This is a genomic window from Dactylosporangium sucinum (assembly GCF_014647515.1).
Classification (GTDB): Bacteria; Actinomycetota; Actinomycetes; order Mycobacteriales; family Micromonosporaceae; genus Dactylosporangium; species Dactylosporangium sucinum.
The window spans coordinates 54,808-167,974 of record NZ_BMPI01000005.1; the positions used below are offsets into that span (position 1 = coordinate 54,808).

A 113,167-nucleotide genomic window follows, 5' to 3' on the forward strand; every position below is an offset into this window, starting at 1 on the left:
CGCATGGCGGGCGGCAACGTTCGCGGCGGGTTCATCCACCCGCAGTTCGGGCAGCCCGATCTGTGCGCACTCGGCCTCGCCTAGTAAGCTTGCCCCGCCTGACCCATCCGCCCACCGAGAGGACGACCGCGCCATGACGGCGTTCGCCTACACCCTCATCGTGCTGCTGATCATCACGAGCGTTCTGCTCACCATGCTCGTGCTCCTGCACCGCGGCAAGGGTGGCGGCCTGTCGAGCATGTTCGGCGGCGGCGTCTCGTCGAGTCTCGCCGGCTCCTCGGTCGCAGAGAAGAACCTGGACCGTTACACGATTCTCGTCGGCATCGTCTGGTTCGCGTGCATTGTTGGACTTGGGCTTTGGCTGAAAATTGTCGAGAACGGTGGTGCCTGAGCAGCGCCGACGCTTTACACTCATGCGCGCGGTTCCGTTCCGGAGCCGCGCGCAGGTGTTTTTCGCCCACACTCCTGCACTCCGCACGACGTCGCACCCCCCGACGAACAGGAGCGAGCAGCCGTGGCAGCTGGCAACGCCATCCGCGGAACCCGAGTCGGCTCCGGCCCCATGCGCTGGGCCGAGCGCGGCGAGCAGGCCCCTCGCCGCAGCGTCACCTACTGGTGCGCCAACGGCCACGTGACCGAGCCGGCCTTCGCCGCCGAGATCACGCCCCCCACCACCTGGGACTGCCCGCGCTGCGGCCTCCCGGCGGGGCAGGACGAGCAGGCGCCGCCGGAGCGGCCGCGCGCTGAACCGTACAAGACCCATTTGGCGTACGTGAAGGAGCGGCGCACCGACGCCGACGGCGAGGCCATTCTGCAGGAGGCGCTGGCCCGCCTCCGCCAACGCCGCTCCTGACGCTGTCCCGTGGCGCCGCCGCTGGAGGATGCCGCGGCCGCTCATTGCCCGTTTTGTGTCGTTCGTGGCGACTCTGACGCCGGTGCGCGGCGGGTGCGGTGTCCGTCGGCGTGGATCGCGCGCTGGTGTCCAGGATCAAGGGAAGCATCTGGCTGCGACGGCAACCAGAAGTTTCCCTTGATCATGGGCGCGGTGGGCGCGGTGGGCGCGGTGGGCGCGGTGGGCGCGCTCGGGGCGGTGGGGCGGCGGCGCGGGCCGGGCACTGACCCGTGATCGATGGAGACTTCTGGCTGTCATGGCAGCCAGAACTCGCCATCGATCACGGAAAGCGCGCGCCGGCGGCGGCTAGACCAGGCTGCGGAACCTTGGCGGTAGGTCGTGGGCGGCCGCCGAGTCCAGCAGCCACAGCGTCAGTTCGCGGCCGTGGACGCCCGCGGCCGGGATCTGGCGCGGGCCCGCCTCCGCCAGCGCCAGGCCGACCGCGCGGGCCTTGCCGGTGCCGGAGGCGATCAGCCACACCTCGTCGGCCGTGTTGATGGCCGGGAGGGTCAGCGTGATGCGGACCGGTGGGGGCTTGGGGCTGCCCCGGACCGCCGACACCGGGCGGGTCTCGAACGTCACCGGGTGCTCCGGGAACACCGAGGCCACGTGGCCGTCCTCGCCGACGCCCAGGAGCACCAGGTCGAAGTGCGGGAGCTCGGCGTGGCCGGGGCCGGCGGCGGCGGCCAGCTCGGAGGCGGCGCGGGACGCGGCCGCCTCGGCGTCGTCGCCGTCCGGGCCGTCGGAGGGCGGGAGCGGGTGGACGCGGGCCGGGTCGAGCGGGAGGGCGTCGAGGAAGGCCGCGCGGGCCTGGGTCTCGTTGCGCTCCGGGTCGCCGGCGGGCAGGAAGCGCTCGTCGCCCCACCAGAGGTTGACCCGCGACCAGTCCACCGCGTCGCGGGCCGGGGACTCGCGGACCGCCTCGTAGATCTGGGCGGCGATGCGGCCGCCCGTGAGGACGACCGTGGCCTCGCCGCGCTCGGCCTGGGCGTCGGTCAGCCGCACGATCAGGCGCGCGGCGGCCGCCTCGGCCAGGAGCTTCGGCTCGGTGTGGACGACGACCTTCGACTGGGTCATGAAGACAGCGTCTCCTGCAGGCTCGGTGCGGGTGGGGCGGCCTCCGGGCGCTCGGCAAGCGCCGGGTCCTTCCAGATGTGCACGCGGGGCGCGAGCCGCTCGTCGAGGTGGTGCTTGCCGGTCGCGGCGGCGAGGGCGGCCGCGTAGGGCTGGTCGGGGTCGAGGCGGCGCAGCTCCTCGGCGAGCTCCTCGCCCAGCGGCCGGCGGCTCAGCGGCAGGATGCGGTCGGCCTGGCCGGTGCGCTGGAGCGTGGCGACGCCCGCGTTGAGGTCGCGGACGAGGCGCATGGTGGTGTCGTCCTCCAGCTCGAGCTCGACCGCCTCCATGATCTTGCCGCTGCCCGTCGAGCGGGTCGGGTGCACACCCAGGCGGGCCTCCAGCCAGCCGCCGAGCAGCGGGGCCGTGGGGTCCTTGTCGGGCGCGACGATGTTCACCGCACGGACTCCTACCCGGTTGGCGTCGAACGCGCCGGCCATCAGGGTGCGCCACGGGGTGATCCGGGACCAGGCCAGGTCGGTGTCGCCGGGCACGTAGTCGTCGGCGCGGATCCGCAGGGCCTCGACCGGGTCGTCGGCCTGCGCGCTGTCGGTGATGCGGCGGTCGGCGACGACGCCGAGCGGGTCGTAGGCGATGCGCTCCGGCGGGGTGCACTGCCACCAGGTCACCACCGGCACGTCCGGGGCGAGCAGCGGCATGACGACCGACTCGGCGTGCAGGGCCAGCCGGCCCTGCATGCGCATCACGACGGCCTCGCACGGGCCGAGGCGGCCACCGACGACGATCTCGGCGTCGAGCCGGGAGCGCTGCTGGGTGACGTCGGCCCGCACGATGATGAGCAGCCGGCACGGGTGCTGGGCGGCGGCGATCGTCGCCGCGGCCTCGGCCTCGCGGACCTGGCGCTCGTCGACCACGGCGATCAGCGTGAGCGCGAGCCCGCTGGTCAGCCCGCCGGCGCTGCGCCGCTCGTTGGCCAGCGCCTTGACGACCTCGATACCGGTGGTGTCCCAAAGTCCGATCATGAGTCTCGCAACCCCTCTTATGCCCGGCGCCAGGCGCGGCCCTCGCGGGCCAGCATCTCGTCCGCGGCCCGCGGACCCCACTCGCCCGCCCGATACGGCTCGGGCGTCGAACCCGCCCAGGCCGCCTCCAGCGGGTCGACCACGTTCCAGCTTGCCTCGACCTCGGCCGAGTCCGGGAACAGCGTCTTGTCGCCGACGAGCACGTCGAGGATGAGCCGTTCGTAGGCCTCCGGGCTGGCGTCGGTGAACGCCTCGCCATACTGGAAGTCCATCGCGATGTCGCGGACCTCCATCGTCGTGCCGGGCACCTTGGAGCCGAACTTGAGCATCACGCCCTCGTCGGGCTGGACCCGGATGACCAGCTGGTTGTGGCCGAGCATCTCCACGTCGGCCGGCTGGAACGGCAGGTGCGGCGCCTTCTTGAACGACACGGCGAGCTCGGTGACCCGCCGGGGCAGCCGCTTGCCGGCCCGGATGTAGAAGGGGACGCCGGCCCAGCGCCGGTTCTGGATGCCCAGGCGGACGGCGACGTAGGTCTCGGTCTTCGAGTCCTGCGGGACGTCCTTCTCCTCCAGGTAGCCGGGGACGCGTTCGCCGGCGACCCAGCCGGTGAGGTACTGGCCGCGCACCGTGTGGGTGAAGACGTCCGTCGGCACCGAGATGGCGTTGAGGACCTTCAGCTTCTCGATGCGGATCGCGTTGGCGTCGAACGCGGTGGGCTCCTCCATGGCGACGAGCGCGAGGAGCTGGAGCAGGTGGTTCTGCAGTACGTCGCGAGCCGTGCCCACCGTGTCGTAGAACCCGGCGCGGGTGCCGATGCCGACGTCCTCGGCCATCGTGATCTGCACCGAGTCGACGTAGTTGGAGTTCCAGACCGGCTCGAACAGGTTGTTGGCGAAGCGCAGGGCCAGGATGTTCTGGACCGTCTCCTTGCCGAGATAGTGGTCGATGCGGAACACGTCCTGCGCGGTGAACGCGTCGTCGACCAGGTCGTTAAGCTGGCGGGCCGAGGCCAGGTCGTAGCCGAACGGCTTCTCCACCACCACCCGGCGCCAGCCGCCGGACTTCGCGTTGTCGGACATGCCCGTGCGCTCCAGTTGCTTGAGCACGATCGGGAAGGCCGACGGCGGGATCGAGAGGTAGAACGCGGCGTTGCCGGGGATGCCGGCCTGGTCACGGAGGTCGTCGAGGCTCTGGGCCAGGTGGTCGAAGGCCGTGTCGTCCTCGAACGAGCCCTGGACGAAGTGGATGTTGCCGGCGAGTCGCGACCACACCTCCTCGCGCCAGGTGGTGCGGGCGCCGCCCATCGCCGCCTTGCGGGCGAGCTCCTCGAAGTCGCCGTCGCCCCAGTCGCGGCGGGCGAAGCCCAGCACCGCGAAGCTCGGCGGCAGCAGGCCGCGGTTGGCGAGGTCGTAGACGGCCGGGATGAGCTTCTTACGCGCCAGATCGCCGGTCACGCCGAAGATGACCAGCGCGCACGGCTCGGGAATCCGAGGCAGCCGCCGGTCCTGGGGGTCCCGCAGCGGATTCGTCATCAGTCTCACCCTCCGAGGGTGGCCAGCAGTTGTTCGGCACCGGTTGCCCGGTCGGTCAGATGAAGGCGCAGCACGGGGCGGCCGAGGGCGGCCAGCGCGCGGCGCTCGGCGGCGGCCTGCGCGACCTGGAGCTCGCCGAACGTGTACTCGCGGCCGGGGACCGGCAGGTCGTCGGTCACCGCCCCGGTGAGCTGCAGGAACGAGCCGGCGGCGGGATTCGCGGGTGGCCGCCGCCCCCAGCGGAGGGTCACCACTCGGGGCACGCGGGCGCCGAGGGCCTCGCGGACCCCGGCGGCGGACGCGTCGCCGACCCGGTCGAGGAACGCGCTCACGGCCAGATACCCGCCCGGGCCGATGGCGCGGGCGAACTCGTCGACCGCCCCGACGAGGGTCGTCGCCGAGACGTCGCCGTAGACCTCGACGGCGCCCTCGACGAAGGCGGGCGCCTCGGGCGGCACGCCGGCGTCGAGGAGATCCTGGCGCAGCGGCTCGCCGGCATCCTCGCCGGCGCCGAGGATGCCGGCGGCGACGGCCACCGCGCGCTCCCACACCGCGAACTGGGCGCCGAGCGGTCCGTTGACGGCGAGGTCGGGGGCGATGCCGCCGCCGGGCATCAGGCCCGTGCCGACGGCACCGCCGAGGGTCACGCTGAGCACGTCGGGGCCCTCGTGGCCCCAGGCGGACGGGTTCTCCAGCACGACGGGCACCAGCGCGGTCCGGTCGGCGACCAGGAGCGCGATCCAGTCGGCGAGCCCGTCGAGGCCGGTGCCGTCGGAGGCGAGGGCGAGCTTGTCGCGCCCGGCCCGGGCGCCGGCGGCGATCGCGGCCCCCAGCGCGAGGCCGGGGTCACCGGCGGCCTCGGCGGCCGCGGGCGCGGGCAGGGGCGTCAGCGCGAAGCCCGCGGCCACGTGGGTGACCGGCGGGGGAGCGGCCTGGTCGAGCAGGGCCGCCACGTCGGCGCCGGCCAGGCCGGCGGGGACCAGCGCGTAGGCGGAGAAGGCGGAGTCGGAGGGCTCGGCGAGGAAGAGGTGCGCCCCCGTCTCGGCGGCCAGCGTGGCCGGCGGCGAGCCGGGAGCGGTCACGATGACGAAACGCCGGCCCACGTCGTCGTGACCGGCGTCCTCGAAGGCCTGCTGACAGGCCCGGCGGTAGGCGTCCGAGCCGGAGTCTCCCGAGTGGCCGGCCAGGACGACCACGGTCCGGTGGAGCCGGTCGCCGAGCGTCGCCCGGACCTGATGGGGGTCGGCGGTGTCGAGCACGGTGAGATCGACGCCGAGCGTGCGGGCGATCGCCTCGGCGGCCAGCACCGGCGCGCCCGCGCCGCACAGCACCACGTGGTCGAGGCCGCGCGAGCGCAGGCCGGCCCGCAGCTCGGCGATGCGCGGCAGGAGATCGGGCGGCAGCGCCGGGCCGGACGGCACCGGCGCCGGCGCCGCAAGGGAACGGGCGTCGGTCGAGCCCGGGACGGAGGCGGCGCCGAACACCGTCAGCCCGGCCGCGGCCACCACGTCGTCGAGTAGGTCAGACACCCGTTCCCCTCCGGTTACCAGGTCATTGTCAGCGGTGCAGGATCACTTCGCAGCCGCTTCGAGGGCCGCCCGGACCGTCTCGAGCATTTCGTTGCCGCTGGCCGTGAACTTCTCGACGCCCTCGCGCTCGAGCACGTCCACGACGTCGTCGTAGTCGATGCCGAGGGCCGCGAGCCCGTCCATCACGCGCTGGGCGTCGTCGTAGTTCGCCGTGATGGCGTCCAGGCGCACCTCGCCGTGGTCGGCGAACGCGTGGATGACCGACTCCGGCATCGTGTTGACGGTGCCGGGCGCCACGAGCTCCTCGACGTAGATGACGTCCCGGTACTCCGGGTTCTTCGTCGAGGTCGACGCCCACAGCGGCCGCTGCGGGTTGGCGCCCGCGTCGGCCAGCGCCTGCCACCGCTCGCTGGAGAACAGGTTCTCGTAGAGCTGGTACGCCAGGCGGGCGTTGGCGACCGCGGCCTTGCCCATGAGGGCCTTCGCCTCGTCGGAGCCGAGCTTCTCCAGGCGCTTGTCATACTCGGTGTCGACGCGCGACACGAAGAACGACGCCACCGAGCCCATCTTCGACAGGTCGTGGCCGTTGGCCTTCGCCTGCTCCAGGCCGGCGAAGAAGGCGTTGATGACCGCCTCGTACCGCTCCAGGGAGAAGATCAGCGTGACGTTGACGCTGATGCCCTCGGCGAGGGTGGCCGTGATCGCCGGCAGGCCCTCCTTGGTCGCCGGGATCTTGATGAAGAGGTTCTCGCGGTCGACCAGCCACCACAGTGCCTTCGCCTCGGCGACGGTGCGCTCGGTGTCGTTGGCGAGGGTCGGGTCGACCTCGATGGACACCCGGCCGTCGTGGCCCTTGCTGGCGTCGTAGGCGGGCCGCATGACGTCGCAGGCCCAGCGGACGTCGGCGGTCATGAGCGCGCGGGACGCCTCGTTGACGGCGCACTTGCGCAGGGCGAGGTCCTTGACCGCGTCCGCGTAGTCCTCCGCCTGGGAGAGGGCCTTGGCGAAGATGGTCGGGTTGCTGGTGACGCCCACGACGTGCTGCTCACGGCGCAGCTTGTCGAGGCCGCCGCTGGTCAGTCGCTGGCGGGAGAGGTCGTCGAGCCAGATCGCCACGCCCGCGGCGGCGAGCTCGGCCAGCCGATCGGAAGTCATCGCTGTCTCCTTGAGTGCTAGTTGCCGGTGGTGCTGCCGGTGATCTCGCCGACCTTGGCCAGCGACGCGTGCGCCGCCGCGACCACCCGGTCGACCGTGAACCCGAACTGCTCGAACAGCACCGTGTACGGCGCGGAGGCGCCGTAGTGCTCGATGCTGACCGCCTCGCCGCAGTCGCCCAGCAGGCCCTGCCACGACATCGCGATGCCGGCCTCGACGCTCACGCGCGCCTTCACGCCGGTGGGGATGACCTGCTGGCGATACGCCAGGTCCTGCTCCTGGAACCATTCCTGGCACGGCATCGAGACCACCCGCGTCGGGGTGCCCTCCTGCTCCAGCCGCTTCTGCGCCTCGACGGCGAGCTGCACCTCGGAGCCGGTCGCCACGATGATGACCTGCGGCTGACCGTTGGAGGCGTCCTTCAGCACGTAGCCGCCCTTGGCGACGTTGTCGGCCGGCGCATACTCCGTGCGGTCGAGGACCGGCAGGTTCTGCCGGGTGAGGGCCAGCGCGACCGGCTGGTCGCGGCGCTCCAGCGCGGCCTTCCAGGCCTGGGCGGTCTCGTTGGCGTCGCCCGGGCGGACCACGGCGAGGCCGGGGATCGCGCGCAGCGCCGACAGGTGCTCGATCGGCTGGTGGGTCGGGCCGTCCTCGCCGAGGCCGATCGAGTCGTGCGTCCAGACGTAGATGACGGGCAGCTTCATCAGCGAGGCGAGCCGCACCGCCGGGCGCATGTAGTCGGAGAAGACCAGGAACGTGCCGCCGTAGGGGCGGGTCGGGCCGTGCAGCTTGATGCCGTTGAGGATCGCGCCCATGCCGTGCTCGCGGATGCCGAAGTGCATGGTCCGCCCATACTCGTGGCCGGGGAACGCCTTCGTCGCATACTCCGACGGCACGAACGAGGGCTCGCCCTCCATCGTCGTGTTGTTGCTCTCGGCCAGGTCGGCCGAGCCGCCCCACAGCTCCGGCAGCACCGGCGCGAGCGCGCCCAGGGTGTCGCCGGACGCCTTGCGGGTCGCGACGCCCTTCGCGCTGGGCTCGAACTCGGGCAGCGCCTTCTCCCAGCCGTCGGGCAGCGCGCCGGAGTAGAGCCGGTCGAGCAGCGCCGCGCGCTCGCCGTTGGCCTCGCGCCACTCGGCGAACTGCTTGTCCCACTGGGCGTGGCGGTCGCGGCCGCGCTCGATGACGGAGCGGGCGTGCGCGAGGACCTCGTCGGACACCTCGAACGACAGCGCCGGGTCGAAGCCCAGGATCTGCTTGGTCGCGGCGACCTCGTCGGCGCCGAGCGCCGAGCCGTGGATCTTGCCGGTGTTCTGCTTCTTGGGGGCCGGCCAGCCGATGATCGTGCGCAGCGCGATGAACGACGGGCGGGAGGTCTCCGCCTTGGCCGCGAGGATCGCCCGGTGCAGCGCCTCGACGTCCTCGGCGTAGACGCCGTCGCCGGAGTCGTGGCCCTTGCGCCAGTCGACGACCTGCACGTGGAAGCCATACGCCGCGTAGCGGGCGGCCACGTCCTCGCTCTTGGCGACCTTGGTGTCGTCCTCGATCGAGATCTCGTTGTCGTCGTAGATGACGACCAGGTTGCCGAGCTTCTGGTGGCCGGCGAGCGCGCTCACCTCGTGGCTGATGCCCTCTTCGATGTCGCCGTCGGAGCAGAGCACGAAGACGTGGTGGTCGAAGATGCTCTCGCCGACCGCCGGCTCGGGGTCGAACAGGCCGCGCTCGCGGCGGGCGGCCATCGCCATGCCGACCGCGTTGCCGATGCCCTGGCCGAGCGGGCCGGTGGTGGTCTCGACGCCGGCGGTGTGCCCGTGCTCCGGGTGGCCCGGCGTCAGCGAGCCCCACTGCCGCAGGGAGCGGAGGTCGTCGAGGCTCAGACCGTAGCCCGCGAGGTACAGCTGGATGTACAGCGTCAGGCTGGAGTGCCCGCAGGAGAGCACGAACCGGTCCCGGCCGATCCAGTTGGGGTCGGTCGGGTCGTGCTGCATCACCTTCTGGAACAACAGGTATGCGGCGGGGGCCAGGCTCATCGCGGTGCCCGGGTGGCCGTTGCCGGCCTTCTCGACGGCGTCCATCGCGAGCACCCGGACCGTGTCGACCGCCCGCCGGTCGACGTCGGACCAGGAAAGCTCGGGATCCTTGACCTCTTCAACGCTCACGGCGGTGCTGCTCCTGTCGAAAGGCGAGGTTGCGAATTTCCTCGAAGGGGTTATCAGGTCGACCCTACCCACGATCGGGTGGCGGCACGCGCAGTCGACCATGTTTCGGACATCGGCGACACTGCCTGCGGCAACGGTAGTCGATGGCCACACGGCGCCGGAGTGGCCGGACGGCTCGGAACCGGTCAAACGTCGATCCGTTCTGCTGTGCGCGAAATCCCATCCACGTCGATGCCGGACCGGAACCCCGGGGTCCGCGTCTGGCCTGCGAAGTTGCTGTTCTAGGATGCGAGGGCCTGGCGATCCCGATGATTCGCCCAGGAGACTCCGTGGTCCGACGCCGGAAGGTGGCTATCCAGCGTGACGCAGCTCGTCGACCGTGCATCGGTTCCCCAGAGCGCGTCCGAGGCGGTCCGTCCCACGTCGGCCGGGGCCCTGGCCAGGGCCCAGCAGACGCAGGCGGCCGTCCGGCGCGCGAGTCTCGGCGCGGTCGTCAAGGCCTACATCTCGCTGACCAAGCCGCGCATCATCGAGCTGCTGCTCATCACCACCGTCCCGGCGATGTTCCTGGCCGACCACGGCCTGCCGTCGCTGTGGCTGGTCCTGGTCGTCCTGGTCGGCGGCACCCTCGCGGCCGGCGCGGCCAACGCGCTGAACTGCTACATCGACCGCGACATCGACCAGGTGATGAAGCGCACGTCGCGGCGTCCCCTGGCCACGCACACCGTGTCGCCGCGGGCGGCCCTGGTGTTCGGCCTCACGCTCGCGGTGCTGTCGACCGTGCTCATGGCGGTCTTCACCAACCCGCTCGCCACGCTGCTGACGGTCGGCGCGATCGCCTACTACGACCTCGTCTACACGCTGTGGCTCAAGCGGACCACGCCGGCGAACACGGTGTGGGGCGGGGCCTGCGGCGCGGCGCCCGTGCTCATCGGCTGGGCGGCGGTCACCGGCGGCCTGTCGTGGCAGGCCTGGATGCTGTTCGCGGTCGTGTTCCTCTGGCAGCCGCCGCACTTTTACGCGCTCGCCATCAAGTTCAAGGACGACTACGCCCGGGCCGGCATCCCGATGCTGCCGGTCGTGGCGAGCATGCGCCGCGTGGGCCTGGAGACGGTCGTCTACAGCTGGCTCACCGTGCTCGCCTCGGTCGCGCTGTGGCCGTTCGGGATGACCCCGCTCTACGGTGTCGTGGCCGTCGTCACCGGCGTGCTCCTGCTGGTCGAGGCCCACAAGCTCGACAACCGGGCGCGGCGGGGCGAGCCGCTGAAGCCCATGCGGCTGTTCCACTGGTCCGTCACGTACCTCACGCTGCTGTTCGTGGGCATCGCGGTCGACGCGCTGATCCAGTAAGCCGCGCCGCGAAATGCGGGCCTAAGCGAAACTTAAGCTAGAAACGCCCGAATTTTTTCACACCGACATTCCGGTTGTCGACACGTGACACACATCTCGTTCCTGCCGAAGAATCGCCGCCCTGAATATCCCGATTTGGCGGTACATGAACGGGCGAATCGCGCACGGGCCAGGCTAAACGTGTCAGTAACTCCGATCACAACCTGCCCGCGGTTCACCGACAGGTGGTCTTCCGTCCCTCTAGTGTGGCCCTCATGGCAGATGGTTCCGATACGACGATGACCCTGAACCGCCCGGTGCCGGGCAGCTTGATCTCCGGCATCAAGTCCTTCGCGGAGGACCACGGCGGCGCCAAGGCGGTCATCGAGTACGTCGGCCGGCGCGGTGCCCGCATCGTGCTCGTCGGGGAAGACGGCGTCTGGGGCGACCAGTTCGCCGAGGGAACGGACATCGCACGTTCCGCCTGCGCACAGGCCGGGGTCACGATCGAGAACGCGTGGGAGCGGGAGCTCCTCGAGCAGATGCGGCCGAGCAACGACCTCTGGCGCTCCATGGGGCGGCGAACCCTCTCCCGCTAGGGTGCGTATCCTCGCTCGGTGAGTGCCGATCATTCCCAGTCCTCCGCGACCCGGGCCGCCGCCCGGGTCGCTTTCGTTACCTGCGGGGAACTGCCCGACCTCGACCCCGACGACCAACCCCTGATCCCGGCCCTCGCCGCCCGCGGCGTGACCGCGGAGCCGGTTGCCTGGGACGCCGACGCCGACTGGTCCGCCTACGGACTGGCGGTCGTGCGCAGCACCTGGGACTACGCCAAGCGCCGAGACGAGTTCGTCGCCTGGGCCACCTCCGTCCCGCGGCTGGCCAACCCGGGCGGCGTCATCGCCTGGAACACCGACAAGCGGTACCTCCGCGAGCTCGCCGGCAAGGGCGTGCCGATCGTCCCGACGACGTGGGTGGAGCCCGGCGACGAGTGGCAGCCCGCCGCCGGGGGCGAGATCGTGGTCAAGCCGGCGGTCAGCGCGGGCAGCGTCGACACCGGCCGCTACGACCTGGCGACCCAGGCCGGCCTGGCCGAGGCCCACGTGGCACGGCTCCAGCGGGCCGGCCGGACGGTCATGATTCAGCCCTACCTCGCGGCCGTCGACACCGCGGGGGAGACCGCGCTGCTCTACGTCGACGGGCGGTACAGCCACGCGATCCGCAAGGGCGCCCTGCTCACCGGGCCCGACACGGGCGTCGAGGGGCTGTACGTCGAGGAGGACATCACGCCGCGGACCCCCTCCGCGGACGAGCTGGCCCTCGGCGAGCGGGTCCTCGCGGCGCTCCCGGTGCCGGCGGGCGACCTGCTGTACATCCGGGTGGACCTGCTGCCGGCCGCGGACGGCCCGGTCGTCATCGAGGTCGAGCTGACCGAACCGTCGCTGTTCCTCGGTACCGCCGACGGCGCGCACGACCGCCTGGCCGACGCTATCGTGCGGCGGCTGCCGTGAACATCTTCGAAGCGATCCTCCTCGGCGCCGTCGAGGGCCTGACCGAGTTCCTGCCGATCTCCAGCACGGGCCACCTGACGATCCTGGAGAAGCTGCTCGGGTACTCGATCGACGACCCCGATGTGACCGCGTTCACGGCGATCATCCAGAGCGGCGCCGTGCTCGCCACCACGATCTACCTGCGCCGGGACATCGCCCGGATCGTCCCCGCGTTCTTCCGTGGCCTCTTCGCCAAGCAGCACCGCGACCGCGACTACCGGTTCGGCTGGATGGTCATCATCGGCTCGATCCCGATCGCGGTCATCGGCCTGCTGTTCAAGGACCAGGTCGAGACCACGCTGCGCAGCCTGTGGTTCGTGGGCAGCGCGCTCATCCTCTGGTCCGGCGTGCTGTGGTTCGCCGACCGCGCCGCCACCCAGCAGCGCCACGAGGAGGACGTGACCTGGAAGGACACGCTCATCATCGGTACCGCACAGGCGCTCGCCCTGATCCCCGGCGTGTCCCGGTCGGGCGCCACGATGTCGGCCGGCCTGCTGCGCGACTTCGACCGGGTGACCGTGACCCGGCTGTCCTTCTTCCTGTCCATCCCGGCCCTGCTGGCGGCCACCGTGCTGCAGGTCGCCAGCGAGTACGACAACATCTCGAGCGGGGTCGGCTGGGCCGCGACCATCACCGCGACGATCGTGAGCGGCGTCGTCGGCTACCTCGCCGTCGCCTGGCTGCTGAAGTTCGTCGCGCGGCACAACTACACCATTTTCATCTGGTACCGCGTGATCCTCGGCACCATCGTCCTGCTCCTCGTCGCCACGGGCACCATCGAGGCGACCTGACGCTCAGAACCGCCGGCGCCGTGCCGATGTGCCCGACGTGAGGAGGCGCATCGGCCCGGCCCTGGCGATCGCGGCCGCGGCGCTGGCCGGCGTGACCGGGTGCGGCGCGCTGCCCGGCCTCGGCGGCAACGGCGGCTCGCCGGGCGGCACGTCCAAGGGCGACGGCAAGGTGCTCGACCTGCCGCAGAAGACGGTGTACCTCAAGGGCGACTCCGTACCGACCCCCGGCCTGACCACCGGCCCGCCCGTCCGCGGCCCGATCGCGTCGATCTCCCCGCTCGCCACCGTCTCGCCGGGGCGCGCGACGCCGAGCCCCGGCCCGTCGGAGTGCACGGGCGTGGTCCGCCCCGGCATCGTCAACGGCCTGGACGTCACGCCGGGCACCACGACGGCGACGGTGAGCTGGTGGAACATCGGCGACCCGGCCATCACCGAGTACCAGCTCGCCGCCGTGCCCCAGTTCTTCAACTACGGCCCGCAGCCCGGCTGGACCTGGCAGGCGGTCCCGCCCGGCAAGGGCTGCACCCGCGTCACGGCCACGGTCTCCGGGCTCCAGTCGCAGTCGCCGTACGTGTTCGTCCTGCACGCGCTGCTGACGAAGTACGAGTCGCTGCCCCCGACGGCTCCGGAGGTGGGCCGCAGCGAGGCTGTCATGATGCTCTGATGGCGCTGCCCACGACGGTCGACCAGCCGCTGCTCACCTTCTACGACGACGCCACCGGCGAGCGCACGGAGCTGTCGGCCACGGCCCTCGGCGAGTGGTCCGCCCGCGCCGCCGGCCTGCTGCTGCACGAGTGCGGCGTCGGCGCCGGCTCCCGGGTGGCCAGCCTGCTCCCGCCGCACTGGCTCACCGCCGCCACCCTGCTCGGCGCGTGGGCGCTGGGCGCCGAGGTGTCGTTCCAGCTGTACGCCACGGCCGGCCTCTCGCCCGCGGACCGCTTCGACGCGGTGTTCGTGGAGCAGCGCCGCGTCGGGTCCTGGCTGGAGAACATCCCGGACGCCCCGCACCGGTTCGTGCTGGGCGAGGCCGACGCCTACCGTTCGCTGGAGCCGGCCCTACGCGCCCGCTCGGCCGCGCTGCCGAACCTGGGCCGGGTCCGCCCGACCGACGCCGCGAGCACCGACGGCACCACGTACGGCGAGTGGGGCCGGGTCGCCGAGGGCCTGGCCCAGTCGCTGGACCTGCACCGCGGCGACCGGCTGCTGGTGGACGCGGCCTCGCACGAGCACCCGATGAAGTGGCTGCTGGCCCCGCTGCAGGCCGGCGCCTCGGTCGTCGTCTGCGCCAACCTGGACCGCGCGCGCCTGAACGCCCGCGTGACCGCCGAGCGCGCAACCCGCGTCATCTGACCCGCGCCCCGCCCGCCCGCGCCCCGCCCCGCCCCGCCGCGCCCCGCCCGCCCGTCCGCGCCGCGCCCTCCCCGCGTCGATCTTGCAGTTGTGGTGCCTGACAAACCGGGACATCGTGGGAGTGTCCCGGCACCACAACTGCAAGATCGACGCGGGGGTGGCCGCTGGCGCGGCGGGGGAGGGCGGGCGGGGCGGCGGCGGGCGCGGGCGGCAGCCCGCGGGTTCTTGCCGCGACGGCGATGGCAGCGTCCGTGGGGCCGGTCCTTGATGGACCGGCCCCACGAGCGGTGTCTGGCGGGAGCGACGGTCGCGCCTTGCGCGGACCCGAGCCATCCGCTTCGGTCAGCGGTGGCCGGTGTTCAGCCTGGAGGGCAGGTCGGCCTCGATCCGGGCCGCGGTCGCGACCAGGGGCGGGACCAGCGTGCGGCGGATCGACTCGATGGACGTGCGCGAGGCGGCCGCCGAGATGTTCAGGGCGGCCACCGTGCGGCCCGTGCGGTCGCGGATCGGGGCGGCCACCGAGCGCAGGCCCTCCTCCAGCTCCTGGTCGACGAGGGCCCAGCCCTGGGCGCGGACCCGGTTGATCTCCAGCAGCAGGGCGGCCGGGGTGGGGACCGTGCGGGTGGTCAGGCGGTCGAGGCGGACCTTGGCGAGGTACGCCTCCAGCTCGTCCTCCGGCAGTCCGGCCAGCAGGACGCGGCCCATCGACGTCGCGTAGGCCGGGAAGCGGGTGCCCACGCTGATCATCACGGTCATGATGCGGGAGGTGGGGACGCGGGCGACGTACACGACGTCCTCGCCGTCCAGGACCGACATCGACGACGACTCGTTGACCTCGGCGACGAGGGCCTCCAGGTGGGGCTCGGCCACGGCCGGCAGGGACAGGCCCGACAGGTAGGCGTAGCCGAGCTCGAGCACGCGCGGGGTGAGCGAGAACTGGCGGCCGTCGCTGCGGACGTACCCGAGGTCGGCCAGCGTCAGCAGGAAGCGCCGGGCGGCCGCGCGCGTCACGCCGGTGAGGGCGGCGACCTCGCTCAGGGTCAGCTCCGGGCGATCGGCGTCGAAGCACCGGATCACGGCCAGCCCGCGCTCCAACGACTGCACGAAGTCGGGACCACGAGCCTCCGTCATGCGGGACGCTCCTCCTGCGCCGATAACACCCGGGACGCGACCGCGAACGCCGCGTTTCCGGCCGGCGCGCCAGCGTACACGGTCGTGTGCAGCAGCACCTCGGCGATCTCGTCCGGCGTGACGCCGTTGCGCAGCGCCGCTTCGACGTGCATCTCCAGCTCGTCGGTGCACCGCAGCGCGGTCAGGACGGCGAGCGTGACGCAGCTACGGGTGCGCCGGTCCAGCCCGGGCCGGTCCCAGACCCGGCCCCAGGCCGCCTCCAGGACCCACTCGCGGAACGGCTCGGCGAACGGCTCGGGCGGCCGGTCGGCCCGGTCCGGCCCGAGGACCTCCCGCCGCACCGCCGCGCCGCGGGCCGCCACGTCGCTCATGATGATCCCTTCGAGTACGCCAGGAGGGCCCGGTCGACGAGCAGGCCCGCCGCCGTCAGGTCGCCGGTGCGGCCGCTGCGGGCCAGATTGTCCCGCATCACGTCGGGGTGGACGAGTAGCCGCTCGAACGCGGCGCGCAGCCACGACACCGCGGAGCCGGTCGCCACCAGCAGCTCGCGCATCGGCCGCCACTCGGCGTGCCAGGCGCCCGCCGCCCGCTCGTGCTCGTGGGCCATCGCGGCCAGCAGGTTGGCGACCAGGCCGGGCGCGGAGCCGGCGCAGCCCAGGGCGCAGATCGCGGCGACCGGGTTGCGCTTGTGGGCCATCGCGGAGGAGCCGCCCGGCGACGCGTCGGCCACCTCGTCGACCTCGTTCTGAGCGAGCAGCGTGAGGTCCCGCGCGATCTTCGCGACGGCGCCGGCGGCCGAGCCGAGCGCGCCGGCGAGATCCGCGATCCGGGTCCGCTCGGTGTGCCACGGTACCGCGGGCTCGTTCAGCCCCAGCAGCGTCGCGAGGCTCTCCAGGACGTCGGGGGCGTCCTCCCCGAAGGCGTCGAGCGTGCCGGCCGCGCCGCCGAACTGCACCGCGAGCCGGTCCCGCTGCACCTGCTCCAGCCGGCGCCGGGCGGCGTCGAGCCCGCCGAGCCAGCCGGCCGCCTTGAGCCCGAACGTGGTCGGCAACGCCTGCTGCAGCAGCGTGCGGCCGATCATCGGGGTGTCGCGGTGGTCGCGGGCCAGCCGGGCGGCCTGCTCGGCGCAGGCGGCCAGGTCGGACAGCACGACCCGCACCGCCCGGGACGCGATGAGCATGCCGGCCGTGTCGAGGATGTCCTGGCTGGTGGCGCCCCGGTGCACGGCCGGCGCCGCGTCCGCCGGCACGGCCGCCCGCAGCGCCTCCACGAGCGGCACGACGGGGTTGCCGCTCGCGGCCGCCCGGGCACCGAGCTCGGCGGCGGAGAACCGCTCGGGCCGCGCGGCGGCGCCGATGGCGTCGGCGGCGGCCTGGTCGATCAGCCCGCTGAACGCCTGCACCTGGGCGAGCGCGGCCTCGACCTGGAGCATCGCGTGCAGCCAGGCGTCGTCGGTGACGGCCGCGGCGACCTCCCCGCGGGCCAGGACGCCGTCAAACAAGCTCGAAGAATGCGGTTTCATGCGGACCCTGGAGGTGGATGTCGAACCGGTAGCCGTCGTCGTCCTTGCGGGCCACGAGCGACTCCCGGACTGCTGTGTCGGGGATCGCGGACAGGACCGGATCGGTGGCGTTGCCGGGCTCGTCCGGGAAGTACACCCTGGTGACGACTCTATCGAGCAGCCCCCGCGCGAAGACCGACATCGCGAGATGTGGTGCCTGCGCGCCGATCGGGCCCGGCATGTCGAAGCGGAACGCGTACTCGCCGCCGGCGGTCGTGCGGCAGCGGCCGAAGCCGCCGCTGGCGGCGTCCCAGACCTCCAGGATGCCGTCGGGGACGGGCTCGGACCGGCCGTCGTAGAGGGTGCCGCGCAGCCAGAGCGCCGAGCCGAGCTCCTCGGAGCGTGCCCAGGGCAGCATCACCGCGAAGTACGGCCCGACGGTCTGGCTCGGGGTCGGGTTCACGGTGCCTCCTCGAAGGGGGTCGCCCGCAGGACGATGTCGTAGCGGTACGCCAGCGCCCACTCCGGCTCGGTCGCCTCCAGGTCGAAGGCCGAGATCATCCGGGCCCGGGCGGCCGGGTCGCGGACGGCGTTGAAGATGGGGTCCTGGTCGAACAGCGGGTCGCCCGGGAAGTACATCTGGGTCACGAGTCGCTGGGTGAACGACCTTCCGAACACGGAGAAGTGGATGTGTGCGGGCCGCCAGGCGTTGTCGTGGTTGCGCCACGGGTACGCGCCCGGCTTGATCGTGACGAACCGGTAGCGGCCGTCGGGGTCGGTGAGGAACCGCCCGGCCCCGGAGAAGTTCGGGTCCAGCGGGGCGGGGTGCCGGTCGACGTGGTGCGCGTAGCGCCCGGCGGCGTTGGCCTGCCAGACCTCCACGAGGGTGTGGGGGATCGGCCGGCCGGCGGTGTCGAGCACCCGCCCGTGCACGATGATGCGCTCGCCGAGCGGCTCGCCGGCGTGCTGGCGGGTCAGGTCGTGGTCGAGCGGGCCGATCCGGGACTCGCCGAGGGCCGGGCCGCCCGTGTCGGCCAGGCGCAGGGGAAGGGCCACGAAGGGCCGCTTCGGCGCCCGCAGGACGGTGGACCGGTAGGCCGGCCAGTCGAGGAAACTCGTCATGAATCTTCCCCCAGCAGGGCGCGAAGCTCGGCGAGCTCCACAGTGGACGGCGGCGCGGTGCGGCCGAGGCCGGGGGAGACCGCGAGGTCCCAGCCGGTGGCGGCGCGGGCCTGCTCGACGGTCACGCCCTCGTGCAGGTGGGTCAGCGTCAGCGCGCACGTCCGCGGGTCGGGCGAGAGGATCCCGAGGTCGGTGATGACCAGCACCGGGCCGCGCCCGCGCAGGCCGAGGCGCTCGCGGGAGCCGGGGCCGTCGCCGTGGCCGACCGAGGTGCGGAAGTCGACCCGCGGCACGAACGCCCGGGGGCCGTGCCGGAGCACCACGAAGACCTCGCGGCAGGAGGCGGCGATCTCGGGCGCGCCGCCGGCGCCGGGCAGGCGGACCTTCGGCTCGCGGTACGAGTCGCCGACGACGGTCGTGTTGATGTTCGCGAACTCGTCGATCTGGGCGGCGCCGAGGAAGCCGACGTCGATCCGGCCGGGCTGCAGCCAGTAGTTGAACATCTCCGGCACGCTGACCACGGTGTCGGCCGTCTCGGCCAGCTCGCCGTCGCCGATCGACAGCGGCGGGCGGGTCGGCCGGGCGCCGATCGTGCCCGACTCGTAGACGAGCACCAGGCCGGGGTTGCCGGTGCGGCGGGCCAGGTTGGCCGCGACGCTGGGCAGGCCGATGCCGACGAAGCACGCGGTGTGCCCCTGCAAGGCCCGCGCCGCGGCGACGGTCATCATCTCGTCCGCGGAAAAGCGCCCTCCGCTCGGCTCCGGGCCGGTCATAGCGCGTCCAGCCAGGCGGTGAAGGCGGCGCGGTCGCGGCTGATCGCGTCCCACGCGCGGTAGTGGTCGTTGTCGCGGTCGTAGTACCCCTGGGCGTAGGAAGGACGCGCGCCGCCGGGAACCTCGGCGACCGCGGTCACCACCCAGGACGGCAGCACCACGCCGCCCGGCCGCGGGTCGAGCTCGTCGACGACCTCCTCGACCGTCACCAGGCTGCGTGACGCGGCGAGCACCGCCTCCTTCTGCACCCCGGTGATGCCCCACAGCTGCACGTTGCCACGCCGGTCGGCGCGCTGGGCGTGGACGATCGCGACGTCCGGGTTGAGCGCCGGCACCGCGGTGAGCACCTCGCCGGTGAACGGGCACTCGATCGGCTTGATCGTGTCCGTCTGGGCGGGGAGGTCGGTCCCGCGGTACCCCCGGAGCACCGCGAACGGCAGCCCGGACGCCCCGGCGACGTAGCGGTTGGCCATCCCGGCGTGGCTGTGCTCCTCCAGCTCCAGCGGCCCGGGCCACTGCCGCTCGACGGCGTCGCGGAAGCGGTGCAGCGAGCCGACCCCGGGGTTGCCGCCCCAGGAGAAGATCAGCTTGGTCGCGCAGCCGGCGCCGATGAGCTGGTCGTAGACGATGTCGGGGGTCATCCGCACGAGCGTGAGCCCGCGGCGGCGCTGCCGGATGATCTCGTGCCCGGCGGCGACCGGGATGAGGTGCGTGAACCCCTCCAGGGCGACCGTGTCGCCGTCGTGCACCAGGGCCGCGACGGCCTCGGGCAGCGTCATCAGCTCGGCCAACGCCCAGCCCACCCCCTCCGAAACGTTCACGTGCCGCGAACGATCGGAAGTTCGCATGCCGAACGTTTGTTCTCCAGGCGAAACCCTAGAGACCTTGCGACGGGCCGTCAATGGCTCTACGGTCGGTGCGAGTTGGTGACTGACGAACACAAGTTCGCTATCCGAACACCCCTTGCCGGATGGAGTCCCAGATGCGCCGCCTAGCCGTCACCGCGCTCCTCACCGCAGCCACGCTCGTCGCCGCCACCGCCTGCGGCGGCAACTCCAGCAACACGTCCCCCACCCAGGCCGCCCCCGGCCAGCCCGACAAGGTCGCCGCCGGCGTGATCGCCATCGTCGACGTCGCACCCATCTACCTCGGCAAGCAGAAGGGCTTCTTCAGCTCCCGCAACATCGACCTGAGCCTCGAGACCAGCCAGGGCGGCGCCGCCATCGTGCCCGGCGTCGTCAGCGGCCAGTTCCAGTTCGGCTTCAGCAACATGACGTCGCTGATCCTGGCCAAGTCCCGCGGGCTGCCGATCAAGGTCGTCGCCAACGGCGTCGCCTCCACCGGCAAGGACGGCGCGGACTTCAGCGCCGTGCTGGTGAAGGGCGACAGCCCGATCCAGAGCGCGAAGGACCTGGCCGGCAAGAAGGTCGCGGTCAACACGCTCAAGAACATCGGCGACACCACCGTGCGCGCCTCGGTCCGCAAGGCCGGCGGCGACCCGTCCGGGATCCAGTTCGTCGAGCTGGGCTTCCCCGACCAGCCGGCCGCGCTCGCCGCGGGCCGGGTGGACGCGATCTGGGTCGTGGAGCCGTTCGTGACCGCGGCCAAGGCGCAGGGCGCCCGGGTCGTGGCCTCCAACTACGTCGACGCGGCGGCGGACCTCACCGTGGCGACCTACTTCACCTCGCAGGAGCTCATCGCCAAGAACCCCGACCTGGTCAAGCGGTTCAAGGAGGCGATGGCCGAGTCGCTCGCCTACGCGTCGAGCCACCCCGACGAGGTGCGGCAGATCATCACCACCTACACCCAGATCACCGCGGACGTCACCGCCAAGATCACGCTGCCGGCCTGGCCGGCCGAGGTGAACAAGGCGTCGGTGCAGACCTTGACCGACCTCGCGGTGCAGGACAAGCTGCTGGACAAGGCACCCGCATTGGACGACCTGATCCCGTGAAAGCCTATGGACTGATCGGCGTGGCCGGGTTCGTGGCGCTGCTCGAAGCGGTGCCGCGGCTCGGCCTCGTGCCGGCCGAGTACCTGCCGCCCGCCAGCCGCATCGCCGTCGCGCTCGGCGAGGAGGCCCGCCACGCCGCGTTCTGGCAGGCGCTGCTCGACACCCTGCAGACCTGGTTCGCCGGCCTGGCCATCGCGGCCGTGGCGGGCTTCGTCGCGGGCGTGGTGATCGGCTCGGTGCCGCTCCTGCGCGAGTACACGGCGTCGACCGTCGAGTTCCTCCGCCCGATCCCGTCGGTCGCGCTCATCCCGCTCGCGGTGCTGCTCTACGGCACCGCCCGCACCGCCACCCTGCTGCTCGTCGTCTACGCCTCGTTCTGGCAGATCCTGGTGCAGGTGCTGCACGGCGTGGCCGACGTCGACCCGATCGCCCGGGACACCGCGCGCAGCTTCAAGCTGACCGCCTGGCAGAGGCTGTGGCGGCTGACCTGGCCGACGGCGCTGCCCTACACGATGACCGGGCTGCGGCTGGCCACCGCGGTGGCGCTGATCCTCACGATCACCGGGGAGCTCATCATCGGCACCCCGGGCATCGGCAAGGAGATCGCCGTAGCCCAGTCGAGCGGCGCCGTGGCGGCGATGTACGCGCTGGTGGTCGTCACCGGCGTGCTCGGCGTCCTGGCCAACCTGGTCACCCGGGCCGGCGAGCGGCGCGTCCTGGCCTGGCACCCGGCGCAGCGGGCGGCCTCGGCATGAACGCCAGCATGAGAGCCGTCAAGATCCTGCTGCTCCCGCTGCTGCTCCTGGCCGGCTGGTGGGTCTCCTCGGCCGGCTCCACCGACTTCTACCGCCCGCCGCTGCGGGAGATCCTGGCGGTCTTCCCGGAGACCTGGATCGGCCCGCGGATCGTCGACGACGTGCTGCCCAGCCTGGCCCGGCTGGCCGTCGGCTACCTCGTGGCGCTCGTCGCCGGGGTCGGGCTCGGCGTGGTCATCGGCCAGCACGCCCGCGTGCGGGCCACCGTCGAGCCGGTGCTGGAGTTCGTGCGGGCCATCCCGCCGCCGGTGCTGGTGCCGATTCTCATCCTCGTCGCCGGCATCGGCGACCTGATGAAGGTGCTGGTCATCGTCTCCGGGTGCCTCTGGCCGGTGCTGCTCAACACCGTCGAGGGCGTGCGGGCCGTGGACGGCGTCCTCTCGGACACCTGCCAGACGTACCGGATCCGCGGCTCGCGGCGGCTGACCCACCTGGTGCTGCGCTCCGCCTCGCCGCAGATCGTCACCGGGGCGCGCCAGGCCCTGTCGATCGGCATCATCCTCATGGTCATCAGCGAGATGTTCGCGGCCCAGAGCGGGCTCGGCTTCACCGTCGTGCAGTTCCAGCGCGGCTTCCAGGTCCCGGAGATGTACAGCGGCGTGCTGCTGCTCGGCCTCATCGGCGTCCTGCTGGCCCTGCTGTTCCGGGTGTTCGAGCGGTGGAGCCTGGCGTGGTACCACGGCCAGCGCGCCGCGGAGAGGGAATGGTGATGCTGGAGGTCACCGGCCTGAACAAGGTCTACGAGGGGCACGGGCGGCGGGTCGAGGCGATCGGCGACCTGACGTTCAAGCTCGCCGACGGGGAGTTCGCCTGCCTCGTCGGGCCGTCGGGGTGCGGCAAGACGACCCTCCTGCGCTGCGTCGCCGGGCTGCTCGCGCCGACCGCCGGGGAGGTGCGCGTCGGTGACCGGGTCGTCGACGGGCCGCCGGACGGGCTGGCGGTGGTGTTCCAGGAGTACGGCCGGAGCCTCTTCCCGTGGATGCGCGTCCGCGACAACGTGGCCCTGCCGCTGCGCTCGCCGGACAAGCGCCGGCTGGTGGACGAGGCGCTGGCCGCCGTGGGGCTGGAGGACGCGCACGACGCCTACCCGTGGCAGCTCTCCGGCGGCATGCAGCAGCGGGTGGCCATCGCCCGCGCGATCGCGTTCGAGCCCAGGGTCCTGCTGATGGACGAGCCGTTCGCCGCGGTCGACGCGCAGACCCGCGCCGAGCTGGAGGACCTCATCCGGCAGGTGTGGCAGCGGCTGCGGGTCACGCTGCTGTTCGTCACCCACGACATCGACGAGGCGGTCTACCTCGGCCAGCGCGTCATCGTGCTGTCGAAGTCGCCGACGCACATCATCGACGCGCTCGACGTCGACCTGCCGGCCGAGCGCGACCAGCTCACCACCCGGTCGGCCGCGCGCTTCACCGAGCTGCGCGGCCGGGTCTACGAACAGATCCAGCAAGCGAAGCTAGGCCGTTGATGCGCACCCAGGTCGTGATCATCGGGGCGGGGCCGGCCGGGCTGGTGCTCGGCCACCTCCTGCACCGGGCCGGGATCGAGTGCGTGGTGCTGGAGCGGCACAGCCGGGCCCACGTCGAGCAGCGGATCCGGGCCGGCGTCCTGGAGCACGGCACGGTGGAGCTGCTCACCGACCTCGGCGTGGCCGACCGGCTGCACCGCGAGGGCCTCGTCCACACCGGCGTCGAGCTGCTCTTCGACGGCGTCGCCCACCGCATCCCGTTGCGCGAGCTGACCGGGCGCGCGATCACGGTGTACGGGCAGCACGAGGTGGTCAAGGACCTCATCGCACGGGCCGGGTTCCCGATCCGCTTCGAGCAGGGCGCCCTGCGGCTGCGCTCCGACCGGGCGGTGGAGACGGCCGAGGGCGTGGTCGAGGGCGACTTCGTGGCCGGCTGCGACGGCTTCCACGGCGTGAGCCGGCCGTTCGTGGCGGGGTCGCTGCGGGTGTACGAGCGGGATTACCCCTTCGCCTGGCTCGGTGTGCTGGCCGCGACCCCGCCGAGCGCCGAGGAGCTCATCTACGCGCTCAGCGACGAGGGATTCGCGCTGCACAGCATGCGCTCGCCCACGATCACCCGGCTGTACCTCCAGGTCGCCCCGGACGAGAAGCTGGACGACTGGCCCGACGAGCGGATCTGGGCGGCCCTGCAGCGGCGCCTCGCCCACGACGGGTTCACCCTCACGGAGGGGCCGATCCTGGAGAAGGGCATCACCGCGATGCGCAGCTTCGTGGTCGCCCCGATGCGGCGCGGCCGGCTGTTCCTGGCCGGCGACGCCGCCCACATCGTCCCGCCGACCGGCGCCAAGGGCCTCAACCTGGCCGTCCACGACGTCAAGGTGCTCGCCGACGGGCTGCGCCGCTTCTACGCGGGCGGCGACGAGGCGGGGCTGGACGCCTACAGCGACACCTGCCTGCGCCGGGTCTGGCGGGTGCAGCACTTCTCCTGGTGGATGACCTCGATGCTGCACCTGGCCCCCGACGCCGACCCGTTCACGCGGGAGCTGCAACGCTCCCAGTTGCGCTACGTGGTCGGGTCGGCGGCCGCGGCGACGACACTCGCCGAGAACTACGTGGGCCTTACAGGAAGTCCGTGAACCCCGGGCGGAAGCGGTCGTCCGGCTTGCCGAACGCGGTGAACACCAGCCCGCCCCGCGACTCCACGCCGGGCAGATCGTCGATCATCCGATCATGCTCAACGACACACGACAATGCCTGCGTCAGGTCGGACTCCAGTTGGTGGACCGCCTCCTCGAGGTCCTCCTCCCGCCGTGACCAGTCGATCTCCGCCTCGCGGAGCTGCTGGCCGGCCAGCTTCCCGATCAACTCCGGATCGGTCACCGCAACTTCCAGGCGGCAGTAGATCTGCATGATGAGCGGTTCCGTGTGCCCCATTGCAAAAGGGTGGCACAGCAAAGATCTGCGACCCTAGAACGTGCAGATGAATTTACAGCCTGGCAACGAATTATGGTTCGCGGGTTTTCCTTTTGCGGGTGCCCAGTTGCACACTGCGGGCCTCGACCGAGTGCAGGTCGCCCCGGTGACCGAGCCAATCGGGGCTGTCCGGGTCGAGCAGCCGCTCCCAGGTCCGCCGGTCGGCGTCGGTGAGCAGGTCGGTGTCCCGCAGCCACTCCAGGCGCTTGCCGAGGCTCGCGACGACCCGCTCCCGGTCGGCGGCGGACAGCGGCACCGGGCGCTCCAGCAGGAACGTGCGGGTCGTGACCTCCTCCAGGCCGGCCCGGCGCAGCGCCTCGGGCCAGCCGTACGGCATCGGGACGCTCCCGGGCAGCTCGGCCCGCATCCGGGCGAACCAGCGGTCCTGGGCCGCGTCGAGGCGCACCTCCAGGCCGGGCTCCCCGACGCCGAGGTCCCACGGGAGGTGCCGCGGCCGCAGCCCGCCCTCGGCGATCGCCAGCCGCCCGCCCGGCTTGAGCAGCCCGGCCAGCTTGCCGAGGGTCGCCTGCTGGTCGCCCGCGTGGTGCACGGCCGCCGACGACCACACCAGGTCGGCCGCGGGCAGGTCCAGCTCCTTGTCCAGGTCCACGAGGGCGAACTCGGCGCGCGTGTTCGCGGTCGCGACGACCGTCCGCGCGGCGTCGAGCACCTTCGCGTTGTGGTCGGCGGCGATGACCCGGTCGATGCGGCGGGCCAGCGCGACCGTCATCCCGGCGCCGCCGCAGCCGACGTCGATCGCCACCCGGTCGGTGTCCCGCACCAGCTCGGCGGCGACGGCCGCGTACCACCCGGCCTCGTCGGAGGCGGCCGCCGCCAGTCGCGGCGCGTGCTCGTCCCAGTCCAGCGTGTAGGTCACCGCTCAACGGTAGAGGTGTTGTGCGGGTTTCGTGCACGCCGGCCCTTTTCGCGGCCTTCGTGGGCAGCATCGGGGAGTGCCTTCGACGTTGCCGACGCATCCGCTCGCGGTCCTGCCGCTGAAGCTGTGGCGGCCCCGTGCCGGGTCCAAAGCCGATAGGCCCCGACCGAAATGGGAGAACTGTTCGACGGGGTCGCTCTGGCCACCGGGGCGTGCGCGCCCGACTTCGCCTACGCCCTCGACGGGTTCGGGGTCACCATCCGCAGCCACACGATCCCGGCCATGTTCTGGTGGGGCCTGCCGACCGCGGTCCTCGTCGCCTGGCTGATCCGGCTCGGCGCGCCCGCCGTGGCCGCGCACCTGCCGAGCCGGCTGCGGGAGTTCGGCGTGCTCGGCCGGGTGCGGCACCGGTGGTGGATCACGGCGTCGTCGGCGCTGGCCGGGTTGGCCAGCCACCTGCTGTTCGACCTGGTCACGCATCCGGGGCCGGTCGCCGCGTGGTACCAGATCCGCCGGGCCAGCGACGCGTCGGCGGTCCTGCTGATGCCGCTGCTCCTGTGGTACATCGGGCGCCGCCACCTGCTGCGGAACTGGCACGGGCCGGCGCCGGAGGTGCCCAGGGCGCCGCTCGCGTTCTGGGGCGTGGCGACCGGCGTCACCGCCCTCGGGTTCACGGCGACCTGGCTCCTGGGGTACCACGGCGTCCACGTGCTCGGCGTCCGCCTCATCACGTCGGTGACGGTCGGGTTGCTCTGCGCGGCGGCGGCACTACAGTGGGCGCGTGCTGCTGGAGACCGACCGTCTCGTCCTGCGCCGGTTCCGCCCGGCTGACGCGCCCGCCCTGGCCGCCTACCGGTCCGATCCCGGCGTGGCCCGCTACCAGTCCTGGGACGCGCCGTTCCCGCTGGGCGACGCGATCGCGTTCGTCACCGAGACGGCCCACCTGGATCCCGAGCGGGAGGGCTGGTTCCAGTACGCGGTCGAGGCCAAGGACGGCGGCGCGCTCGTCGGCGACGTCGGGGTGAACCGGGGCGACGGCGGCCGCCAGGCCGAGATCGGGTTCACGCTTGCGCCGGCGTTCCAGGGCCGCGGCTACGCGACCGAGGCCGTCCGCCGGGTGGTGGAGTTCCTGCTGGTCGAGGAGGGCCTGCACCGGGTGCACGCGTCGCTCGACGCGCGCAACGCGCCGTCCGCCCGCCTGCTCGAACGGCTGGGGTTCCGCCGCGAGGGCCTGTGCCTGCAGGCCAGCTGGTGGAAGGGCGAGTGGACCGACGACCTGCGCTACGCCGTGCTGGCGAGCGAGTGGTCGCGGTCCTCGACGGCCTGACCTCTGGTCTGCGGTGTCAGTGCGAGCAGGACGCTGAGCGTCGACGTCCAGACCAGGCAGGCGCCCAGCATGTGCAGGATGACCACGGGCCAGGGGAGTCCCGCGAAGTACTGCACGAAGCCGATCACGCCCTGCAACAGCTCCACGAGCAGCAGCGTGGCCGCGGCCCGGGTGACCCGCAGCGGCGCCCCGAGCGCGCGCAGCCCGAGCCAGCTGGCCACCGTGAGCCCGACGAGCACGAACACGGCGTCGCCGTGCAGCTGCGACATCGCCGCGGGGTCGAACCCGGTGCGGCTCGCCCGCGTGTCCCCGGAGTGCGGCCCGCTCCCGGTGACGATGGTGCCGAGCACGAGCACGGCCGCGCTCACCAGCGTGATGAGCACGCCCCCGGTCCGGATCGCCTTGGGGGCGGTCCAGGCGGGCGGGATCTCCTTGGTGCGGTGCCAGAACACGTAGGCGATCGCGATGAGCACCATGGAGGCGAGGAAGTGGGTCGCCACGATCCACGGGTTGAGCTCCATGTGCACGGTGATGCCGCCGATGACCCCCTGCATGCCGATGCCGAGCAGCACCCAGATCGCCCCGGCGAGGATCCCCGGCACCTGCCTGCGCTGCCGCCAGGCCGCCAGCAGCGCGATCGCCGCGATGAACCCGATGAGGAAGGTCAGCGTCCGGTTCCCGAACTCGATGACCCCGTGGAACCCCATCTCCCTCGTGGTGACGTAGGACTCGTCGGTGCACCGCGGCCAGGTGGGGCAGCCGAGCCCGGACCCGGTCAGCCGGACCAGCCCGCCGGTGACGACGATGCCGATGTTGGCCACCAGGGTGGCGAGGGCGGCCCGCCGCAGCGTGGCCCTGCTGTCGAGGAGCCGGAGCAGGAAGCGAAGCACGGCCCGATACTACGCGAGGCTACATATCACCCCGCTTCCCCCCACGTCACGCCGCCGCCTCACGGCGGTTCCGGGCTGGCTCATGATCGAAGGAGCGTTCTGGTTGGCATGACGGCCGGATCTCTCCATCGATCATGGCGGCCGGGCCGTGCCATGATCGAGGGAAGCCGGTGGGTGCCGCGGCGGTTGCCGACCGGGTGTGACCGGGTTTGGTTAGGGTTACCTTCCGTGCCGTGGATCACCCGGGGGGCGGTTTGCCGGGCCTCGGTGAATTACGTAACGTTGGTGTTGTGAAAAACGCCGAGGCGACGCCGGCTGCGGTTCCGCCGCAGGTCGCTGACGCGTGCCCGCCCGGCGGTGCCTTTGATGTCCGCACCCGGGACCGGGTCACCGAGCTGCTGCTCCAGCAAGGGTCCGCCACCGCCTCCGAGCTGTCGCTCGCCCTCGGGCTGAGCCCCGCGGGCATCCGGCGGCACCTCGACGCCATGCTCGCCGAGGGGCTCGTCGAGAGCCGCGAGCGGCCCGAGCGCGGGCGGCGAGGCCGGGGACGGCCGGCCAGGACGTTCACGCTGACCGCCGCCGCGCGCGAGACGCTGCCGCACACCTACGACGGGCTCGCGGCCGCGGCGCTGCGCTGGATCGCCGAGCACGACGGCCCGGGAGCGGTGTCCGAGTTCGCGGCCGCACAGGTCGCCGGGCTGGAGGAGCGGTGCCGGGCGGCCATGGCCGAGGCGGGCGACGATCCGCTCGCGCGGGCCGAGGCGCTCGCCCAGGCGCTGACCGCGGAGGGCTACGCCGCGGGTGCGACCACGATCGCCACCGGCGGGCAGCTCTGCCAGCACCACTGCCCGGTGGCGCACGTCGCCGCCGAGTTCTCGCAGCTGTGCGAGGCCGAGACGCTGGTGATCTCCCGGCTGGTCGGCACGCACGTCCAGCGGCTCGCGACCATCGCCAACGGCGATGGCGTCTGCACGACCCACATTCCGGCGCCGGTGCTTCCCGGTGCCCGTCCCGATAGGCAAAGGAACGTGAGATGACGACTGCCGATCAGCTTGCCGGCCTCGGCCGGTACGAGTACGGCTGGGCCGACTCCGACACGGCGGGGGCCTCGGCGCGCCGCGGCCTCAACGAGGACGTCGTGCGCGACATCTCCGCCAAGAAGAACGAGCCGCAGTGGATGCTCGACCTGCGCCTCAAGGGCCTGCGGTTGTTCGGGCGCAAGCCGATGCCGGCTTGGGGCGCCGACCTGTCGCACATCGACTTCGACAACATCAAGTACTTCGTCCGCTCGACCGAGAAGCAGGCCGCGAGCTGGGACGACCTGCCGGCGGACATCAGGAACACGTACGACAAGCTGGGCATCCCCGAGGCCGAGAAGCAGCGGCTGATCGCGGGCGTGGCCGCGCAGTACGAGTCCGAGGTGGTCTACCACAAGATCCGCGAGGACCTGGAGGAGCAGGGCGTCGTCTTCCTCGACACCGACACGGCGCTCAAGGAGCACGAGGAGCTCTTCAAGGAGTACTTCGGCACCGTCATCCCGGTCGGGGACAACAAGTTCGCCGCGCTGAACACCTCGGTCTGGTCCGGCGGCAGCTTCATCTACGTGCCGAAGGGCGTCCACGTCGAGATCCCGCTCCAGGCGTATTTCCGGATCAACACCGAGAACATGGGCCAGTTCGAGCGGACCCTGATCATCGTCGACGAGGGTGCGTACGTGCACTACGTCGAGGGCTGCACCGCGCCGATCTACTCGTCGGACTCGCTGCACTCGGCGGTCGTCGAGATCGTGGTGAAGAAGAACGCGCGCTGCCGGTACACGACCATCCAGAACTGGTCGACCAACGTCTACAACCTGGTCACCAAGCGCGCCGTCTGCCACGAGGGCGCGACCATGGAGTGGATCGACGGCAACCTCGGCTCCAAGGTGACGATGAAGTACCCGGCGGTCTTCATGACCGGTGAGCACGCCAAGGGCGAGGTCCTCAGCGTCGCGATGGCCGGCGAGGGCCAGCACCAGGACGCCGGCGCCAAGATGGTCCACGCGGCCCCGCACACGTCGTCGACGATCGTGTCGAAGTCCATCGCGCGCGGTGGCGGCCGCACCTCGTACCGCGGACTCGTCCAGGTGCTCGAGGGCTCCCACCACTCGAAGTCGACGGTCAAGTGCGACGCGCTGCTGGTGGACACCATCTCCCGCTCGGACACGTACCCGTACGTCGACATCCGCGAGGACGACGTGTCGATGGGGCACGAGGCCACCGTCTCGAAGATCAGCGACGACCAGCTGTTCTACCTGATGTCGCGCGGGCTCACCGAGGACGAGGCGATGGCGATGATCGTGCGCGGCTTCATCGAGCCGATCGCCAAGGAACTGCCCATGGAGTATGCGTTGGAGCTCAACCGGCTCATCGAGCTGCAGATGGAGGGCGCTGTCGGATGAGCGCTCCCGCTCTGGTACCCCCGAAGACCCGCGCCCAGCAGGTCCGCTCGTTCGACGTCGCCGACTTCCCGGCGATCACCGGCCGCGAGGAGGAGTGGCGGTTCACCCCGCTCAAGCGCCTCCGCGGTTTGGCGTCCGGCTCCTTCGAGGTCGGCGCCACCGCGCCCAAGGCCGAGGTCGGCGAGCTGCCGGCGGGTGTCACCGTTACCACGGTCGACCGCGGTGACGCGCGCGTCGGCTCGGCGCTGACCCCGTTCGACCGGATCAGCGCCCTCGCCGCCGGCGCGGCCGCCGAGGCGCTCGTCGTCTCGGTCGCGCGCAACGCGGTGCTCGACGCCCCGGCCGTGGTCCGCCTGGCCGGGTCGACCGCCGAGGTCGCGTTCGGGCACACGGTCGTCGAGGTGGGTCAGCTCGCCGAGGCCACGGTCGTGCTGGAGCAGACCGGCATGGTCACCCTGGCCGACAACGTCGAGGTGCTGGTCGCCGACGGCGCGCGGCTCACGTTCGTCACCGTCACCGACTGGGACGGCGACGCCGTGCAGGCGCAGCACGTCCGCTTCCGGCTGGGCCGCGACGCGAAGGTCACGCACGTGCAGGTGACCCTCGGCGGCGACCTCGTCCGGCAGTACACCAGCGTCGAGTACACCGGCCGCGGCGGCGAGATCGACGCGTTCGGCCTCTACTTCGCCGACGCCGGCCAGCACTTCGAGCACCGCCTCCTCGTCGACCACTCGGTGCCCGACTGCCGCAGCTACGTGGGGTACCGCGGGGCGCTGCAGGGCGACGACGCGCACACCGTCTGGGTCGGCGACGTGCTGATCCGGGCCGAGGCGACGGGCACCGACACGTACGAGATCAACCGCAACCTGGTCCTGAGCGACGGGGCGCGCGCCGACTCGGTGCCCAACCTGGAGATCGAGACCGGCGAGGTCGCCGGGGCCGGCCACGCGAGCGCCACCGGCCGCTTCGACGACGAGCAGCTGTTCTACCTGATGTCCCGGGGCATCCCGGACGACGAGGCCCGCAAGCTCGTCGTGCGCGGCTTCTTCCACGAGCTGCTGCACAAGATCCCGGTCGAGGAGCTGCGCGACCGGCTCGGCGCCGCCATCGAGGCGCGGCTGGAGCGGGCCGGCTCATGATCCGCGTGTGTGCGGCCACGGACGTGGCCAAGGGCGAGGCCGTCCAGGTCACCGTGGACGGGACCGAGATCGCGCTCGTCCACGCCGACGACGACAACTTCTACGCCGTCTACGACGAGTGCTCGCACGCCTCGGTCCCGCTGTCGGAGGGCGAGGTCGAGGGCTGCACCCTGGAGTGCTGGCTGCACGGCTCGCGCTTCGACCTGCGCACCGGCGAGCCCACCGGGCTGCCCGCCACCGAGCCGGTCCCGGTCTATCCCGTCGAGGTCCGCGACGGCGACGTCTACATCGACCTGAACCCGAGTAACGGAGTCACCAAGTGAGCGAGCTTTCCATCAGCAACCTGCAGGTCTCGGTCAAGCTGCCCGACGGCGAGCTCAAGCCGATCCTCGCCGGTGTGGATCTGACGGTACGAGCGGGCGAGACCCACGCCATCATGGGTCCCAACGGCTCCGGCAAGTCGACGCTCGCGTACTCGATCGCGGGCCACCCGCGGTACGAGGTCACCGGCGGCACGGTCACCCTCGACGGCCAGGACGTGCTCGCGATGACCGTCGACGAGCGGGCCCGCGCCGGGCTGTTCCTCGCGATGCAGTACCCCGTGGAGGTCCCCGGCGTCTCGGTCGCGAACTTCCTGCGCACCGCCAAGACCGCGATCGACGGCCAGGCGCCGAAGCTGCGCACCTGGGCCACCGAGCTGCGCGGCGCGATGGAGAAGCTGCAGATGGACCCGGCGTTCGCGCAGCGCAACGTCAACGAGGGCTTCTCCGGCGGCGAGAAGAAGCGCCACGAGATCATGCAGCTCGAGCTGCTCAAGCCGAAGATCGCGGTGCTCGACGAGACCGACTCCGGCCTCGACATCGACGCGCTGCGCATCGTCAGCGAGGGCGTCAACCGGGTCCGCTCGTCGGGTGACACCGGGTTGCTGCTCATCACGCACTACACGCGAATCCTTCGGTACATCAAGCCGGACTTCGTCCACGTCTTCGCCGGCGGCCGGATCGTGGAGGAGGGCGGGCCCGAGCTCGCCGAGCGGCTCGAGGACGAGGGCTACCAGCGGTACCTCACCGACGCCGAACCGGCCTCACTCGCGTAAGGGTTTCCATACATGAGCGCACTCGACGTTGAGTCCATCCGCAAGGACTTCCCGATCCTCGACCGGCAGATCAACGGCAACCCGCTGGTCTACCTCGACTCGGGGAACACCTCGCAGAAGCCGCGCCAGGTGATCGACGCGGTGCGTGAGCACTACGAGCAGCACAACGCCAACGTCGCCCGGTCGGTGCACACCCTCGGTACCGAATCGACCGAGGCGTTCGAAGGGGCGCGGGAGAAGATCGCCGGGTTCGTCGGCGCCCCGACGGCCGCCGAGATCGTGTTCACCAAGAACTCGACCGAGGCGATCAACCTGGTCGCGCACGCCTTCAGCGCGGTGTCCGACGACCCCCGCTTCCGGCTCGGCCCGGGCGACGAGATCGTCGTGACCGAGATGGAGCACCACTCGAACATCGTGCCCTGGCAGCTGCTCGCCCAGCGGACCGGCGCGACCCTCAAGTGGTTCGGCATGACCGACGAGGGCCGGCTCGACCTGTCCGGTATCGACGAGGTGATCACGCCGCGGACCAAGCTGGTCGCGTTCGTGCACTACTCGAACATCCTCGGCACGATCAACCCGGTCGACGTGATCGCCGCCCGGGCCCGCGAGGTCGGCGCGCTCGTCCTGGTCGACGGCTCGCAGTCGGTGCCGCACGTCCCGGTCGACGTCTCGGCGCTCGGCGTCGACTTCGTGGCGTTCACCGGCCACAAGATGCTCGGCCCGACCGGCATCGGCGCACTGTGGGGCCGCTTCGAGCTGCTCGACGCGATGCCGCCGTTCCTCGGCGGCGGCTCGATGATCGAGACCGTGTCGATGACCGGCACCACGTTCATGCCCCCGCCGGCCCGCTTCGAGGCCGGCACGCCGCCGATCGCGCAGGCGGTCGGCCTGGGCGCGGCCGTCGACTACCTGTCGGCGGTCGGCATGGACGCCGTCGTCGCGCACGAGAAGGCGATCACCGCCTACGCGCTCGACGCGCTGCAGTCGGTGCCGGACGTGCGCATCATCGGCCCGACGTCCACCGTGGACCGCGGCGCGACGATCTCCTTCACCGTCGAGGGCGTCCACCCGCACGACGTCGGCCAGATCCTCGACGACGAGGGCGTGCAGGTGCGCGTCGGACACCACTGCGCGCGGCCGACCTGCGTGCGCTTCGGCGTGCCGGCGACCACCCGGGCCTCGTTCTACCTCTACACGACGACGGACGAGATCGACGCCCTGGTCCGCGGCGTGGAGCGGGTGCGGAAGGTCTTCGCCTGATGCAACTCGACCAGCTGTACCAGGAGATCATCCTGGACCACTACAAGCGCCCGCACGGCCGGGGGCTGCGCGCGCCCTTCGACGCCGAGGCGCACCACGTCAACCCCACCTGCGGCGACGAGGTCACGCTCCGCGTCACGATCAAGGGCGACGTGGTGGCGGACGTGTCCTACGAGGGCATGGGCTGTTCAATCAGCCAGGCGTCGGCGAGCGTCCTGCACGATCTGCTCACCGGCGCCACGATCGCCGAGACGCTGCGCCGTCACGAGGCCTTCGCCGAGCTGATGGGCGGGCGCGGCACGGTCGAGCCGGACGAGGCCGTGCTGGAGGACGCCGTCGCGTTCGCCGGCGTCGCGAAGTATCCTGCGCGCGTCAAGTGCGCCCTGCTGCCCTGGATGGCGTTCAAGGACGCGCTCAGCCGGGCTTCTGCTGCGGAGTCTACGGAGGAACCATCATGACCGCGGTGCTCGCCGACATCGAAGAGGCGATGAAGGACGTCGTCGACCCGGAGCTCGGGATCAACGTCGTGGACCTGGGCCTCGTCTACGGCATCCACGTCGACGAGGACAACGTGGCCACGCTGGACATGACGCTCACGTCGGCGGCCTGCCCGCTCACGGACGTCATCGAGGACCAGGCCCGCCAGGCCCTGTGCACGGGCCCGGGCGGCGGCCTGGTCTCCGACATCCGCATCAACTGGGTCTGGCTGCCGCCGTGGGGCCCGGACAAGATCACGGACGAGGGCCGCGACCAGCTCCGCGCTCTGGGCTTCAACGTCTGACCCGCTCCGCTCCGTCCGGCCGCGGCGCGCTGTGTGCGCACCGCGGCCGCGCCGCCTCCACCCGCCGCCGCCGCACCTACCGCGCGCCCGCGCCCGCGCGCCCGCGCCGCCCGCGCCGCCCGCGCGCCGGCATCCTGCGTCGATCTTGCAGTTGTGGTGCCTGACAAACCCGGACATTCTGGGAGTTTCGTGGCACCATAACTGCAAGATCGACGCGAGTGGGGTCGGGGCGACGTGCGTGCGACGGCCGTGGCGCACTCTGCGCCTGCCGTCGCGCGCCCTGTGCGCGCCGCGGCCGTCCTTCGTTGACGTTGGTCGATCTACCCTCAGTTTGATCTCGGCGTTGTGGGGGTAGATCGACCAATGTCTGTGCGGTGTGGCCGCGTGGAAGCGGTGTGGCGTCGGGGAGGGCGGGGGTGGCGCCGGTGTGCCGTGGCGGTTCTTTGTTGACGTTGGTCGATCTACCCTCGATTCGATCTCGTGTCGTGAGGGTGGATCGACCAACGTCTGTGTAGTGCGGCCACGGCCTTAAGGGAAGAGCAGCAGCAGCGCCAGCACGGCGATCACCACGGCCGAGGACAGAGCCGTCCACAGGCGGCCCGACGGGCTGGTCAGCAGGCGCCCCAGCAGCGAGCCGCTCCCCGCGATCAGCAACTGCCAGCTCGCCGACGCCGCGAACGCCGCCGTGACCCAGACCGTCTCCGCGCCCGCCGACAGGCCGTCGTCGGCGCGGCGGCCCATCACGAGCGCCCCGAAGTACACGATGGTGGCCGGGTTGAGGAGGGTCAGGCCCAGCAGGGCGAAGTATGCGCCCAGTGGCCGGCTCATCCGGCCTTCCGCAGCCGATCGGGTGGTCGCCGGCTTGCCCCGGGCGCGGAGGGCGTCGGCCGCCGTCTTCGCCGCCAGGGCGAACAGGACGACCGCCGCGACCCAGCGTAGCAGGGTGGCGATCGGCGCGATGACGCCGGCGAGGGCGGCGCCGCCGAGGACGGCGATGACCGCGTACACGCCGTCGGCCGTGGCCACGCCCATCGCGGCGGAGAAGCCGACCTTCCAGGACGTGCGGGCGGCCAGGGCAGCGATCAGGGCGCCGATCGCGCCGACCGGCATGGCGACGCCGTAGCCGGCGAGCAGGCCGGAGAGGACGACCTCTCCGAGGCCGGCGCTCACGAGCGCTGCTTGCGGCTCGCCTCCGTCGGGGCGCAGGGCTGTCGACGCGCGCCTTCCCCCGCAGGGGCTACGACGCGACTACGACACCTGATGCTCGACATGGCGCGAAGTCTGACGACTCATGCGGGTCCGTGGCCAATGGTTTTCAGGGCCTCGCGGACCGACAGCGGGCTCAGCGCCGGGTGGTCGGCGACGAAGGTGCGGACCGCCCCCGGGTCGGTCTTCGCGTGCTCGCGCAGCGCCCAGCCGATCGCCTTGCGGATGAAGAAGTCGGGCTCCGTGGCCCAGGACGCGCAGTAGGCGAAGAGGCGGTCGGTGTCCGTGCGTCGGCCGTACCGGAGCTGATGCAGGATCGCCGTCCGCGCCAGCCACAGCTCGCCGGGCCGGTGCGCCCACTCGTCCATCGTCGGCAGCAGCGCCGGGTGGGCGGTCACCATCGGGCCGACGACGTTGGCGGCCAGGATGTCGACGGTGTCCCACCACGACTTGGTGGTGACGAGCGTGCGGATGGCCGGCAGCGCGGCCGGGGTGAGGACCTTGGCGTAGCGGCGCAGGTAGTCGCAGGCGAAGTACTGGTACTCGCGCTGCGGCAGCGCCCAGCACGCGAGCGCGACCTCGACCAGGTCACGCTCGGTGGGCTTGGCCGCGCCGGCCAGGACCTCGCGGGTCAGCGCGCGGCGGGGTTCGCTGGTGAGGCCGAGGAACTCGAACCGGTCGCGCATGTAGGCCTTCATGGGGCCGGCGCGGTCGGGGTCCGCGCCGGCGGTGAAGACCTCCTGGAGGCGCTCGATCACAGGCTGCTCGCGCTGAACGTGTCGCACTGGCGGGGGTCGCCCGTGTTGAAGCCCTGCAGGAACCACTTCTTGCGCTGCGCCGACGTGCCGTGGGTGAAGGCGTCGGGGTTGACCCGGCCGCCGGACCTCTTCTGGATCGTGTCGTCACCGATCGCCTCCGCGGCCTCGACCGCCTCGGCGACGTCCGACTCGCTGATCGACTTGAACAGCGCGTCGCCCTTCGGGTCCTTGGTCTCGGTGGCGTGGTTGGCCCAGGTGCCGGCGTAGCAGTCGGCCTGCAGCTCCAGCCGCACCGACGCCGATTTGGCGCCCTGCTGCGAGCCCTGCTGGGCCTTCGCGTTGGTGCCGAGCAGGTTCTGGATGTGGTGGCCGTACTCGTGGGCGATCACGTACGGCGCCGCGAACTCGCCCGAGGCGCCGAAGCGGCTGGAGAGCTCGTTGTAGAAGGTCAGGTCGATGTACACCTGGCTGTCCGCCGGGCAGTAGAACGGGCCCACGCCGGAGTCCGCCTGGCCGCAGCCGGTGTTGACGGCGTTGCTGAAGAAGACCGTCTTCGCCGGCTGGTACTGCTTGCCGAACGCCTGCGGGAGCATCTGCTTCCAGTACGCCTGCACCGAGTTGATGTAGAGGACGTTGCGGCAGTCGGCGTTCTTGAAGCGGTCCGGGTTGCTCTTGTCGCACGACTTGCTGATGTTGGTGTTGTCGCCCTTGTCGCTGCCGCCGCCCAGCAGGCCGCTGCCGAAGAGCCCGCCGCCGCCGCAGACGACGATGGCGAGGATGACGATCGTGATGATCAGGCCGCTCTTGCCGCCGCCGATCGGGATCGGGATGCCGCCGAGGCCGCCTCCGCCACCGCCGCCGAAGCCGCCGCCGCCTGAGCCGCGGCGGTCGTCGACCTGGCTGGTGTCGAGATCCGCATCGTCGTTGAACTCCATCGCACACCTCGGGTTGGGGGATCGACCGGCGTCTGCTTGGTGCGGGGGTACCCGATGATCTTGTGACGTAATCGTGTGGCGGTCCTGTGGGGACCGCACGGTAGGATATCCCCGTGATCACGCAGAGGGAGTGACGCTTCGCCCGCGTCCTGTCGAAATCCCTGCTGCCCGAAAGTGAGTCCTTCGGTGATCACGACCACCGGTCTTGAGCTGCGCGCGGGTGCGCGCATCCTGCTCAGCGACATCAACCTGCGCGTGCAGCCCGGCGACCGCATCGGTCTCGTCGGGCGCAACGGCGCCGGCAAGACCACCACCCTCAAGGTGCTCGCCGGCGAGGGCTCCCCGCACGCCGGCCAGGTCGAGCGGCGCGGCCCGGTGGGCTACCTGCCGCAGGACCCGCGCACGGGTGATCTCGAGGTGACCGCCCGTGACCGGGTGCTGTCGGCGCGCGGCCTCGACACGATCTACGCCGAGATGAAGGCCCTGGAGCAGCGCCTCGGCGACGACGAGCGGCTCATCCGCCGCTACGGGCAGCTGGAGGACCAGTTCGCCGGGCTCGGCGGCTACGCGGCCGAGGCCGAGGCCGCCCGCATCTGCGCCAACCTGGGCCTGCCCGACCGGGTGCTGGCCCAGACCCTCGGCACGCTCTCCGGCGGCCAGCGGCGCCGCATCGAGCTGGCCCGCATCCTGTTCCGCGACGCGGCCGCGACCGGCGGCGGGATCCTGCTGCTCGACGAGCCGACCAACCACCTCGACGCGGACTCGATCAGCTGGCTGCGCGGGTTCCTCGCCACGCACAAGGGCGGGTTCATCGTCATCTCGCACGACGTCGACCTGCTCGACGCGATCGTCAACAAGGTGTGGTATCTCGACGCCAACCGCGCCACGATCGACTTCTACAACGTCGGCTGGAAGCTCTACCAGCAGCAGCGCGAGACCGACGAGAAGCGCCGCCGCCGCGAGCGGGCCAACGCCGAGAAGAAGGCCGGCGCCCTGATGGCCCAGGCCGACAAGATGCGGGCCAAGGCGACGAAGACCGTCGCCGCGCAGAACATGGCCCGCCGGGCCGAGCGGATGCTCGGCGGCCTGGAGGAGGTCCGCGTCGCCGACAAGGTCGCCAAGGTGCGGTTCCCCGAGCCGAAGTCCTGCGGCAAGACCCCGCTGACGGCGCGCGGGCTGTCGAAGTCGTACGGGTCGCTCGAGATCTTCATGGACGTGAACGTCGCCGTCGACCGCGGCTCCCGGGTGGCCATCCTGGGCCTCAACGGCGCCGGCAAGACGACCCTGCTGCGGATGCTCGCGGGCGAGCTCGTCCCCGACACCGGCGAGGTCCTTCCCGGGCACGGGTTGCAGCTGGGGTACTACGCGCAGGAGCACGAGCAGCTCGACGTCGACCGCACGATCCTGGAGCTCATGCGCTCGGCGGCGCCGGAGCAGAACGACACCGAGCTGCGGAAGATCCTCGGCGCGTTCCTGTTCACCGGCGACGACGTCGACAAGCCGGCCGGGGTGCTCTCCGGCGGCGAGAAGACGCGGCTCGCCCTGGCGACGCTGGTGTGCTCGGGCGCCAACGTGCTGCTGCTCGACGAGCCGACGAACAACCTCGACCCGGTGTCGAGGGAGCAGGTGCTCGACGCGATCGCGCGGTACCCGGGCGCCATCGTCCTGGTCACCCACGACCCGGGTGCCGTCTCCGCCCTCAAGCCCGACCGGGCGATCCTCCTTCCCGACGGCGTCGAGGACACGTGGAGCGACGACCTGCTGGAGCTCGTGGAGCTCGCCTGATCACCATGGCGTGACCAGCACCGCCTCGATCACGACGGCCAGCACCGCACCCATCGTGACCAGGAGGAGGGGCGTGGGCGGCAGCTCGCCCGCGGGCCGCTCCGGAGCGATCGCGGCCACCGTCAGCCACGGGAAGAACGGCAGCCAGGCGTGCTCCACGCCACCCCGGGCCAGGCCGGCCGCGATCGAGAACACCACCGCGGCCCCGGCGCCGACCAGGAACGGCCACGCCGCCGTGTTGCGGATCTTCCGCGCGCTGGCGGCGATCGCCGGGCCGGTGGCGAGCAGTAGCACGACCACGCTGATCGCGCTCCACCACAGCACCGAGCGGTAGGGCGCCACGCGGCTCGCGTAGTCCGTCTCCGCCGCCACCAGCCCGTCGGCCCAGGCGAAGCCCAGCAGTTGGGCGCCCAGGACCGGGAGGAGGGCGCCCACGCCGCTCATCACGTTGAGGAAGGCGCGGCGGCGGGCGAAGTACACGCAGACGAGCGACAGGCCCAGCCAGGGCGCGGAGTACGAGAACAGGGCGGCCAGGCCGATCAGCAGGCCCGCCAGCAGGGCCCAGCCGCTCGCCGGCCAGCCGCGGACCCGTCGCCGGCTGGCCCGCAGCCCGGCCACGATCGCGGCGGCGCCCAGGACCGCCACGAGGCCGTCCAGGCTGACCGCCACCCAGATGGCGTAGGGGGCCAGGACGAGCACCGGGAGGTACCGCCGGGCCGCCTCCTCGCCGACCGAGTCGCGCACCGCCGACAGCACCAACGGAATCGTCAGTGCCGATACCGCGGTGATCAGGAATCCGAGGACGATGTGGTTGTCGACGCCGATTCGGTCGAGCCCCCACAGAAACAGAACGGGGCCGGGAGGATGACCCCGGGAAGCTACCGAGTGGTACGCCGCGTCACTCGTGAAATGTCTGAGGTATCCGACCGGATCGTCACCCACCTGCCTTACGTCACCCAGATATTCCTCCGGTGACCCGAGAGCTTTCGTAAGGCCCGACCAGCCATCGACAAGCGCCAAACTGATTGCCCAAATCAGGCCGGCGGCGTACCCGAAAAGCTGAATTCCCGGCCAGTCGAGCCGGGCCAGGCGCCCGCGTGACGCGAGCCACAGTGTCCCGGCGGCCACCGCGGGGGCCAGAATGCTGCCTACGCCGATCCTGATCTTGTACCGGCCGAGGAAAGGCGCGCTTGCGGTGCCGAGACGGGCGTCGAGCTGCACCGCGAGCGCGGCCAGCGCGAGTCCGGCGACGGCCAGGACGACCCAACGCAGCGCATCGGTGCGCTCACGGTGCGCAGTCCACGGTCGATCGGTGGGCGGTTCGCTCATCACGGCGCAACACGGTATCGGGTAGGCGACAATGCTCTGCGTGTCGGTTGGCGTCCTGTCGATATCTAGCGCATGATCGTTCGAGGCGGTCTAATAGGTGAGACCGCACCAACCGCTCTGTCTGGGACGTGAGGGATCAGCATGGCAGCCACCGCCACCACCAGCACCGAGAAGGGTCGCCGGATCGTCGGGGCCGAAAGGCAGACGCTGGCGAAGGACCTCGTGAAGCGGTACACCAACGGTGAGAGTATCCGCGCGCTCGCCGCTTCCACCGGTCGTTCCTATGGATTCGTGCACCGGGTGCTGACCGAATCTGGCGTTCAGCTTCGTCAGCGTGGCGGTGCCCGGCGCCGCAAGAAGGCGTGAACGTCTCTCCCTCGTCGGGAGAGGCGCGTTTCGACCTCGACGGGCCGGTCGCGACGGTGACGTTGTGCCGGCCCCAGGTCCTCAACGCGCAGACACCCGCGCTGTGGGCCGACCTGCGGGCGTTCGGCCGGTCGCTGCCGGGTGACGTCCGCGTGGTCATCGTCCGCGGCGAGGGCCGGGCCTTCTCAGCCGGGCTCGACACCTCTGCCGCGACGTCCATGCTGGGCGGGATGGCCACGGCTCCCGACGCCGACGAGCGGATCGCCGCCTTCCAGGAGGCGTTCGGCTGGCTGCGGCAGCGGTCGCTGATCTCCATCGCGGCCGTGCAGGGCCACGCGATCGGCGCCGGGTTCCAGCTCGCGCTCGCCTGCGACTTCCGGGTGTGCGCCGACGACGTGCTGTTCAGCATGGCCGAGATCAAGCTGGGCCTCGTGCCCGATCTGGGCGGAACCAAGCGCTTGCTGGAGCTGGTCGGCTACGCCCGTGCGCTCGAGCTGTGCGTCACCGGGCGCCGCGTGGCCGCTGCCGAGGCGTCCGCGATCGGCCTGGCGAACATCGTGGTGTCTCCCGCGGACCTGTCCACTGCTGCCGCGGATCTTTCTGCAGCGGTGCTGCAGGGAACGCGGGACGCCGTGATCGAGATCAAGGCGCTGCTGGCCCAGGCGGCGGCGCACACGTTCGGGCAGCAGGAGGCCGCTGAGCGGGCCGCCCAACTGCGGCGCATCCGATCGCTGGCGGGCCTGGGGGAGTAGGTCCAAGGGCCTAGTCGTTCCCGGGAAGCTGGGGGCGTCGGCAAAAGTTGTCGTACCTGCCGGGCACACTGCTCGGCAGAGTTCATCTTTTGCCGGGGGTCGTGTGATGTCGTCGCCGATGAGCAGCATGTCGGGGTGGGAGACGCTGCGCTCCCTGCGCAAGGCCGACGAGCTGCGCGGCAAGCGGCTCGGCCGGGAGACCACCCGGCGGATCATGGCGTTCGCCCGGCCCTACCGGCGCGACATCAGCGTCTTCCTGGTCACGGTGGTGCTCGGGGCGGCGATCGGCGTCGCCACGCCCTACTTCGCCGGCGACGTCATCAACCGGATCAACGCCGGCGGGCCGGACGCCGGCGCGGCCGTGGTGCGGGTCGCCCTCGTCATCGCCGGGCTGGCCGTCGCCGACTCGCTGCTGTCGCTGGTCCAGCGGTGGTATTCGGCACGCATCGGCGAGGGCATCATCCTGTCGCTGCGGACCCAGGTGTATGACCACGTGCAGCGCCTGCCGCTGCAGTTCTTCACCCGCACGCAGACCGGCGCGCTGGTCAGCCGCCTCAACAACGACGTGCAGGGCGCCCAGCGGGCGTTCACGTCGACCCTGTCCGGCGTGGTCAGCAACGTCATCCAGCTGGTGCTCACGGCGGCCGTGATGCTCACCCTGTCGTGGCAGGTGACGCTGCTGTCGCTGATCCTGCTGCCGCTGTTCATCCTGCCGGCGCGGCGGGTCGGCAAGCGACTCGCCGCCATCACCCGCGAGGCCTACCAGCTCGACGCGACGATGAACGCGACGATGACCGAGCGGTTCGGCGTGGCGGGCGCGCTGCTGGTCAAGCTGTTCGGCCGGCCCGAGACCGAGGCCGGGCGGTTCGCCGAGCGGGCCGGGCGGGTGCGCGACATCGGCATCCAGACCGCGATGTACAGCCGCGTGTTCTTCGTCAGCATGCTGCTGGTCGCGTCGCTGGCCCAGGCGCTCACCTACGGGCTGGGCGGCTGGTTCGCCGTCCACGGCCAGATCACCGCCGGCACCGTCGTGACGCTGGCGCTGCTGCTCACCCGGCTCTACGGTCCGCTCACCGCGCTGTCCAACGTCCGCGTCGACGTGATGAGCGCGCTGGTGTCGTTCGAGCGGGTCTTCGAGGTTCTCGACCTGACCCCGGCCATCGCCGAGCGCCCCGGCGCCCGCCCGCTGCCGCCCGGCGCGGCCCGCGTCGAGTTCCGCGACGTCCACTTCCGCTACCCGAGCGCGGCCGAGATCTCCCTGGCGTCCCTGGAGGATGTGGCGTCCCTCGACCGCACCGTCACCGACGAGGTCCTGCGCGGCGTCTCGTTCACGGTGGAGCCGGGGCAGATGGTCGCCCTGGTCGGCCCCTCGGGCGCCGGCAAGTCGACGACGGCGATGCTTCTGCCGCGCATCTACGACGTGACCGAGGGCGCGGTCCTGGTCGACGGCGTGGACGTCCGCGACGCGACCCTGCAATCCCTGCGCGACACGATCGGCGTCGTCACCCAGGACTCGCACCTGTTCCACGAGACGATCGCCGAGAACCTGCGCTACGCCAAGCCGGGCGCCACGGACGCCGAGCTGTGGACGGCCCTGCGCCGAGCCCAGGTCGGCGACCTCGTCGAGTCCCTGCCCGACGGCCTCGACACGGTGGTGGGCGAGCGCGGCTACCGCTTCTCGGGCGGCGAGAAGCAACGGATCGCCATCGCCCGCCTCCTGCTGAAGGCGCCCTCCATCGTCATCCTGGACGAGGCCACGGCCCACCTGGACTCCGAGTCGGAGGCGGCCGTCCAACGGGCGCTGGCGGAGGCCCTGGAGGGCCGCACGGCGCTGGTGATCGCCCACCGCCTCTCGACGATCCGCGAGGCCGACCAGATCCTCGTCCTGGAGGCGGGCCGGGTGGTCGAGCACGGCACGCACGAGTCCCTGGTGGCCGCCGACGGCCTGTACTCCGACCTGTACCGCACCCAGTTCGCCGCCTCCCCCCTCCCGTCACCCACGTCCCCCGTCCCGTCACCCACGTCCCCGGTCCCACCCCGCCCGCCGGTCCCGGCCCCCTGACCTTCGCCGCGCCGACCGCCCGGCTTGGGGCGGCGGCCGGCGCCGACTTGGGGCGGTGGGCTACTGGGCCACGCTGGACGACTGGCTTGGGTCGATGGCCGGCGCCGATCTGGGGGCGGTGGCTGGACGGGTTGGTGCCGTGGCCCGCGACGCGTCCCCGGCTGCGCCCGGCCGTCCCCACGTCGGAGCGGAGCGGTGGGGGTCGCCGATCGTACGGTGGCGGAGTCTGCTGGCCCGCTGCCGAGGGCGCTGGTTCGGTTCGCCCGCGTCAGTAGTCCTTCATGATCGCGGACGTTTCTGGTCTGTAAACGACACAGAAGGGTCCGCGATCATGAAGGAGCCGGAGGTGGCGCCCGGTGGGGGCTTTGTCCGCCCGTGCTGAGCCCCCTTTGGCCGAGCCGAGCCGAGCCGAGCCGAGCCGAACGGGCGGGCGTCGTCGAGCGGGGCGTTGGCTGGGGTGTCACGCCAGGATGGGCCAGCGGTGTTGCGGAGTGGTGGCCTGGAGGGCGGGGGTCTGGGGGTAGGAGTCGTTCGGTAGGGAGCGGTGGATCGCCCGCAGCCAGTCGCGGTACGTCGCGTCCGGGGGGAGGGTGTGCAGGGACTCCAGGGCGACGTACGTGAAGGCGCCGTTGGGGCGGTTGTCGAACGTGGCGTCGTAGGAGTACTCCGCGTCCTTGCAGCCGGCCAACAGCAGCGCCTTCGACGTCGGCTTCACCCGCAGCCTCGGGGTCGTCGCCGTCGCCCGGTTCAGGAACAGCGCGGGTGGCAGGAAGCGGGTGCCCGGCGGGAGGGACGACCTCGTCAGGGTGCCCGAGTGGCAGGAGTCCGAGATCAGGACCGTTCGCACGTCGTCGGCGGCCAGGGAGAACAGGGCGTGGAGCTCGTCGTCCAGCAGGGGGCCGTTCGACGCGATGTCGTGCGGGCAGAGGGCCTCGTCGCGGTGGTCGGGCTCGTCGTTGTCGGTGTCGGGGACCCACGTGCCGTGGCCCGAGTAGGTGATGACCACGGCGTCGTTCGGCTTGGCCCTCGTCAGCAGGTCGGCGATGGCCGTGCGGATCGCGGCGCCCGAGGCGGCGCTGTCCAGCAGTTTGCGGACCTCGAAGCCGCGGACGGTGAGCTCGGCGGCCCAGTCCTCGGCGTCGTTGCGGCAGCCGGAGAGGTCGTTCTCCGTGCCCGGATAGTCGTTGATGCCGATGCACAATCCGAGTTTCATGACGTCCCCCGTAGCAGTGGGCGGTGAACCTTCTGTACAGAAGGCGTCACGAATCGCGACGATGGTTGTCAGTCGGTGCCGGGGACATCGGGGACTTTTCGGGCCGTGCGGGGCGGGTGTGGAGCGCCGGGAGGCCGGCGCAGGGGACGGGGTCGATGAGTAGCGCGACCCGCCGCAGGGCGGCCAGCAGGTACTCGTCGGTGAAAGGCATGCCAGCGACTCCGTGCGCGGGGGTGGGCGAGCCCAGACTGGGCCCAACAACCAGAGAGCTCGGAATCCGCTCCTGATACACGCGCGATCACATCGTGCGGATCGCGCCTCCGTCGACCGGGAGCGCGTCGTCGGTGCCGCGGGAGGCTCCGGTGCGGAGGTGGACGCGGTCAGCCGGCCCGGGATCAGTGGCCCGGTCGAAGGCGGCTCAGCCAGGCGCCAACCCGGCCGCGAGGTACCGGCGCCGACCGCCCGTCGTAGGCGAAGCGCGCCTCGCGCCCGGCCAGTTCCTCGCGGGCCAGCTCGGGCAGGTCGGCGCCGTGCGAGCGGGCGAAGTCCCAGCCGTCGCGCAGGGAGCCGTTCGGTGGGCGGCCGGCGGCCCAGGCCGCGAACACGCGCGGCCACGCGGCGCCGTGGGCGGCGGCCAGGAACGGCCACGCGCGGGCCACCTCGCCCGCGCGCTTGCGGCGCAGGGCCGCGGTCGTCGCCAGTACCCCTGCCGAATCGAAGCCGTCGGGGACGTCCTCCCCGGCGACCAGCGCCGCCACCAGCGCCCGCTGCCGGTCGGCCAGGCCGCTCACGCGCCCTCCGCTCTCCGGCCGCAAGAGCTCCACACTGAGCCCATGATGAGCGGCCTCCTCCGCTGCGCTGCGGAACCGCTCATGTGATCGCCGGCCAGCCCGCGGCCGCCGCGATGGCGTCCAGCTCGCGGGTCAGGTCCGCGGCCGGCGGGTAGTCGCCGTCGCGCTCCAGCATCAGGGCCGGCGGCGTCGTGCGCGCGCAGAGCTCCTTGACCAGATCGAGGACGGGCTCGGGGAGCGCGTCGGTGTGTGTGTCGTGGTAGTACCCGTCGTGCTCCACGCCGCCCGCGACGTGCACGTAGGCGATCCGCTCCAGCGGCAGCGCGTCGAGGAGCACCAGCGGGTCCTCGTGGCGGTTGCGGGCGTTGGCGTACACGTTGGCGATGTCGAGGAGCAGGCCGCAGCCGGTGCGGTCGAGGATCTCGGTGAGGAACTCGGCCTCGGTCAGCTCCGCGTCGGGCCAGTCGAACAGGGCGGCGATCGGCTCCAGCGCCAGCGGCACGCCGCCCAGCGCCGACTGCGTGCGGCGGACGTTGGCGACGATCGCGTCGATCGCCTCGTGCGTGCGGGGGACCGGCAGCAGGTGCCCGGCCTCCAGCCCGCCCGCCCGCACGAACGCGATGTGCTCGCTGACCAGCGGGGCGCCGAGCGCGGCCGCGCACCTCGCGAGGTGCGCGGCCCGGGCGTCGTCGACCGGTTCGGCGCCGCCGAGCGAGAGCCTGACCCCGTGCGGTATCACCGTCACGCCCCGCTCGACGAGCGCCTGGAGCCCCTCTGGCAGCAATTTTTCCGGGTGTACCGACTCCGCCACGACTTCGGTGAAGCGGAGCCCGGGCAGGCCGGCCACGTAGCCGGCGATCTCCGGGCGCCAGCCGATCGCGACGCCGTACCGGGGGGTCATCCCCCACAGCCCCCGCCGCCGCCGCAGCCGCCGCCACCGCCGCAGCTGGATCCGCTGCTGCAGCTGCTGCTGCTACCGCTGTCGGATCCGCCGCTGGAGCCGCTGTCGTAGTACCCGCCGCCGGACTGGGCGACGTTGCGCTGCAGCTCGGCCTCCTGCGCGAAGGCCGGGTCGGCCAGCCAGAACGCGCCGACGCCGAAGAGGCCCACGCTGAGCGCGGCGCCCGCCGGGCCGTAGGTCGCCCAGGACGGCGACTGGCCCGGGTGCAGGTGGTGGACCTGGGTGCGCATCCGGCTGAGCAGCCGCTTGCCGGCCGCCGACACCCGGGGCACGCGCAGCAGCAGGAACGCCACGATGACGACCGGGATCATCAGCAGGACGAGGTTGGTGACCGGCTTGTCGTTGGCCATGCCGGAGAAGATCCGGGCGATGCCGAGCGCGACCACCGCGAACACGACCAGCGCGCCGGTGCGGACCTTGTGGCGGGTGTCCTCGGTGAGGATCCAGCCGTCCTGGCCCATCTGCGCCTCGGTGCGGGCCAGGACGTCGTTGACGAGCTTGTCGTTCTGCGCCGCGCGGGCGGTGACCTGCCGGCCGGCGGCCGCGTAGATCGCGTGGTCGAGCTCGGAGGCGCCGGTCGGGGGCAGGTTCAGCTGCTTGAGGTACCCGCGGTTGTCGCTCTCGATCGAGCCGGCAGCGCGCAGCGAGGCGAGGGAGCTGTAGACGGCGAGGCGCCGGTCGCCGTTGAGCAGCGCCGCCTGGGTGGGCGTCAGGTCGCGTGCCTGGCGCAGCGAGGGACCGCCCGTGTAACCGCGCCGCCAGATGAGCACGGCGATGATCGCGAGTGCGGCGAGTCCGAAGTAGAGCCACAGGAACTGGGGGCCGGCGATGCCCCAGGTGTCCCCGGGACCCGCCACGATCGATGTCCTCATGCGCTCAGTGTGGGTGCCGGTGCCAAGTCGGTCATGTCATCGGATGGACACTTGAGGAAAGCTTGCGCTGCGTCACTGCCTGCGCACGGCCGCCTCGACCAGGTTGAGGACCGCCTCCAGGTCCTGCACGGGCCGGCCGGTGGCCAGGTGCAGCACGAGGCCGTCGTAGGCCAGCTCGAGGAACTGGGCGAGGATGCCGATGGGCACGTCTGCCCGCAGTACACCCGCCTCCAACTGCCGCTGGAGACGCTCCCGGGTCGCCGCGGCCACCGCCTCGGACCGGGCCGCCCAGCGCTTGGCGAACTCGGGGTCGGTGCGCAGCCGCCGCGACACCTCCAGCTGGCTGCCGAGCCAGCCGGTGACGTCCGGCTCGGTGCGCGCGAGCAGATCGCGCATCACCTGCACGAGGCCGTGCTGGGCGACGGTCGCTACCATGGTCGCGGCATCGTCCTCGGCGACCGCCAGGAAGAGCGAGTCCTTGTCGCGGAAGTGGTGGAAGATCGCCCCGCGGGACAGGCCGATCTCCTCTTCGAGCCGCCGGACGGTGGCGCCCTCGTAGCCATGGCGGGCGAAACAGGTCCGCGCGCCGGTGAGGATCTCCCTCCGGCGTGCGTCGAGCTGGTCCTGGCTGACCCTGGGCACGTGGTTGATTATGCAAGCCGTACATACGGTTTGGCATCTCGCCGATTTCTTGCGGGGCTTTTGTACTATTTTGTGCACGCCTACGTAAAGATGAGGATCTGTTCGATACCAATCCGGTCACGTAACCTGCCCGCGTGCCCCTGTTGTTGCTCAGCCTGGACGACACCCTGCTGGACAGGGCTGGGGCGTTCCGCGCTTGGGCGGCGGACCTCCTGGGACGCATCGGTGCGCCCGAATATGATCTCGACTGGCTGCTGGACGTCGACGCCGACGGGATGACGTCGGCCTGGGACGTGGCCGAGGCGGTACGCGAGCGGTACGGGTTGCGCATCGCCGCGATCGACCTGGTCGAGGAGCTCCGCGGCGCGATCATCAACCGGGTCCGGTTCGACCCGCTGACCGCGTGCGCGCTGGCCATCGCCGAGGACTCCGGCTGGGTGCCGGTGGTCGTCACCAACGGTGAGACCCGGCAGCAGGAGGAGAAACTGCGCAAGACGGGGCTCGACCGGTACCTCGCCGACTGGGTCATCTCGGAGGAGGCGGGCGTGCGCAAGCCCAACCCGCGCATCTTCGCGATCGCCGCGGAGCGGGCCCGGATGCGGCTCGGCGGGGCGTGGATGATCGGCGACAGCCCCGAGGCCGACATCGGCGGGGCCGCCGGCGCGGGGATCCGCAGCGTGTGGCTGCACCGTGGGCGGCGATGGAGCGAGCGCCGCTACGCGCCGACCCGCACGGCTGAGGGTGTCATCGCGGCGATCGCGCAGGTCATGGCGTCGCGGTAAATCGGTTGTGCATCGGCCTGGGGTCCGTCAGGCTGGTTCTCTGTCTTCGGAGTGAGAGGAGGTTGGTTCGCATGGCTGCCGTCACGGCGCGCTTCCGCATGCCTGCTTCCCTTCTTCTCTCGACTTTGGAGACCTCGCGTTGCGCGACCACACCCGTTCACAGCGCCGTCGCTTCGACGATGACGACGCAACCTTCGTAAAGCGGAACACCCCGCAGTACCTCCCGGCGCCCGACGCCGAGGAGGACACCGGCTGGAGCAGCTGGGACGCGCCGGGCGTCCAGCACGGGCCGGAGCCGATCCCCGACTGGGTGATCACCGAGCTCGCCGCCAGGGACACCGACCTCGGCGTGCTCAAGACCGGCAAGGAAGCCGACGTCCATCTCGTGGAGCGGGCCGTGCCGGATACCGACCGGCGGGTCCTGCTCGCTGCCAAGCGGTACCGTGCGGCCGAGCACCGGCTCTTCCACCGCGACGCCGGCTACCTGGAGGGCCGGCGGGTCCGGGCGTCCCGGGTCAACCGGGCCATGGAGGGGCGCACCTCGTTCGGCCGCGAGATGATCGCCGGCCAGTGGGCCCAGGCCGAGTTCGCCGCCCTGGCCGGGCTCTGGGAGCTGGGCGTCGCCGTGCCGTACCCGGTGCAGCTGCTGGGCACCGAGCTGATGCTGGAGTTCATCGGCGAGCCGGACGGCACCGGCGCGCCGCGGCTCGCCCAGGTCCGGGCCGATCGGGACGCGCTGGAGCACCTGTGGGCGCAGCTCGTTGACGCCCTGCGGGTGCTGGCCCGCTCGGGCCTGGCCCACGGTGACCTGTCGCCGTACAACCTCCTGGTCGACGGCGAGCGGCTGGTCCTCATCGACCTGCCGCAGATCGTCGACGTCGTGATCAACCCGAACGGCCGGGAGTTCCTGGCCCGGGACGTCCGCAACGTGGCGCGCTGGTTCGTGGGCAAGGGCCTGGAGATCGATCCGGACCCGTTGATCGCCGAGCTGGTCCACGACGCGGGCCTGCGAATTCCTTAGGGAATCAGCAGCAGCTTTCCGGTCGACTCGCGACCCTCCAGGGCCGCATATGCGTCGGCCACGGCGTCGAGCGGATAGCGCCCCGTGATGGGGATGTCAAGGACACCGTCGGCGATCCAGCCGAACAGCGTTTCGGAGCGCTCCAGCAATTCGTGCCGGGCCGCGATGAAATGCGCGAGCGTTGGCCGGGTCAGCGAATATGACCCGGCCATCAATCGCAATGGATCGAATGGCGGAACCTTGCCGCTCGACGCCCCGAACAGCACCAGAGAACCGCGCGGGCGCAATGCCGCGAGGCTGGTGTCAAATGTGTCTTTCCCCACACCGTCATAGACGGCGTCGACGCCCCTTCCGTCGGTGAACTCACGCACGGCGTCGAGCGCGTCACCGTACGGCACGGCGGCGACGGCGCCGTTGGCCTCGGCGACGGCCCGCTTCTCCGGCGTCGAGGCGGTCGCGACCACCCGGCCGCCGAGGTGCGTGACCAGCCGGGTCAGCAGCTGGCCCATCCCGCCGGCGGCGGCGTGCACGAGGACGGCGTCTCCCGGCCGTACCGCAAACGAGTCGTGCGTCAGGTAGTGCGCGGTCAGCCCCTGGAGGATCGCCGCGGCCGCCTGCTCGGTGCTGACGCCTTCGGGCACCGGCACCAGCCGGTCGGCGGGGACCAGCGCCTGCTCGGCGTGGCTGCCGGGGATGGTGGTCCAGGCCACCCGGTCGCCGGGAGCGAAGCCCTCCACGTCCCCGGCGAAGCTGAGCACGGTGCCCGCGCCCTCGCTGCCGAGGACGGCTGGCAGGGCCACCTGGTAGGTGCCGGTGCGCTGGTAGACGTCCATGAAGTTGACCCCGCTGGCCTCGACCAGCACCAGGGCCTGCCCCGGGCCGGGGACCGGAGCCGGCCGGTCCTGCACGTGCAGGACGGATCGATCGCCGTACTCCTCGAACACCACCGCGCGCATCTGGCCTCCCTTGCGTGTGTCGTCTTCCTGTCTACCCCAAACCGCCGATCGGTTTTGTCAGGGGGCTCACGTAGCATCCGGGGGTCTTTGGAGGTGAGCGGCGTGGCGCCGACCCATCGTCTCGCGATCGATCTTGGCACCTGCCACACCGTGGCGGTGGTGCGCCGTGGCGACGAGGCCCCCCGTGCCCTGCTGTTCGACGGCTCGCCCGTCATGGCCTCCGGCATCTACGCGGACGAGCACGGCAAGCTGTCGGTCGGGCGCGACGCCGAGCGGCTGAGCCAGCTCGCCCCGGAGCGTTTCGAGCCCTATCCCAAGCGTTCGGTCGACGAGGGCTCGGTGCTGCTCGGGCAGGTCGAGGTCACCGTCGTGGAGATGCTCGCCTCGCTGCTGCGGCGGGCCGCCGAGGAGTCGCTGCAGGCCGGCGTCAACCCGGTGGGCTCGACCGTGCTCACCTGCCCGGCCGACTGGGGCGGCCAGCGGCGCAACGTGCTGCTGGAGGCCGCCCGCGCGGCCAACCTGGGCCCGGTCGTCCTGGTCGACGAGCCGATCGCCGCCGCGACCTACTGCCTGCGCGTGCTCGGCCAGCAGGTCGCCCCGCTGCAGTCGCTCGCCGTGTTCGACTTCGGCGGCGGCACGCTCGACGTCTCCGTCGTCCGGCGGGAGTTCGACGGCCTGCGTGTCATGGGCGTCGGCGGCCTCGACGACCTCGGCGGCGTCGACATCGACGCGGCCCTCGTCGGCCACCTGGGCCAGCTCATCAGCCTGCGCCACCCGGAGCTGTGGCAGCGCCTGTCCAACCCGGACTCCCCGGCCGCCCACCGCGACCGCCGCGCGCTGTGGAGTGAGGTCCGCGCGGCCAAGGAGATGCTGTCGCGCGCCGCCTCCGCCCCGATCCACGTCCCCGGCACCGAGGAGGCCCTCCACCTCACCCGCGAGGAACTGGAGCGGGTCGCCGGCCCGCTCATCGACCGCGCCGTCGACGAGACCCGCCGCGTCCTTGAGCGGGCCGGCGTCGACGTGCGCCAGCTCGCGGGCGTGTTCCTGGTCGGCGGCTCCAGCCGCATCCCGCTCGTGGCGAGCCGCCTGCACGCCCGCTTCGGGGTTGCTCCTGTCGTGCCGGAGCAGCCGGAGCTGCCGGTCGCGTATGGCGGCATGCTCGCGGTGGGCGCGAAGGGCCAACAGTTCGACACCCCGCCGCCCGCGTCCGGCCCGGTCTCGGCCACGCCGGTGTCGCCGGGCTTCCAGCCCCGCACGCCGTTTCCGGTGTCGTCGATGCCCGCCGCGCCGGGGACCGGGGCGTTCGGGGTCGCGGCCTCGCAGACGTTCGCCGCGCAGGCGCCCGCCCAGGCCTCGCCGATGTCCGGGCCGCCGGCCTCGGCACCGGCCTCGCCCGGCACCGGGGCATATCCGGGGTCGCCGGCCGCGCCGTCGTCGCCGGGCGCCGGCCCGTTCGCCGGGGCGCCGGCCGCGTTCGCCGGCGCGCCCAGGCCGGGGATGCCGGGCGCGATGCCGCCGCCGGGCGGGTTCGGCGGGCCGGCCGGGCCCGTGCCGCCGACGTTCGGCGGGCCCACGACGGCGCCGCCGCCGGTGCCGATCGTGGTTCGGCCGCGGCGGCGGGTCTGGCCCTGGGTCACGCTCGTGCTGGTCCTGTCGCTCGTCGGCGGCTGCCTGTGGGGCGGCACGAAGGTGTTCGGCTGGATCGGCGACCAGTTCGAGTCGGCGACCGAGAACTTCCCGGGCGTCACGCCCACCGACGAGAACGGTGAGCTCAAGCACCCGAAGGCCGAGGGCCTCAAGGCGGGCGAGCCGCTGTCGTTCGAGACCGCCGGGACGGTCACCGCGCTGGCCGGCAACGGCGTGGTCTACGTGGCCGCGACGCTGGAGGGCAAGACGCACCTCCGTGCGTATGCGCCGGCGGGTGCCCAGCTGTGGGAGCAGATCATCTCGATGGAGCCGACCGAGCTCCACCTGCAGACCGTCGGCGACCTGCTCATCATCGACGGCGACAGCGACGCCACCCGCGGCGACCAGGACTCGCGCGCGGTGGCCGACCTCAAGGACGGCGGCAAGGTGCTCTGGACGCAGGCCTGGGACAACCGGCTCGACCTGTTCTACCAGGGCACCGACGCGGTCAGCGAGTTCCGCGGCAGCAAGCCGGCGCTGCACCGGGTCGACCTGCGCACCGGCCAGTCGAAGTGGTCGCGGCCCGGCATCAACAGCACGGCCATCAACGGCATGCGCACCGCGCGTCCGGCGCTCACGTGGCCGGGCCAGGCCTCGGTGGGGCCGGTGCCGTCGTACGAGCTGGACTTCAACGGCTGGATGCCGTTCCAGGAGACGATCGCCGCCGACCCGGCCGTCGCCGTGCAGCTCGACCAGGGTGGCAAGCTCACCAAGGTCGACCTCGCCAGCGGCCAGCCGAAGGGCTCGGCGCCGATCGAGGTCGAGATGCGCGACCCGTGGCTGGTCTACAACGGCATGATCGTGGTCAAGACGCCCGACACGTCGAACTCGATCACCGGCTACAAGCTCGCCGACTTCAGCAAGGCGTGGGACTTCAGGACGCCGGCGGGCGTCGAGATCGACGACATGCGCCCGTGCGGCCAGACGCTGATCTGCGCGCTGGGCGAGCAGGGCCTCAACTACCGCGTCGTCGGCATCGACGTTGCCTCCGGCAAGGAGAAGTGGACGAACCCCATCGGCGACGAGCCGCGGTGGTACGTGCTCGACGGGCAGCTCGTCCTCGGCGGCGGCGCGTTCACCTCGGTCGACGACCCGGCGGTCATCGACCCCGCGACCGGCAAGGCGAAGCACACGATCGGCGACGGGTTGACGTCGAAGACCGCCTACGCCGGCTCCGGCGGCCGGGTGGCCATGGTCACGATCCGGGGCGCCGCCTCGGCCTGGCAGGTCGCCGTCGCCAACGTCGGCGACGGCAAGGTGATCGGCTCGGCCGACTACGGCGCCACCATCGTCACGAACGTCTCCCTCAGCAACAACGCGGTGGTGGTGTTCGACGACGACAAGCTGAAGAAGGTGTGGCGGTTCGAGGTGCCCGCGCCGAAGTAGACGCGGGGCGGGGCTGCGGCGCGCCTCGGGTGCCTCGGGGCAGGGCCGGTCGGGGGCCGCCCGCGCCAGCGCCGCCCGCGCCAGCGCCGCCCGCGCCGCGCGCCGGCCGGGTCCGCTGCGCTCGGCTGCGCTCGCCTGCGGCTGTTCGGTTCGTGGCTGGCTGGGCGGTCCATGATCGTGGGAAGCGTCTGGTTGTCGGGGGCGGGCCAGATGGTTCCCACGATCATGGGGTCGGCGGGCGTCGGTGGCTGGTCTGCGAGGGGTCGGGGCGTGGCCGGCGCGCGGCGCCCATGATCGATGGAGCGTTCTGGCTGCCATGGCGACCGGAACTCTCCATCGATCATGAGGAGGCGCCGGACGGAGTCCCGACGTCGTCTCGTGGCCGACCGCCGTCCGCGAAACGGACCCTAGTCCGACATGTCCGTCGGGGCAGCGACGTCCATCCATGGTTGACATATTGAAGGTCACGCATGTCAATCATGGGGAGGAACGTGTCATGCGGAAGCTTGCGCGTGTGGTGGTCGCGGTCGTCGTCGGGCTCGCGACGGCGTTCGTGGTCGCCGAGCCGGCCAGCGCGGCCGTGCCCGTCTGCAACAACTACGTGCAGGACGGCCCGATCAAGGTGCCGGCGTACAACGGTAACGAGCACTGCTGGATGCAGACCGGCCACACCGGCTGGGGCGTCCGGATCCTGCAGATGTCGCTGAACTACTGCTACGGCGACTACCTGCGGTCGATCGGCTTTCCGTACGAGGTCGACGACGACGGTCAGTTCGGGCCGATCACCAAGGAGGCCCTGCGCCAGGTGCAGAAGCTGGAGGACACCCGCGTGCCGTGGGACGTCACGGCCGACGGCGTCTACGGCTGGGTGACGGCGAACAGCATCTTCCACACGACCGGCATCAGCTGGGACTGCTACCGCTTGTGAAACGAGGGCGGCGGGCCATCCACAGTGGACGGCCCGCCGCAACGCAACGGGGAACCCTACGCCTCGATCATCTTGCGCAGGACGTACTGCAGGATGCCGCCGTGGCGGTAGTAGTCCGCCTCGCCGGGGGTGTCGATGCGGACCACCGCGTCGAACTCGACGCCGGTGTCCGTCGTCACCTTGACCGTGCGCGGGGTGCGGCCCTCGTTCAGCTCCTCGACGCCCGTGACCGTGAAGGTCTCGGTGCCGGTCAGGCCCAGCGAGTCGGCCGTCTGGCCCTGCGGGAACTGCAGCGGGAGCACGCCCATGCCGATCAGGTTCGAGCGGTGGATGCGCTCGTAGGACTCGGCGATGACCGTGCGGACGCCCAGCAGGGCGGTGCCCTTGGCGGCCCAGTCGCGGGACGAGCCCGAGCCGTACTCCTTGCCGGCCAGGATCACCAGCGGTACACCGGCCGAAGCGTAGGCGACGGAGGCGTCGTAGATCGTCGCCTGGTCCCCGGTGAGGTGGTTGATCGTCACGCCGCCCTCGGTGCCGGGGGCGAGCTGGTTGCGCAGGCGGATGTTGGCGAAGGTGCCGCGGATCATCACCTCGTGGTTGCCCCGGCGGGAACCGTACGAGTTGAAGTCCTTGCGGTCGACCCCGTGCTCGGCCAGGTACTTGCCGGCGGGGGAGTCGGCCTTGATCGAGCCGGCCGGCGAGATGTGGTCGGTGGTGACCGAGTCGCCGAGCTTGGCCAGCACGCGGGCGCCGCCGATGTCGCTGACCGGGGACGGCGCGGTGGCCATGCCCTCGAAGTACGGGGGCTTGCGGACGTAGGTCGAGTCCGCGGCCCACTCGAAGGTGTCGCCGGTCGGGGTCGGCAGCGAGCGCCACTGGTCGTCGCCGGCGAAGACGTCGGCGTAGCGGGTCGAGAACAGGTCGCTGCCGATGGCGGTCGCGATGGTCTCCTCGATCTCCTTCGGGCTCGGCCAGATGTCGCGCAGGTACACCGGCTGGCCGTCGGAGCCCGTGCCCAGCGGGTCGCTCGTCAGGTCGATGTCCATCGTGCCCGCGAGCGCGTAGGCGACTACCAGCGGCGGCGAGGCCAGGTAGTTCATCTTCACGTCGGGGTTGATGCGGCCCTCGAAGTTGCGGTTGCCGGACAGCACCGAGACGACGGTGAGGTCGTGCTCGTTGACGGCGGCGCTGATCGCCTCCGGCAGCGGGCCGGAGTTGCCGATGCAGGTGGTGCAGCCGTAGCCGACCAGGTTGAAGCCGAGCTTGTCGAGGTACGGGGTGAGGCCGGCCCGGTCGTAGTAGTCGGTGACGACCTTCGAGCCGGGGGCGAGCGTGGACTTGACCCACGGCTTGCGGGTCAGGCCCTTCTCGACGGCGTTGCGGGCAAGCAGGGCCGCGCCGATCATGACCTGCGGGTTGGAGGTGTTGGTGCAGGAGGTGATCGCGGCGATCACGACGGCGCCGTGGTCGAGCTCGAAGTCGTCGACGCGGACCGGCTTCGACGGGCGGCCGTTGGCGCCGCGGGCGGCCGAGACCAGCTCGTGCGGCTTGTCGCCGTTCGCCGAAACCTCGTTGGCGGGCGGGTCGCTGGCCGGGAACGACTCGGCGCTCGCCTCGTCCTGCGGGCCCTCGACGCCGCCGTCGTCGGAGGCGACGTAGCTGCCGAGCGCCGAGCGGAACAGCGGCTTCGCCGACTTCAGCGGCACGCGGTCCTGCGGCCGCTTCGGGCCGGCGAGCGACGGCTCGATCGTGGACAGGTCCAGCTCCAGCCGCTCCGAGTAGTCGGGCTCGGCGGCCGGGTCGTGCCACAGGCCCTGCTCCTTGGCGTAGGCCTCGACGAGCGCCACCTGCGCCTCGTCGCGGCCCGTGAGCTTGAGGTACTTGATGGTCTCGTCGTCGATCGGGAAGATCGCGACGGTCGAGCCGTACTCCGGGCTCATGTTGCCGATGGTCGCCCGGTTGGCGAGCGGCACGGCGCTCACGCCCGGGCCGTAGAACTCGACGAACTTGCCGACCACGCCGTGCTTGCGCAGCATCTCGGTGATGACCAGCACCAGGTCGGTCGCGGTGGTGCCCTCGGGCAGCTCGCCGGAGAGCTTGAACCCGACGACGCGCGGGATGAGCATCGACACCGGCTGGCCGAGCATCGCGGCCTCGGCCTCGATGCCGCCGACACCCCAGCCGACCACGCCCAGGCCGTTGACCATCGTGGTGTGCGAGTCGGTGCCGACCACGGTGTCCGGGTAGGCCTGGCCGCCCCGCGGCATGACCACCCGGGCCAGGTACTCGATGTTCACCTGGTGCACGATGCCGGTGCCCGGCGGGACGACCTTGAACTCGTTGAACGCGGTCTGGCCCCAGCGCAGGAACTGGTAGCGCTCCTTGTTGCGGCCGTACTCCAGCTCCACGTTGCGCTCGAAGGCGTCGGGGCGGCCGAAGAGGTCGGCGATGACCGAGTGGTCGATGACCAGCTCCGCCGGGGCGAGCGGGTTCACCCGGGTCGGGTCGCCGCCCAGCTCGACGACGGCCTCGCGCATGGTGGCCAGGTCGACCACGCACGGCACGCCGGTGAAGTCCTGCATCAGCACGCGGGCCGGGGTGAACTGGATCTCGACGCTGGGCTCGGCGGACGCCTCCCAGGCGCCCAGCGCGCGGATGTGGTCGGCGGTGATGTTCGCGCCGTCCTCGGTGCGCAGCAGGTTCTCCAGCAGGATCTTCAGGCTGTACGGCAGCCGATCGGCGCCCTCGACCTTGCCGATCTTGAAAATCTCGTAGCTGGCGTCGCCGACGCTCAGCTGGCTTCTGGCTCCGAACGTGTCGAGGCTCGCCACGGCGTACTCCTCAAATCAGGCGGGTGTCTCACGGCCAAGTCTTCCCCAGCGGCGGTGTCACGCACCCCGCGGGGCCGGATTTTCAAGAAAACCGTACGTCCGTCTTGTTTTCGGGGCAAGTCCTGTACCAAGCTGTGGGCATGCTGCACCACGTCCAGCTGGCCTGCCCGGCCGGTTCCGAAGACGTCTCCCGCCGGTTCTACGCGGACCTGCTGGGGCTCGCCGAGATCCCGAAGCCGCCGGCGCTCGCGAACCGGGGCGGTTGCTGGTTCCGGGGGTACGGGCTGGAGCTGCACCTCGGCGTCGAGGAGCCGTTCGCCCCGGCCCGCAAGGCGCACCCGGGCATGCTGTGGCCCGATCTCGACGGGCTGGCCGCGCGCCTGGCCGCGGCCGGGCACGAGCTGACCTGGAGCGACGAGCTGCCGGGGTACCGCCGGTTCCACACGTTCGACCCGCACGGCAACCGCCTGGAGTTCCTCACGCCGAAGACGGCGGAGTAGCCCTCCGCAGCGCCGCGACGTAGCCGATCTCGCGGGCCAGCCGCGCCGCCTCCCGCCGGTCGCCGCGGATGCGGTGCAGGTCGGCCAGCACGTACCGGCCCTCGCCGGTCAGGCCGCGCTCCAGCGTTCGCGTCGCGACCTCGGCCGCCTGGCCGACGGCGCCCGTCGCCAGCAGGGCGTCGGCGTGCAGCATGAACAGGCGGGGGCGCCGCCAGGCGTTGTCGCCCAGCGCGGCGAGGCCCTCCTCGATCCGGGCCACGCCCGTCGCCACGCCCGCCGCCGCCTCGGCCCAGCCCAGATGGATCTGGGAGAACGCGCGGTACTCCGGGTTGCCGCCGCGCTCGGCCAGCGACAGGCTGAGCCGCGACACCGAGGCCGCCGTGGCGGGGTCGGCCCGCTCGACGGCCACGATGGCCGCGTAGTGGCTGAGGTACATCCGCTGGAACGCCTCCGGCCGGGGGCGGATCGCGGCCAGGTGCGCCCGCGCGGCCTCCTCGTCGCCCAGCATCGCGCAGATGAGGGCGAGCGGCCCCTGGATGCCCGCGACCGGGTCCCAGTTGACGATCGGGAACAGCGGCAGGTCCTGCGCCGGCAGCGCCTCGACGGCCCGCTCGAACAGCCGGCGCGAGCCCGCCAGGTCGAGGTCGGTCCAGGCGGCGTGGGCCTCGTGCACGTCGGCGACGATCCGCGCCCACGGCTCGGCCCCGCCCGCGGACCGCGCCACCTCGACGGCGCGGTCGTGGTTCCCGGAGGCGGTGTGGAAGGAGGCGTACCCCCACAGCGCGGGCAGGATCGCGATGGTCGGCCGGGTGCGCAGCAGCACCGGCGCCATTCGCGCGAACTGCTCGGCGACCGGCGGCTCCAGGTAGCCGTCGATCGTCTGGTGCAGGTACGCGAGGCGGACCCGCAGGTCGAGCTCCAGCACGTCGCGCTCCTCGGTGACCGGTGCGCGCCCCAGCAGGTCGAGGGCCTCGTCGAGCAGCGCCCGGGCGGCGTCGTGCGCGGTCCGGTCGTACGCCTCGCCGGCCGCGGCGGCCAGCGCCCGCGCGACCTCCAGCGGGCTCACCACCGGCAGGGCGAGCCGCAGGTGGGCCGCCTGCTCGGTCGGCCCCGCCCGGTTCTCCAGCGCCTTCGCCGCCTTGGCGTGCAGGCGGGCGCGGCGCAGCGGGCCCTGGTCGAGGTACGCCGTCTCGCGCACCAGGTCGTGCGAGAACCGCAGCCGTCCGGGGTCGCCCTCGGTGAGGATGCCGCTGACCAGCGCCGTGTCCAGCGTGTCGTACAGGTCGAGCTCGTCGATGCCGGTGAGCTCCCGCAGTACCGTGACGTCGAAATCGCGACCGAGAACAGACGCGACGGCGAGGACCGCGTTCGCCTGGTCGGGCAGCCGGGCCAGCCGCCGGCGCACGACCTCCTGCACGCGCACCGGCACCCGGTCGCGCGCCGCCGCGGGGTCGAGCGCGTGCTCGGCGGCCAGCACCTGGAGCAGCTCGACGAGGAAGAACGGGTTGCCGCCGGTCCGGTCGACCAGCACCTCGACCGTCTCGTCCGGCACCGCGGCCCCGGCCGCCCGCCGGGCCAGCTCGGCCACCTCCGTGCTCCGCAGTCCTTCGAGCGGCAGGTGTACCGCATGTGCCTGCGCGACCAGCTCGCCCAGCGCCTTGGCGAAGGGCGCCTCGGCGGCGAGCTCGGCCTCCCGGTACCCGACGGCGACGAGCACCGGGCCGGCCGGGTCGGCGATCATGGTCAGCAGGACGGTCGACGGCCCGTCGAGCCAGTGCGCGTCGTCGACGACGACGACCACGCGCCGCCGCTCGGCGAGCCGGCGGAGGCCGTCGACCAGCCCCCGGTACAGGCGGGAGCGGGCGAGCTCGGCGTCGGCCAGCCGCTCGGGGGCGGGCAGCGGCAGCCGCTCGGCGAGCGTGGGGTCGAGGACGGCGGGCAGATTGCCGTGCGGCGCGAAGGCGTCGGCGAGCCCCTGCTGGTCGTCGGCCGCGAGCCCGCGGAGGATCTGCGCCCACGGCAGGAAGACGGGCGGCGGCACTCCGTCGACCCCGTTCCCGACCCCGACGGCGGCGCCTTCCTCGGCGGCTCGCCGGGCGAGGTGGCGCAGGAGGGCGGACTTGCCGATGCCGGGGCTGCCCGAGATGAGCAGCAGCGATCCGCGCGGGGGACCTTCGAGGATCCGCTCGACGGCGGCGAGCTCGGCTTCTCGCCCCACGAGTTCGCTGCCTCGTTCCGAGATTTCCGGAACATCCGGCAGGCGCGGCTTGGGGCGGGCGGGACGCTTCGTCGCCGACAGGCCCTTGTGCAGCGCCTCGGCGAGGTCCTGGAGCGCGGGGCCGGGCTCGATGCCCAGCTCCTCCAGGAGTCGCGTGCGGGCGCGGCCGTAGGTGGCCAGGGCGTCGGCGCGGCGGCCCGTGCGGTACAACGCGAGCATGAGCTGGCCCCAGACCCGTTCGCGATAGGGCGCCTCGGCCAGGATCGACTCGCTGGCGAAGATCACCTCCGCCGGGCGGTCGAGGGCGAGCAGGGCGGCGCTGCGCTCCTCGATCGCCGAGAAGCGCAGCTCCTGCAGGCGGGAGCGCTCGGCCCGGGCCAGCGGCGAGTCGCCCAGCTCGGGCAGGGGGTCGCCGCGCCACAGGTCCAGGGCCGTGGTCAGGTGCTGGACGGTCTGCTCCGAGGGGCCGGCCGATCGGGCGGCGGCCACCGCGGCGGCGAACCGGGACGCGTCGACGGCCTCGTGCGGTACCGCCAGGAAGTACCCCGGCGCCCGGCTCACCAGGACCGCCGAGCGATCCCGGCTCGTGCGGCCCGGCTCGAGCGCGCGACGCAGGCGGGAGACGTACGCCTGCAGCGACGCCGTCGCGCGCTCGGGGGGCTCGTCGGCCCACAGCTCCTCGACCAGGCGCTGGACGGAGACCGTGCGGCCGGGCTGCGCGGCCAGCATGGCCAGGACCGCGCGCTGCTTCGGGGTGCCGAGGTCGACCGGGGCGCCGTCGCCGGTGACCACCTCGAGCGGGCCCAGGATGCGGAACTCCATCCGGCGCCCACCCCTTCACCTACAGGTCCACGGCCTCCAGGCCGTTCGCCACCGGCTGGAACCCGGCTTCGCGAAGAATGCCGGGAATGTCCGAGTCGGCCGCCGGTGGCGCCGCCACGAGCGTACGGGCCGAGGTCGACCGCAGGGCATCCACCAGGGCGATCAGCAACTGAACGGCGCGGTCCCGGCGGCCGGGCGGCGTCGCGAAGAAGACCAGTCGGACGGAGTCGCCGTCCAGGCGAACGGCCGCCAGCGCCCCGGGCGGCTGATCGTCCTCACCGGCGGGGTCCACGAGCTCCCACCACTCCAGCGCCGGCTCGTCCAACGGCGAGTTCTTCCACTCCGCCAGGACACGCCGGGTCACGGCGTCCCGTCCCGCCGGCACCCGCCGGATCAGCATCAGTGCGTTCACGGTGAACAGCATCCGTCGCGCCGCTTGCAAACGGCTTGCCTCTGCGGCCTTCGGTCGCCCGTCGGACAAACGGCGCCGCCCGCTCCCCGGGGGTTGCGGGCGGCGCCTGTGCTGCTAGAAGCCGAACTCGGACACCAGGAGCGCCCGCGCGATGGTGTGGGCGGTCACGTTGAACCCGACCACGTTGGGGCTCGAGTTCGGGTCCAGGTCGAGGGACTCGACGTCGAGCGCGTGCACGGCGAAGAAGTACCGGTGCGGGGCGTCCGACTTCGGCGGCGCGGCGCCCCCGAAGTCGCGGCTGCCGTAGTCGTTCTTGAGGTGGACCGCCTCGTCGGGCAGCCCGTCCTTGTCGCCGGTGCCCGCTCCGCTCGGCAGTTCGGTGACGCCGACGGGCAGGTTGACGACGAGCCAGTGCCAGAACCCGCCGCCCGTCGGGGCGTCCGGGTCGTAGCACGTCAGCGCGAAGCTCTTCGTCTCCGCCGGAAAGCCCGACCAGGCGAGATGCGGGGAGGAGTTCCCCCGCTCGTACACCTGGGCGTCCGGCAGCGTCCCGCCATCGGTCAGGTCTTCGCTGGTCAGCGTGAACGCCGGCACCGCGGGCAGGAAGTCGTAGGGTGACGGCGGGCGCGGACGGTCAGACATGCGTTCTCCTCGCGATGTGCTGTGCTGTCTCCGGAATCCTCTTACCCAACGATCGTGCGCTTCAAGTCGCACGCTGTTTTCTCGCGCCTTCGGCCCGGCGCCAGACAAATTTGTCCCTCTTACCCGCGTTTGGGTGCTTTGTGGGCGTAGCGGGACGGGCTACCCCTCGTCCCGCGCGTGGCGCCCGTCGCGGGTCGCCGTGATCGCCGCGCTTGCCCAGACGTTGGTCGATCCACCCTCACCAGATCGACCAACGTCTGTGGGTGGCGAGGGTAGATCGACCGACGTTTGTGGGGGGACGGCGCCGTCAGAGCGGGGCCGCGGACATCGGGAGGCGGGACATCGCCTGGCTCAGCAGCCACGTCAGCGCCTGCTGGTGCACCGGCCCCCCGGTGCGCAGCTCCAGCCGCACCACCGTCCGCCCCCGGCGGGCCACCGCCCAGGCGCCCGAGGTGTACGCCTCGTCGCCGACGCCCGGGACGACCAGGCCGCCGCGGTGGACGCGGATCGCCAGCTCCGACGCCGCCGTGCCGCTCGCCGTCGTCACCACGAGCGACGACCCGGCAGCGGTCTGATACGCCGCGACCGCCATCGCGCCCACCGCCATCGCGCGGCCCGTGTCCTGCAAGGCGGCCGGGGCGCCCAGGACGCGGGTGACCTCGTCCGTCGTGAGCAGGCGGCCCGGGTACACCTCGGGCTCGTGCATCGCCGCCGCCACGGCCAGGCCCTGCAGCCCGGACGACATCTCCCGCAGGATCAGCTTCTCGGTGTCCTCGTCGTGGACCGCGGCCGCGGCCGCCGCGCGGGCCCGCCCCTGCTGCTCGACCTGCAGCGTCAGCACCCGGCGGGTCCACCGGCGGGCCGTCAGCGTGACGACGTCGCCGGGGCGGGTCCGGCCGGCCAGGGGCGACGGGCAGGCCCACGCCACCGCGCGGTCCTCGCGCCCCTCGTCGACGGCCAGGTAGTGCAGCCAGGGCACGGTGTTGTCGCCGCTGGTCGTCGACTTCCACACCTCCACCCAGAGCACCTCGCCCCGCACGGTGACCGGCGTGGCCAGGTCGACGACGACGCCGATGAGCGAGTAGCCGGCGTACACCAGCGGCGCCACGACGAGGACCTGCAGCACGAACGTCACCGGGCCCGGGGCGAGGTCCCGGACGAAGTGCCCGTACTGGACCAGGAGTGTCACCACCGCCAGCGCGCCGACGGCCTTCAGGACCAGGCGGAGCGCCTTCTGGCCGTACCGTGGGAAAAACCGCGGATAGCGCACCCGCACCCGCCGCCAGGTCCCCCCGAACGACGACCACACCTTGCCCCGGTTGCCCATGCCGAGGTCGATGACGGCGCTGCACACGCGCGTGGCGCCCACCGCGTCACCGTAGGAGAGGTAGCGATCCCACACCGTGACCGCCGCGGGCGGCAGGTCGGCGAAGCTCTCGTGCGCGCGCAGGTAGCGCTTGAGGCCGAGCCAGCGCGCCGCGACCTCGCGGCCGAGCGTCGTGTCGCGCTCGCCGCGGGACTTCGCGGCGAAGAACCCGAGCGCGAACCACACGAAGAAGATCGGCGCGACCCAGGCGCCGTCGTCGGACGTGGGGTCCCGCTCGCTGTGCAGGTAGACCGCCAGGCCGGCGGCGATCGACGGCACCGCGGCGATGATGGTCAGCGCGGCCACGATGGCGGGGGAGAAGCGCCGCCGCGACAGGCCCCGCGACCGCGCGTCGGCGACGATGGCCGCGTTGAGCCGCTTCGTCCAGCTCGTGGCCTCGGCCGGGTCACGGAACGTGAGCGCGGTGAGCGGCACGGTGCCGCCGACGGCGAGCCGCCGCACGCGTTCGAAGATCATGGTCTCGTACCGGTTCAGCCCGCTCGGCCGCTCCTCGCGCACGTGCACCGTGGTCTGGAGCGGGTCGTTGCCCGGCTGGCGGAACTCCAGCACGCGCCGCGCCGCGAGGTCGATGAACGTCGACTCGGCGGCGTCCTCGGTCAGCTCCCAGCGCCCGGTGATCATGCTGACCACGGCCGGCGGCTCGGCGCCGCCGAAGTCCTGCGTCGGGGGCGCCGCCGCGATCGGGCGCGGACGGGTGTACAGCAGCGCGCCCCAGAACGCGAGAAACCACAGCCCGAGCCCGGCGGCGCCGATCCCGAGCTCGACCAGCAGGGCCGGGGACACGTCAGAACCGGACGTTGACGTCGGCGCGCTCGGCGCCGGTCGCCTCGAAGTACGGCTGGATCCGGAACCCGCCGATCCCGGCGACGATGTTCGTCGGCAGGGTCTGGATGCGCTGGTTGTAGGTCTGGATCGCGCTGTTGTAGAACTGCCGGGCGTACGCGATCTTCTCCTCGGTCGCCGCCAGCTCGGCCTGCAGCTGCAGGAAGCCCTGGTTGGCCTTCAGGTCCGGGTAGGCCTCGGCCAGCGCGAACAGCCGCCCGAGCGCCTGGGTCAGCATGCCCTCGGCCTCGGCCTGGCGGCCCAGGCCCTGCGGCGCCGCGTGCACCGCGACGTTGCGGGCGGTGACGACCGCCTCGAGCGTCGAGCGCTCGTGCGCGGCGTAGCCCTTGACGGTCTCGACCAGGTTCGGGATCAGCGAGTGGCGCCGCTTGAGCTGCACGTCGATCTGCGCCCACGACGCCTCGACCTGGTTGCGGGCCTTGACCAGCGAGTTGTAGGCGGACACGGCCCAGAGCAGCAGCGCGACGACGAGCACGACGCCGACGCCGAGCACGATGAGAGCTGTCATGGCCGCATGGTGACGCGTGTGAGCTCGACCATGCGGCCAGTGTCGTGGATCTGACCGTACCTAAGGCAAACGCGGACCGGCCTCGCGCTGAGCGGCGAGCCACGTCTCGACGTCGGCGGCGCTGCGGGGCAGGCCGTCGGACAGGTTGCGCGCGCCCGTCGGGGTCACCAGGACGTCGTCCTCGATCCGCACGCCGATGCCGCGCAGCTCGGCCGGCACCAGCTCGTCCTCCGGCTGGAAGTAGAGCCCCGGCTCGACGGTCAGCACATAGCCGGCCTCGACCGTGCCCTCCTTGTAGCGCTCCTTGCGGGCCGAGGCGCAGTCGTGCACGTCCAGGCCCAGCATGTGACCGAAGCCGTGCAGCGTCCACCGACGGTACAGGATGGCCGACCGGTCCATCGCCTCCTCGACGCTGACCGGGAGCACGCCCAGGTCCTTGAGGCCCTCGGCGAGCACCCGCATGCACGTCTGGTGGATGTCGTCGAACGCGACCCCCGGCCGGATCAGGTCGATGCCGGCCTGCTGGGAGCGGTGGACGATGTCGTACACCTGGCGCTGCAGCGGCGTGAACGTCCCCGACACCGGCACCGTGCGCGTCACGTCGGCGGTGTAGAGGTTGCGGTTCTCCACGCCCATGTCCATGAGCAGCAGGTCACCCGGGACGGTCCGGCCGTCGTTGCGCATCCAGTGCAGGATCGCCGCGTGGGCGCCGTTGCCGACGATCGAGCCGTAGCCGACCGCGTTGCCGTCGTGCCGCGCCCGCAGGCCGAACACGCCCTCGACGAGCCGCTCGCTCACCGACCGGTCGGCCGGCAGGATCCGGGCCACGTCCTCGAAGCCGCGCACGGTCGCGTCGATCGCGTCCTGCAGCTGCTCCACCTCCCAGGCGTCCTTCACCAGGCGCAGCTCGGAGAGCACCTGGGCCAGCTCCTGGTCGCGCTCGGGCGCGCCGGTGCGCACCTGCGCGTCGACGAACGGGTCGTAGCCGCGCAGGACCCGGGTGCGGCCGGGCGCACACCCGTCGAGCGCGGCCGGCAGCTCGTCGAGGTGCGCGGTGCCCAGCTGCAGCTCGGTCGCCTTCTCGGCGAGCGTGTGCCGGCGGCCGATCCACAGCTCCCCGTAGTTGCGGTCGCGGAAGAACTCGTCGGTGTCGCGCGGGGATCGCGGCCGCAGGTACAGCGTCGCCTCGTGGCCGCCCTCCGTCGGGCGCATCAGCAGCACCGCATCCGGATCGTGCTCACCGGTGAGCCATGCGTGGTCGGAACCGGGCCGGAACGGGTGGTTGGTGTCGTTGCAGCGCACCTTGTCCACGCCGGTCGGGACGACCAGCGTCTCGCCCGGGAACGCGGCCGACAGGTCGGCGCGCCGCTTCGCGTGGTTGGGGGCCTCCGTCCGCGGCGCCGCGTCGAGCCCCGAGTCACGCCAGCCGGTCCGCATGAAGTCGACGAACCGCTCCGGAAAATCCGGGTCGTGTGACTGCTGACCTGCGTCGTTCATCGTGCTCCCTGCCCTCATCGCCGCTGATTCGTGCTCCACCTGCGACCGTACCGCGTGCGAGGATGCAGGCTATGGCGGGACTGCTCACGTTCGTCAGCGCGCGGGGAGACGCGGCGACGCACCGGGATGCGGTCGAGGACGCCCTGGGGCTGCTGCGCCACCGTGGCCCGGACGACCGCCGGGTGGTGGCGACCGACGAGGTCGTGTTCGCCGTGCACCGGCTGGCCGTGACCGACAGCATCGGCGGCGCCCAGCCGCTGTCGTACCCGCCACTGGGCGTGACCGCCGGGCGGTACCTCATCGCGTTCGACGGCGCCGTGCACAACGCCGCCGAGCTGCGCGCCGAGCTCATCGAGCAGCGGGACGCGCGGTTCGTCACCGGGTCGGAGGCGGAGGTGATCGTCGCCGCCTACCACCACTGGGGGCCGAGCGCGGTCAACCGGTTCCGCGGCATGTTCGCGTTCGTGATCTGGGACTCGTCGGCCCGCCGGGCGTTCGGGGCGCGCGACCCCTACGGCATCAAGCCGCTGTACCAGCTGAGCCGGCCCGAGGGCGTGTACCTCGCCAGCGAGAAGAAGGCCCTGCTGCCGTTCGTCGCGGACCCCTCTCGGGTGGATACGGCCAACCTGCAGCACTACCTGACGATGCAGTACGTGCCGGAGCCGGCGACCATGCACCCGGACGTGCGCCGGCTCGGGGCGGGGGAGTCGTTCGTCTACACGCCGGGCGGCCCGCTGGCCAACCGCCGCTACAGCCAGCTCGAGTTCCGCCCGTCCCCGGCCGGTGACGAGGAGGCTCTGGTACAGCGGATCACCGTGGCCCTGCGCGACAGCGTCCACGCGAGCTTGAAGGCCGACGCGCCCGTCGGCGCCTTCCTGTCCAGCGGCATCGACTCGACCGCGATCGTCGCCCTGGCCGCCGAGGTCGACCCGCACCTGCGCACCTACACGGTCGGCTACGACGACGAGCAGTTCTCCGAGATCGCCGTGGCCGAGCAGTCCGCCCGGGTGCTCGGCGTGCCGCTCACCGCAACCGTCGTGACGCCCGCCGACTTCATGCAGGCGCTGCCGCGCATCGTCTGGCACCTCGACGACCCGGTCGCCGACCCCGCCCTGGTGCCGCTGTACTTCCTGGCCGAGCGGGCCGCCCGCGACGTCACCGTGGTCCTCGGCGGCGACGGCGCCGACGAGCTGTTCGGCGGCTACCCGATCTACCGCGAGCCGCTCTCCCTGGCCACGGTCAGCCACCTCCCCGACTCCATGCAGCGCGGCCTGCGCGCCGTCGCGCGGGTCATCCCGCAGGGCATGAAGGGCAAGAGCTTCCTGGAGCGCGGCACGACGCCGATCGAGGAGCGGTACTACGGCAACGCGCGCATCTTCACCGACGAGGAGAAGGCCGCGCTGCTGCGCCACTATGAGCCGGACATCCGGCACACCGACGTCACCGGGCCGGTCTTCAAGGAGGCGAGCGCCCTCGACGACGTGACGACCATGCAGTACATCGACCTCTACACCTGGCTCCGGGGCGACATCCTGGTCAAGGCCGACCGGATGACCATGGCCCACTCGCTGCAGCTGCGCACCCCGTTCCTCGACCGGGCCGTGTTCGAGGTCGCGGCCACCCTGCCGAGTGAGCTCAAGGTGCCCCCGCGCTCCCACGAGACGAAGGCCGCGCTGCGCCGCGCCCTGGCCGGCGTGGTCCCCGCCGCCATCGCGAGCCGGAAGAAGCTGGGCTTCCCGGTGCCGATCCGGCCGTGGCTGCGCGGCGAGATGTACGACTGGGCCCACGGCCTGCTCGACACCTCCGGCGCCGGCGACCTGCTGGACCTCGACGTGGTCCGCGGCCTGCTGCGCGCGCACCGGAAGAAGGAGGCCGACCACAGCCGCAAGCTGTGGACCGTGCTGGTCTTCTGCGTCTGGCACGCGGTGTTCGTGACGCGCACGCTGCGTCCGGGCCCGGGTTATTTCGCTGGTGAGGATGATCAGGATCCCCGTCATCGGGCGCAATTGCACCTACCGTGAGCGGCGATGCTGCTCAAGTTCCGCGTCCAGAACTACCGCTCCGTCCGCGACATCCAGGAGATCACCCTGCTCGCCGACGGCGGTTTCTCCGGCTTCTCCGTATCCCTGGCCCACGGCGGCGCGATCCGCGTCTCGCCGCTCGTGGGCGTGTTCGGCGCGAACGCCAGCGGCAAGTCCACGGTCCTGCGCGCCCTGGCCACGCTGCGCTCGCTCGCGGCCGCCGGGAGCGATGCCCGGGAGGTCACCCGGCGGTTCGAGCCGTTCCAGCTCGATCCGGCGGCCCGCATCCTGCCCACCCGGTTCGAGATCGAGTTCATCCTGGACGGCATCCGCTACGTCTACGGCTGCGCGTACAAAACGGGCGAAATCGCGGCAGAGTGGCTCCATGCCCACGACCAGCTCCGCCGCCGGGTGTGGTTCGAGCGCGACCGCACGGGTGTGCGCAGCCTGCCCCAGGCGCGATTGGACGCGTTGTGTACCGCGCTCGACCCGACGACCACACTGCTCGCCCTCGGCGCCGACGCCGAGGACCCCGGCCTGGCCCCCATCGCCCGCTGGCTGGCGGGCATCCGCCAGGTGCGCATCGCCGCCGGCGCCCGCCTGGTCGGCGGCCTCGACCACCTGGCCTCCCGCTGGTCCGACCAGCTGACCCTGCTGCTGACCCGGGCCGACCTGGGCATCGCGGGCGTCGACACCAGCGCCTCGACGGTCCGGCTCGTGCACGAGGGCCGGACCGGGCCGCAGCCCCTGGGCTCGTACGTCGAGTCGGACGGCACGATCGCCTGGCTCGACCTGCTCGCCGAGCTGCTGCCGGCCCTGGACAACGGCGGCGTGCTCCTGGTCGACGACCTCGACGCCATCCTGCACCCCGGCCTGGCGGCCGAGGCGCTGCGCCTGCTCCGCGATCGGGACCTGAACCAGGCCCGCGCGCAGCTCGTGTTCACGGCCCGCGCAATACCGCCCGCCAGCGAGGGGGCGGAGGTGCTGGAGCCGTCGCAGTGCTGGTTCACGGTCAAGGGCCCGGACGGGGCGACGTCGTTCGTGCGCTCCGCGGGCCCGCCGGGGCTGAGCCCGGGGGAGCTGGCCCGAGAGTTGTGGCTGGCCAAGCACCGCCCGGCGCGGTGATGGCCGGCTGCGCCGGCCGCTGTGTTGCTCCGCTGTTTCCCGCCCTCCGCTCTCCCCGTCTCTCTGATTCCGCTTTTCCCGGTTCCCCACGCTTTTCGGCTTTCCGTGGACCTTGGCGCGGCGGCTTGTGGCTGGCCAAGCGGTGACCGGCACCGTGATACTGGCCCGGTGACGGGTTACGCGGTGGTGCTCGGTGAGGCGTTGGTCGATCTGCTCGAGGAGCCGTCGGGAGACTCGGTGATCTACCGCCCCGCGGTGGGCGGCGCCCCGTTCAACGTCGCGGTCGGCATCGCCCGCCTGGGTGCCCCGGCCCGGTTCCTCGGCTCCTTCGGCGACGACCCGTGGGGCGCCCGCCTGCTGGCCTACCTCTCCTCGGTCGGCGTGGGCACGGCGGCCGCGGTGACGGTCCCGGGCGTCGCGACCACGCTGGCGGTGACGACGTTCGAGGGCCACGAGCCCTCGTTCCGCTTCTACGGCGACTCGTACGCCCGCTACGACGCGCCCGACATCGACACCGATCTCATCGCGGGTGCCGGCCTCCTGTACTGCGGCTCGATGGCCCTCCTCTCCCCACCGGTCCTGGCCGCGGCCCGCCGGGCCTGGTCGGTGCCGGGCCCCGTCCGCGTCTTCGACCCGAACGTCCGCCCGATCGTGGGCCTGAACCCGGACGTGGTGGCCGAGTTCGCCACCACGGCCGACCTGGTGAAGCTCTCGTCGGCCGATGCGCTGGCCCTGTGGGGCGAGTCTCCGGAGTCGGCCGCCGGCCGCCTGCTGGACCTGGGCGCCGGCGCGGTCGTGGTGACGATCGGCAGCGCGGGCGCCCTGGTGGCATCGACCGCCGGCACGGTACGCGTCCCGCCCGCCCGCATCACCCCGGTCGACGCGACCGGCGCCGGCGACGCCACGATGGCGGGGCTGTCCTGGGGCATCCTGACCCAGGGCCTGCCGGCCGACCTGGGCAGCTGGGCGGTACTCACCCGGGTCGCCGTCCACGTGGCCGGCCTGGTCTGCGAGTCCCGCGGCGGCGCCGTCTCGATGCCGACGCTGCCCGATCTCCGCGCCCGCTTCGTAGACCTGGCCGTGTAGCCGCGTCGCTTGCCCCGCTCTCCTCGCTGCTGGGTCCCGCCTCGGACCGGACCGCTCTCCTTTCTGCTGGGTCCCGCCTCGGGCCGGACCACTCGCCGAGGTGGAGTCCCGTTCGTAAACTGGCTGGTGTGACCCCGGGCCAGCTCGACCGCCACCTGTTGACGAGCAAGCTGACGGCCGCAGCCATTGCCCTGGTCCTCGTCGCCCTCCGGGTGACGTACGAGTTCGCCGTCACCCCGCAGAACACCCCGCTCTGGCTGGCGATAGCCCTCCTCCTGGCCCCGATCGTCATCCTGGCCGCCGCCTTCATCGCCTTCGGCATAGCGTTCCGGTCGGTGGCGCACCCGCTGGCCCTCCGGATCCGGGAGAACGCCTTCGTGGCCCCCGGCTCCCCGGTCTGGCAGGGCCGGATGGCCATGGGCTGGGCGCTGCTGGGCACCCTGTTCCTGGAGAGCGACCCGGCCCTGCCGCTGGGCGTGCGCATCGCCATCAACGCGGTCGCCGCCCTGATCATCGCCGCGGCCGCCGTCCCCCTCCTGCGCGGCCCGCGCATCATCGTCAGCCCGTCAGGCCTGACCATCCGCGCCGGCGGCCGCCGCAAGGTGACGTGGGACGAACTGGTCCGAGTCCCGGCGGCCCCGCTCCCGCTGACCGTGCGCTCCCCGAAGCTCGCCCTCAGCATCCGCCGCCCCGGCCACCCGGACCCCGGCTGGCTCCTGATCCCGCTCGAACTCCTGGCCGTCGAGCCGGTCTTCCTGGGCACGGTCGTCGAGCACTACGTCGAACACCCGGCCAACCGCCCGGCCATCGGCACCCCGGAGGAGTACACCCGAGTCACCGGCCAGCCCACCACTCCCTGACCGCCGGACTCGTGCCGCGCGCCGCCGGTTGCCGGCACCGCGCGGCACCTCCTCGTGTGCGCGTTGAACCCCGGTCAGGACACGGCTACAGCCAGAACGTGTCGTGCTCCAACATGAACGCGGCGCGCTCCTCGTCGGTCAGCTTGCCCAGGTCGGGCAGCCCTTCGAAGTACGCCTCCCGCGGTGCCCCGGGCGCGAAGTGCAACAACATCGAGGCCGGCTCGCCGGACTCGTTCCGGAAGCCATGCACCCCACCCTCCGGAACGTGCACGAAGTCGCCGGGCACCGTGTCGATCCACCGCTCGCCGTCGTAGATCCGGATCGTCCCACGCAGGATGTAGAACGACTCCGAGATCGACCGGTGGAAGTGCGGTTCGGGCCCGCTCGGCTGCGGTCCCATCTCCCAGCGGTACAACCCGAACTGCCCGTGTGTCGTGGCCCCGGTCGCCAGGTAGTGCACCGTGTTGCCGTTGGCATAGGTCCACTCGGGCGGCGCGTCGGCCGGTCGGTAGGTGGCGCTCTGTTCCCCGGACTCCCCGAGATACCGGGGTGGCGGATAGGACATACGCTCACAATACGCTCCGAACCTTCCGGGCCGCGGCCACGACGTTGGCCAGCGCCGCCTCCACCTGCTCGTACGTCCGCGTCTTCAGCCCGCAGTCCGGGTTCACCCACAGCCGCTCGGCCGGCACGTGCCGCAGCGCGTTCCGCAGTCGCGCCGTCACCTCGGCGACGTCCGGGATGCGCGGCGAGTGGATGTCGTACACCCCCGGCCCGAGCCCTCGCCCGAACCCCTGCACCGCCGTCCCCGACCGCGCCGACTCGATGCTCGTGACGTCGGCGTCGAGCGCGTCGATCGCCGCCAGCACCTCGTCGGCGTTGCTGTAGCACAGATGCGTGTGGATCTGCGTCGCGTCGCCGGCGCCCCCGGTCGCCCACCGGTACGCCGCCACGGCCCACTCCAGGTAGCCCGCCTGCTCCTCCCGCCGCAGCGGCAGCAGCTCCCGCAACGCCGGCTCGTCGACCTGGATCACCCGGATGCCGGCGGCTTCGAGGTCCTGCACCTCGGCGCGCACCGCCTCGGCGACCTGCATCGTCACGTCCCGCAGCGGCAGGTCGTCGCGCACGAAGCTCCAGGCCACGATCGTCACCGGCCCGGTCAGCATGCCCTTGACGGGCTTGTCGGTGAGCGACTGCGCATACCGCGCCCACCGCACCGTGATCGGCGCGCTCCGCCGGACGTCGCCGTGCAGGATCGGCGGCCGCGTGCACCGCGACCCGTACGACTGCACCCACCCGTTGCGCGTCACCGCGAACCCGTCGAGGTGCTCCGCGAAGTACTGCACCATGTCGTTGCGCTCCGGCTCGCCGTGCACGAGCACGTCGATCCCGAGCCGCTCCTGCACCTCGACGACCCGCCGGATCTCCGCCCGCACCAGCTCCTCGTACTCCGCCTCGCCCCGCGCCCCGGCCGCCACCTCCCGCCGCGCCGCCCGCAGCGCCCCCGTCTGCGGGAACGAGCCGATGGTCGTCACCGGCAGGACCGGCAGTCCCAGGTCGCGCTGCGCCAACGCCCTGACCTCGTACGGACTCCGCTCCGCGCGCCCGTTCCGCTCCGTAGGCACCCCGCCTTCCCGGCGGTTGAGCAGCTCGACCCGCAGCTCGTGCACGCCCGGCGAGCCCCCCACCGCCGCGGCGACCGGAACCGGCCCCGGCTTCGGCCCGAGCCGCGCCAGCTCGACCACCTCCGCGACCTTCTCCTCCGCGAACGCCAGCCGCCCCGGCAGCACGTCCTCCCCTCGCAGCGAGTACGGCACGTGCAGCAGCGAGCACGACGTGCTCACGCTGGTGGCGTTCGCCCCGGCGAGCAGCGCCCGCGCCGAGTCCGCGTCGGTGCGCCACACCTCGCGCCCGGACACGACCCCGCCGACGACCGTCTTGCCCCGCAGGAGGTCGACGTTCGCCGGCACCCCGTGCGTCAGGTCCAGCGCGACCGCCTCGACGGCCGTGACCGCGAGCGCCGGCAGCGCGTCGGCGATGTCCCCGAAGTACGACGCCACCAGCAGCCGCGGCCGCCGCCCGTGCCCCGCCAGCCTCCGGTACGCATGCCGGACCGCCGGCGACCCACCGTCGGTGACCAGCACCGGCTCGTCCAGCTGCACCCAGGCGACCCCCTCGTCGGCGAGCGCGGTCAGCAGCCGCACGTACACGTCGAGCAGGTCGTCCAGCCGGTCGATCGGCGCGAACCCGGCGGGCGAGCCGGGCGCCGCCTGCGCCAGCCGCAGGAACGTCACCGGTCCCACGACAACCGGCCGGGTCTCGTACCCCAGCTCGCGCGCCTCCCGCACCTCGCCCAGTGGCTTGTCGGCCACCAGCCGGAACCGCGTCCTCGGCCCGATCTCCGGCACGAGGTAGTGGTAGTTGGTGTCGAACCACTTCGTCATCCGCAGCGGCGCGACCCCGTCGGCCCCACGCGCCATCGCGAAGTACGGCTCGGAGCGCTCCCGGAAGCGGTCCGGCACCGCGTCGACGAGCACCGCGGTGTCGAGCACCTGGTCGTACTCCGAGAACGTGTTCGACGGCAGCCCGTCCAGCCCGAGCTGCGCCAGCCGATGCCAGGTGTCCGCGCGCAGCGCCCGCCCGACGCGGTCGAGCCCGGCGCGGTCGATCCGGCCGTCCCAGTACCCCTCCAGCGCGTGCTTCAGCTCACGATCGGGCCCGACGCGCGGGTAGCCGAGGACGGTCGAAGCAGGAAAGTCATCAGTCACGCAGCGCATCCTGGGTGTCGCACCTCCTCCCGTGCCCGATCGATAAGCGGCACCAATAGCCGCCGTCGTGCCCGATACTCGGCTGATGGTCGACGCCCCGCCGCTGCGCGACATCGCGTGCTTCGCGCTGGTCGCCCGCCACCGCTCGTTCTCCCGGGCGGCGGCCGGGCTGGGCATGTCCCAGCCGGCGGTCAGCCAGGCGGTGGCCCGCCTGGAGCGCACGCTTGGCCTTCGGCTCTTCGACCGCACCAGCCGCGACGTCCAGCTCACCGACGCCGGCCGTGCCCTGCTGCAGCACGCCGAGGCCGTGCTCGACCAGGCCGCCGCGTTCACGGCCGAGGCCGCCCGTCTCGCGGTGCCGTCCACGCCGGGCATTCGGCTCGCTTATGCCCCGCTGGTCGGTGGCTTCGCCGCGCGGGTCGCCCGCCGCCTGGCGGCCCGGAAGCCGCCGGTCGACGTCGAGCTCCGCCCGGCCGGCTGGCAGGCGGCCACCCACGAGCTGACCCACGGCCTGTCCTCGGCTGCATTGATGAACACCCCGTTCCCCGCTGGTTGCGCGAGCTCCGCCCGCTTCCACGTCCCACTGACCCACCTGGCCGTGCCGTCCGCCGACCCGCTGTCCTCCGCGGCCCGCGTCTCGCTCGCCCAGGTGCCGAGCCTGCTGCTGCCCCGCGGCCTCCGCCCCGTCCTGACCGGTTCTCCGACGACGGCCTGCGGGCCGCTGCGGCTGGCGCCGGAGGCGGTCGACGACCCCCTGGCGGCGATCGACCTGGTGGCGGCCGGGCGCGGCGCCCTGCCGGTGGCGCAACTGGTCGTCGACACCGTCCGGCGCCCAGATGTCCGATTCGTGCCGCTGGTCGACACCGGCCTGCGCCTGACGTTCGGACTGGTGTGGCCGCCCGAGCGACCGAGCGAGGACCTGATGGCGCTGGTCCAGGCCACGCAGGAGGTGCTGCGGCGCTAGCGCGGCGGCCCGTGACGGTTGCTTCCCGCGCCGGTCGCGGCGCCGTGGCGGTGGAAGCGTGGTGTCCTCGCGCGCACGCCAGGTAAGGTTGTTCACCCGTGACTACCGTCGAGCGCCCCCGCAAGCCCATCCGGACATACCACCCGCGCCGGGGGCGGCTCAGTGGTCGGCACTTCGACGCGCTCCACCGCCTGGCCGACGCGTTCGCGTTCGCCCCCGGCGACCCCGTCGACGTCCTGGAGATCGGCTCCGGCATGGGAGAGGCGACGGTCGAAATGGCCGCGGCCGATCCCGCCCGCCGATACCTGGCCGTCGAGATCCACACGCCCGGGGTCGCCAACCTGCTCTCGCTCATCGAGCAGCACGGCCTGACCAACCTGCGGGTCGTCAGCGTCGACGCGCTCGAACTGCTGCGCACCGACATCCCTCTCGAAAGTCTCGACGCCGTGCATGTGTTCTTCCCCGACCCGTGGCCGAAGGCCAGGCACCACAAGCGCCGCCTGATCCAGCCGGGCCACGTGGCGCTCCTCCGTGACCGGCTCCGCCCGGGCGGCGTGCTGCACTGCGCGACCGACGACGCCGGGTACGCCGAGGCGATGCTGGAGACGCTGACCGCCGACCCGCGGCTGCGCAACCTCCACGACGGCTTCGCACCGCGCCCGCCCCACCGCCCGCTCACGAAGTTCGAGCAGCGCGCCATCCGCGACGGCCGTCCGTCGTTCGACCTGATGTACGTGAAGTCGTGAGCGCCCTCGCGAGCCGCGTCCCGCGCGGCGGCGACCCCGACGCCGTCTTCGACGCCTTCGCCGCCTGGGCCAAGGAGCAGGGCCTCAGCCTGTATCCGCACCAGGAAGAGGCGCTCATCGAGATCGTCTCGGGCGCGAACGTCATCCTGAACACGCCCACCGGCTCCGGCAAGAGCCTCGTGGCGGCCGGCGCCCACTTCGCCGCGCTCGCCGACGACCGCACCACCTTCTACACCGCGCCCATCAAGGCGCTCGTCTCCGAGAAGTTCTTCGCCCTGGTCGAGATGTTCGGCGCCGAGAACGTCGGCATGCTCACCGGCGACGCCAGCGTCAACGCCGACGCGCCGATCATCTGCTGCACGGCCGAGATCCTCGCCAACATCGCGCTGCGCGACGGCGCCGAGGCCGACGTCGGCATCGTCGTCATGGACGAGTTCCACTTCTACGCCGACCCGGACCGCGGCTGGGCGTGGCAGGTGCCGCTCATCGAGCTGCCGCAGGCGCAGTTCGTGCTCATGTCCGCGACCCTCGGCGACGTCAGCCGCTTCGAGGACGACCTGACCCGCCGGACCGGCAGGCCCACCGCCGTGGTGAAGAACGCCGAGCGGCCGGTGCCGCTCATGTTCACCTACTCGATGGACCCGCTGCACGAGACGATCGAGGAGCTGCTGAGCACCCGGCAGGCGCCGGTCTACATCGTGCACTTCACGCAGGCCGCCGCCCTGGAGCGCGCGCAGGCCCTGATGAGCATCAACGTGTCGACGCGGGCCGAGAAGGACATGATCGCCGAGGCGATCGGCAACTTCCGCTTCACCGCCGGCTTCGGCAAGACGCTGTCGCGGCTGGTGCGCCACGGGATCGGCGTGCACCACGCCGGCATGCTGCCGAAATACCGCCGGCTCGTCGAAACCCTCGCCCAGGCCGGCCTGCTCAAGGTGATCTGCGGCACCGACACGCTCGGCGTCGGCATCAACGTGCCGATCCGCACGGTGCTCTTCACCGCCCTGTCGAAGTACGACGGGCAGAAGACCCGCCTCCTGTACGCCCGCGAGTTCCACCAGATCGCGGGCCGGGCCGGCCGCGCCGGCTTCGACACGATCGGCACGGTGGTGGTGCAGGCGCCGGAGCACGTCATCGACAACGAGCGCGCGCTGGCGAAGGCGGGCGACGACCCGAAGAAGCGGCGCAAGGTGGTGCGCAAGAAGCCGCCGGAGGGATCGATCGGCTGGGGCCGGCCGACCTTCGAGCGACTGGTCGAGGCCGAGCCCGAGCCGCTCAGGTCCAGCTTCCAGGTCTCGCACGCGATGCTGCTCAACGTGATCAGCCGGCCGGGCGACGCCTTCCGGGCGATGCGGCACCTGCTCACCGAGAACCACGAGGATGCCCACTCCCAGCGCCGGCTCATCCGCCGGGCCATCGCCATCTACCGGGCGCTGCTCGCCGGCGGCGTGGTCGAGCAGCTCGACGAGCCCGACGAGGAGGGCCGCCGCGTGCGGCTCACCGTCGACCTGCAGATGGACTTCGCGCTGAACCAGCCGCTGTCCCCGTTCGCCCTGGCCGCGATCGAGCTCCTCGACCGCGAGGCGCCGGCCTACGCCCTCGACGTGCTCTCGGTCATCGAGTCCACATTGGACGACCCGCGGCAGGTCCTGTCGGCGCAGCAGTTCAAGGCCCGCGGCGAGGCGGTCGCGGCGATGAAGGCCGACGGCATCGAATACGAGGAGCGGCTGGAGCTGCTCGACTCGGTCACCCACCCGAAGCCGCTCGCGGACCTGCTCGACAGCGCCTACAACCTGTACAAGCAGGGGCACCCGTGGGTCGCCGACTACCAGCTCTCGCCGAAGTCCGTGGTCCGCGACATGTACGAGCGGGCGATGACCTTCGTCGAATACGTCAGCTTCTACAGCCTCTCGCGATCCGAGGGCCTGGTCCTGCGATACCTCGCCGACGCCTTCAAGGCGCTGCGCCAGACGGTGCCGGAGGACGCGCGCACCGAGGAGCTCACCGACGTCATCGAGTGGCTGGGGGAGCTGGTGCGCCAGGTCGACTCCAGCCTCATCGACGAGTGGGAGCGCCTGCGCAACCCCACCGACGAACGGCCGGTCGTGGTCGACGACCGCCCACCGGCCGTCACGCGCAACCTGCGCGCCTTCCGGGTGCTGGTCCGCAACGCGCTGTTCCGCCGGGTGGAGCTCGCGGCGCTGCGCCGCTACGACGAACTGGGCGAGCTGGACGGCGAGCACGGGTTCACCTCCGATGCTTGGCAGGATGCGATCGAGGACTACTTCGAGGAGTACGACAGCCTCGGCGTGGGCCCGGACGCCCGCGGCCCGGCGCTGCTGGTGATCGACCAGAAGCCGGAGCGCTGGCACGTCCGCCAGATCTTCGACGACCCGGCCGGCGACCGTGACTGGGCGATCGTCGCCGAGGTGGATCTGGCCGAGTCGGACGCGCTCGGCGCCGCTGCTGTGCGCGTCGTGTCGGTCGGTCCGGCCTGAGGCCGGCGGTCAGGCGGTGGCGCCTCGCAGCGCCGCCAGAAACCGGCCGGGCTGGGTGAACGCCGCGAAGTGGCTCGCGTCCTCGATGAGGACCAGCGACTTGTGCGGCGCCTCGACCTCGGCGAAGTAGTCGACCGCCGGCTCGGTCAGGGTCACGACGTCACGCGCGCCCTGGAACAGGTGGAACGGGATCTCGAACCGCGTGCCGAGCGATCGGGCGTCGAACGCCATGAACTGCTCGAACATCGCGTCGCGGACCTTGCCGAAACCCTGCAGCCAGGCCATGACGTCGCCCAGTGAGTAGTCGGGCTTGGTGAGCAGCAGCGGGAACAGCAGCTTGAACACGGCGTTGGGTGTGGTCGGGTCGGTGGCCATGCTCCACTGCATCCGCCGGCCCCAGGCCGCGACGTCCCACCCGCGTGGGTCGTCGTCGAGCGCCTCCAGGGCGGCCACGCCCCGCTTGTTGCCGGCGGCGCGGAGCCGCGCGAGGGTGTCCCGGCGCCCCTCGCGCTCGTTGGCGACCATGTCGACGTAGAAGTCGGTGCCCACGTAGGCGCTGAACAGGTCCGGGCGGCGCTGTGCCATCGGCAGGCCCACGATGGTGCCCATCGAGCCGGCCATCAGCACGATCTTGTCCTTGTCCAGGTGGCGGCGGAGCCACTCGGCGACCTCGATGCCGTCCTCGACCATCCGCTCGAAGGTCAGCTCGCCGGCCGGCGGCCAGCCGTTGCGGCGCAGCGTGCGGCCACAGCCCCGGCGGTCCCAGTGCACGACCGTGAAGTGCCGCTCCCACTCGCGCAGGAGCGCCGTGAACACGGAATAGGGCGAGCCCGGGCCGCCGTGCACGACCAGCAGGACCGGGTTGGCCCGGTCCTCGCCGCGGATCTGCAGCCACTGGTCGACCCCGCCGATCGTGACGTAGCGGCTTTCGGCGATGCCGTGCACGCCGTCGATGCGCGCCTCCACGGCGCGGCGGTGCTTGCGAACGGCCCGGTAGGCGAGGGGAGCGGCGGCGGTGGCGGCAGCGGCGGTCGCGACGGATGCGGCGATGAACATGACGTCCTCCGAGGGGATGGCTGCGGTGCGTTGGGCCGACTGTACGAGATTCTCAGACAGATTTGCAAGACAAGTTTTCAAGACGAATTTGCGAGACGGATTTGCGAGACTGTCGTCTCAGACGGTACTGTCACCGCCATGGGAAACCGGGAGAAGCTCCTCGACGGAGCGCTGCAGTGCCTGTTCGAGAAGGGCTATGCCGAGACCACGGCCAGGGACATCGCGACGACCGCGGGTGTGAGCCTGGCCGCGATCGGCTATCACTTCGGCACCACCCAGGCGCTGCTCAGCACCGTGCTTTTCCAGGCGATGGAGCAGTGGGCCGACGAGCTGGAGAACGCCCTGAACGACGAGGGCGACGCCGCGCTCGCGCCGGCTGACCGGTTCGTCGCCATCTGGACGCGGGTGATCGATTCGATCGCCGCCAACCGTGCGCTGTGGACCACGCAGTTCGAGGCGGCCACCCAGGTCGCGCGGGGGCAGGGCCCGGACTGGGACTGGACGGAGGCGCAGGGTGGCGCCCAGGCCGGCCTGGCCGAGCTGTTCCACGGGATCGACGGCGACGAGGAGCCGGAGCTGGCCCGCACGGTGGGTGGCGTCTACCAGGCGCTCATCTCCGGCGTCGTGCTGCAGCACCTCGTGACGCCGGAGCTGGCGCTGAGCGGGCGCGACCTGATCGACGGCTTACGCGCGATCGCCGCCCGACTCGATCCCTAGCAAAAGGTGTAAAGCAGATGGAACGTGGTAGCCCCAAGCGTATGACCGCCAAGGACCGGCAGCTCGCAGCCAGCCGCCGACCGTTCAACGAGGGTGTGCTGACCACCGACCAGGGCATCCCGGTCGAGGAGACCGACAACTCGTTGCGGGCGGGCGCGCGTGGTCCGACGCTGCTTGAGGACTTCCATCTGCGCGAGAAGATCATGCGGTTCGACCACGAGCGCGTCCCCGAGCGGGTGGTGCACGCGCGCGGGTCGGGCGCCCACGGTTTCTTCAAGGTGTACGAACCGCTGGACGAGTACACGACGGCCGACTTCCTGACCGACCCCGACGCCGAGACGCCGGTGTTCGTGCGCTTCTCGACCGTCCAGGGCTCGCGCGGATCCACCGACACACCGCGCGACGTGCGCGGGTTCGCCACCAAGTTCTACACCCGGCAGGGCAACTTCGACCTCGTCGGCAACAACATGCCGGTGTTCTTCATCCAGGACGGCATCAAGTTCCCCGACCTGGTGCACGCGCTCAAGCCCGAGCCGCACCACGAGATGCCGCAGGCGGCGTCGGCCCACGACACGTTCTGGGACTTCGTGTCGCTGCAGCCGGAGACGATGCACCACGTGATGTGGCTGATGTCCGACCGGGCCCTGCCCCGCAGCTTCCGCATGATGCAGGGCTTCGGCGTGCACACCTTCCGGCTGGTCAACGCGCACGGCCGCAGCACGTTCGTGAAGTTCCACTGGACGCCGTCCCTCGGCACGCACTCGCTCGTCTTCGACGAGGCGCAGCTGATCTCGGGCAGGGACCCCGACTTCAACCGGCGCGACCTGTGGGAGGCGATCGACAGCGGGCAGTTCCCGTCCTGGGAGCTGGGCCTGCAGCTAATCCCGCAGGAGCAGGCATACCAGTTCGACGACATCGACATCCTCGATCCGACGAAGATCATTCCCGAGGAGCTCGTGCCGGTGACGCCGGTCGGCCGCCTCACGCTGAACCGCAACCCCAGCAACTTCTTCGCCGAGACCGAGCAGGTCGCGTTCTGCGTCGGCAACGTGGTGCCCGGCATCGACTTCACCAACGACCCGCTGATGCAGGCGCGGCTCTTCTCGTACCTCGACACGCAGCTCACCCGGCTCGGCGGGCCCAACTTCCCGCAGCTGCCGATCAACCGCCCGATCGCCGCCGTCCGCAACCATCAGCAGGACGGCTTCCACCAGCACGAGACGCCGGTGGGACAGGCCAACTACTTCCCGAACTCGCTCGGCGACGACCTGCCGAAGCCGGCCGGCGCGGCCGGGTTCGTGCACTTCCCGGAGGCGGTCGACGGCCCGAAGGAGCGCAAGCGCAGCGAGACGTTCGCCGACCACTACACCCAGGCGACCCTGTTCTGGAACAGCATGTCCGGTTGGGAGAGGGAGCACATCATCTCGGCATACCGGTTCGAGCTCGGCAAGGTGCGGGCCATGCCGATCCGGGTCCGCGTGGTCGAGCACCTCAACCGGATCGACCACGACCTGGCCGTCGCGGTCGCGCACGGCGTCGGCGTCGAGGAGCCGGTGAAGTCGGCCGACAACCACGGCCGCAGCTCGCCGGCGCTGTCGCAGGCCAACACGGCGCGGGACTCGATCATCAGCCGCCGGGTGGCGGTGCTGGTCGCCGACGGCGTGGACGCCCACGCGCTGGCCGCCCTGCGGGACAAGCTGACCGAGCGCGGCGCGGTCGTCGAGCTCCTCGCGCCGGTCGACGGCCGGATCACCACCTCCGACGGGGTGTCGATGGACGTGGACCGGGCGCTGCCGACGATGGCCTCGGTGCTCTACGACGCGGTGATCGTGCCGGACGGCGCGCCGGACCTGGCCACGGACGGGCAGGCGGTGCACTTCGCCGCCGAGGCGTTCAAGCACGGCAAGACCGTCTGCGCGGTCGGCTCCGGGCTTGCCCTGCTGCAGCGCGGCCAGATCCCGTTACCGACGGCGTTGGCCGATCCGGCACTGATCGCGCACGACGCTTGGTCCGACACGTTCGTGTCCGAACTGGTCGCGTCGCTCGCCAGGCACCGCAACTTCGACCGGGACGTCGCGGCGATCCCGGCCTGATCCCGACCCCGGCGGGATGCCGAAGCAGAACCGGGCCGCAGCAGGACAGCGCTCAGGACTGGTTCAGGTGGAGGTAGCCCCGGTGCACGGCGATCAGCGACAACTCCTGGGGGAACGGCGACTTCGCGGCCACCCGGTCGGGTGGGGCGCCGTCCTGGTCACCCTCCCGGATGAGCCAGGCGAGCGACGCGAGCTGCTCGTGCTGGGCCTGCACGAACGAGCGGTCGACCGAGCGTCCGTGGCCGGGGACGACCTGGGTGGTCTCCGCCAGGTGCGGCAGCAGGGCGGCGAGGGTGTCGGGCCACTCGAGGGGGTAGGCGTCGTCGAACTGTGGTGGGCCGCTCTCCTCCACCAGGTCACCGGCGATGACCACGTCGGCGTCGGGGACAAGGACGACCAGGTCACCGGCCGAGTGGCCGCGGCCGAAGTGGCGCAGCTCCACCAGCCGGTCGCCGAGGTCGAGGTCCTGGGCGGTGCGAACGAGGTCGGTCGGCGGGGTGATCGGCACCTCGGCCAGTTCCGCGGCGAGGTCCGGGTAGGCGCGCTGGCACTCGGCTCGCATGGGCTCGCCGTGGTGGGGGCCCAGCAGCACCGCCGTCTCCTCGTGCCCCCAGATCGGGGCCGGGGCGAACACGGCGTTGCCGAAGGTGTGGTCGAAGTGGTGGTGCGTGTTGACGACGGCGAGGGGGAGGTCGGTCACCCGGCGGACCGCGTTCAGCAGGTCGCGGGCCTGGGCGGTGGTCGACAGCGTGTCGACGACCAGCGCCGACTCCCCGCCGACGATCAGGGCGGCGGTCACGTCCAGCACCTTGTGACGCAGGATGTGCACGTTGGAGGCGATCTCGCGCAGGTGGGTCATGAGCGGTCCTCCAGGGCCTTGTTCAGGAACCGCTGGCGATCGACGATGATGCGCTCGACGCGGCCCTCGGCGACGATCTGGCGGCCGTCGCGAACCACGATCTCGAAGACCAGCTTGCGGCCGTCCGTCTTTGCCAGCCGGGCCTCGGCGGTGACCTTGCCGCCGATGGGCGTCGCCGCCTTGTGCTCCAGCTCGACGCGGGTGCCGACCGTGGTGAAGCCCGGGGGCAGGCGGCTCGCCGTCGCGCCGACCGTGGCCGCCTCGGCCAGGGCCAGCACGCGTGGGGTGCCGAGGACCGGCACGTCGCCCGACCCCACCGCCTGGGCGGTGTCGGCGTCGGTGACCTTGAGCTCGACGCGGGTGACGGCGCCCACCCAGGGGGCCGCATCGACCGAGGGGCGCTCGTTCGGCTGCATACTCCCCAGCCTAACGACCGTGCATAACGCGTCGCCGGAAAACCTGACGCACGTCGATAATTGCCGCCATGGAGGAGATCATGCGGTGGGCGGACGAGGGAGGAGTGGTCGTGCTGACCGGGGCGGGCATCTCGACCGACTCCGGAATCCCGGACTTCCGCGGGCCCAACGGGGTGTGGACGCGCGACCCCGAGGCGATGAAGCTGTCCTCGATCGACCATTACGTCGCCGATCCGGACGTGCGGCGCCGTTCGTGGCAGGAGCGGCTGCGCCACCCGGCGTGGACCGCCGAGCCGAATGCCGGACACACGGCGCTCGTGGAGCTGGAGCGGCGCGGCAAGCTCACCGCGATCATCACGCAGAACATCGACGGGCTCCACCAGCGGGCCGGCAGCGACCCCGCCAAGGTGATCGAGCTGCACGGCACGCTCTCGGAGACGGAGTGCCTCGGGTGCGGCGACCGGCGGCCGATGCGCGAGATCCTCGACCGCGTGGAGGGAGGCGAGGACGATCCGGCCTGCGAGGAGTGCGGCGGGATCCTGAAGTCGGCGACGATCTCGTTCGGTCAGCAGATGAACATGGCGACGCTGGAGGCGGCGGCGGAGGCGGCGATGTACTGCCGGACGTTCGTCACCGTCGGGACCTCACTGACCGTCCACCCGGCCGCCGGGCTCGTCGAGGTCGCCCGGAAGCGCGGTGCTCGGGTCGTGATCGTGAACGACGCGCCGACGCCGTACGACGCCATCGCCGACCGCGTCGTCCGCGAGCCGATCGGTGTCGTCCTGCCCCTGATCGCCGGAGGCGCCGACGCCTGAAAGACCGCCCGGCACCATCGGGATCGGCGCCGCCGGCTGCCCGGCCTCTGGAGAGGACGGCGGGGCCGCGGGGAACGGCCCGGAAAGGGACGGTGGGGCCGCGGGGGACGGCCCGGAAAGGGGCGGCGGGGCCGAGGGGGATGGCCCGGCATGCGGCGGCGGGGCCGCGGGGAAGGGCCCGGAATGGGACGGCGAGGCCGCGGGGAACGGCCCGGAGTCGGACGGCGGGGCCGCGGAGGAAGAGGGGGAAGAGCGGGAAGACAGGCCGGCAGGGGAGGGAAACGGCGCAGCGGTAGGCAGCCCAGAAGAGGACGGGAACGGCGCGGCGGCAGGAGACGAGGTCGCCGGAGGGTCACCCCAGGCCGACGCGGAGACGGCCGAGGAAGGAGGGCCAGCCGAGGAAACAGCAGCAGCCGCCGCCACAGCGCGCGCCCGGGACAAGAACGTCTGCCGCGCGGCCCGCGAGCGCCTCGCCAGGTCGTCCGCCAGCGCATAAGCGTCCAGCGCGTCCCGGTGCCGGGCCACGGCATGCAGGCCGCCCGCTGTGTCCACGTGGACCGTGGCCAGGGTGAGGAGGCGTTGCAGCGGGCCCTGCGTGACCCGGACGCTCTGCACGCGGGCCAGGGGGACCGCCACCAGTTCGCGGGTCAGTACCCCCTCGCGGACCGCCACCACGTCGTCGGTGACGCCCACGCCGATGCGGGACCAGGCCAGGGGAGCCAGCCAGCGGGCCCGGCTCGGCGGGCCCGTCACCGGGACCGCGGTGGCGTCGATGGCGGCGTGGTGGGGGCGGAGGGTGACGGCGACGCCCAGTACCATCGCCGCGACCCCGGCGGTGTCGGCGGACGCGGCGACGGGCACCAGCGTGCCCGCCCGCAGCTGCTCCTCGCCGTCGCCGCCGTAGCCGGCGACGTCGATGCGGGCGCGGGACCAGCCGGGGGCCCGCCACAGGAGCGGCCAGGTGATTTTCAGGCCCTGGACGCGCCGCGGCGGGACGGTCTGGCTGCGCTTGTTGAGGAGGCCCTGGCGGACGCGGAAGACGGCGGCGTCCACGCCCAGGTGGAAGTCCCACTCGTCGAGGACGCGGCGGACGGGGACCTGGAAGGCGCCCAGGAAGGCCGTGACCGTGCTGGCGGCGCCGATGATGGTCCAGGTCGGGTCGAGGGTCGCCTGCCAGATGACGAACGCGGCGCCGACGGGCACGGCCAGGGCCTGCGGCGTGAGGAGCTGGGCCAGGAGCAGGCGGCGGTTGAGCGCGGTGAAGACCGGGCGCTCGCGGGAGACCGGGTCGGGGGCGACGCCCGTGGCCAGGCCGAGCAGGCGGCCGCGCAGCTCGCTGGCGCCGGCCACGGTCAGGTACGCGAGCGGCGCCTCCGTCTTGCCCGCCCCGATGACCTCCAGGCGCAGCTCGGCCAGGCCGAAGACGCGGGCCAGAGCCGGGCGGACGATGTCGATGGCCTGGACGCGTTCGAGCGGGATCGTGCGGGTGCGCCGCGACAGGAGGCCCTCGTGGACCCGCAGCTCGCGGCCGACGACCTCGTACCCGGTGACGAGCCAGATGACCGCCGACACGAGCACGGCCACGATCAGGATGCCCGCCATGGACGCCAGCCAGCCGAGCGGGCCCAGGTCGCGCAGGCCCTGCCACGAGATGACGACGGCCGCGGCGGCGACCAGCTTGGCGCCGCGGACCAGGGGCGTCAGCGGATGCAGACGCTGGCGGTTCACAGGCCCTCTTCGCGGATCTCGCCGAGCGCGGCGAGCCGGTCGCGCAGCCGGGTGGCCTCGGCGGCGTCGAGGCCCGGCACGGTGGCGTCGCTCGCGGCCGCGGCCGTGTGCAGCGTCACGGTCGCCAGGCCGGCGGCGCGCTCCAGCGGACCGGCGCTCACATCGACGAACTGCATCCGTGCGTACGGCACGATCGACAGCCGCCGGATCAGCAGCCCGTGCCGGACCAGCAGGTCGTCGGCCCGTTCGGCATAGCCCCAGGCCCGCAGCGAGCGGCGCAGGAAGGCCGCGCGCACGATGCCGAGGACGAGGATCACCGGGGCGGCCGGCAGGAACCAGGCCGAGAACAGCAGGCCTGCGATGAGCGCACCCAGGACGAGGATCACGACCCAGAGCGCCAGCACGCAGACCCGCACCAGGAAGTACCGCGGCGAAATCGGCCGCCAGGCCACGGTGTCCGGCCACGGGCGGAGCGGATCGGGAGCCACCGTCACTCTTCGAGCCTATCCCGATCATCGATCGGCACGGTCTCCCGCAGGAACCCGCGGGCGTCCAGGAACGCCGAGAGCGACTCCCGATGATCGGGGCAGGCCAGCCAGGTCTTGCGCCGGTCGGGCGTGTGCAGCTTCGGGTTGTTCCAGCGCAGCTGCCAGGCAGCGGGCGCACGGCAACCCTTGGCGGAGCAGATCAGCGGATCCACGCGGGCCAGTCTGCCAGCGACGCGGAGGAGGATGAGCGCCGGGCGGCCACGGGGGAAGCCGCCCGGCGACGGGGTGAATCGTACCCACCTCGGTACGGGTGGTGTCCAGTCACCCGAGGTGTCCGATGACAAAAATCGCCACGGTCGATAGCCACATATCCGAAATATCACACTAAAAGAAACTCCCAGAAGGCTCCCAGCGGCGCCGGATCGCTGCGGGTGTCCGGACATGCGACGCTAGGCTCGGAACCACACACCTACGCGTGGAGGACCGGTGACCCAGCCGAGCAACCCCGTCTCGACACCCGCACAGGACGCGACCGTGCTCGAGCGTGCCCTCTTCGAGGTGAAGAGGGTCATCGTCGGTCAGGATCGCATGATCGAGCGGATGTTCGTGTCGTTGCTCAGCCGCGGCCACGTCCTCCTCGAAGGCGTCCCCGGCGTCGCCAAGACCCTCGCCGTCGAGACGCTGGCCCGGGTCGTGGGCGGCACGTTCTCCCGCATCCAGTTCACCCCCGACCTGGTGCCCGCCGACATCGTCGGCACGCGGATCTACCGGCAGTCGAGCGAGAAGTTCGACGTCGAGCTCGGCCCCGTGTTCGTCAACTTCCTGCTCGCCGACGAGATCAACCGTGCGCCGGCCAAGGTGCAGTCGGCGCTGCTGGAGGTCATGGCCGAGCAGCAGGTCTCGATCGGCGGCGAGAGCTACGACGTCCCGCGGCCCTTCCTGGTCATGGCCACCCAGAACCCGATCGAGCAGGAGGGCGTCTACCCGCTGCCCGAGGCCCAGCGCGACCGGTTCCTGATGAAGATCCAGGTCGGCTACCCGAGCGACGCCGAGGAGCGGGAGATCGTCTACCGGGTGTCGGTGAAGACGCCCGACCCGGTCGCGGTGCTCACCACCGAGGAGCTGATGGGGCTGCAGGCCAAGGCCGACGACGTGTTCGTGCACAACGCGCTCGTCGACTACGCGGTGCGGCTGGTCGTCGCCACCCGGGCGCCGGCCGAGCACGGCCTGGCCGACGTCGCGCAGCTCATCCAGTACGGTGCGAGCCCCCGTGCCTCGCTGGGCATCGTGCGGGCGTCCCGCGCCCTCGCCCTGCTCCGGGGCCGGGACTACGCGCTGCCGCAGGACGTGCAGGACATCGCGCCCGACATCCTGCGCCACCGGCTGGTGCTGTCCTACGACGCGCTCGCCGACGACATCCCGGCCGACGACATCGTGCGCCGCGTGCTGGCCGCCGTGCCGCCGCCGACCGTCGCGCCCCGCCAGCAGGCCCAGGCGGTGTCCGGTCCCCCGCAGACGACGACGATCACGACGTGGCCCGGCCGTTGAACCAGCAGATGGAGCGTCAGGACGCCCGCGCCGAGGTCGTCCTCAACCGCATGCAGCTGCTCATCACGCGCAAGCTCGACGGGCTGCTGCAGGGCGACTACCTCGGCCTGCTGCCCGGGCCGGGGACCGAGGCGGGTGAGTCGCGGGAGTATCGCCCCGGCGACGACGTTCGGCGCATGGACTGGCCCGTCACGGCCCGCACGACGCTGCCGCACGTGCGCCAGACGGTCGCCGACCGCGAGCTGGAGGCGTGGCTCGCCGTCGACCTGAGCGCGAGCCTCGACTTCGGCACGGCGCGGTATCTCAAGCGCGACCTCGCCGTCGCCGCGGCCGCCGCGGTCTCGCACCTGGTCGTGCGGGGCGGCAACCGCGTCGGCGCCGTGGTGGGCACCGGCAGCGCCCTCACCCGGATGCCCGCCCGCCCCGGCCGCAAGGACGCCCAGGGCCTGCTGCGCGCGATCGCCCACACCCCACCGCAGCCCGGCCGGGCCGACCTCGGCGCGCTCATCGACATGCTCAACCGCCCGCCGCGGCGGCGCGGCCTCGCCGTGGTCATCTCCGACTTCATGACCCCGGTCGCCCAGTGGGCCCGCCCGCTGCGCAAGCTCGGCGTCCGCCACGACCTGCTCGCCGTCGAGGTCGTCGACCCGCGCGAGCTGGAGCTGCCCAACGTCGGGGTGATCGCCCTCGTCGACCCGGAGACGGGCCGGATGCATGAGGTGCAGACCGCCGACCCGAAGCTGCGGCACCGCTACGCGCACGCGGCCGCCGCCCAGCGGGGCGCCATCGCCGGCGCCCTGCGCGGCGCCAACGCCGCGCACCTGCGCCTGCGCACCGACTCCGACTGGCTGCTCGACATCGTCCGGTTCGTCGCAGCCCAGCGCCACGCCCGAACCCGAGGTACGACTCGATGATCCGTTTGCTCTCGCCCTGGTGGCTGCTTTCCCTGCTGCCCGTCGCCGCCGTCATCGGCGTGTACGTCTGGCGGCAGCTGCACCGGCGCGCGTTCGCCGTGCGGTTCACCAACGTCGACCTGCTCTCCAGCCTGGTGCCCAAGGGCATCGGCCCGCGCCGGCACATCAGCGCCGCCGCGTTCCTGCTGAGCCTGTTGGTGCTCGGCTTCGGCCTGGCCCGGCCGTCGTACGACAGCAAGGAGCCGCTGGAGCGGGCCACCATCATGCTGGCCATCGACGTCTCCCTGTCGATGCAGGCGACCGACGTCGCGCCGACGCGCATCGACGCGGCCAAGTCGGCCGCGACGGACTTCGTGAAGCAGCTGCCGGCGTCGTTCAACGTCGGCATCGTCTCGTTCGCGAAGACGGCGAGCGTGCTGGTGTCGCCGACGAAAGAGCGCTCCGCGGTACTGCAGGCGATCGACGGCCTGACGCTGCAGGAGTCGACGGCGACCGGCGAGGCCGTGTTCACCAGCCTCGACGCGATCCGGACCGTGCCCGCGGACGGCGCCGCCGGCCCGCCGCCGGCCCGCATCGTGCTGCTCTCCGACGGGTTCCGCACCGCCGGCCGCTCGCTGGAGGACGCGTCCGCGGCCGCCGCGGCGGCGAACGTGCCGGTCTCGACGATCGCGTTCGGCACCGACGAGGGCGTGGTGCGCATCGGCAACACCCCGCAGCGGGTGCCGGTCGACCGGCCGTCGCTGCAGAAGGTGGCCGAGGTCACCAAGGGCTACTTCTACGAGGCGGCCAGCAAGGAAGAGCTCAAGCGCGTCTACACCGACATGGGCAGCTCGATCGGCTACCGGACGAAGCCGCGCGAGATCACCCAGTGGTACCTGGGCATCGGTTTCCTGCTGGCCCTGGCCGCGGGCGGCCTGAGCCTGCTCTGGGGATCCCGCCTGCCATAAGCGAGCGAGCGTGGCTAGTGGGCGCCGACCATGAAGAAGAGGGCGGCGACCCACAGTGCGGCCAGGAAAAAGCCAACGGGCGCGACGAAGCGGCTCACGACATGCTCCCAACGGTGGTTGTCTCAGGGGTGGAGAACAAGCACGCGGACAGCCGTGGGCGGATCCTCAGACCAGGACCGGCACACGACTGGAGGGATCGCTACTTCGCACAGCGATCACCTCCAGGGAGCAGCTGCCGTACCGGACGGGCAGCGTTGGGCACGCGTTGGGCACGCGGCGCCATCCATCGTACTGCCCGCCGTCGCGCCGAGCGAGTTGGCTTCTACCATCCGGTAACGCCTAATCTCCGTACTGCACAACCGACTCGAAAGGCGGCAACCCGTGGCGAGGACCGTGCTGGTCACCGGCGGCAACCGGGGCATCGGACTGGCGATCGCGCAGGCGTTCGCCAAGCAGGGCGACCGGGTGGCGGTGACGCACCGTGGTTCCGGCGCTCCCGAGGGTCTCTTCGGCGTGCAGTGTGACATCACCGACTCGGCCGCCGTCGACGCCGCGTTCACCACGGTCGAAAACGAGCTCGGGCCGGTCGAGGTCCTCGTCGCCAACGCCGGCATCACCCAGGACACGCTGCTGCTGCGCATGAGCGACGAGCAGTTCACCGACGTCCTGGACACCAACCTGACCGGCTCGTTCCGCTGCGCCAAGCGGGCCGCGACCAAGATGCTGCGCGCCCGCTGGGGCCGGATCATCTTCATCTCGTCGGTCGTCGGCCTCTACGGCAGCCCCGGCCAGGTCAACTACGCCGCCTCCAAGGCCGGCCTGGTCGGCATGGCCCGGTCGATCACCCGCGAGCTGGGCAGCCGCAACATCACCGCCAACGTGGTCGCCCCCGGCTTCATCGAGACCGACATGACGGCCGTGCTGCCGGAGGCCACGCAGGCTGAGTACAAGAAGTCCATCCCGCTCGGCCGCATGGCGAAGCCGGAAGAGGTCGCCGGCGCGGTGACCTGGCTCGCCAGCGACGCCGCGGGCTACATCACCGGCGCCGTCATTCCCGTCGACGGCGGCCTTGGCATGGGCCACTGAGGTCACGAAGGGTTTGAACATGGCTGGACTTCTCGAGGGCAAACGCCTGCTCGTCACCGGCATCATCACGGAGCAGTCGATCGCCTTCTCCGCCGCGAAGCTCGCCCAGGAGCAGGGCGCCAAGGTCGTGCTCACCGGCTTCGGCCGCCTCTCGCTCGTCGAGCGGATCGCCAAGCGCCTGCCGCAGGAGGCGCCGGTCATCGAGCTCGACGTGACCAACAAGGAGCACCTCGACGGCCTGGCCGACAAGGTCCGGGAGCACGTCGACGGCCTCGACGGCGTCCTGCACTCGATCGGCTTCGCGCCGGCGTCGTGCCTCGGCGGCGGCTTCCTCGACGCCCCGTGGGAGGACGTGGCGACCGCGGTCCACGTGTCGACGTTCTCGTTCAAGTCGCTCGCCGTGGCCTGCCTGCCGCTGCTCGGCCCGGGCAGCGCCGTCGTCGGGCTCGACTTCGACGCCAGCAAGGCCTGGCCGGTGTACGACTGGATGGGCGTGGCCAAGGCCGGCCTGGAGTCGACGTCCCGCTATCTCGCCCGCGACCTCGGCCCGCGCGGCATCCGCGTCAACCTGGTCGCCGCCGGCCCGCTGCGCACCATGGCCGCCAAGTCCATCCCCGGCTTCGCCGTGTTCGAGGACTCGTGGGCCAAGACCGCGCCCCTCGGCTGGGACCTCAACGACCAGGTGGCCGCGGCCAAGGCGTGCTGCGCGCTGATGTCCGACTGGTTCCCGGCCACGACCGGCGAGATCGTCCACGTCGACGGTGGGTACCACGCGGTCGGATCGTCCTGACCCGCTTGCAACAATGGGGGACGTGGCTTATGACGCGTTCCTCCTGGTCTCGTTCGGCGGTCCGGAAGGGCAGGAGGACGTCCTGCCCTTCCTGGAGAACGTGACGCGCGGGCGCGGCATCCCGCGCGAGCGCCTGGAGACCGTCGCCGAGCACTACCGGCACTTCGGCGGCGTCTCGCCGATCAACGCGCAGTGCCGCGAGCTGCTGCAGGCCCTGGACCTCGACCTGCCGGTCTACTGGGGCAACCGCAACTGGCACCCGTTCCTGGAGGACACGGTCCGCCAGCTGCGCGACGACGGCGTCCAGCACGCGCTCGCGTTCGTGACCAGCCCGTTCGGCTCGTTCTCGTCGTGCCGTCAGTACCTGGACGACATCGCGAAGGCCCGCGCGAACGTCGAGGGCGCCCCGCAAATCGACAAAATCCGGCATTATCACGATCATCCCGGATACATCGCTCCGCACGCCGACGCGGTCCGCGCGGCGCTCGCCCAGCTCCCGTCCCGCATGGCCGCCCGCCTGGTCTTCACCGCCCACTCGATCCCGACGGCCATGAACGACTCGAGCGGACCGGACGGCAAGCGATACGAGGCCCAGCTGCGCGAGACCGCCGCCCTGGTCGCCGCCGAGGCCGCCCCCGAGCTGCCCTGGGACCTGGTCTGGCAGAGCCGCTCCGGCTCGCCGCACGTCCCCTGGCTCGAGCCGGACGTCAACGCCCACCTCGAGCACCTCGCCGAGCAGGGCGTGACCGAGGTCGTGGTGAGCCCGATCGGCTTCATCTCCGACCACCTGGAGGTCGTGTGGGACCTCGACGAGGAGGCCCGCGCCACGGCCGCCCGCCTGGGCCTGGCCTACGTCCGTGCCGCCACCCCCGGCACCGACCCGAGGTTCGTGGCGATGATCCGACAGCTCGTGGACGAGCGCGTGCTTGCTCACAGTAATGTGCGTCACGCGCTCGGCACCGTCCCGACCTGGGACTTCTGCCCCGCCGACTGCTGCGTGTCACCAAAGCGCGCATAGGATCGAAACGTTGTTGAGGGAAGATGTTGCGCGTGAGAGAACGCAAGCCCATCGAGTCCTGGCTCACCGACATGGACGGAGTCCTCGTGCACGAGGGCGTCCCCGTCCCCGGCGCACCGGAGTTCGTCAACCGGCTGCGCTCATCCGGCAAGCCCTTCCTGATCCTGACGAACAACTCGATCTACACCGCCCGTGACCTCCAGGCCCGGCTGCGCAGAATCGGCTTCGACGTCCCCGAGTCCGCGATCTGGACCTCCGCGCTGGCCACGGCGCAGTTCCTGGACACCCAGCGCCCCGGCGGCACGGCGTATGTCATCGGCGAGGCGGGCCTGACGACGGCGATGCACGAGGTCGGCTACATCCTGACCGACACCGAGCCGGATTATGTGGTCCTCGGCGAGACGCGGACGTACAGCTTCGAGGCCATCACCACGGCCATCCGCCTGATCAACGACGGCGCCCGCTTCATCTGCACCAACCCCGACGCGACCGGCCCGTCCAACGAGGGCGCCCTCCCCGCCTGCGGGGCGGTGGCCGCCCTCATCTCCAAGGCCACGGGGATAGAGCCATACTTCATCGGCAAGCCCAACCCGATGATGATGCGCTCCGCCCTGAACAGCATCGACGCCCACTCCGAGACCACGGCCATGATAGGCGACCGCATGGACACCGACGTCCTCTGCGGCCTGGAGGCGGGCCTGGAGACGATCCTGGTCCTGAGCGGCATCAGCACGGCCGCGGACGTGGAACGCTACCCGTACCGCCCCTCGCGCATCATCCCGTCCGTGGCCCACTTGATCGACGAGGTCTGATGCAATTCTAGGAACTCGGGTCCGCGCAAGTGACGACCGTCGCTCCCGCCAGACACCGCTCGTGTCCCCGCGACATTCGTCCCGGGGACACGGACGCTGCCATCGCCGTCGTCCCAAGACCCCGCCGGTCCCAGCCCGAGGCAACCTCACGCCCCCAGCGTGGCCTTCGCGGAACGGATGATCGCCGTTTCGGCACGGCTGGCGCGGGCGGCCGGCCGGTCTGGGTCCGCGGGTCGGCTTCGCGGGGGCGGTGATCGCCGTTTCGGCACGGCCGGCCGGGCGGTGTGAGTCGGTGGGCCGGCTTCGCGCGGCGATCGTGCGGCACGCCCATGATCGTGGGAACAATTTGGCTGCCCCGGACAGCCAAATGCTTCCCTCGATCATGGCGGCAGCGCGGTGATCGGCGTTTCAGCCTGGGCAACGCAAGCCCGGCCGCAACGTTGGGCTCGCAGGCCGGGTGGTGATCGGCGTTTCGGCGTGGGCGGGGTAGGCGCGAGCTGTTGGGGCGCGGCCTGGCGCGGTGATCGGCGTTTCAGCCCAAGCAACGCAAGCCCGGCCGCAACGTTGGGCTCGCAGGCCGGGTGGTGATCGGGGTTTCGGCGTGGGCGGCGCAGGTGCGAGCCGGTTGGGGCGCGGGCTGGCTCCGTGATCGGCGTTTCGGCGCGGGCGGCGCAAGCGGCCCGGTGGGCTGGGGCCGTGGTTGGCGTTTCGGGGCCGCTAGAGCAGCGGGGCGTTGCAGGACGCCACCAGGGCGCGGCGGCAGGCCGTCATCAGCGGGCGTAAGGCGGCGTCGCGCTGCTGGACCTCGTAGCCGTTGATGGCGCCGCCCGGGGCCGCGTGCTCCGCCAGGGCCAGGACGCGGTCCAGGATGTTCGCCCTCGCGTACAAGCGGCGGGCCCGCGGATCGTAGCCCGGCGGCAGGTCCGTCGCGCCGTCCGGCTTGCGGAGGGCCTCGATGGCGCCGGCCAGCTCGGGGCGCCACTGGGCGATGTCCAGCTTCGCCAGGATGCGGGTCGCCGTTGCCAGCTCCGCGGACAGTTCGGCCTCGGCCTCGGCCGTGGTCGGGTCGTCCGGGCGCGCCAGCGGCGCCTCCGGCAGGGCGAACACCTGCCAGCGCACCGTCTCGAACTCGTCGCCCGAGCCCGAGGTGTGCAGCCGGACCTCCGGCACGAAGCCCAGGCCGCCCGCGATCACGCCCTCGCCGGCCAGCAGGGCGGCGCCCGTGAACGGGCCCGGGCCGGGCAGGCCGCGGGGGTCGCCGGGGGCCGGGAGCACCAACCGTACGTCGTCCGGGTGGAGCTTCGACAACGTCGGCAGCGCGTTGCCCAGCGACACGTCGGTCCACGTGCCGGGGACGTCGGAGACCATGTGCTCCTCGTCGCCGGAGATCTCGGCGGCGGCGTCGTCGCACGGCACGAGGCCGGCGCGCCACGCCCGGACCCATGCCACGAAACGCGCCGAGCGGCGCGCCTGCAGGGTCGCCGCGCGTGCTGCGGGGGACATGGGAGCAAGGGTACGTGCTGACGTGCCGGTATGTCTCGCAGCCGGACGGGCCGTCAGCCGATACGCTTCCCGGACATGGACGTCCTGGCGAACAACGACTGGCGTCGCCGGCGGGCGATTCCCGAGGTCGACGCCGAGCTGGACCTCGTCGTGGAGGACGCGGAGTCCGGGTTCTGCGGGGCCGTGGTGGGGTTCGAGTTCGGCGCCGTGGTGCTCGAGGACCGGTTCGGCAAGCGGCGGAACTTCCCGCTGGAGCCGGCCGCGTTCCTGCTCGACGGCGAGCCGGTGACCTTGCGTAAACCGCGACAAACCGCGCCGAAGCAGCAGCGCACGACCACCGCCTCCGGGTCCGTCGCCGTCGCGGGTCACACCGCACGAGTGGCGCGGCGCAGCCGGATCTGGGTCGAGGGCATCCACGACGCCGCCCTGGTCGAGCGGATCTGGGGCGACGACCTGCGCGTCGAGGGCGTCGTGGTCGAGCCGCTCGACGGCATCGACGAGCTGAGCAGCAGCATCCGCGCGTTCGGCCCGGGCCCCGTGGCGCGCCTCGGCGTGCTCGTCGACCACCTGGTGCCCGGGTCGAAGGAGAGCCGGATCGTCGCCTCGGTCCAGTCGCCGTACGTCCTGGTGACCGGGCACCCCTACGTCGACGTCTGGCAGGCGGTCCGGCCGTCCGCGGTCGGCATCCGCGCCTGGCCCGAGGTGCCGCGCGGCCGTCCCTGGAAGGAGGGCGTCTGCGCGGCCCTCGGCGTCGCCGACCCGGCCGACATGTGGCGCCGGATCCTCGCCGGCGTCTCCAGCTTCCGCGACGTCGAGACCCCGCTCATCGGCGCGATGGAGCGGCTGATCGACTTCGTGACCGAGCCCGACGACGAGGACGTCTAGACCGCGGGCCACGGATCCCGGGTGAACGCGGACGTCGCGATGTCCAGCCCGGCGACGTCACCCGACGCGGACCGGATCACCTGCAGGAACTCGCCGTCGTTGTCGCCCGACCGGCCCCGCCACCGGTCGGCGACCGGCCCGTCCGGCACGAACCGCCACGGCGTCCGCCCGGTCGTCAGCGGCGTCACCACCAGTTCGCCGTCCGACCACCCGATCTCGTGCTCCTGCCCCATCCACCACCAGCGGCCGGTGAGCGGCTCGACCGACGGCGGGGGCGGCGTGCCCGGCCGCCACGGGGCGACCCGCGCCGGCTCCCGGTCGAGGACGGCGTCGAGCAGGTCGAGCCCGAAGGCGCTGAGCCCGCCGCCGTGCCCGCCGTAGTGCATGGTGTACGCGTTGGCGAACGCCACGACACCCGTCTGCGACGGCCGGTGGACGGCGAGCAGGGCCACGTAGCCCGGCATCGAGCCGCTGTGCCCCACGAACACCCGCTCACCGCGGCGCCACAGCTGCAGGCCCAGCCCGTGCCCCGCGCGCCACCCGTCGAGATCGCTGATCACGACCGGGGCACACATCTCGGCGACCGTTGCTTCCGGCAGTACCGCCGGATCCGGATCCGCCAGGAACCCGGCCCACCGCGCCAGGTCCGCCACCGTGGACCACAGCTGCCCCGCGGGCGCCATGGCCCCGGCGTCCAGCCGCGGCTCCTCCCGCATGCTGTCGAGCCAGGGATGCATGACGTACCCCCGGGCGAAGGGCTCGGCCGGCCCGTACGTCGTCCGCTGCAGCTGGAGCGGCCCCAGGATCCGCTTCGTGAGCATCGACCGCCAGTCCTCGCCGCCGAGGCGGCTGACCACCGCGCCGAGCAGCCCGTAGGCGAGGTTGGAGTAGTGGTATCCGTGCAGCGGGGGGTACGACACCTTGTCCGCGGTGAGCGTGGACAGGAAGGTGTCGACGTCCATCCCGGCGCTGCGCTCCCACCAGTCCCCGTCGGGCTCGCGCTGGACGCCCCCGGCGTGACCGAGCAGTTGACGCAGCGTGACCGCGCCGACGGGGGTGCCGGGGAGGTGGCGGTACAGCAGGTCGTCGAGCGCCAGCTTGCCCTCGTCCCGCAGCGCGAGCACGAGCGAGGCGGTCATCGTCTTGGTGATCGACCCGATGCGGAACTGCAGGTCGGGAGCGTAGTCGCCGGCCGCGGCGACGTGCGCGAGGGCGCCGGCGCGCACCACGCCGGCCACGAGGGTCGGCACGCGGCCCCCGGCATGGGCGCCGGAGACGAGCTCCTCGACGCGCGAGACGGTTTCGGGGAGGAGGGGCACGGGGGTCGCCTTCTTTCGGATTGCTTCACTCGGTCAAACGGCCAGGAGGCGGGGTGGGAGGTGGGCCGAGGCAACGATTCCGCAAGAGGAGTGATCGGAGTACGGCAGAGCGTGCATCGGCGTGACACGATCGAAGCGTGGATGTCTGGCTGATCGTCTGGGTGATCGTCGGCGTCGCCTTCGTCGCGGCGGAGGTTTTCACGACCACGTTCATATTGCTCATGTTCGGCATCGGCGCGTTCGCCGCGGCGGGAGCGGCTGCTCTCGGGGCGAACGAGGCGGTGCAGGCGATCGTCTTCGCCGTGGTGAGCGCGCTGTCGTTCGTGGCCGTGCGGCCCACGCTGCGCCGCTACATGCGTCGCGACCTGCGAGACACGGCTATGGGCGTCGAGGCCATCGAGGGCTCCATGGCGCTCGTCATGGAAGACGTCGACAACGACGGCGGCATGATCAAGATCGACGGGGAGCTCTGGCGGGCCCGCCCTTACGACGTCACGCAGACGTTCGCCAAGGGGGACCGGGTCCGGGTGATCGAGATCAAGGGTGCTACCGCAATGGTGTGGAAGGACTGAGGCGAAGTGGATCCAAGCACGTTCACGGCGATCGTCGTCATCGTGGTGGCGCTGGTCGCGCTCATCACGATCGTCAAGTCGGTGAAGGTCGTCCCGCAGCAGGTCGAGTACGTCGTGGAGCGGCTCGGGAAGTACAGCCGCACCCTCACGCCGGGCTTGAACATCCTGGTGCCGTTCATCGACTCGGTCCGCAACAAGGTCGACAAGCGGGAGGCGGTGGTGAACTTCCCGCCCCAGCCGGTCATCACCTCCGACAACCTCGTCGTCTCGATCGACACGGTGCTGTACTTCAAGGTCGTCGACTCGGTCCGCGCGACGTACGAGATCTTCTCCTACCTGCAGGCGATCGAACAGCTGACCGTCACCACGCTGCGTAACGTGATCGGCTCGCTCGACCTGGAGAAGGCGCTCACCAGCCGCGACGAGATCAACCGCCACCTCTCGGGCGTGCTCGACGAGACGACCGGCCGCTGGGGCATCAAGGTCACCCGCGTCGAGATCAAGGCGATCGAGCCGCCGCCGAGCATCCGCGACTCGATGGAGAAGCAGATGCGCGCCGAGCGGGACCGCCGCGCCGCGATCCTGCACGCGGAGGGCCTCAAGCAGTCGCAGATCCTCACCGCCGAGGGCGAGAAGCAGGCCGCCGTCCTGCGCGCCGAGGGCGAGCGGCAGTCCCGCATCCTGACCGCCGAGGGGCAGGCCAAGGCGATCCGCACGGTCGTCGACTCGATCCACCTGGCCAACCCCGACTCGAAGGTGATGGCGTACCAGTACCTGCAGTCGCTGCCGCAGATCGCCGCCGGCCAGTCCAACAAGCTGTGGATCCTCCCGGTCGAGCTGACCAAGGCCCTGGAGGGCATCGGCGGCGCGCTCGGCGGCATGGCCACCATGTCGAACGAGGAGCGCACCAGGCACGTCGAGGAGGCCCACGTCGAGGAGGAGGAGTCGGCCGAGGTGCTGGAGGCCCGCCAGGCCGCCGAGGACGCCGCCGCGGCCGCCAACGCCGAGGCCCAGGCAGCGGCGGCCCAGGTCTCGGGCACCCCAACCCGCGAGCTCACCAACGGCTGAGCCCCCACCCTTCTCGTCGATCTTGCACTTGTGGTGCCTGACAAACCCGGACGAACGCGGCGCGTCCGGGCACCACGACTGCAAGATCGACGAGGAGGGGGTGTGCGGCGGGCGAGGACACGGGGCGGCAGAATGCCGAGGTGCCTGTCGTACCGATCACCGACCCGTCCGACGAGCGGATCGCGGACTACCGCGCGCTGACCGACGTCGAGCTGCGCACCCGCTGGGAGCCGCCGAACGGGCTGTTCATCGCCGAGGGCGAACTGGTCGTGCGGCGGGCGGTGCGGGCCGGGTACCGGCTGCGGTCGCTGCTCATGGACGAGAAGCGGATCGGCCAGGTGGCCGACCTGCTGGCTGCCGACGCCCCGCTGTACGCCGGCGACCAGGCCGTCCTCGAGGCCATCACCGGGTTCCACGTGCACCGCGGGGTGCTGGCCAGCTTCCACCGCCGCCCACTGCCGACCGTCGCCGAGGTGATGAGCAACGCGCGCCGCCTCGCGGTGCTGGAGGGCATGAACTCGCACACCAACCTGGGCGCGGTGTTCCGCAGCGTGGCGGCCCTGGGCGTCGACGGCGTGCTGCTCTCGCCGACGTGCGCGGATCCGCTGTACCGCCGGAGCGTCCGCGTCAGCATGGGCGAGGTGTTCGCCATCCCGTATGCGCGGTTGGAGCCGTGGCCGTCCGCCCTCGACACCGTCCGTGACGCCGGCTTCACCGTGCTGGCCATGACGCCCGCGCCCGACGCGGTGCCCCTGCAGGGCCTGACGCCGGAACAACGACGCCGGCCGGCGCTCCTGCTCGGCGCCGAGGGCCCCGGCCTGACCCGCGAGGCGTTCGCGGCGAGCGACCTGCGCGTGGTCATCCCGATGCGCCGCGGCGTCGACTCGCTCAACGTCGCCACCGCCGCCGCCGTGGCGTTCTGGGAGCTCTCGCGCGAAGATTCGCATTAGTGTTTCCGACGGTCCGCGAGGTGCTTGCCCTCGACCCGGTGCGCAACGGTGCGCCGCGGGTCGTGGCGGGCGAACGCGGCCTCGACCAGGTGGTCCGCTGGGTGCACAGCTCCGAGGTGCCCGACATCGCGACCCTGCTGCGCGGTGGTGAGCTGGTGCTGAGCACCGGGATCGGCCTTCCGCCCGAGGACGCCGGACTGCGGCGGTTCATCACCGACCTGGCCGAGGTCGGGGCCTGCGGACTCGCGGTGGAGATGGGCCGGCGGTATTCCGGGCGCCTCCCCACCGTCATGGTGCGCACGGCCGACGAGCTCGGGTTCCCGCTGGTCGAGCTGCACCGCGGCACCCCGTTCGTGCTCATCACCGAGGCCGTCCACTCGATGATCATCGACGCGCAGCTGGCCGAGCTGCGCGCCACCGAGGAGATCCACCAGCGCTTCACCGACCTCTCCGTCGAGGGCGCCGGCGCCGCCGAGGTGGTCGCCCAGGCCGCGGCCCTGGCCGGCGCGCCCGTCGTGCTGGAGAACCTGTCGCGGCAGGTGCTCGCGTACGACGCCGCGGGCGGCTCGGCGGAGCTGCTGCTCGCCAACTGGGAGGACCACTCGCGGCGGGTCCGGCCGGCCGGGCGGACCGGCCACGACCCCGAGTCCGGCTGGCTGGTGACCGCGGTCGGGGCGCGGGGCCAGGACTGGGGCCGGCTGCTCATGCGCCTGCCGTCGGCCGAGGCGCGGCACGTGATCCTCATCGAGCGGGCCGCCTCGACCCTCGCCCTCGGGCGGCTGATCCGCGGCGACGAGGAGGCGCAGACCCACCGGACCCTGCTCGCCGCGCTGCTCGGCCACACCACGCCCGTCGACGAGGTCGTGCTGCGGGCGCGCGCACTCGGGGTACACCTGGATCGACGGCATCTCGTCGGCGTCGTGATCCGGCCGTCGCTGGCCACGGAGGCCGCGCAGGCGCTGCGCGAGACGGGGCTCAAGGGCCTTGTCGGTGCTCTGGACGAGTCGAGTGCGGGTGTACTGCTGGCGCTGCGCACCCCCGACGAGGAGTCCTCGGCCCTGGCGCGGTTCGCCGGGCGACTGCGGGCATTGGCCGGCGACGATGTCGTCGTCGCGGTCGGCTCGGGCGTGGCGACGCCCCGCGAGGCCCGCCGCTCGCTGGTGGAGGCCGGCCAGGTGGCCTCGGCCGTCCGCGGCGGCCGGTTCGAGGGCGTGGTGCGGGTGACCGACATCGGGCTGTTCGGCCTGTTGTACCTCCTGCGCGACGAGCCGCGGCTGCAGACCTTCGTCGAGCGGGAGCTGGGGACGCTGCTCGCGTACGACGCGCGGAACCCACGGGAGCAGCTGCTGGGCGTGCTGCGCGTGTACCTGGAGTGCGGCCGCAACAAGTCGGCGGCGGCCGAGCACAGCCACCTCTCACGGCCGGCGTTCTACGAGCGGCTCGCGCGCATCCGGAAGATCATCGGCGCCGACCTGGACGACGTGTCGGTGTGCCTGTCGCTGCACGTGGCGCTGCTGGCGTTGGACGCGCTGCGCTCGTAGGTCCCGCCGGCTACTGCATCGACAGATGCACGTGGTTGTAGTGGTCGCCGGCCGGTGTGCCGTCGCCGCCGTACGACTTCCAGCCGCTGCTCGGTTGCCAGATGCGTTTGTACCAGATCACGTACTTGACGCCGAGGTTCTTGGCGTTGGCCACGCACCAGGCGGCGAGGTTGTCGCCGTACGTCTTGTCGGCTCCGGTAGCCCTGGCATTGACGAAGGTCGATGCATTTGCGGAGAAGTCGCACGCCTTGCCGAGCGGGTGGTCGCCTCCGCCGCCGCTGCGGAAGCAGCTGGTGTAGTGCGTGTAGCCGGCCAGTCGCGCCTCGTTGTACGCATTCCTCATGCGGGGCGAGATGCAGCCGCTCGTCGTCGGGTCGTCGAGGCTGCACGACTCCTTCGGGAACGACCCGTCGGGGTTGCGCGCCACCGGCTTGGTGGTCACCTTGCCACCGGTCGGCGCCCCGCCGGTGTCCCCGCCGCCCCCGGCCTTGCGCAGCGCATCCTCGGCGGCCTTCTTGTTGGCCTCCATGATCTTCAACTGCGCCTGCTGGTTGGCGATGGCGTCGTTGAGGTCCTTCTGCTGCTGCTCCAGCTTCTTGCGGGTCTCGTTGACCTCGCGGAGCGCCTTGTCGTCGCGGGCCAGCATGTACTCGACGGTCACCAGGTCGTGCAGCATGCTGTCGGCGTCGTCGGCCCCGAGCATCACATTGGCCAGGCTGACCCGCCGCCCCCGGTACGCGGCGTTGGCCACGGTGCCGGCGGTGGCTTCGAGCTCGGTGAGCCGCTGCTGGGTCTTGGCGAGCTCGCCGGTGAGGACCGTCTGGTCGGCGACGGACTTGTCGAGCCGGCCTTTGGCGTCGTTGTACTCACCGAGGGCCTTGTCGAGCGCCTGCCGCACGGTGAGATTCTGCCCGCCGTCCTCGCCCGGCTCGGCTGCAGCGGGGTTGGCAAACCCGACCACCATGACAACCACGGCGGCGAGCAACGTCAGGACACGGTTCGGTGCCGTCAACATCGCCGGACAGCATATCGAAGCCCCCTGAAAACGCCAGTCCGTAGCTGATCACGCTTGCTGGGCTGGTGGATTTGGGTGACATATGTGGATAAGTCTCCGGCTGGCCGCGCGTCGGGTGCAGTCCATCGACCACGGTGCGTAACGCCTCCTGGAGCCCGTCGCAGCGCGACGGGGTGCGGCTGGCGGCGCCCTGCGGCGCGGTGGGGTGTGGCGGCGGGGTCGCGGGCGGGGCAGGGGAACGGGTGCCGCGCCGGCGACGCGGCAGGACTGGGTGCGGCGGCGCGGCAGGGGCGCGGGGAGCGGATGCGGCGGCGGGCTGTGGCGGCGGAGCGGCGGGGGCCGGCCCGGCGGTGCGGCGGGCTTGTGGTGCGGCGGGCTGGCGGTGTGGCGGGACGCCGGCCATCGTGCGGACGTCGGTCGGCGCCGTGAACGTCAACCGGACGGCGTTCGTCCCCCGCTATACGCACAGACGTTGGTCGATCTACCCTCACCCCACGAGATCGAAATGAGGGTAGATCGACCAACGTCTGTCCGGTGCGCCCGGCGGGGCGAGGGGCCGGCGCGAAGCCCAGCAACGGCCGCAACGCCGCCGCCGAGCGGGCGGAGAATGGCAAGCATGGACGAGCTACTCAGGCGGCACCGCGACGTCATGCCCTCGTGGATGCCGATCTACTACGACGAGCCCATCGAGATCGTCACCGGCAAAGGCGCCCGCGTCACCGACAGTAACGGTAAGAGCTACCTCGACTTCTTCGCCGGAGTGCTGACCAACTCGCTCGGTTACGATCTCGACGAGGTGCGGGAGGCGGTCGAGCGCCAGCTGCGCACCGGCATCGTGCACACCTCCACGTTGTACCTCATCCGCCAGCAGGTCGAGCTGGCCGAGAAGATCGCCCGGCACTCCGGCATCCCCGACGCCCGGGTCTTCTTCACCAACTCCGGCACCGAGGCCAACGAGGCCGCCCTCCAGGTTGCCACCAACGCCCGGCGGAGCTCCACGATCCTCGCCGTGCGCAACAGCTACCACGGCCGGACGGCGGGGACCATCGCCGTCACCGGTAACCGGGCGTGGTCGGCCTCCGCGCTCAGCCCCTTCACCGTCAGTTACCTCCACTCCGGCGACCGCCTGCGCGGGCTGTTCAAGGGCATGAGCGACGAGCGGTACCTCGAAGCCGCCGCCGAAGACCTCCGCGAAGTGCTCGCGACGACCACCGCAGGCGCCGTGGCCTGCCTGATCGCCGAGCCGATCCAGGGCGTCGGCGGGTTCACGCACGGGCCCGACGGGCTGTTGCGGGTCTGGAAGGAGATCCTCGACGAGCACGGCATCCTGCTGATCTCCGACGAGGTGCAGACCGGCTGGGGGCGCACCGGCGAGCACTTCTGGGGCTACCAGGCGCACGGCGTGACGCCCGACCTGCTGACGTTCGCCAAGGGCATCGGCAACGGCTTCGCCCTGGCCGGTGTCGTCGGGCGGCAGTCGGTCATGGAGCAGGTGCAGGGCATCTCGTTCTCGACGTTCGGCGGCAACCCCGTCGCGACGGCGGCCGGCAACGCCGTCCTCGACTACATCCTCGACCACGACCTGCAGGCCAACGCCGCCCGGACGGGCGCCATCCTGCTCGACGGCCTGCGTGCGGCAGGCAGCCCCATCGTCGTCGAGGTCCGCGGCAGGGGGCTCATGATCGGCATCGAGCTCACCAGCGTGGCCAAGACGAACGCCGTCTTCGAGAGCTGCAAGCGCGACGGCCTGCTGGTCGGCAAGGGCGGGCTCTACGGCACGACGATCCGGATGGGGCCGCCGCTCAACCTCACCGAGGAAGAGGCCCGTGAGGGTCTGGAAATTCTGACCATGGCACTGCGGGAACACGCCTGAAACAGATCTGAGGCCGAACCGCTCCGGAAGGGGTCGGTTCGGCCTTTTTCATGACAGAAGGGCGGAAACCCCCGGAGTCGAGCCTTGTAACAAAACGGGCTAAATCTCGGGCGAGCCCTGACATCGGCACCGTCGCCGGGCGAGACTGGGTGGCCGGTCGGCGGCGGATCAAAACCGCTGCTGACCTGCTCTTTTAGGCCTCTTTAAGATCCATTGCTTCGGTAACAGTTTGAAAACTTCACCCAACTCCTTGACAAGAAGGGGCGCTCAGTAAGAACTTTTACCACTAACAGTTAAGGAACTTTGCTGAACGCGAAAGGGACCTGCGATGACGGCACGCGAGGAGCTCACGACGGCGGTGCCGACCGCTGTCGGCGCGCCCCCGGTGTCCGTCATCCCCGCCGACGCGACGAGCACCATGCCGGCCCTGCACATGGACGGCGGTAAAGAAGGCGGCAGCGTCCTGGCCCGCGTCCGCGCCGGGCTGCCCGAGCTCACCGGCGCCCTGCAGCGCGTCGCCGAGCTGATCCTGGCCGACCCGGCCGCCGCGGCCCGCTCGACGATCGTCGAGCTCGCCGAGCGCAGCGGGACCTCGCCCGCCACCGTGACCCGCTTCTGCCGGGCGCTCGGCTTCGTCGGCTACGCCGACCTGCGGCTGGCCATCGCCGGCGAGACCGGCCGCGCCGCCCGTACCGGCGGATGGACGATGGACATCGGCCGCGAGATCCAGCCGACCGACCCGCTGGAGCGGGTCCTCGGCCAGATCATGGCCGCCGACACGCAGGCCATGCACGACACGGCCGCGCTGCTGGACCTCGGCGAGGTCGAGCGCGCCGCCGAGGCCATCGCCCGCGCCAACCGGGTCGACATCTACGGCGCGAGCGGCAGCGCGCTGGTCGGCGGGGAGATGCAGTTCTGCCTGCACCGCATCGGCATCGCCGCCTGGGCCTGGACCGACGTGCACAACGGTCTGGCCTCCGCGGCCCTGCTGCAGGCGGGCGACGTGGCCCTCGGCGTCTCGCACAGCGGGCAGACCCGCGAGACGATCGAGATGATCGCCGAGGCGAGCAGCCGGGGAGCGACCACCATCGCGCTCACCAGCTTCCCGCGGTCGCCGCTCGCCGAGGTCGCCGACATCGTCCTGCTCACCGCGACGCAGGCGACCACGTTCCGGCCCGATGCCCTCTCGGCCCGGCACCCCCAGCTGGTGGTGCTCGACCTGCTGTACATCGCGGTCGCCCAGCGCACCCACGAGCGTGCGCACGCAGCGTTCTCCGTTACGGCGCAAGCGGTCGCCGGTCACCGGTCGTCCGCGGGAAAGGACGCGTCGTGAACCTCGTCCAAGGAGAGCGCATGGCCGTCACGGCACTCGGGTACGTCTCCGCGATCCAGTCCGTCATCGACCGGATCGCCACCACCCAGGTCGGCAACGTCAATCAGGCGGCCGATCACATCGTCACCGCGATTCGCGCCGGTGGCATCCTCCAGGCGTTCGGCACGGGGCACTCCGAGGCGGTGGCGGTCGACTTCGCCGGCCGCGCCGGTGGGCTCGTGCCGACGAACAAGATCCTCCTGCGGGACCTCGTCGTCTACGGCGGCCAGGAACCGCGAATCCTCGAGAACGAGAAGCTGGAGCGCGATCCCCGGATCGCGGCCCAGCTGTACGAGATCGCCGCGCCGCGTCCCGAGGACGTGTTCGTGATGGCCTCACAGTCGGGGATCAACGGGGGGATCGTCGAGATGGCGCTGCTGATCAAGCAGCGTGGGCACAAGCTGATCGCGATCACGTCGGTGGAGCACACCGAACGAGTGTCCCCCAGGCACCCGTCGGGGCAACGCCTCGCCGATATCGCCGACGTCGTGCTGGACAACGGCGCGCCGTACGGCGACGCACTGCTGTCGCTGGAAGGCGGCGGCGCGGTCTGCCCGGTCTCTTCGGTCACCAACGCGCTGATCGCGCAGCTGGTGGTCGCCGAGGTCGTGCGACGCATCGAGGCTGCGGGCGAGGTGGCTCCCGTCTACCTGTCCGCAAACGTCCCCGGCGGGGACGAGCACAACCACACCCTCGAGTCGCGGTACGCCGGACGTGTCCGGCGAACCGCCTGACCCGAACCGAGGAGACAGATCATGTCAGTTACCCCCGAGTCCCCGTCGCAGCCAATCGCGCTCTCGCGGCGGACCGTCCTCCAGCGCGCGGCCGTCGCCGGCCTGGTCGCCACGCCGGCCGCGGGCCTGCTCGCCGCCTGCGCGACGGACGGCGAGGACGAGCCGAGCACCAGCAACACCGGTGCCGTCTCCGCGAACAACCCGCTCGGCGCGCCCGAGGACCAGCCGATCAACGTCGTCATCTTCAACGGCGGCTACGGCGACAAGTACGCCACGGACGTCCACGAGCCGCTGTACAAGAAGGCGCACCCGAAGTCCGAGGTCAAGCACCAGTCGAGCCAGGCGATCTCGACGCTGGTCCAGCCGCTCATCGCGGGTGGCAACGCGCCCGAGTTCGTGAACAACTCCGGTGAGAAGTCGATGGACTTCGGCGCGCTCGTCGCCGACGGCCAGCTGCAGGACCTGACCGCGTTGTTCGACGCGCCGTCGGTCGACGACCCGTCGAAGAAGGTCCGGGACACGCTGGTCCCCGGCACGGTCGACACCGGCTCGTTCAACGGCAAGCCGTTCGTCCTGTACTACGTCTCGACCGTCTTCGGCATCTGGTACTCCGGCAAGCTCTTCACCGACAACGGCTGGGCCGCGCCGAAGACGTGGGCCGAGTTCACCGCGCTCTGCGACAAGATCAAGGCCAAGGGCATCGCGCCCTACGCCTACGCCGGCGCCAACGCCGCGTACTACCAGTGGAACATCATCCTCACCAGTGCCGCGAAGATCGGTGGCGCGGACGTTCTCAAGAACATCGACAACCTTGAGGACGGTGCCTGGAAGGCCGACGCGGTCAAGCAGGCCGCCGAGGCGTGGGCCGAGATCGGCGCCAAGTACAACCTGCAGGGCGCCGAGGGTCTCAAGCACACCGACGTCCAGCTCAAGCAGAACCAGTACCAGCTGGCGATGTACCCGTCCGGTGACTGGCTCGAGAACGAGCAGAAGAAGGACACACCGGCCGACTTCAAGTACCAGATGATGACCACCCCGAGCATCACCGGCTCGGACAAGCTCAAGTCGACGGCGCTGCGCGCGACCGCCGGTGAGGGCTACGTGGTCCTGGCGAAGAGCAAGAACCCCAAGGGCGGCCTGGAGTACATGCGCCAGATGCTGTCGAAGGCCGGCGGCAAGGGCTTCACCGAGGTCGTCAAGGCGCCTACCGTGGTGCTCGGCAGCACCGAGGGCCTCACCTTCACCCCCGGCACCCAGTCCTCGCAGGACGCCCTCAAGGCGGCCGGCCAGGAGGTGTTCAACCTGTTCTTCGACGGTTGGTACAAGGACCTCGACAAGGAGGCCCGCACCGCGACCAACGAGCTGATGTTCGGCCGCATCAAGGCCGACCAGTTCGTCGAGCGCATCCAGAAGAAGGCCGACGAGATCAAGAAGGACTCGTCGATCACCAAGTTCAAGCGCTGATCGGAGCCTGATCATGCGGCACGGAAGATACCCCTTCATTGTGGGGTTCCTGGTTGCGCCGGTGGTGCTGTACGCGTACTTCGTTCTCTGGCCGTACGTACAGACGATCATTCTGTCGTTTCAGCAGTGGCGAGGCTTCGTCGCGCCGCGCTGGGTCGGGACCGAGAACTACAAGCGCATGCTGGGTGAAGACCGGTTCTGGCAGGCGCTACAGCATCACGGGATCCTCCTGGTCTTCCTGCCGCTGGTCACGATCGCTTTTGCCCTGCTCTTCGCCTTCCTCCTCAACGTGGGCGGCAAGGGCAGGGGCGGCAAGACGTCGGGGGTCTGGGGGTCGAGTTTCTACCGGGTGGTGTTCTTCCTCCCCCAGGTCCTCGCCGTGCCGGTCATCGCGGTGCTCTTCGCGACCGTGTACCGGCCCAACGAGTCCGGCCTCATCAACGGTGTCCTGCTCAAGCTCGGCCTCGACGAACCGGTCGGGTTCCTGATCGACAAGCATCTCGCCCTGCCGTCGCTCATCGCGGTGCTCGTCTGGCAGGCGGTCGGCTTCTACGTGGTGCTGTTCTCCGCCGGCATGGCCAACATCCCGGCGGAGATCTACGAGGCGGCCGAGCTCGACGGCGCGAACAAGGTGACGCTGTTCTTCCGGGTCACCTTCCCGCTGCTGTGGGACACCATCCAGACCGCGTGGGTGTACCTCGGCATCCTGGCCTTCGACGCGTTCGCGATCGTATCGGTCCTCGCCCAGGACGACGGCGGCCCCGACGGCGCGACCACGGTCCTCGGCCTGGAGATCTACGACAACATGCTGCAGAACCGGTATGGCGACGCCGCCACCTACGGCGTGGCGCTGTGCGTGCTGTCGCTGGTATTCGCCGCCTTCACGCTGCGGCTCACCCGTCGCGAGACCTACGAGTACTGAGAGGCCGGGACATGACCGCAATCATCGGCCGCGACACGCCGGGTCAGCGCAGCGGCCGGCACGCGCCGGGCGCGCTGCCCGCCGCCCCGCGCCCCCGCCGGCAGCTCAACATCGCCGGGGGCATCGGCCACGTCTTCCTGGCGATCTGGGCCCTCATGATCATCCTGCCGCTGATCTGGGTGTTCCTCGCCTCGTTCAAGAACACCACCGAGATCTTCAGCACGCCGTGGAGCGTGCCGGACCACCTGCGCTGGGAGAACTGGGGCCGGGCCTGGAACAAGGCGCACGTCGGCCGATACTTCCTCAACAGCGTCCTCGTGGTCGCGTGCGCGACCGCCGGCACGATGCTGCTGAGCGCGATGGCCGCGTACGTCCTCGCGCGGTACCGGTTCTTCGGCAACCGGTTCATTTACTTCCTGTTCGTGGCCGGCATCGCGTTCCCGCCGTTCCTCGCCGTCGTGCCGCTGTTCTTCCAGGTGAAACAGCTCGGCCTGCTCGGCAGCTACACGGGCCTGATCATCGTGTACATCGCGTACTCGCTGCCGTTCACGATCTTCTTCCTGACCTCGTTCTTCCGGACGCTGCCGAACACGGTGGCCGAGGCGGCGACGATCGACGGCGCGTCGCACACCCGGCTGTTCTTCTCGGTCATGCTGCCCATGGCCAAGCCGGGCCTGATCAGCCTGACCATCTTCAACGTCATCGGCCAGTGGGGGCAGTACCTGCTGCCGCTGGTGCTGATGGCCCAGGCGCCGGACAAGTGGGTGCTCACGCAGGGCATTGCGAAGATCTCGACGAGCGCCGGCTACGAGGCCGACTGGGCCGGCCTCTTCGCCGCGCTGACGATCTCGATCCTGCCCATGATCGTGATGTACGTCATCTTCCAGCGCCAGATCCAGGCCGGCCTCACCGCCGGCGCGGTCAAGTAACCCACGACAGGCCCGCGCACCCCTGATGGTTTCTTGAGAAAACTGTCAGGGGTGTGCGATGTAATGCGGTCGTGCTCATCGCGGTGTTTCCCGAGGGGGCCGGTGGCCGGCTGAGGCCACTGGCCGACGACGGCACGCCCAGCGGCCCCGAGCAGCCGGTCCCCGATCTCGTCGCGGCCATCGCCCGCATCGAGGCGGCGGACCGGCCGCGCTGGCTCTGGGCGTCCACGGCCGACGTCTATTCCCGGGTTGTGCGGGCGGGGGCGCGCGTCGAGCGCTGTTACGACCTCGAGCTGGCGGAGGCCCTGCTGCTGGGGGCCGAGGGACGGTGGGGCGAGCCCCGCTCGGTCGCCGCCGCGAGCGCCCGGCTGGCCGGCCGCCCGGTCCCGCCCGACCCGCCGTCGCGAGCCGCGCTGCCGCCCGGCGAGCTGCAGGCCTCACTGTTCGAGGTCGACGCCCTGGAGGCCCCGGCCGGCTCGCTCGCCGGCCTGGTCGAGGTCTACGTCGCCCAGCGGGCCCGGATCGCGGCCCTGGCGCAGGAGCCGGCCGCGCCCGGGTTCCCGCCGCGGGCCGGCGCCATGCGCACGCTCGTCGCCGCCGAGTCGGCCGGCGCGCTGGTCGCCGTCGAGATGGGCGGCGCCGGCCTGCCCTGGCGGGCCGACGTGCACGACGCCCTGCTCCGGGAGATGCTCGGCGCCCCGTCGGCGGTGGGCGGCGGCCCGCCCGCCCGGCTGGTCGAGCTCAACGAGCGGCTCAACGAGGCCCTCGGCCAGCGCGTGCACCCGGAGTCCCCGGCCGAGCTGCTGCGCGCGTTCGCCCGCGCCGGCTTCATGCTGCGCTCCACGCGCCGCTGGGAGCTGCAGCAGGTCGACCACCCGGCCGTCCCGATCCTGCTGGAATACAAGGAGCTGTATCGGCTGTGGGTGGCCCACGGCTGGACGTGGCTCGAGCAGTGGGTGACCGGCGGGCGCTTCCGCGCCGAGTACATCCCGGGGGGCGTGGTGTCGGGCCGCTGGGCCACGCGCGGGGGCGGCGCCCTGCAGATCCCCAAGGTGGTCCGCAAGGCCGTCGTCGCCGACCCCGGCTGGACCCTCGTCGTCGCCGACGCCGGCCAGTTGGAGCCGCGGGTGCTCGCCGCCGTCTCCGGCGACGGCCGGCTCGCCCGGGCCGCCGCCGAGGGCGACCTCTACGCGGCGCTCGCCGCCGAGGCCTTCGACGGCGACCGGGCCAAGGCCAAGCTGGCGCTGCTCGGCGCGATGTATGGGCAGACGGGCGGCAATGCGGCCCCCGCCCTCGCCGCCCTGCGCCGCTTCTATCCGGCCGCGTGGGACCTGGTCGAGGAGGCGGCCCGCACCGGCGAGGCCGGGGGACTGGTCCGCACCTGGCTTGGCCGCACCTGCCCGCCCCCGTCGGTGACCTGGCGCGAGGGCTTCGACGGGCCGGGGGAGGGGGCGGAGCCCGACGACCGCGGCGGCGCGCGGGGCCGCGCCCGCGGCCGCTTCACGCGCAACTTCGTCATCCAGGGCACCGCGGCCGAGTGGGCGCTGGTGCTGCTGGCCCGATTACGCGCCGCGCTGACCGGGCTGCGCGCCGAGCTGGTGTTCTTCCAGCACGACGAGGTCGTCGTGCACTGCCCGCGCGACGAGGCCGCGGCGGTGAGCGAGGCGGTGCAAGCGGCCGCCGAGGAGGCCCGCCGCCTGCTGTTCGGCGAGACCGAGGTCCGCTTCCCGCTCGACGTCTCGGTCGTCGAGGCCTACGCCGACGCGAAGTAGCGGGCCATCGCCGCCGTGTGCGTCGGGAAGCACAGCTCGCGTGCCTCCAGGGCGATCTCGTAGCCGAGTGACTCCTCGGTGCGCACCGACGGCGGGAGGTCGGCCAGCGGGCGGGGTGGCAGCAGGCCGAAGACGAGCAGGGTGCCGCTCGCGGCGCTGTGCACGTCGAAGAGCTCGACGTCGGCCGCGTCGGCCTCGATCGTCGTCTCCTCGCGCAGCTCGCGGACGGTGGCCTCGCGCCAGGCCTCGCCGACCTCGATGAAGCCGCCGGGCAGGCCCAGCTCGCCGCGCATCGGCTCGATGTCGCGCCGCACCAGGACCAGGCCGCGGCCGTGGTCGGTGTCCACCGGCAGGAGCGCGACCGCCACCGGCAGCGGGTTGCGCCAGGTCGTCTCGCCGCAGGCGGTGCAGATCCGGGGCCATGGGGCCCCCTGCGCGAAGGCGGCACCGCAGTGCGAACAGTGATCGTGGAGGGCCATGGGAACGCAGCCTACCGACCGGGTATTAGGCTGAGCGCTGCTGCATCGTTGGACGCTGGTAGGAGTGCCCGCTGAGCACGATAGTCGGACTGGTCCTCGCCGCAGGTGGCGGCCGCCGGTATGGCGGGCCGAAAGCCCTCGTGCGTCATGACGACGGCCAACTGCTCGTCGAGCGCGCCGTGGCCACCCTGCGTGATGGGGGCTGCACACGCATTCTCGTCGTCCTGGGCGCCGAAGCGGCCCGGGTGCGCGGCGAGGCGCAGCTCGGCGACGTCGAGCTGGTCGAGAACGCCGTCTGGAAGAGCGGCATGGGTTCGTCGCTGCGGACCGGGCTGGCCGCCCTCGCCGGCACCGACGCCACCGCGGCGGCGGTGCTGCTGGTGGACACCCCGGGCATCGGCCCCGACGCGGTCGCGCGCCTGCTCGCGGCCACCGACGGCGGCCCCGGTGCGCTGCTCACCGCGACGTACAAGGGCAAGCGCGGCCACCCGGTCATCCTGGGCCGCGACCACTGGGCGGGCGTGACCACACTGGCCACGGCCGACGTCGGCGCCCGCGCCTACCTGGTGGCCCATGCCGATCAGGTCCAGGGCGTGCCCTGCGAGGACATCGCCGACGACACGGACCTCGACGTCCCGCCGGAGTCCTGACCGCGGACGGGTCCTGCCGGGAGCATTCGGCGCCCCCGCGCCGCCGACGTGCTCCCGGCAAACCGTGCCCGGCGCGAAACCGCGCCGGCACCGGTAACGCTACGGGTAGCCGCGATGGCGGCACTGCATCGCCGCTGAGGCCGTCACGCGCCCGGGCGACGGCCGGCGACCAACGGCTTGACCTGCGTCGATGCGATCGTCATGAGATCCTGAACGGGTGATCGCCGGCAGGACCGGCAGAAT

108 protein-coding genes and 1 pseudogene (1 of these 109 cut by a window edge) are annotated in these 113,167 nt (G+C 71.9%); 63 read left to right on the forward strand and 46 right to left on the reverse strand.

Features of this window, described 5'->3' with window-relative positions; translation table 11 throughout:
- From IEZ31_RS06000 to IEZ31_RS06010, 3 genes are all read left to right on the forward strand, one after another.
- Window positions 1-84 carry the end of an ABC transporter substrate-binding protein gene (locus IEZ31_RS06000; protein WP_190248729.1) on the forward strand. The gene continues 1,599 nt to the left of window position 1, outside the view, so only the last 84 of its 1,683 coding nucleotides appear in the window; its start codon lies off the left edge, out of view; its stop codon occupies window positions 82-84.
- A gap of 49 nt (window positions 85-133) precedes the next feature.
- Window positions 134-391, forward strand: a complete 258-nt coding sequence (gene secG, locus IEZ31_RS06005; RefSeq protein ID WP_190248730.1) for a preprotein translocase subunit SecG — start codon at window positions 134-136, stop codon at window positions 389-391.
- 123 nt (window positions 392-514) lie between these two features.
- Window positions 515-853 carry an RNA polymerase-binding protein RbpA gene (locus IEZ31_RS06010; RefSeq protein WP_190248731.1) on the forward strand — a complete coding sequence of 113 codons (339 nt, stop codon included), beginning with the start codon at window positions 515-517 and terminating at the stop codon, window positions 851-853.
- Between the two features lie 345 nt (window positions 854-1,198).
- Here the strand turns inward: IEZ31_RS06010 and pgl are convergent, their stop codons facing one another.
- Genes pgl through tkt form a run of 6 tightly spaced genes read right to left on the reverse strand, consistent with a single transcriptional unit; the run spans window position 1,199 to window position 9,366 of the window.
- Window positions 1,199-1,969 (reverse strand): 6-phosphogluconolactonase, encoded by a 771-nt coding sequence (gene pgl, locus IEZ31_RS06015; RefSeq protein WP_190248732.1) that lies wholly within the window; start codon window positions 1,967-1,969, stop codon window positions 1,199-1,201.
- On the reverse strand, window positions 1,966-2,988 hold the full coding sequence (locus IEZ31_RS06020; protein WP_190248733.1) for a glucose-6-phosphate dehydrogenase assembly protein OpcA: 1,023 nt from the start codon (window positions 2,986-2,988) through the stop codon (window positions 1,966-1,968). Before IEZ31_RS06020 ends, pgl begins: the two co-directional genes overlap by 4 nt.
- Before the next feature lie 17 nt (window positions 2,989-3,005).
- Window positions 3,006-4,523 carry a glucose-6-phosphate dehydrogenase gene (gene zwf, locus IEZ31_RS06025; RefSeq protein WP_190248734.1) on the reverse strand — a complete coding sequence of 506 codons (1,518 nt, stop codon included), beginning with the start codon at window positions 4,521-4,523 and terminating at the stop codon, window positions 3,006-3,008.
- A 5-nt stretch (window positions 4,524-4,528) separates the two neighbouring features.
- Window positions 4,529-6,052, reverse strand: coding sequence for a glucose-6-phosphate isomerase (locus IEZ31_RS58155; protein WP_190248735.1), 1,524 nt, complete (start codon window positions 6,050-6,052; stop codon window positions 4,529-4,531).
- A 42-nt stretch (window positions 6,053-6,094) separates the two neighbouring features.
- Window positions 6,095-7,207: a transaldolase gene (tal, locus tag IEZ31_RS06035; RefSeq protein WP_190248736.1), complete on the reverse strand. Its 1,113-nt coding sequence runs from the start codon at window positions 7,205-7,207 to the stop codon at window positions 6,095-6,097.
- 17 nt (window positions 7,208-7,224) lie between these two features.
- The gene (tkt, locus tag IEZ31_RS06040; RefSeq protein WP_268241651.1) at window positions 7,225-9,366 is read right to left on the reverse strand and encodes a transketolase; all 2,142 of its coding nucleotides are present in this window, start codon (window positions 9,364-9,366) and stop codon (window positions 7,225-7,227) included.
- 360 nt (window positions 9,367-9,726) lie between these two features.
- Here tkt and IEZ31_RS06045 point away from each other — a divergent pair, with 360 nt between their 5' ends.
- From IEZ31_RS06045 to IEZ31_RS06070, 6 genes are all read left to right on the forward strand, one after another.
- Window positions 9,727-10,716, forward strand: coding sequence for a heme o synthase (locus tag IEZ31_RS06045; RefSeq protein WP_190248738.1), 990 nt, complete (start codon window positions 9,727-9,729; stop codon window positions 10,714-10,716).
- 254 nt (window positions 10,717-10,970) lie between these two features.
- Window positions 10,971-11,294, forward strand: a complete 324-nt coding sequence (locus IEZ31_RS06050) for a hypothetical protein (RefSeq protein WP_190248739.1) — start codon at window positions 10,971-10,973, stop codon at window positions 11,292-11,294.
- 18 nt (window positions 11,295-11,312) lie between these two features.
- Complete coding sequence (locus IEZ31_RS06055; protein ID WP_190248740.1) at window positions 11,313-12,206, forward strand: ATP-grasp domain-containing protein; 894 nt, start codon at window positions 11,313-11,315, stop codon at window positions 12,204-12,206.
- Entirely contained in the window at window positions 12,203-13,036 is an 834-nt protein-coding gene (locus tag IEZ31_RS06060) for an undecaprenyl-diphosphate phosphatase (protein ID WP_190248741.1), read from the forward strand. The genes IEZ31_RS06055 and IEZ31_RS06060 overlap by 4 nt, the downstream gene beginning before the upstream one ends.
- A gap of 37 nt (window positions 13,037-13,073) precedes the next feature.
- Window positions 13,074-13,700: a hypothetical protein gene (locus IEZ31_RS06065; RefSeq protein WP_190248742.1), complete on the forward strand. Its 627-nt coding sequence runs from the start codon at window positions 13,074-13,076 to the stop codon at window positions 13,698-13,700.
- Window positions 13,700-14,386, forward strand: a complete 687-nt coding sequence (locus IEZ31_RS06070) for a TIGR03089 family protein (protein ID WP_190248743.1) — start codon at window positions 13,700-13,702, stop codon at window positions 14,384-14,386. Before IEZ31_RS06065 ends, IEZ31_RS06070 begins: the two co-directional genes overlap by 1 nt.
- 342 nt (window positions 14,387-14,728) lie before the next feature.
- On the opposite strand, the gene IEZ31_RS06075 is transcribed toward IEZ31_RS06070, so the two are convergent.
- From IEZ31_RS06075 to IEZ31_RS06105, 7 genes are read right to left on the reverse strand one after another with little or no spacing between them, the layout of a single operon-like run.
- Window positions 14,729-15,517: an IclR family transcriptional regulator gene (locus IEZ31_RS06075; protein WP_190248744.1), complete on the reverse strand. Its 789-nt coding sequence runs from the start codon at window positions 15,515-15,517 to the stop codon at window positions 14,729-14,731.
- Window positions 15,514-15,888, reverse strand: coding sequence for a carboxymuconolactone decarboxylase family protein (locus IEZ31_RS06080; protein WP_190248745.1), 375 nt, complete (start codon window positions 15,886-15,888; stop codon window positions 15,514-15,516). Before IEZ31_RS06080 ends, IEZ31_RS06075 begins: the two co-directional genes overlap by 4 nt.
- Window positions 15,885-17,018, reverse strand: coding sequence for a 3-carboxy-cis,cis-muconate cycloisomerase (gene pcaB, locus IEZ31_RS06085; RefSeq protein WP_229834301.1), 1,134 nt, complete (start codon window positions 17,016-17,018; stop codon window positions 15,885-15,887). The genes IEZ31_RS06080 and pcaB overlap by 4 nt, the downstream gene beginning before the upstream one ends.
- Window positions 17,011-17,481: a peptidase associated/transthyretin-like domain-containing protein gene (locus IEZ31_RS06090; protein ID WP_190248747.1), complete on the reverse strand. Its 471-nt coding sequence runs from the start codon at window positions 17,479-17,481 to the stop codon at window positions 17,011-17,013. Before IEZ31_RS06090 ends, pcaB begins: the two co-directional genes overlap by 8 nt.
- A complete protein-coding gene (gene pcaH / locus IEZ31_RS06095) occupies window positions 17,478-18,140 on the reverse strand; it encodes a protocatechuate 3,4-dioxygenase subunit beta (protein ID WP_190248748.1) in 663 nt (220 codons plus the stop codon). The genes IEZ31_RS06090 and pcaH overlap by 4 nt, the downstream gene beginning before the upstream one ends.
- Window positions 18,137-18,868, reverse strand: a complete 732-nt coding sequence (locus IEZ31_RS06100) for a CoA-transferase subunit beta (RefSeq protein ID WP_229834303.1) — start codon at window positions 18,866-18,868, stop codon at window positions 18,137-18,139. The genes pcaH and IEZ31_RS06100 overlap by 4 nt, the downstream gene beginning before the upstream one ends.
- 41 nt (window positions 18,869-18,909) lie before the next feature.
- The gene (locus IEZ31_RS06105) at window positions 18,910-19,734 is read right to left on the reverse strand and encodes a CoA transferase subunit A (protein ID WP_229834305.1); all 825 of its coding nucleotides are present in this window, start codon (window positions 19,732-19,734) and stop codon (window positions 18,910-18,912) included.
- A gap of 161 nt (window positions 19,735-19,895) precedes the next feature.
- Here IEZ31_RS06105 and IEZ31_RS06110 point away from each other — a divergent pair, with 161 nt between their 5' ends.
- From IEZ31_RS06110 to IEZ31_RS06130, 5 genes are read left to right on the forward strand one after another with little or no spacing between them, the layout of a single operon-like run.
- Window positions 19,896-20,867 (forward strand): ABC transporter substrate-binding protein, encoded by a 972-nt coding sequence (locus IEZ31_RS06110; RefSeq protein WP_190248750.1) that lies wholly within the window; start codon window positions 19,896-19,898, stop codon window positions 20,865-20,867.
- Window positions 20,864-21,622: an ABC transporter permease gene (locus tag IEZ31_RS06115; protein WP_229834306.1), complete on the forward strand. Its 759-nt coding sequence runs from the start codon at window positions 20,864-20,866 to the stop codon at window positions 21,620-21,622. The genes IEZ31_RS06110 and IEZ31_RS06115 overlap by 4 nt, the downstream gene beginning before the upstream one ends.
- 8 nt (window positions 21,623-21,630) lie before the next feature.
- On the forward strand, window positions 21,631-22,392 hold the full coding sequence (locus tag IEZ31_RS06120) for an ABC transporter permease (RefSeq protein ID WP_190248751.1): 762 nt from the start codon (window positions 21,631-21,633) through the stop codon (window positions 22,390-22,392).
- Window positions 22,386-23,147, forward strand: a complete 762-nt coding sequence (locus tag IEZ31_RS06125) for an ABC transporter ATP-binding protein (protein WP_229834308.1) — start codon at window positions 22,386-22,388, stop codon at window positions 23,145-23,147. Before IEZ31_RS06120 ends, IEZ31_RS06125 begins: the two co-directional genes overlap by 7 nt.
- The gene (locus IEZ31_RS06130; RefSeq protein WP_190248752.1) at window positions 23,147-24,283 is read left to right on the forward strand and encodes a 4-hydroxybenzoate 3-monooxygenase; all 1,137 of its coding nucleotides are present in this window, start codon (window positions 23,147-23,149) and stop codon (window positions 24,281-24,283) included. The genes IEZ31_RS06125 and IEZ31_RS06130 overlap by 1 nt, the downstream gene beginning before the upstream one ends.
- On the opposite strand, the gene IEZ31_RS06135 is transcribed toward IEZ31_RS06130, so the two are convergent.
- Window positions 24,267-24,581 (reverse strand): hypothetical protein, encoded by a 315-nt coding sequence (locus IEZ31_RS06135; RefSeq protein ID WP_190248753.1) that lies wholly within the window; start codon window positions 24,579-24,581, stop codon window positions 24,267-24,269. The genes IEZ31_RS06130 and IEZ31_RS06135 overlap by 17 nt on opposite strands.
- A gap of 70 nt (window positions 24,582-24,651) precedes the next feature.
- Window positions 24,652-25,497, reverse strand: coding sequence for a class I SAM-dependent methyltransferase (locus IEZ31_RS06140; protein ID WP_190248754.1), 846 nt, complete (start codon window positions 25,495-25,497; stop codon window positions 24,652-24,654).
- Between the two features lie 171 nt (window positions 25,498-25,668).
- Here IEZ31_RS06140 and IEZ31_RS06145 point away from each other — a divergent pair, with 171 nt between their 5' ends.
- Window positions 25,669-26,328, forward strand: coding sequence for a DUF4184 family protein (locus IEZ31_RS06145; protein WP_190248755.1), 660 nt, complete (start codon window positions 25,669-25,671; stop codon window positions 26,326-26,328).
- On the forward strand, window positions 26,279-26,824 hold the full coding sequence (locus tag IEZ31_RS06150) for a GNAT family N-acetyltransferase (protein WP_190248756.1): 546 nt from the start codon (window positions 26,279-26,281) through the stop codon (window positions 26,822-26,824). Before IEZ31_RS06145 ends, IEZ31_RS06150 begins: the two co-directional genes overlap by 50 nt.
- Here the strand turns inward: IEZ31_RS06150 and IEZ31_RS06155 are convergent.
- Window positions 26,779-27,714, reverse strand: a complete 936-nt coding sequence (locus tag IEZ31_RS06155) for a COX15/CtaA family protein (protein ID WP_229834310.1) — start codon at window positions 27,712-27,714, stop codon at window positions 26,779-26,781. The two genes, IEZ31_RS06150 and IEZ31_RS06155, sit on opposite strands and share 46 nt — an antisense overlap.
- A 290-nt stretch (window positions 27,715-28,004) precedes the next feature.
- On the opposite strand from IEZ31_RS06155, the gene IEZ31_RS06160 reads away from it, so the two are divergent.
- The 8 genes from IEZ31_RS06160 to IEZ31_RS06195 are packed head-to-tail and all read left to right on the forward strand — an operon-like array spanning window position 28,005 to window position 34,430.
- A complete protein-coding gene (locus IEZ31_RS06160) occupies window positions 28,005-28,751 on the forward strand; it encodes a helix-turn-helix transcriptional regulator (RefSeq protein WP_190248757.1) in 747 nt (248 codons plus the stop codon).
- Complete coding sequence (gene sufB / locus IEZ31_RS06165) at window positions 28,748-30,154, forward strand: Fe-S cluster assembly protein SufB (RefSeq protein ID WP_190248758.1); 1,407 nt, start codon at window positions 28,748-28,750, stop codon at window positions 30,152-30,154. Before IEZ31_RS06160 ends, sufB begins: the two co-directional genes overlap by 4 nt.
- Window positions 30,151-31,293, forward strand: coding sequence for a Fe-S cluster assembly protein SufD (gene sufD, locus IEZ31_RS06170; RefSeq protein ID WP_190248759.1), 1,143 nt, complete (start codon window positions 30,151-30,153; stop codon window positions 31,291-31,293). Before sufB ends, sufD begins: the two co-directional genes overlap by 4 nt.
- Window positions 31,290-31,616, forward strand: coding sequence for a bifunctional 3-phenylpropionate/cinnamic acid dioxygenase ferredoxin subunit (locus IEZ31_RS06175; RefSeq protein WP_190248760.1), 327 nt, complete (start codon window positions 31,290-31,292; stop codon window positions 31,614-31,616). The genes sufD and IEZ31_RS06175 overlap by 4 nt, the downstream gene beginning before the upstream one ends.
- On the forward strand, window positions 31,613-32,389 hold the full coding sequence (sufC, locus tag IEZ31_RS06180) for a Fe-S cluster assembly ATPase SufC (protein ID WP_190248761.1): 777 nt from the start codon (window positions 31,613-31,615) through the stop codon (window positions 32,387-32,389). Before IEZ31_RS06175 ends, sufC begins: the two co-directional genes overlap by 4 nt.
- A gap of 12 nt (window positions 32,390-32,401) precedes the next feature.
- Entirely contained in the window at window positions 32,402-33,649 is a 1,248-nt protein-coding gene (locus IEZ31_RS06185; RefSeq protein ID WP_190248762.1) for a cysteine desulfurase, read from the forward strand.
- Window positions 33,649-34,107: a Fe-S cluster assembly sulfur transfer protein SufU gene (gene sufU / locus IEZ31_RS06190; RefSeq protein ID WP_190248763.1), complete on the forward strand. Its 459-nt coding sequence runs from the start codon at window positions 33,649-33,651 to the stop codon at window positions 34,105-34,107. The genes IEZ31_RS06185 and sufU overlap by 1 nt, the downstream gene beginning before the upstream one ends.
- Complete coding sequence (locus tag IEZ31_RS06195) at window positions 34,026-34,430, forward strand: metal-sulfur cluster assembly factor (RefSeq protein WP_190248764.1); 405 nt, start codon at window positions 34,026-34,028, stop codon at window positions 34,428-34,430. Before sufU ends, IEZ31_RS06195 begins: the two co-directional genes overlap by 82 nt.
- A 528-nt stretch (window positions 34,431-34,958) precedes the next feature.
- Here the strand turns inward: IEZ31_RS06195 and IEZ31_RS06200 are convergent.
- The 3 genes from IEZ31_RS06200 to ypfJ all read right to left on the reverse strand — a co-directional run bounded on the left by IEZ31_RS06200 (window position 34,959) and on the right by ypfJ (window position 37,329).
- Window positions 34,959-35,600 (reverse strand): LysE family transporter, encoded by a 642-nt coding sequence (locus IEZ31_RS06200; protein ID WP_373294508.1) that lies wholly within the window; start codon window positions 35,598-35,600, stop codon window positions 34,959-34,961.
- A 119-nt stretch (window positions 35,601-35,719) separates the two neighbouring features.
- A complete protein-coding gene (locus tag IEZ31_RS06205) occupies window positions 35,720-36,394 on the reverse strand; it encodes a DNA alkylation repair protein (RefSeq protein WP_229834311.1) in 675 nt (224 codons plus the stop codon).
- A complete protein-coding gene (ypfJ, locus tag IEZ31_RS06210) occupies window positions 36,391-37,329 on the reverse strand; it encodes a KPN_02809 family neutral zinc metallopeptidase (protein WP_190248765.1) in 939 nt (312 codons plus the stop codon). Before ypfJ ends, IEZ31_RS06205 begins: the two co-directional genes overlap by 4 nt.
- 186 nt (window positions 37,330-37,515) lie before the next feature.
- Here ypfJ and IEZ31_RS06215 point away from each other — a divergent pair, with 186 nt between their 5' ends.
- Entirely contained in the window at window positions 37,516-39,114 is a 1,599-nt protein-coding gene (locus IEZ31_RS06215; RefSeq protein ID WP_190248766.1) for an ABC-F family ATP-binding cassette domain-containing protein, read from the forward strand.
- Here IEZ31_RS06215 and IEZ31_RS56120 read toward each other — a convergent pair whose 3' ends face one another.
- Complete coding sequence (locus IEZ31_RS56120; RefSeq protein ID WP_229834312.1) at window positions 39,115-39,870, reverse strand: hypothetical protein; 756 nt, start codon at window positions 39,868-39,870, stop codon at window positions 39,115-39,117.
- 714 nt (window positions 39,871-40,584) lie between these two features.
- Between IEZ31_RS56120 and IEZ31_RS06225 the strand changes: the two genes are divergently transcribed.
- The 3 genes from IEZ31_RS06225 (at window position 40,585) to IEZ31_RS06235 (ending at window position 43,623) form a co-directional block, all read left to right on the forward strand.
- Complete coding sequence (locus IEZ31_RS06225; protein WP_033359767.1) at window positions 40,585-40,809, forward strand: helix-turn-helix domain-containing protein; 225 nt, start codon at window positions 40,585-40,587, stop codon at window positions 40,807-40,809.
- On the forward strand, window positions 40,806-41,561 hold the full coding sequence (locus IEZ31_RS06230) for an enoyl-CoA hydratase/isomerase family protein (RefSeq protein ID WP_190248767.1): 756 nt from the start codon (window positions 40,806-40,808) through the stop codon (window positions 41,559-41,561). The genes IEZ31_RS06225 and IEZ31_RS06230 overlap by 4 nt, the downstream gene beginning before the upstream one ends.
- 106 nt (window positions 41,562-41,667) lie before the next feature.
- A complete protein-coding gene (locus IEZ31_RS06235; RefSeq protein WP_190248768.1) occupies window positions 41,668-43,623 on the forward strand; it encodes an ABC transporter ATP-binding protein in 1,956 nt (651 codons plus the stop codon).
- Between the two features lie 460 nt (window positions 43,624-44,083).
- Here IEZ31_RS06235 and IEZ31_RS06240 read toward each other — a convergent pair whose 3' ends face one another.
- The 6 genes from IEZ31_RS06240 to IEZ31_RS06265 form a co-directional block, all read right to left on the reverse strand.
- Entirely contained in the window at window positions 44,084-44,836 is a 753-nt protein-coding gene (locus tag IEZ31_RS06240) for a caspase family protein (protein WP_190248769.1), read from the reverse strand.
- Between the two features lie 46 nt (window positions 44,837-44,882).
- Entirely contained in the window at window positions 44,883-45,047 is a 165-nt protein-coding gene (locus IEZ31_RS06245) for a hypothetical protein (protein ID WP_190248770.1), read from the reverse strand.
- A 184-nt stretch (window positions 45,048-45,231) separates the two neighbouring features.
- Window positions 45,232-45,627 (reverse strand): SCO6045 C-terminal-like domain-containing protein, encoded by a 396-nt coding sequence (locus tag IEZ31_RS06250; RefSeq protein WP_190248771.1) that lies wholly within the window; start codon window positions 45,625-45,627, stop codon window positions 45,232-45,234.
- 79 nt (window positions 45,628-45,706) lie between these two features.
- Window positions 45,707-46,528, reverse strand: coding sequence for an MbnB/TglH/ChrH family RiPP precursor modification enzyme (locus IEZ31_RS06255; protein ID WP_190248772.1), 822 nt, complete (start codon window positions 46,526-46,528; stop codon window positions 45,707-45,709).
- Window positions 46,525-47,460: a TIGR04222 domain-containing membrane protein gene (locus IEZ31_RS06260; RefSeq protein ID WP_190248773.1), complete on the reverse strand. Its 936-nt coding sequence runs from the start codon at window positions 47,458-47,460 to the stop codon at window positions 46,525-46,527. Before IEZ31_RS06260 ends, IEZ31_RS06255 begins: the two co-directional genes overlap by 4 nt.
- Window positions 47,461-47,532: 72 nt before the next feature.
- Window positions 47,533-48,102 (reverse strand): TetR/AcrR family transcriptional regulator, encoded by a 570-nt coding sequence (locus tag IEZ31_RS06265; protein WP_190248774.1) that lies wholly within the window; start codon window positions 48,100-48,102, stop codon window positions 47,533-47,535.
- Window positions 48,103-48,236: 134 nt separating this feature from the next.
- Between IEZ31_RS06265 and IEZ31_RS06270 the strand changes: the two genes are divergently transcribed.
- Entirely contained in the window at window positions 48,237-48,884 is a 648-nt protein-coding gene (locus tag IEZ31_RS06270; protein WP_190248775.1) for an HAD family hydrolase, read from the forward strand.
- A gap of 139 nt (window positions 48,885-49,023) precedes the next feature.
- Entirely contained in the window at window positions 49,024-49,905 is an 882-nt protein-coding gene (locus tag IEZ31_RS06275; protein WP_190248776.1) for a serine protein kinase RIO, read from the forward strand.
- On the opposite strand, the gene IEZ31_RS06280 is transcribed toward IEZ31_RS06275, so the two are convergent.
- The gene (locus IEZ31_RS06280; RefSeq protein ID WP_190248777.1) at window positions 49,902-50,861 is read right to left on the reverse strand and encodes a quinone oxidoreductase family protein; all 960 of its coding nucleotides are present in this window, start codon (window positions 50,859-50,861) and stop codon (window positions 49,902-49,904) included. The genes IEZ31_RS06275 and IEZ31_RS06280 overlap by 4 nt on opposite strands.
- 102 nt (window positions 50,862-50,963) lie before the next feature.
- Here IEZ31_RS06280 and IEZ31_RS06285 point away from each other — a divergent pair, with 102 nt between their 5' ends.
- A complete protein-coding gene (locus IEZ31_RS06285) occupies window positions 50,964-53,933 on the forward strand; it encodes an Hsp70 family protein (RefSeq protein ID WP_190248778.1) in 2,970 nt (989 codons plus the stop codon).
- Between the two features lie 496 nt (window positions 53,934-54,429).
- Window positions 54,430-54,861: a peptidoglycan-binding domain-containing protein gene (locus tag IEZ31_RS06290; RefSeq protein ID WP_190248779.1), complete on the forward strand. Its 432-nt coding sequence runs from the start codon at window positions 54,430-54,432 to the stop codon at window positions 54,859-54,861.
- 56 nt (window positions 54,862-54,917) lie between these two features.
- Here IEZ31_RS06290 and acnA read toward each other — a convergent pair whose 3' ends face one another.
- Window positions 54,918-57,692: an aconitate hydratase AcnA gene (acnA, locus tag IEZ31_RS06295; protein ID WP_190248780.1), complete on the reverse strand. Its 2,775-nt coding sequence runs from the start codon at window positions 57,690-57,692 to the stop codon at window positions 54,918-54,920.
- Between the two features lie 140 nt (window positions 57,693-57,832).
- Between acnA and IEZ31_RS06300 the strand changes: the two genes are divergently transcribed.
- On the forward strand, window positions 57,833-58,192 hold the full coding sequence (locus IEZ31_RS06300) for a VOC family protein (protein ID WP_190248781.1): 360 nt from the start codon (window positions 57,833-57,835) through the stop codon (window positions 58,190-58,192).
- Here the strand turns inward: IEZ31_RS06300 and IEZ31_RS06305 are convergent.
- The 6 genes from IEZ31_RS06305 to IEZ31_RS06330 all read right to left on the reverse strand — a co-directional run bounded on the left by IEZ31_RS06305 (window position 58,170) and on the right by IEZ31_RS06330 (window position 66,521).
- On the reverse strand, window positions 58,170-61,232 hold the full coding sequence (locus IEZ31_RS06305; protein WP_190248782.1) for an ATP-binding protein: 3,063 nt from the start codon (window positions 61,230-61,232) through the stop codon (window positions 58,170-58,172). The two genes, IEZ31_RS06300 and IEZ31_RS06305, sit on opposite strands and share 23 nt — an antisense overlap.
- 19 nt (window positions 61,233-61,251) lie before the next feature.
- Window positions 61,252-61,644 carry a hypothetical protein gene (locus IEZ31_RS06310; RefSeq protein WP_190248783.1) on the reverse strand — a complete coding sequence of 131 codons (393 nt, stop codon included), beginning with the start codon at window positions 61,642-61,644 and terminating at the stop codon, window positions 61,252-61,254.
- Between the two features lie 114 nt (window positions 61,645-61,758).
- The gene (locus IEZ31_RS06315; RefSeq protein ID WP_190248784.1) at window positions 61,759-62,286 is read right to left on the reverse strand and encodes a YbhB/YbcL family Raf kinase inhibitor-like protein; all 528 of its coding nucleotides are present in this window, start codon (window positions 62,284-62,286) and stop codon (window positions 61,759-61,761) included.
- A gap of 307 nt (window positions 62,287-62,593) precedes the next feature.
- Window positions 62,594-64,456 carry a DUF2207 family protein gene (locus IEZ31_RS06320; RefSeq protein WP_190248785.1) on the reverse strand — a complete coding sequence of 621 codons (1,863 nt, stop codon included), beginning with the start codon at window positions 64,454-64,456 and terminating at the stop codon, window positions 62,594-62,596.
- Between the two features lies 1 nt (window position 64,457).
- Entirely contained in the window at window positions 64,458-65,024 is a 567-nt protein-coding gene (locus tag IEZ31_RS06325; protein WP_190248786.1) for a LemA family protein, read from the reverse strand.
- 60 nt (window positions 65,025-65,084) lie between these two features.
- Window positions 65,085-66,521 carry an aminopeptidase P family protein gene (locus IEZ31_RS06330; RefSeq protein ID WP_229834314.1) on the reverse strand — a complete coding sequence of 479 codons (1,437 nt, stop codon included), beginning with the start codon at window positions 66,519-66,521 and terminating at the stop codon, window positions 65,085-65,087.
- 71 nt (window positions 66,522-66,592) lie between these two features.
- Here IEZ31_RS06330 and asnB point away from each other — a divergent pair, with 71 nt between their 5' ends.
- The 4 genes from asnB (at window position 66,593) to IEZ31_RS06350 (ending at window position 71,613) form a co-directional block, all read left to right on the forward strand.
- Entirely contained in the window at window positions 66,593-68,542 is a 1,950-nt protein-coding gene (asnB, locus tag IEZ31_RS06335) for an asparagine synthase (glutamine-hydrolyzing) (protein WP_190248788.1), read from the forward strand.
- 6 nt (window positions 68,543-68,548) lie between these two features.
- The gene (locus IEZ31_RS06340; protein WP_190248789.1) at window positions 68,549-69,667 is read left to right on the forward strand and encodes an AAA family ATPase; all 1,119 of its coding nucleotides are present in this window, start codon (window positions 68,549-68,551) and stop codon (window positions 69,665-69,667) included.
- Between the two features lie 168 nt (window positions 69,668-69,835).
- Complete coding sequence (locus tag IEZ31_RS06345) at window positions 69,836-70,753, forward strand: carbohydrate kinase family protein (protein ID WP_190248790.1); 918 nt, start codon at window positions 69,836-69,838, stop codon at window positions 70,751-70,753.
- Window positions 70,754-70,881: 128 nt separating this feature from the next.
- Complete coding sequence (locus tag IEZ31_RS06350; RefSeq protein ID WP_190248791.1) at window positions 70,882-71,613, forward strand: hypothetical protein; 732 nt, start codon at window positions 70,882-70,884, stop codon at window positions 71,611-71,613.
- Window positions 71,614-71,698: 85 nt separating this feature from the next.
- On the opposite strand, the gene IEZ31_RS06355 is transcribed toward IEZ31_RS06350, so the two are convergent.
- Both IEZ31_RS06355 and metE read right to left on the reverse strand, forming a co-directional pair.
- On the reverse strand, window positions 71,699-72,178 hold the full coding sequence (locus tag IEZ31_RS06355; protein WP_190248792.1) for a cupin domain-containing protein: 480 nt from the start codon (window positions 72,176-72,178) through the stop codon (window positions 71,699-71,701).
- 4 nt (window positions 72,179-72,182) lie between these two features.
- The gene (gene metE / locus IEZ31_RS06360) at window positions 72,183-74,381 is read right to left on the reverse strand and encodes a 5-methyltetrahydropteroyltriglutamate--homocysteine S-methyltransferase (RefSeq protein ID WP_229834316.1); all 2,199 of its coding nucleotides are present in this window, start codon (window positions 74,379-74,381) and stop codon (window positions 72,183-72,185) included.
- Between the two features lie 85 nt (window positions 74,382-74,466).
- On the opposite strand from metE, the gene IEZ31_RS06365 reads away from it, so the two are divergent.
- The 3 genes from IEZ31_RS06365 (at window position 74,467) to IEZ31_RS06375 (ending at window position 78,589) form a co-directional block, all read left to right on the forward strand.
- Window positions 74,467-75,345 (forward strand): LysR family transcriptional regulator, encoded by an 879-nt coding sequence (locus IEZ31_RS06365; RefSeq protein WP_190248794.1) that lies wholly within the window; start codon window positions 74,467-74,469, stop codon window positions 75,343-75,345.
- Between the two features lie 98 nt (window positions 75,346-75,443).
- Window positions 75,444-76,091: a tRNA (guanosine(46)-N7)-methyltransferase TrmB gene (trmB, locus tag IEZ31_RS06370; RefSeq protein ID WP_190248795.1), complete on the forward strand. Its 648-nt coding sequence runs from the start codon at window positions 75,444-75,446 to the stop codon at window positions 76,089-76,091.
- The gene (locus tag IEZ31_RS06375) at window positions 76,088-78,589 is read left to right on the forward strand and encodes a DEAD/DEAH box helicase (RefSeq protein WP_190248796.1); all 2,502 of its coding nucleotides are present in this window, start codon (window positions 76,088-76,090) and stop codon (window positions 78,587-78,589) included. The genes trmB and IEZ31_RS06375 overlap by 4 nt, the downstream gene beginning before the upstream one ends.
- 9 nt (window positions 78,590-78,598) lie before the next feature.
- On the opposite strand, the gene IEZ31_RS06380 is transcribed toward IEZ31_RS06375, so the two are convergent.
- The gene (locus IEZ31_RS06380) at window positions 78,599-79,645 is read right to left on the reverse strand and encodes an alpha/beta fold hydrolase (RefSeq protein ID WP_190248797.1); all 1,047 of its coding nucleotides are present in this window, start codon (window positions 79,643-79,645) and stop codon (window positions 78,599-78,601) included.
- 138 nt (window positions 79,646-79,783) lie between these two features.
- Between IEZ31_RS06380 and IEZ31_RS06385 the strand changes: the two genes are divergently transcribed.
- Window positions 79,784-80,362: a TetR/AcrR family transcriptional regulator gene (locus IEZ31_RS06385; protein ID WP_190248798.1), complete on the forward strand. Its 579-nt coding sequence runs from the start codon at window positions 79,784-79,786 to the stop codon at window positions 80,360-80,362.
- A 17-nt stretch (window positions 80,363-80,379) separates the two neighbouring features.
- Complete coding sequence (locus tag IEZ31_RS06390) at window positions 80,380-82,455, forward strand: catalase (RefSeq protein WP_229834318.1); 2,076 nt, start codon at window positions 80,380-80,382, stop codon at window positions 82,453-82,455.
- A gap of 52 nt (window positions 82,456-82,507) precedes the next feature.
- Here the strand turns inward: IEZ31_RS06390 and IEZ31_RS06395 are convergent, their stop codons facing one another.
- Window positions 82,508-83,314 carry an MBL fold metallo-hydrolase gene (locus IEZ31_RS06395; RefSeq protein WP_190248799.1) on the reverse strand — a complete coding sequence of 269 codons (807 nt, stop codon included), beginning with the start codon at window positions 83,312-83,314 and terminating at the stop codon, window positions 82,508-82,510.
- The gene (locus IEZ31_RS06400; RefSeq protein WP_190248800.1) at window positions 83,311-83,730 is read right to left on the reverse strand and encodes a thioesterase family protein; all 420 of its coding nucleotides are present in this window, start codon (window positions 83,728-83,730) and stop codon (window positions 83,311-83,313) included. Before IEZ31_RS06400 ends, IEZ31_RS06395 begins: the two co-directional genes overlap by 4 nt.
- Window positions 83,731-83,798: 68 nt before the next feature.
- Here IEZ31_RS06400 and IEZ31_RS06405 point away from each other — a divergent pair, with 68 nt between their 5' ends.
- The gene (locus tag IEZ31_RS06405; protein WP_190248801.1) at window positions 83,799-84,545 is read left to right on the forward strand and encodes an SIR2 family NAD-dependent protein deacylase; all 747 of its coding nucleotides are present in this window, start codon (window positions 83,799-83,801) and stop codon (window positions 84,543-84,545) included.
- A 480-nt stretch (window positions 84,546-85,025) separates the two neighbouring features.
- Here the strand turns inward: IEZ31_RS06405 and IEZ31_RS06410 are convergent.
- From IEZ31_RS06410 to IEZ31_RS06420, 3 genes and pseudogenes are all read right to left on the reverse strand, one after another.
- Window positions 85,026-86,273, reverse strand: a pseudogene (locus IEZ31_RS06410) (PH domain-containing protein); the annotation flags it as partial.
- Window positions 86,270-86,767 (reverse strand): PH domain-containing protein, encoded by a 498-nt coding sequence (locus IEZ31_RS06415; protein WP_190248802.1) that lies wholly within the window; start codon window positions 86,765-86,767, stop codon window positions 86,270-86,272. The pseudogene IEZ31_RS06410 and the gene IEZ31_RS06415, both read right to left, overlap by 4 nt.
- Window positions 86,764-86,973 carry a hypothetical protein gene (locus IEZ31_RS06420; RefSeq protein WP_229834319.1) on the reverse strand — a complete coding sequence of 70 codons (210 nt, stop codon included), beginning with the start codon at window positions 86,971-86,973 and terminating at the stop codon, window positions 86,764-86,766. Before IEZ31_RS06420 ends, IEZ31_RS06415 begins: the two co-directional genes overlap by 4 nt.
- Window positions 86,974-87,247: 274 nt before the next feature.
- Here IEZ31_RS06420 and IEZ31_RS06425 point away from each other — a divergent pair, with 274 nt between their 5' ends.
- The 7 genes from IEZ31_RS06425 (at window position 87,248) to IEZ31_RS06455 (ending at window position 93,876) form a co-directional block, all read left to right on the forward strand.
- A complete protein-coding gene (locus tag IEZ31_RS06425) occupies window positions 87,248-88,309 on the forward strand; it encodes an AAA family ATPase (RefSeq protein ID WP_190248803.1) in 1,062 nt (353 codons plus the stop codon).
- 8 nt (window positions 88,310-88,317) lie between these two features.
- Window positions 88,318-89,223: a DUF58 domain-containing protein gene (locus tag IEZ31_RS06430; RefSeq protein ID WP_190248948.1), complete on the forward strand. Its 906-nt coding sequence runs from the start codon at window positions 88,318-88,320 to the stop codon at window positions 89,221-89,223.
- Complete coding sequence (locus tag IEZ31_RS06435) at window positions 89,220-90,170, forward strand: VWA domain-containing protein (RefSeq protein WP_190248804.1); 951 nt, start codon at window positions 89,220-89,222, stop codon at window positions 90,168-90,170. Before IEZ31_RS06430 ends, IEZ31_RS06435 begins: the two co-directional genes overlap by 4 nt.
- Before the next feature lie 381 nt (window positions 90,171-90,551).
- On the forward strand, window positions 90,552-91,256 hold the full coding sequence (gene fabG, locus IEZ31_RS06440) for a 3-oxoacyl-[acyl-carrier-protein] reductase (RefSeq protein ID WP_190248805.1): 705 nt from the start codon (window positions 90,552-90,554) through the stop codon (window positions 91,254-91,256).
- A gap of 19 nt (window positions 91,257-91,275) precedes the next feature.
- Window positions 91,276-92,046: an enoyl-ACP reductase FabI gene (gene fabI, locus IEZ31_RS06445; RefSeq protein WP_190248806.1), complete on the forward strand. Its 771-nt coding sequence runs from the start codon at window positions 91,276-91,278 to the stop codon at window positions 92,044-92,046.
- A 22-nt stretch (window positions 92,047-92,068) separates the two neighbouring features.
- Complete coding sequence (locus IEZ31_RS06450) at window positions 92,069-93,064, forward strand: ferrochelatase (RefSeq protein WP_190248807.1); 996 nt, start codon at window positions 92,069-92,071, stop codon at window positions 93,062-93,064.
- 23 nt (window positions 93,065-93,087) lie between these two features.
- Window positions 93,088-93,876, forward strand: coding sequence for an HAD-IIA family hydrolase (locus IEZ31_RS06455; protein WP_190248808.1), 789 nt, complete (start codon window positions 93,088-93,090; stop codon window positions 93,874-93,876).
- Window positions 93,877-94,593: 717 nt separating this feature from the next.
- On the opposite strand, the gene IEZ31_RS06460 is transcribed toward IEZ31_RS06455, so the two are convergent.
- Window positions 94,594-95,379, reverse strand: a complete 786-nt coding sequence (locus tag IEZ31_RS06460) for an Rv1486c family protein (RefSeq protein ID WP_190248809.1) — start codon at window positions 95,377-95,379, stop codon at window positions 94,594-94,596.
- Window positions 95,380-95,454: 75 nt separating this feature from the next.
- Here IEZ31_RS06460 and IEZ31_RS06465 point away from each other — a divergent pair, with 75 nt between their 5' ends.
- Complete coding sequence (locus tag IEZ31_RS06465) at window positions 95,455-96,264, forward strand: DUF3097 domain-containing protein (protein WP_229834321.1); 810 nt, start codon at window positions 95,455-95,457, stop codon at window positions 96,262-96,264.
- Here the strand turns inward: IEZ31_RS06465 and IEZ31_RS06470 are convergent.
- A complete protein-coding gene (locus IEZ31_RS06470; RefSeq protein ID WP_190248811.1) occupies window positions 96,261-97,583 on the reverse strand; it encodes a serine hydrolase domain-containing protein in 1,323 nt (440 codons plus the stop codon). The two genes, IEZ31_RS06465 and IEZ31_RS06470, sit on opposite strands and share 4 nt — an antisense overlap.
- Window positions 97,584-97,720: 137 nt before the next feature.
- Between IEZ31_RS06470 and IEZ31_RS06475 the strand changes: the two genes are divergently transcribed.
- From IEZ31_RS06475 to IEZ31_RS06490, 4 genes are all read left to right on the forward strand, one after another.
- Window positions 97,721-98,155, forward strand: a complete 435-nt coding sequence (locus IEZ31_RS06475; RefSeq protein WP_229834323.1) for an NfeD family protein — start codon at window positions 97,721-97,723, stop codon at window positions 98,153-98,155.
- 30 nt (window positions 98,156-98,185) lie between these two features.
- Window positions 98,186-99,223: an SPFH domain-containing protein gene (locus IEZ31_RS06480; protein ID WP_373294517.1), complete on the forward strand. Its 1,038-nt coding sequence runs from the start codon at window positions 98,186-98,188 to the stop codon at window positions 99,221-99,223.
- A 140-nt stretch (window positions 99,224-99,363) separates the two neighbouring features.
- A complete protein-coding gene (locus IEZ31_RS06485) occupies window positions 99,364-100,173 on the forward strand; it encodes a TrmH family RNA methyltransferase (RefSeq protein ID WP_190248813.1) in 810 nt (269 codons plus the stop codon).
- The gene (locus IEZ31_RS06490) at window positions 100,173-101,714 is read left to right on the forward strand and encodes a PucR family transcriptional regulator (RefSeq protein ID WP_190248814.1); all 1,542 of its coding nucleotides are present in this window, start codon (window positions 100,173-100,175) and stop codon (window positions 101,712-101,714) included. The genes IEZ31_RS06485 and IEZ31_RS06490 overlap by 1 nt, the downstream gene beginning before the upstream one ends.
- A 10-nt stretch (window positions 101,715-101,724) precedes the next feature.
- On the opposite strand, the gene IEZ31_RS06495 is transcribed toward IEZ31_RS06490, so the two are convergent.
- The gene (locus IEZ31_RS06495; protein WP_190248815.1) at window positions 101,725-102,729 is read right to left on the reverse strand and encodes a coiled-coil domain-containing protein; all 1,005 of its coding nucleotides are present in this window, start codon (window positions 102,727-102,729) and stop codon (window positions 101,725-101,727) included.
- 616 nt (window positions 102,730-103,345) lie between these two features.
- Between IEZ31_RS06495 and IEZ31_RS06500 the strand changes: the two genes are divergently transcribed.
- The 7 genes from IEZ31_RS06500 to IEZ31_RS06530 all read left to right on the forward strand — a co-directional run bounded on the left by IEZ31_RS06500 (window position 103,346) and on the right by IEZ31_RS06530 (window position 111,795).
- A complete protein-coding gene (locus tag IEZ31_RS06500; protein ID WP_373294512.1) occupies window positions 103,346-104,602 on the forward strand; it encodes an aspartate aminotransferase family protein in 1,257 nt (418 codons plus the stop codon).
- Between the two features lie 328 nt (window positions 104,603-104,930).
- Complete coding sequence (locus IEZ31_RS06505) at window positions 104,931-105,935, forward strand: MurR/RpiR family transcriptional regulator (protein ID WP_373294513.1); 1,005 nt, start codon at window positions 104,931-104,933, stop codon at window positions 105,933-105,935.
- 20 nt (window positions 105,936-105,955) lie between these two features.
- Window positions 105,956-106,708, forward strand: coding sequence for a sugar isomerase domain-containing protein (locus IEZ31_RS06510; protein WP_190248817.1), 753 nt, complete (start codon window positions 105,956-105,958; stop codon window positions 106,706-106,708).
- Window positions 106,709-106,729: 21 nt separating this feature from the next.
- The gene (gene ngcE, locus IEZ31_RS06515) at window positions 106,730-108,172 is read left to right on the forward strand and encodes an N-acetylglucosamine/diacetylchitobiose ABC transporter substrate-binding protein (protein ID WP_190248818.1); all 1,443 of its coding nucleotides are present in this window, start codon (window positions 106,730-106,732) and stop codon (window positions 108,170-108,172) included.
- A gap of 40 nt (window positions 108,173-108,212) precedes the next feature.
- Complete coding sequence (locus tag IEZ31_RS06520; RefSeq protein WP_308429353.1) at window positions 108,213-109,094, forward strand: carbohydrate ABC transporter permease; 882 nt, start codon at window positions 108,213-108,215, stop codon at window positions 109,092-109,094.
- An 11-nt stretch (window positions 109,095-109,105) separates the two neighbouring features.
- A complete protein-coding gene (locus tag IEZ31_RS06525; protein ID WP_190248820.1) occupies window positions 109,106-110,023 on the forward strand; it encodes a carbohydrate ABC transporter permease in 918 nt (305 codons plus the stop codon).
- A gap of 71 nt (window positions 110,024-110,094) precedes the next feature.
- Window positions 110,095-111,795, forward strand: coding sequence for a bifunctional 3'-5' exonuclease/DNA polymerase (locus IEZ31_RS06530; protein ID WP_190248821.1), 1,701 nt, complete (start codon window positions 110,095-110,097; stop codon window positions 111,793-111,795).
- Here IEZ31_RS06530 and IEZ31_RS06535 read toward each other — a convergent pair.
- Window positions 111,777-112,274, reverse strand: a complete 498-nt coding sequence (locus tag IEZ31_RS06535; protein WP_190248822.1) for an NUDIX domain-containing protein — start codon at window positions 112,272-112,274, stop codon at window positions 111,777-111,779. The two genes, IEZ31_RS06530 and IEZ31_RS06535, sit on opposite strands and share 19 nt — an antisense overlap.
- Before the next feature lie 89 nt (window positions 112,275-112,363).
- Here IEZ31_RS06535 and IEZ31_RS06540 point away from each other — a divergent pair, with 89 nt between their 5' ends.
- A complete protein-coding gene (locus IEZ31_RS06540) occupies window positions 112,364-112,924 on the forward strand; it encodes a nucleotidyltransferase family protein (protein WP_190248951.1) in 561 nt (186 codons plus the stop codon).
- The last annotated feature ends 243 nt before the right edge of the window (window positions 112,925-113,167 follow it).

Excerpts from the sequence above, each read along its gene's own strand:
- secG (WP_190248730.1), top strand. The coding sequence starts at position 134 with ATGACGGCGTTCGCCTACACCCTCATCGTGCTGCTGATCATCACGAGC.
- pgl (WP_190248732.1), bottom strand. The coding sequence starts at position 1,969 with ATGACCCAGTCGAAGGTCGTCGTCCACACCGAGCCGAAGCTCCTGGCC.
- IEZ31_RS06020 (WP_190248733.1), bottom strand. The coding sequence starts at position 2,988 with ATGATCGGACTTTGGGACACCACCGGTATCGAGGTCGTCAAGGCGCTG.
- zwf (WP_190248734.1), bottom strand. The coding sequence starts at position 4,523 with ATGACGAATCCGCTGCGGGACCCCCAGGACCGGCGGCTGCCTCGGATT.
- tal (WP_190248736.1), bottom strand. The coding sequence starts at position 7,207 with ATGACTTCCGATCGGCTGGCCGAGCTCGCCGCCGCGGGCGTGGCGATC.
- IEZ31_RS06050 (WP_190248739.1), top strand. The coding sequence starts at position 10,971 with ATGGCAGATGGTTCCGATACGACGATGACCCTGAACCGCCCGGTGCCG.
- IEZ31_RS06070 (WP_190248743.1), top strand. The coding sequence starts at position 13,700 with ATGGCGCTGCCCACGACGGTCGACCAGCCGCTGCTCACCTTCTACGAC.
- IEZ31_RS06075 (WP_190248744.1), bottom strand. The coding sequence starts at position 15,517 with ATGACGGAGGCTCGTGGTCCCGACTTCGTGCAGTCGTTGGAGCGCGGG.
- IEZ31_RS06080 (WP_190248745.1), bottom strand. The coding sequence starts at position 15,888 with ATGAGCGACGTGGCGGCCCGCGGCGCGGCGGTGCGGCGGGAGGTCCTC.
- pcaH (WP_190248748.1), bottom strand. The coding sequence starts at position 18,140 with ATGACGAGTTTCCTCGACTGGCCGGCCTACCGGTCCACCGTCCTGCGG.
- IEZ31_RS06100 (WP_229834303.1), bottom strand. The coding sequence starts at position 18,868 with ATGATGACCGTCGCCGCGGCGCGGGCCTTGCAGGGGCACACCGCGTGC.
- IEZ31_RS06110 (WP_190248750.1), top strand. The coding sequence starts at position 19,896 with ATGCGCCGCCTAGCCGTCACCGCGCTCCTCACCGCAGCCACGCTCGTC.
- IEZ31_RS06120 (WP_190248751.1), top strand. The coding sequence starts at position 21,631 with ATGAGAGCCGTCAAGATCCTGCTGCTCCCGCTGCTGCTCCTGGCCGGC.
- IEZ31_RS06125 (WP_229834308.1), top strand. The coding sequence starts at position 22,386 with ATGGTGATGCTGGAGGTCACCGGCCTGAACAAGGTCTACGAGGGGCAC.
- IEZ31_RS06130 (WP_190248752.1), top strand. The coding sequence starts at position 23,147 with ATGCGCACCCAGGTCGTGATCATCGGGGCGGGGCCGGCCGGGCTGGTG.
- IEZ31_RS06135 (WP_190248753.1), bottom strand. The coding sequence starts at position 24,581 with ATGGGGCACACGGAACCGCTCATCATGCAGATCTACTGCCGCCTGGAA.
- IEZ31_RS06145 (WP_190248755.1), top strand. The coding sequence starts at position 25,669 with ATGGGAGAACTGTTCGACGGGGTCGCTCTGGCCACCGGGGCGTGCGCG.
- sufB (WP_190248758.1), top strand. The coding sequence starts at position 28,748 with ATGACGACTGCCGATCAGCTTGCCGGCCTCGGCCGGTACGAGTACGGC.
- sufD (WP_190248759.1), top strand. The coding sequence starts at position 30,151 with ATGAGCGCTCCCGCTCTGGTACCCCCGAAGACCCGCGCCCAGCAGGTC.
- IEZ31_RS06175 (WP_190248760.1), top strand. The coding sequence starts at position 31,290 with ATGATCCGCGTGTGTGCGGCCACGGACGTGGCCAAGGGCGAGGCCGTC.
- IEZ31_RS06185 (WP_190248762.1), top strand. The coding sequence starts at position 32,402 with ATGAGCGCACTCGACGTTGAGTCCATCCGCAAGGACTTCCCGATCCTC.
- sufU (WP_190248763.1), top strand. The coding sequence starts at position 33,649 with ATGCAACTCGACCAGCTGTACCAGGAGATCATCCTGGACCACTACAAG.
- ypfJ (WP_190248765.1), bottom strand. The coding sequence starts at position 37,329 with ATGGAGTTCAACGACGATGCGGATCTCGACACCAGCCAGGTCGACGAC.
- IEZ31_RS06225 (WP_033359767.1), top strand. The coding sequence starts at position 40,585 with ATGGCAGCCACCGCCACCACCAGCACCGAGAAGGGTCGCCGGATCGTC.
- IEZ31_RS06235 (WP_190248768.1), top strand. The coding sequence starts at position 41,668 with ATGTCGTCGCCGATGAGCAGCATGTCGGGGTGGGAGACGCTGCGCTCC.
- IEZ31_RS06240 (WP_190248769.1), bottom strand. The coding sequence starts at position 44,836 with ATGAAACTCGGATTGTGCATCGGCATCAACGACTATCCGGGCACGGAG.
- IEZ31_RS06245 (WP_190248770.1), bottom strand. The coding sequence starts at position 45,047 with ATGCCTTTCACCGACGAGTACCTGCTGGCCGCCCTGCGGCGGGTCGCG.
- IEZ31_RS06255 (WP_190248772.1), bottom strand. The coding sequence starts at position 46,528 with ATGACCCCCCGGTACGGCGTCGCGATCGGCTGGCGCCCGGAGATCGCC.
- IEZ31_RS06260 (WP_190248773.1), bottom strand. The coding sequence starts at position 47,460 with ATGAGGACATCGATCGTGGCGGGTCCCGGGGACACCTGGGGCATCGCC.
- IEZ31_RS06280 (WP_190248777.1), bottom strand. The coding sequence starts at position 50,861 with ATGCGCGCGGTGGTGTTCGAGGAGTACGGCGATCGATCCGTCCTGCAC.
- IEZ31_RS06290 (WP_190248779.1), top strand. The coding sequence starts at position 54,430 with ATGCGGAAGCTTGCGCGTGTGGTGGTCGCGGTCGTCGTCGGGCTCGCG.
- IEZ31_RS06300 (WP_190248781.1), top strand. The coding sequence starts at position 57,833 with ATGCTGCACCACGTCCAGCTGGCCTGCCCGGCCGGTTCCGAAGACGTC.
- IEZ31_RS06305 (WP_190248782.1), bottom strand. The coding sequence starts at position 61,232 with ATGGAGTTCCGCATCCTGGGCCCGCTCGAGGTGGTCACCGGCGACGGC.
- IEZ31_RS06315 (WP_190248784.1), bottom strand. The coding sequence starts at position 62,286 with ATGTCTGACCGTCCGCGCCCGCCGTCACCCTACGACTTCCTGCCCGCG.
- IEZ31_RS06325 (WP_190248786.1), bottom strand. The coding sequence starts at position 65,024 with ATGACAGCTCTCATCGTGCTCGGCGTCGGCGTCGTGCTCGTCGTCGCG.
- IEZ31_RS06330 (WP_229834314.1), bottom strand. The coding sequence starts at position 66,521 with ATGAACGACGCAGGTCAGCAGTCACACGACCCGGATTTTCCGGAGCGG.
- asnB (WP_190248788.1), top strand. The coding sequence starts at position 66,593 with ATGGCGGGACTGCTCACGTTCGTCAGCGCGCGGGGAGACGCGGCGACG.
- IEZ31_RS06340 (WP_190248789.1), top strand. The coding sequence starts at position 68,549 with ATGCTGCTCAAGTTCCGCGTCCAGAACTACCGCTCCGTCCGCGACATC.
- IEZ31_RS06355 (WP_190248792.1), bottom strand. The coding sequence starts at position 72,178 with ATGTCCTATCCGCCACCCCGGTATCTCGGGGAGTCCGGGGAACAGAGC.
- IEZ31_RS06365 (WP_190248794.1), top strand. The coding sequence starts at position 74,467 with ATGGTCGACGCCCCGCCGCTGCGCGACATCGCGTGCTTCGCGCTGGTC.
- IEZ31_RS06380 (WP_190248797.1), bottom strand. The coding sequence starts at position 79,645 with ATGTTCATCGCCGCATCCGTCGCGACCGCCGCTGCCGCCACCGCCGCC.
- IEZ31_RS06385 (WP_190248798.1), top strand. The coding sequence starts at position 79,784 with ATGGGAAACCGGGAGAAGCTCCTCGACGGAGCGCTGCAGTGCCTGTTC.
- IEZ31_RS06390 (WP_229834318.1), top strand. The coding sequence starts at position 80,380 with ATGGAACGTGGTAGCCCCAAGCGTATGACCGCCAAGGACCGGCAGCTC.
- IEZ31_RS06395 (WP_190248799.1), bottom strand. The coding sequence starts at position 83,314 with ATGACCCACCTGCGCGAGATCGCCTCCAACGTGCACATCCTGCGTCAC.
- IEZ31_RS06400 (WP_190248800.1), bottom strand. The coding sequence starts at position 83,730 with ATGCAGCCGAACGAGCGCCCCTCGGTCGATGCGGCCCCCTGGGTGGGC.
- IEZ31_RS06405 (WP_190248801.1), top strand. The coding sequence starts at position 83,799 with ATGGAGGAGATCATGCGGTGGGCGGACGAGGGAGGAGTGGTCGTGCTG.
- IEZ31_RS06430 (WP_190248948.1), top strand. The coding sequence starts at position 88,318 with ATGGAGCGTCAGGACGCCCGCGCCGAGGTCGTCCTCAACCGCATGCAG.
- IEZ31_RS06435 (WP_190248804.1), top strand. The coding sequence starts at position 89,220 with ATGATCCGTTTGCTCTCGCCCTGGTGGCTGCTTTCCCTGCTGCCCGTC.
- fabI (WP_190248806.1), top strand. The coding sequence starts at position 91,276 with ATGGCTGGACTTCTCGAGGGCAAACGCCTGCTCGTCACCGGCATCATC.
- IEZ31_RS06455 (WP_190248808.1), top strand. The coding sequence starts at position 93,088 with ATGTTGCGCGTGAGAGAACGCAAGCCCATCGAGTCCTGGCTCACCGAC.
- IEZ31_RS06460 (WP_190248809.1), bottom strand. The coding sequence starts at position 95,379 with ATGTCCCCCGCAGCACGCGCGGCGACCCTGCAGGCGCGCCGCTCGGCG.
- IEZ31_RS06465 (WP_229834321.1), top strand. The coding sequence starts at position 95,455 with ATGGACGTCCTGGCGAACAACGACTGGCGTCGCCGGCGGGCGATTCCC.
- IEZ31_RS06495 (WP_190248815.1), bottom strand. The coding sequence starts at position 102,729 with ATGTTGACGGCACCGAACCGTGTCCTGACGTTGCTCGCCGCCGTGGTT.
- IEZ31_RS06500 (WP_373294512.1), top strand. The coding sequence starts at position 103,346 with ATGGACGAGCTACTCAGGCGGCACCGCGACGTCATGCCCTCGTGGATG.
- IEZ31_RS06505 (WP_373294513.1), top strand. The coding sequence starts at position 104,931 with ATGACGGCACGCGAGGAGCTCACGACGGCGGTGCCGACCGCTGTCGGC.
- IEZ31_RS06510 (WP_190248817.1), top strand. The coding sequence starts at position 105,956 with ATGGCCGTCACGGCACTCGGGTACGTCTCCGCGATCCAGTCCGTCATC.
- ngcE (WP_190248818.1), top strand. The coding sequence starts at position 106,730 with ATGTCAGTTACCCCCGAGTCCCCGTCGCAGCCAATCGCGCTCTCGCGG.
- IEZ31_RS06525 (WP_190248820.1), top strand. The coding sequence starts at position 109,106 with ATGACCGCAATCATCGGCCGCGACACGCCGGGTCAGCGCAGCGGCCGG.
- IEZ31_RS06535 (WP_190248822.1), bottom strand. The coding sequence starts at position 112,274 with ATGGCCCTCCACGATCACTGTTCGCACTGCGGTGCCGCCTTCGCGCAG.